This window comes from Rhodococcoides fascians NBRC 12155 = LMG 3623 (assembly GCF_001894785.1).
GTDB lineage: Bacteria > Actinomycetota > Actinomycetes > Mycobacteriales > Mycobacteriaceae > Rhodococcoides > Rhodococcoides fascians.
Window position 1 is genome coordinate 114,313 of the sequence record NZ_BCWW01000007.1, and the last position, 115,343, is coordinate 229,655.

At 65.7% G+C, this 115,343-nt stretch carries 77 protein-coding genes, 1 tRNA gene and 4 pseudogenes (2 of these 82 only partly in view); 60 read left to right on the forward strand and 22 right to left on the reverse strand.

Going from position 1 to position 115,343, the window contains the following annotated elements:
- The 9 genes and pseudogenes from RFA01S_RS15900 to RFA01S_RS28655 form a co-directional block, all read left to right on the forward strand.
- Positions 1-376 carry the final stretch of a sensor histidine kinase gene (locus RFA01S_RS15900; RefSeq protein ID WP_139278455.1) on the forward strand. The gene continues 1,115 nt to the left of window position 1, outside the view, so 376 of the gene's 1,491 nt are visible here — the last part of the coding sequence; its start codon lies off the left edge, out of view; it ends in the stop codon at positions 374-376.
- Between the two features lie 10 nt (positions 377-386).
- Positions 387-1,046, forward strand: a complete 660-nt coding sequence (locus tag RFA01S_RS15905; RefSeq protein WP_027496295.1) for a response regulator transcription factor — start codon at positions 387-389, stop codon at positions 1,044-1,046.
- Positions 1,047-1,119: 73 nt separating this feature from the next.
- On the forward strand, positions 1,120-2,619 hold the full coding sequence (locus RFA01S_RS15910) for an SLC13 family permease (protein ID WP_080729324.1): 1,500 nt from the start codon (positions 1,120-1,122) through the stop codon (positions 2,617-2,619).
- A 30-nt stretch (positions 2,620-2,649) separates the two neighbouring features.
- A complete protein-coding gene (locus tag RFA01S_RS15915; protein ID WP_032408030.1) occupies positions 2,650-3,843 on the forward strand; it encodes a glycerate kinase family protein in 1,194 nt (397 codons plus the stop codon).
- 168 nt (positions 3,844-4,011) lie between these two features.
- Entirely contained in the window at positions 4,012-4,437 is a 426-nt protein-coding gene (locus tag RFA01S_RS15920; protein WP_027496298.1) for a PPOX class F420-dependent oxidoreductase, read from the forward strand.
- A 377-nt stretch (positions 4,438-4,814) separates the two neighbouring features.
- Positions 4,815-5,999: pseudogene (locus tag RFA01S_RS28640) on the forward strand (condensation domain-containing protein); the annotation flags it as partial.
- Between the two features lie 180 nt (positions 6,000-6,179).
- Positions 6,180-11,059: pseudogene (locus tag RFA01S_RS28645) on the forward strand (amino acid adenylation domain-containing protein); the annotation flags it as partial.
- Positions 11,060-11,191: 132 nt separating this feature from the next.
- A pseudogene (locus tag RFA01S_RS28650) lies at positions 11,192-13,969 on the forward strand (non-ribosomal peptide synthetase); the annotation flags it as partial.
- Positions 13,955-14,218: pseudogene (locus tag RFA01S_RS28655) on the forward strand (phosphopantetheine-binding protein); the annotation flags it as partial. The pseudogenes RFA01S_RS28650 and RFA01S_RS28655, both read left to right, overlap by 15 nt.
- A 406-nt stretch (positions 14,219-14,624) precedes the next feature.
- On the opposite strand, the gene RFA01S_RS27825 reads toward RFA01S_RS28655, so the two are convergent.
- Positions 14,625-14,731: transfer RNA gene (locus RFA01S_RS27825), tRNA-OTHER, on the reverse strand.
- On the opposite strand from RFA01S_RS27825, the gene RFA01S_RS27830 reads away from it, so the two are divergent.
- The 3 genes from RFA01S_RS27830 to RFA01S_RS15935 all read left to right on the forward strand — a co-directional run bounded on the left by RFA01S_RS27830 (position 14,684) and on the right by RFA01S_RS15935 (position 53,367).
- On the forward strand, positions 14,684-25,588 hold the full coding sequence (locus RFA01S_RS27830) for a non-ribosomal peptide synthetase (protein ID WP_155290494.1): 10,905 nt from the start codon (positions 14,684-14,686) through the stop codon (positions 25,586-25,588). The two genes, RFA01S_RS27825 and RFA01S_RS27830, sit on opposite strands and share 48 nt — an antisense overlap.
- Before the next feature lie 53 nt (positions 25,589-25,641).
- Entirely contained in the window at positions 25,642-47,397 is a 21,756-nt protein-coding gene (locus RFA01S_RS15930) for a non-ribosomal peptide synthase/polyketide synthase (protein WP_052060842.1), read from the forward strand.
- A 111-nt stretch (positions 47,398-47,508) separates the two neighbouring features.
- A complete protein-coding gene (locus RFA01S_RS15935; RefSeq protein WP_081371347.1) occupies positions 47,509-53,367 on the forward strand; it encodes a non-ribosomal peptide synthetase in 5,859 nt (1,952 codons plus the stop codon).
- Positions 53,368-53,437: 70 nt separating this feature from the next.
- Here the strand turns inward: RFA01S_RS15935 and RFA01S_RS15940 are convergent, their stop codons facing one another.
- The 8 genes from RFA01S_RS15940 to RFA01S_RS15975 form a co-directional block, all read right to left on the reverse strand.
- Positions 53,438-54,373: an esterase/lipase family protein gene (locus tag RFA01S_RS15940; protein WP_032408161.1), complete on the reverse strand. Its 936-nt coding sequence runs from the start codon at positions 54,371-54,373 to the stop codon at positions 53,438-53,440.
- A 148-nt stretch (positions 54,374-54,521) separates the two neighbouring features.
- Positions 54,522-55,376, reverse strand: a complete 855-nt coding sequence (locus RFA01S_RS15945; RefSeq protein ID WP_162182904.1) for a glycosyltransferase family 2 protein — start codon at positions 55,374-55,376, stop codon at positions 54,522-54,524.
- 81 nt (positions 55,377-55,457) lie between these two features.
- Positions 55,458-56,312: an ABC transporter permease gene (locus tag RFA01S_RS15950; protein WP_032373896.1), complete on the reverse strand. Its 855-nt coding sequence runs from the start codon at positions 56,310-56,312 to the stop codon at positions 55,458-55,460.
- 10 nt (positions 56,313-56,322) lie between these two features.
- Positions 56,323-57,180, reverse strand: a complete 858-nt coding sequence (locus RFA01S_RS15955) for an ABC transporter permease (protein ID WP_032365639.1) — start codon at positions 57,178-57,180, stop codon at positions 56,323-56,325.
- Entirely contained in the window at positions 57,177-58,148 is a 972-nt protein-coding gene (locus tag RFA01S_RS15960) for a daunorubicin resistance protein DrrA family ABC transporter ATP-binding protein (RefSeq protein ID WP_027496305.1), read from the reverse strand. The genes RFA01S_RS15955 and RFA01S_RS15960 overlap by 4 nt, the downstream gene beginning before the upstream one ends.
- 128 nt (positions 58,149-58,276) lie before the next feature.
- Positions 58,277-59,230 carry an AurF N-oxygenase family protein gene (locus RFA01S_RS15965; RefSeq protein ID WP_032408160.1) on the reverse strand — a complete coding sequence of 318 codons (954 nt, stop codon included), beginning with the start codon at positions 59,228-59,230 and terminating at the stop codon, positions 58,277-58,279.
- Positions 59,231-59,262: 32 nt separating this feature from the next.
- A complete protein-coding gene (locus tag RFA01S_RS15970) occupies positions 59,263-60,171 on the reverse strand; it encodes a prephenate dehydrogenase dimerization domain-containing protein (RefSeq protein WP_052060841.1) in 909 nt (302 codons plus the stop codon).
- Positions 60,172-60,183: 12 nt separating this feature from the next.
- Positions 60,184-60,678, reverse strand: coding sequence for a hotdog fold domain-containing protein (locus RFA01S_RS15975; RefSeq protein ID WP_032373895.1), 495 nt, complete (start codon positions 60,676-60,678; stop codon positions 60,184-60,186).
- A gap of 488 nt (positions 60,679-61,166) precedes the next feature.
- Here RFA01S_RS15975 and rpsJ point away from each other — a divergent pair, with 488 nt between their 5' ends.
- From rpsJ to rpsQ, 11 genes are read left to right on the forward strand one after another with little or no spacing between them, the layout of a single operon-like run.
- Positions 61,167-61,472 (forward strand): 30S ribosomal protein S10, encoded by a 306-nt coding sequence (gene rpsJ / locus RFA01S_RS15980; RefSeq protein WP_003938093.1) that lies wholly within the window; start codon positions 61,167-61,169, stop codon positions 61,470-61,472.
- Between the two features lie 14 nt (positions 61,473-61,486).
- Positions 61,487-62,152: a 50S ribosomal protein L3 gene (gene rplC / locus RFA01S_RS15985; protein ID WP_027496309.1), complete on the forward strand. Its 666-nt coding sequence runs from the start codon at positions 61,487-61,489 to the stop codon at positions 62,150-62,152.
- Positions 62,149-62,826 carry a 50S ribosomal protein L4 gene (gene rplD, locus RFA01S_RS15990; RefSeq protein WP_008718317.1) on the forward strand — a complete coding sequence of 226 codons (678 nt, stop codon included), beginning with the start codon at positions 62,149-62,151 and terminating at the stop codon, positions 62,824-62,826. Before rplC ends, rplD begins: the two co-directional genes overlap by 4 nt.
- Positions 62,823-63,128 carry a 50S ribosomal protein L23 gene (gene rplW / locus RFA01S_RS15995; RefSeq protein ID WP_027496310.1) on the forward strand — a complete coding sequence of 102 codons (306 nt, stop codon included), beginning with the start codon at positions 62,823-62,825 and terminating at the stop codon, positions 63,126-63,128. Before rplD ends, rplW begins: the two co-directional genes overlap by 4 nt.
- A 39-nt stretch (positions 63,129-63,167) precedes the next feature.
- Positions 63,168-64,004, forward strand: a complete 837-nt coding sequence (gene rplB, locus RFA01S_RS16000) for a 50S ribosomal protein L2 (protein WP_008718311.1) — start codon at positions 63,168-63,170, stop codon at positions 64,002-64,004.
- A gap of 13 nt (positions 64,005-64,017) precedes the next feature.
- Positions 64,018-64,299, forward strand: a complete 282-nt coding sequence (gene rpsS, locus RFA01S_RS16005) for a 30S ribosomal protein S19 (protein ID WP_008718309.1) — start codon at positions 64,018-64,020, stop codon at positions 64,297-64,299.
- Positions 64,296-64,718: a 50S ribosomal protein L22 gene (gene rplV, locus RFA01S_RS16010; RefSeq protein WP_027496311.1), complete on the forward strand. Its 423-nt coding sequence runs from the start codon at positions 64,296-64,298 to the stop codon at positions 64,716-64,718. Before rpsS ends, rplV begins: the two co-directional genes overlap by 4 nt.
- Positions 64,718-65,527, forward strand: coding sequence for a 30S ribosomal protein S3 (gene rpsC / locus RFA01S_RS16015; protein ID WP_027496312.1), 810 nt, complete (start codon positions 64,718-64,720; stop codon positions 65,525-65,527). Before rplV ends, rpsC begins: the two co-directional genes overlap by 1 nt.
- Positions 65,528-65,530: 3 nt before the next feature.
- A complete protein-coding gene (rplP, locus tag RFA01S_RS16020) occupies positions 65,531-65,947 on the forward strand; it encodes a 50S ribosomal protein L16 (protein WP_027496313.1) in 417 nt (138 codons plus the stop codon).
- The gene (gene rpmC / locus RFA01S_RS16025) at positions 65,947-66,192 is read left to right on the forward strand and encodes a 50S ribosomal protein L29 (RefSeq protein WP_027496314.1); all 246 of its coding nucleotides are present in this window, start codon (positions 65,947-65,949) and stop codon (positions 66,190-66,192) included. Before rplP ends, rpmC begins: the two co-directional genes overlap by 1 nt.
- Positions 66,189-66,467: a 30S ribosomal protein S17 gene (gene rpsQ, locus RFA01S_RS16030; protein WP_027496315.1), complete on the forward strand. Its 279-nt coding sequence runs from the start codon at positions 66,189-66,191 to the stop codon at positions 66,465-66,467. The genes rpmC and rpsQ overlap by 4 nt, the downstream gene beginning before the upstream one ends.
- Before the next feature lie 66 nt (positions 66,468-66,533).
- On the opposite strand, the gene RFA01S_RS16035 is transcribed toward rpsQ, so the two are convergent.
- Genes RFA01S_RS16035 through RFA01S_RS16050 form a run of 4 tightly spaced genes read right to left on the reverse strand, consistent with a single transcriptional unit; the run spans position 66,534 to position 72,716 of the window.
- Entirely contained in the window at positions 66,534-67,859 is a 1,326-nt protein-coding gene (locus RFA01S_RS16035) for an AIM24 family protein (protein WP_081371348.1), read from the reverse strand.
- A 32-nt stretch (positions 67,860-67,891) separates the two neighbouring features.
- The gene (locus RFA01S_RS16040) at positions 67,892-71,011 is read right to left on the reverse strand and encodes a helicase HerA domain-containing protein (protein WP_032408157.1); all 3,120 of its coding nucleotides are present in this window, start codon (positions 71,009-71,011) and stop codon (positions 67,892-67,894) included.
- Between the two features lie 17 nt (positions 71,012-71,028).
- Positions 71,029-71,682: a hypothetical protein gene (locus tag RFA01S_RS16045; protein ID WP_032365634.1), complete on the reverse strand. Its 654-nt coding sequence runs from the start codon at positions 71,680-71,682 to the stop codon at positions 71,029-71,031.
- Positions 71,679-72,716 (reverse strand): endonuclease domain-containing protein, encoded by a 1,038-nt coding sequence (locus RFA01S_RS16050; protein ID WP_032408029.1) that lies wholly within the window; start codon positions 72,714-72,716, stop codon positions 71,679-71,681. Before RFA01S_RS16050 ends, RFA01S_RS16045 begins: the two co-directional genes overlap by 4 nt.
- Before the next feature lie 235 nt (positions 72,717-72,951).
- Between RFA01S_RS16050 and rplN the strand changes: the two genes are divergently transcribed.
- Genes rplN through RFA01S_RS16070 form a run of 4 tightly spaced genes read left to right on the forward strand, consistent with a single transcriptional unit; the run spans position 72,952 to position 74,402 of the window.
- Entirely contained in the window at positions 72,952-73,320 is a 369-nt protein-coding gene (rplN, locus tag RFA01S_RS16055) for a 50S ribosomal protein L14 (protein ID WP_027496320.1), read from the forward strand.
- A complete protein-coding gene (rplX, locus tag RFA01S_RS16060) occupies positions 73,321-73,638 on the forward strand; it encodes a 50S ribosomal protein L24 (RefSeq protein ID WP_008718278.1) in 318 nt (105 codons plus the stop codon).
- Position 73,639: 1 nt separating this feature from the next.
- Positions 73,640-74,212, forward strand: a complete 573-nt coding sequence (rplE, locus tag RFA01S_RS16065) for a 50S ribosomal protein L5 (RefSeq protein WP_008718275.1) — start codon at positions 73,640-73,642, stop codon at positions 74,210-74,212.
- Between the two features lie 4 nt (positions 74,213-74,216).
- Positions 74,217-74,402, forward strand: a complete 186-nt coding sequence (locus RFA01S_RS16070) for a type Z 30S ribosomal protein S14 (RefSeq protein ID WP_008718273.1) — start codon at positions 74,217-74,219, stop codon at positions 74,400-74,402.
- A 91-nt stretch (positions 74,403-74,493) separates the two neighbouring features.
- Here the strand turns inward: RFA01S_RS16070 and RFA01S_RS16075 are convergent, their stop codons facing one another.
- Together RFA01S_RS16075 and RFA01S_RS16080 are read right to left on the reverse strand one after the other, a co-directional pair.
- The gene (locus RFA01S_RS16075; protein WP_032408028.1) at positions 74,494-75,192 is read right to left on the reverse strand and encodes a DUF6885 family protein; all 699 of its coding nucleotides are present in this window, start codon (positions 75,190-75,192) and stop codon (positions 74,494-74,496) included.
- Positions 75,193-75,403: 211 nt separating this feature from the next.
- A complete protein-coding gene (locus RFA01S_RS16080; protein WP_202902223.1) occupies positions 75,404-76,561 on the reverse strand; it encodes a type I glutamate--ammonia ligase in 1,158 nt (385 codons plus the stop codon).
- Between the two features lie 399 nt (positions 76,562-76,960).
- On the opposite strand from RFA01S_RS16080, the gene rpsH reads away from it, so the two are divergent.
- From rpsH to map, 9 genes are all read left to right on the forward strand, one after another.
- Positions 76,961-77,359 carry a 30S ribosomal protein S8 gene (gene rpsH / locus RFA01S_RS16085; protein ID WP_008718266.1) on the forward strand — a complete coding sequence of 133 codons (399 nt, stop codon included), beginning with the start codon at positions 76,961-76,963 and terminating at the stop codon, positions 77,357-77,359.
- A gap of 13 nt (positions 77,360-77,372) precedes the next feature.
- Positions 77,373-77,912: a 50S ribosomal protein L6 gene (rplF, locus tag RFA01S_RS16090; RefSeq protein ID WP_027496323.1), complete on the forward strand. Its 540-nt coding sequence runs from the start codon at positions 77,373-77,375 to the stop codon at positions 77,910-77,912.
- 1 nt (position 77,913) lies between these two features.
- Positions 77,914-78,330: a 50S ribosomal protein L18 gene (rplR, locus tag RFA01S_RS16095; RefSeq protein ID WP_032365631.1), complete on the forward strand. Its 417-nt coding sequence runs from the start codon at positions 77,914-77,916 to the stop codon at positions 78,328-78,330.
- Positions 78,331-78,364: 34 nt separating this feature from the next.
- Complete coding sequence (gene rpsE / locus RFA01S_RS16100; protein WP_032365630.1) at positions 78,365-79,039, forward strand: 30S ribosomal protein S5; 675 nt, start codon at positions 78,365-78,367, stop codon at positions 79,037-79,039.
- The gene (gene rpmD / locus RFA01S_RS16105; protein WP_008718256.1) at positions 79,039-79,218 is read left to right on the forward strand and encodes a 50S ribosomal protein L30; all 180 of its coding nucleotides are present in this window, start codon (positions 79,039-79,041) and stop codon (positions 79,216-79,218) included. Before rpsE ends, rpmD begins: the two co-directional genes overlap by 1 nt.
- A gap of 2 nt (positions 79,219-79,220) precedes the next feature.
- Positions 79,221-79,664: a 50S ribosomal protein L15 gene (gene rplO, locus RFA01S_RS16110; protein ID WP_027496326.1), complete on the forward strand. Its 444-nt coding sequence runs from the start codon at positions 79,221-79,223 to the stop codon at positions 79,662-79,664.
- Between the two features lie 314 nt (positions 79,665-79,978).
- A complete protein-coding gene (gene secY / locus RFA01S_RS16115) occupies positions 79,979-81,301 on the forward strand; it encodes a preprotein translocase subunit SecY (RefSeq protein WP_027496327.1) in 1,323 nt (440 codons plus the stop codon).
- Positions 81,298-81,852 (forward strand): adenylate kinase, encoded by a 555-nt coding sequence (locus tag RFA01S_RS16120; RefSeq protein ID WP_032408027.1) that lies wholly within the window; start codon positions 81,298-81,300, stop codon positions 81,850-81,852. Before secY ends, RFA01S_RS16120 begins: the two co-directional genes overlap by 4 nt.
- Positions 81,852-82,649, forward strand: a complete 798-nt coding sequence (gene map / locus RFA01S_RS16125) for a type I methionyl aminopeptidase (protein ID WP_027496329.1) — start codon at positions 81,852-81,854, stop codon at positions 82,647-82,649. The genes RFA01S_RS16120 and map overlap by 1 nt, the downstream gene beginning before the upstream one ends.
- Before the next feature lie 17 nt (positions 82,650-82,666).
- Here map and RFA01S_RS16130 read toward each other — a convergent pair whose 3' ends face one another.
- On the reverse strand, positions 82,667-83,554 hold the full coding sequence (locus RFA01S_RS16130) for a glycosyltransferase family 2 protein (protein ID WP_032373892.1): 888 nt from the start codon (positions 83,552-83,554) through the stop codon (positions 82,667-82,669).
- 298 nt (positions 83,555-83,852) lie between these two features.
- On the opposite strand from RFA01S_RS16130, the gene infA reads away from it, so the two are divergent.
- From infA to RFA01S_RS16175, 9 genes are all read left to right on the forward strand, one after another.
- Positions 83,853-84,074, forward strand: a complete 222-nt coding sequence (infA, locus tag RFA01S_RS16135; protein ID WP_005140011.1) for a translation initiation factor IF-1 — start codon at positions 83,853-83,855, stop codon at positions 84,072-84,074.
- An 88-nt stretch (positions 84,075-84,162) separates the two neighbouring features.
- Positions 84,163-84,276, forward strand: coding sequence for a 50S ribosomal protein L36 (gene rpmJ, locus RFA01S_RS16140; protein ID WP_025347279.1), 114 nt, complete (start codon positions 84,163-84,165; stop codon positions 84,274-84,276).
- Between the two features lie 204 nt (positions 84,277-84,480).
- Positions 84,481-84,855, forward strand: a complete 375-nt coding sequence (gene rpsM / locus RFA01S_RS16145; protein WP_027496330.1) for a 30S ribosomal protein S13 — start codon at positions 84,481-84,483, stop codon at positions 84,853-84,855.
- On the forward strand, positions 84,855-85,268 hold the full coding sequence (gene rpsK / locus RFA01S_RS16150; RefSeq protein WP_027496331.1) for a 30S ribosomal protein S11: 414 nt from the start codon (positions 84,855-84,857) through the stop codon (positions 85,266-85,268). The genes rpsM and rpsK overlap by 1 nt, the downstream gene beginning before the upstream one ends.
- A 21-nt stretch (positions 85,269-85,289) precedes the next feature.
- Entirely contained in the window at positions 85,290-85,895 is a 606-nt protein-coding gene (rpsD, locus tag RFA01S_RS16155) for a 30S ribosomal protein S4 (RefSeq protein WP_008718223.1), read from the forward strand.
- 99 nt (positions 85,896-85,994) lie between these two features.
- The gene (locus RFA01S_RS16160; RefSeq protein ID WP_027496332.1) at positions 85,995-87,059 is read left to right on the forward strand and encodes a DNA-directed RNA polymerase subunit alpha; all 1,065 of its coding nucleotides are present in this window, start codon (positions 85,995-85,997) and stop codon (positions 87,057-87,059) included.
- A gap of 34 nt (positions 87,060-87,093) precedes the next feature.
- Positions 87,094-87,681, forward strand: coding sequence for a 50S ribosomal protein L17 (gene rplQ / locus RFA01S_RS16165; protein ID WP_027496333.1), 588 nt, complete (start codon positions 87,094-87,096; stop codon positions 87,679-87,681).
- A gap of 5 nt (positions 87,682-87,686) precedes the next feature.
- Complete coding sequence (gene truA / locus RFA01S_RS16170) at positions 87,687-88,583, forward strand: tRNA pseudouridine(38-40) synthase TruA (protein ID WP_032408026.1); 897 nt, start codon at positions 87,687-87,689, stop codon at positions 88,581-88,583.
- Complete coding sequence (locus RFA01S_RS16175; protein WP_052060840.1) at positions 88,580-89,173, forward strand: NADPH-dependent FMN reductase; 594 nt, start codon at positions 88,580-88,582, stop codon at positions 89,171-89,173. Before truA ends, RFA01S_RS16175 begins: the two co-directional genes overlap by 4 nt.
- Before the next feature lie 5 nt (positions 89,174-89,178).
- Here RFA01S_RS16175 and eccE read toward each other — a convergent pair whose 3' ends face one another.
- A complete protein-coding gene (gene eccE / locus RFA01S_RS16180; protein WP_081371350.1) occupies positions 89,179-91,008 on the reverse strand; it encodes a type VII secretion protein EccE in 1,830 nt (609 codons plus the stop codon).
- Here eccE and eccB point away from each other — a divergent pair.
- On the forward strand, positions 91,002-92,456 hold the full coding sequence (eccB, locus tag RFA01S_RS16185) for a type VII secretion protein EccB (protein ID WP_032393433.1): 1,455 nt from the start codon (positions 91,002-91,004) through the stop codon (positions 92,454-92,456). The two genes, eccE and eccB, sit on opposite strands and share 7 nt — an antisense overlap.
- A 22-nt stretch (positions 92,457-92,478) precedes the next feature.
- Here the strand turns inward: eccB and mycP are convergent, their stop codons facing one another.
- The 3 genes from mycP to RFA01S_RS16200 all read right to left on the reverse strand — a co-directional run bounded on the left by mycP (position 92,479) and on the right by RFA01S_RS16200 (position 96,531).
- A complete protein-coding gene (mycP, locus tag RFA01S_RS16190) occupies positions 92,479-93,897 on the reverse strand; it encodes a type VII secretion-associated serine protease mycosin (RefSeq protein ID WP_052060838.1) in 1,419 nt (472 codons plus the stop codon).
- The gene (gene eccD, locus RFA01S_RS16195) at positions 93,858-95,414 is read right to left on the reverse strand and encodes a type VII secretion integral membrane protein EccD (protein WP_052060837.1); all 1,557 of its coding nucleotides are present in this window, start codon (positions 95,412-95,414) and stop codon (positions 93,858-93,860) included. The genes mycP and eccD overlap by 40 nt, the downstream gene beginning before the upstream one ends.
- Positions 95,415-95,541: 127 nt before the next feature.
- Positions 95,542-96,531 carry an LLM class flavin-dependent oxidoreductase gene (locus RFA01S_RS16200; RefSeq protein WP_032388205.1) on the reverse strand — a complete coding sequence of 330 codons (990 nt, stop codon included), beginning with the start codon at positions 96,529-96,531 and terminating at the stop codon, positions 95,542-95,544.
- A gap of 210 nt (positions 96,532-96,741) precedes the next feature.
- On the opposite strand from RFA01S_RS16200, the gene RFA01S_RS16205 reads away from it, so the two are divergent.
- From RFA01S_RS16205 to glmM, 8 genes are all read left to right on the forward strand, one after another.
- Positions 96,742-100,728, forward strand: a complete 3,987-nt coding sequence (locus tag RFA01S_RS16205) for a type VII secretion protein EccC (protein WP_032408023.1) — start codon at positions 96,742-96,744, stop codon at positions 100,726-100,728.
- Positions 100,725-102,221: a type VII secretion-associated protein gene (locus RFA01S_RS16210; RefSeq protein WP_080733354.1), complete on the forward strand. Its 1,497-nt coding sequence runs from the start codon at positions 100,725-100,727 to the stop codon at positions 102,219-102,221. Before RFA01S_RS16205 ends, RFA01S_RS16210 begins: the two co-directional genes overlap by 4 nt.
- Before the next feature lie 187 nt (positions 102,222-102,408).
- Positions 102,409-102,747 carry a WXG100 family type VII secretion target gene (locus RFA01S_RS16215; protein ID WP_032408022.1) on the forward strand — a complete coding sequence of 113 codons (339 nt, stop codon included), beginning with the start codon at positions 102,409-102,411 and terminating at the stop codon, positions 102,745-102,747.
- 63 nt (positions 102,748-102,810) lie between these two features.
- Entirely contained in the window at positions 102,811-103,092 is a 282-nt protein-coding gene (locus RFA01S_RS16220) for a WXG100 family type VII secretion target (protein WP_032365622.1), read from the forward strand.
- Positions 103,093-103,204: 112 nt separating this feature from the next.
- Complete coding sequence (locus RFA01S_RS16225; protein WP_027496343.1) at positions 103,205-103,546, forward strand: TraR/DksA family transcriptional regulator; 342 nt, start codon at positions 103,205-103,207, stop codon at positions 103,544-103,546.
- 184 nt (positions 103,547-103,730) lie between these two features.
- Positions 103,731-104,174, forward strand: coding sequence for a 50S ribosomal protein L13 (rplM, locus tag RFA01S_RS16230; protein WP_027496344.1), 444 nt, complete (start codon positions 103,731-103,733; stop codon positions 104,172-104,174).
- Complete coding sequence (gene rpsI, locus RFA01S_RS16235; RefSeq protein WP_027496345.1) at positions 104,171-104,695, forward strand: 30S ribosomal protein S9; 525 nt, start codon at positions 104,171-104,173, stop codon at positions 104,693-104,695. Before rplM ends, rpsI begins: the two co-directional genes overlap by 4 nt.
- A 106-nt stretch (positions 104,696-104,801) precedes the next feature.
- Positions 104,802-106,148 (forward strand): phosphoglucosamine mutase, encoded by a 1,347-nt coding sequence (gene glmM / locus RFA01S_RS16240; protein ID WP_027496346.1) that lies wholly within the window; start codon positions 104,802-104,804, stop codon positions 106,146-106,148.
- Between the two features lie 21 nt (positions 106,149-106,169).
- Here the strand turns inward: glmM and RFA01S_RS16245 are convergent, their stop codons facing one another.
- Entirely contained in the window at positions 106,170-107,210 is a 1,041-nt protein-coding gene (locus RFA01S_RS16245) for an LLM class F420-dependent oxidoreductase (RefSeq protein WP_027496347.1), read from the reverse strand.
- 150 nt (positions 107,211-107,360) lie between these two features.
- Between RFA01S_RS16245 and RFA01S_RS16250 the strand changes: the two genes are divergently transcribed.
- From RFA01S_RS16250 to RFA01S_RS16260, 3 genes are read left to right on the forward strand one after another with little or no spacing between them, the layout of a single operon-like run.
- Positions 107,361-107,666 (forward strand): type VII secretion target, encoded by a 306-nt coding sequence (locus RFA01S_RS16250; protein ID WP_027496348.1) that lies wholly within the window; start codon positions 107,361-107,363, stop codon positions 107,664-107,666.
- Positions 107,663-109,573 (forward strand): hypothetical protein, encoded by a 1,911-nt coding sequence (locus RFA01S_RS27835; protein ID WP_032408021.1) that lies wholly within the window; start codon positions 107,663-107,665, stop codon positions 109,571-109,573. Before RFA01S_RS16250 ends, RFA01S_RS27835 begins: the two co-directional genes overlap by 4 nt.
- Positions 109,570-109,836 carry a hypothetical protein gene (locus RFA01S_RS16260; RefSeq protein WP_032371044.1) on the forward strand — a complete coding sequence of 89 codons (267 nt, stop codon included), beginning with the start codon at positions 109,570-109,572 and terminating at the stop codon, positions 109,834-109,836. The genes RFA01S_RS27835 and RFA01S_RS16260 overlap by 4 nt, the downstream gene beginning before the upstream one ends.
- Positions 109,837-109,855: 19 nt before the next feature.
- Here RFA01S_RS16260 and RFA01S_RS16265 read toward each other — a convergent pair whose 3' ends face one another.
- Positions 109,856-110,716: a dienelactone hydrolase family protein gene (locus RFA01S_RS16265; RefSeq protein ID WP_027496351.1), complete on the reverse strand. Its 861-nt coding sequence runs from the start codon at positions 110,714-110,716 to the stop codon at positions 109,856-109,858.
- A gap of 99 nt (positions 110,717-110,815) precedes the next feature.
- Between RFA01S_RS16265 and glmS the strand changes: the two genes are divergently transcribed.
- The 3 genes from glmS to alr all read left to right on the forward strand — a co-directional run.
- Complete coding sequence (glmS, locus tag RFA01S_RS16270; RefSeq protein ID WP_032408020.1) at positions 110,816-112,678, forward strand: glutamine--fructose-6-phosphate transaminase (isomerizing); 1,863 nt, start codon at positions 110,816-110,818, stop codon at positions 112,676-112,678.
- 52 nt (positions 112,679-112,730) lie between these two features.
- On the forward strand, positions 112,731-114,164 hold the full coding sequence (locus RFA01S_RS16275; protein ID WP_032408019.1) for a bifunctional ADP-dependent NAD(P)H-hydrate dehydratase/NAD(P)H-hydrate epimerase: 1,434 nt from the start codon (positions 112,731-112,733) through the stop codon (positions 114,162-114,164).
- 76 nt (positions 114,165-114,240) lie between these two features.
- Positions 114,241-115,343, forward strand: the 5' portion of a protein-coding gene (gene alr / locus RFA01S_RS16280) for an alanine racemase (protein ID WP_081371352.1). The gene runs 100 nt beyond the window's last position; only the first 1,103 of its 1,203 coding nucleotides appear in the window; the start codon lies at positions 114,241-114,243; the stop codon falls past the right edge of the window.

The following is a 115,343-nucleotide window of genomic DNA, read 5'->3' on the forward strand; positions in this document are numbered from 1 at the left end:
GATCCTGGGGCACGTCGGTACGGGCTCGGTGCGGGTCGATCCGCAGCGAGTCACGCAGGCAGTGCTTCAGCTGGCGCAGAATGCGGTGTCGCACACCCGGACCGGTGACCGGATCGTCGTGGGCTCGGAGCTTGCCCTGGACCGAGTTCGGTTGTGGGTGAGCGACACCGGGCCCGGTGTGTCCAGCGTGGATGCGTCGACCATCTTCGAACGGTTCGCCCGCGGAAGCAGTGGCTCGCGTCGCTCGGACAGTGGCGGCGCAGGGCTGGGGCTGAGCATCGTGCGAGCAATTGCCGACGGGCACCACGGTGCCGCGACGCTCGACAGTCGACCCGGTGCGGGTGCGACCTTCGGATTGGACCTGCCGGCACGATGAGAGACCGACGATGAGCCGAATATTGATCGCCGAGGACAACGTCCGCATCTCGTCCTTCATCGAAAAGGGTTTACGGGCCAACGGTTTCACCACGACCACCGTGGCCGACGGCATCTCCGCGATCGATTATGCGACGACCGGAGACTTCGATCTCGTCGTTCTGGATCTGGGCCTGCCGGGCAAGGACGGGTTCGAGGTGATCGAATCGCTACGAGGCGCCGGTGTCGGTATTCCTGTGATCATCCTGACGGCCCGGGACTCGGTGCGCGACACCGTGACCGGCCTCGAAGGGGGAGCGGACGACTACATGACCAAGCCGTTCCGGTTCGAGGAGCTGCTTGCACGTGTTCGACTGCGGCTGCGTGGCGGTGACCGAGAGCCCTCGGTCTCCGTTCTGGAATCAGGCTCTCTGGCTGTGGATCTGCACACCAGACGTGCCGTGGTGAACGGTGTGGTGGTGTCGCTGACATCGCGCGAGTTCGTTCTGCTCGAGATGTTTCTGCGTCACCCACGGCAGGTCCTCTCTCGTGAGCAGATCCTCAGTCACGTATGGGGATACGATTTCGACCCCGGCTCCAACGTCGTCGACGTCTACGTTCGTATGCTGCGCAAGAAGATCGGCTCCGATCGAATCGAGACGGTGCGCGGGATGGGGTACCGCCTGGCCTGAGCAGAACCGCTCATGAAAGAACGCTCATGGACTGTTCATCGGCGTTTCATCGGTCGGCTCCAGACTGGTAATCATGAACACGGTCAGCTTCAGGACGCAGCCACCTCCCCTTCCGCAACCGATGCGGGCGTGGCGCTTTCGCGATCTGTGGACCCGCCGGGTGGTTCAGCTCGTCGTCAGTTCGGTTGCACTGCTGGTGCTGTTGGCCGTGCTCGCCGGCGCGGCGCAAGGGTTGCCGAGCGCGGGACGGACGACGCTCGTCGTCTTCTCGGCAGCTGTCGCCCTCTGGGTGTTCACCAAGATCGACGACACCTACGTCGCACTCGGTGCCGCACTGGCTCTGGTACTGACAGGTGTGGTCAGCACCGACGCCTTGTTCGACACTCTGGGCGAAGAGACCATCTGGCTTCTCATCGCGGCGTTCATCATCGCCGCTGGAGTTCGCGAGTCCGGTTTGGCAACGCGCGCAGCGGTGTTCATCGTCAGCGGTGCGGGCAGCGTACGCCAGCTCGCCCATTTGGTGACGTCTGCACTGATCGTGACCGCATTCGCAATTCCTGCCACCTCGGGTCGTGCGGCACTTGCGCTGCCGGTGTTCGTGGCGTTGGCGCAGGCGCTCGCCGAGCGCAAGCGGGTGGTGCGGGCGTTGGCAATCCTGTTTCCCACCGTCATCCTGCTGTCCGCTGTGGCGACCCTCATCGGCGCGGGGGCACATCTGATCACCAGCCAGGTGCTCGAAAGTGCGACGGGCACCGGCATCAGCTTCACCGCGTGGTTGTTGCTCGGTGTGCCGCTGGCCGTGGTCAGTAGCCACTGTGCGGCCGAACTCGTACTGCTGCTGTTCACCGATCGTGAGGATCGCCGAATCCCACTGGCGGTAAACGTATCCGACATGGCGTCGCGGCTTCCCACCCCGGTGACGGGACCGCTGACCATCGCGGAGAACCGGGCCGCGACGTTGCTGGCCGTCGTCATCGTGCTGTGGTGCTCGGAACCGCTGCACGGCGTGCACCCCGCCATCATCGCCCTGCTCGGTGCACTGATCTCCACCTCTCCGCGTTTCGGTACCACCGATTTCGGCAAGGCGCTGTCGACGGTGCCGTGGTCGCTGCTGCTGTTCATGGCGGCGACGCTGGCCCTCGGGACCGCGCTGACGACGTCCGGTGCGGCAGGGTGGCTCTCGGACGGGCTGTTCACGGTGGTCCCGATCGGATCGGCACCGCCCTGGGTGTTCATTGCAGTGGTGATCGTTCTGTCCGTCGCGTCACATCTTCTCATCCAATCTCGCTCGGCCCGTTCGTCCGTGCTGGTTCCACTCGTCGTCACCACGGCTGTGGCGCTCGGCATCGATCCAGTGGCCGCGGCCTTCGCCTCGACGGCTGCGGCAGGCTTCTGCCACACCATGCCGTCCTCGGCGAAGCCAGTGGCGATCTTCGCCAAAGCCGAAGGTGTGGATACATATTCACCGAAGGACCTGCTGCGGCTGTCCGCGTTCCTCGCGCCGCTGACCGCAGTGACCGTGCTGTTCTTCGCCGTCGCCGTGTGGCCTCTGCTCGGCACTCCCATCTCCTGATCTCCGACTTCCGACAAGGACACGATCACCATGCCCTCTTCAACTCCTCTCCGCTTCGTCGTCGCCCCGTCCGGGTTCAAGGAATCCCTCGGTGCCGACGAGGTCGCAGTGGCTATCGGTGCAGGTATCCGCCGGGTGGTGCCCGGTGCCATCGTCAGCTCGGTTCCCCTGGTCGACGGGGGTGAAGGGTCTGCCCGCGCACTTGCCGGTGCCACCCTGGGAAAGGTGATCGACGCCGTCGTGACCGGGCCGGTCGGCACGCCGGTGGCGTCCCATTTCGCTCTCCTGGGAACCGACGGGCCGATCACAGCGGTCGTGGAGATGGCAGCGGCGGCCGGCCTGTCGCTGGTTCCGCGAGATATGCGTGACCCGACGATCACCACGAGCCGCGGAGTCGGTGAGCTCATCCGCGCCGCCCTCGATTACGGTGCCGAACGAATTCTTTTGGGCTGCGGTGATTCCGGTACTTCGGACGGCGGCGCAGGTTTGCTCCAAGCGCTCGGAGTGCGACTCCTCGATGCCGAAGGCCTCGAATTGGGTAACGGCGGAGGCGAGTTGGTCCGTCTCGATCACATCGATGTGTCCGGTCTCGATCCACGTCTGACTCCGGGAAGCGGTGTGGAGATCAGGGTCGCATGCAATCCGCACAACATTCTGTGTGGACCGGGGGGAGTCGCCCGGGTCTTCGCACCGCAGAAGGGTGCCACTCCGGGGCAAGTGGAGGTTCTGTCGGCTGCGATGGACCGCTGGGCCGAGGTGCTCGAGCGTGACGTGTCGACACGGCCCTCGGGCCTGAACCTGCGCACCGGGCCGGGCACGGGGGCGTCCGGCGGGATGGGTGCCGGCGTGGCTGCAGTCCTGCGAGCAGAGCTCCTACCGCGCTTCGAGGTGATGCTCGATCATGTCGATCTCGACAGCCTCATCGCGACGGCCGATCTGGTGTTGACCGCCGAGGGTTCCATCGACAAGCAGACGCCGAAGGGCAAGATCCCTACGGAGGTCGCGCGCCGAGCGAAGCTCCACGGCAAACCAGTGGTGGCGCTCGCGGGCACCATCGGTCTCGATGCCCGGGCCAATTACGACTCGGGTATCGACGCCTTCGCAGGCATTCTGCCCTCGCCGGTCGAACTGGTCGAAGCGCTCGAACGAGGTGCCGAGTTTCTGACCGATGCCACGGAGCGAGCGATGAGATTGATTCTGATCGGAGCGACGTTGGGTCGCTGAGAGGGCCGTATCGACGAAGCCCCTCCGCGATCTCGTGCAGGAGATCGTCGATTCGACGCGCGAGATATGCGGACGGTGCCCGGCACAGCATCGTCGATCGAGCGGCACGTCCTGGCCGAGTTCGTCGGTGACGTGAACCTGTCGGTCCGGCCGAGTAGCGTGACATCGATGACGTCTTTCACCGATCCACGCGTGCGAGAGTTTCTGTCGGCAGGTACCCGCACCGGAAAGGTCGGCTACCTCGCTTCGGACGGACGGCCCCTGGTCGCCCCGATCTGGTTCGTCGTCGAGGACGATTCCATCGTGTTCAACACCGGAGCCGATACCGCCAAGGGGCGAGCGATTCGCAGGGACCCTCGGATCGTGTTGACCGTCGATCTCGAAGAGCCGCCGTACGGGTTCGTGCAGGTGCAGGGCGTTGCCTCGATCGACGAGGATCCCCGAGAACTGGTGCGTACGGCCACCGAGATCGGAGCGCGGTACATGGGCCGCGACAGAGGGGAGGAGTTCGGCAGACGCAATGGAGTTCCGGGCGAATTGATCGTTCGTTTGGTACCTACCAAGGTGATTGCCGCTTTCGACATGACGGCGTGACAACCGACGAACTCCGCGCGTGCGGGCCTGTAGATTGGCCGGGTGCCGAATCCAGCCACCGGTTCTGCACGTACGGGGGCGGGTGCTCTCGACGCGTGCTGGGCATGTAACGGTCCGGCCCATCTCGACGGATAAGTACTGAAAGGTAACTTCCGAGTTGTTCATGGTGAGAAAATAGAGATCGACGTAGTCAGCTTGCTCGATGTGTTCGGTGCCCATCGTTGTCCGCCGCTTCGGCGGCCGGTGGGGGCGCGTGTGATTGTGGGAAAGAGAGGAATCGATTGGACCCGCTAGGTGTGGAAGGTGCTGGAGACGACGACACGGGAGTCGACAGTCGGCAGCATCCCTCGTTCCCACTGTCACCGGCCCAATTGGGGATGTGGTTCGCGCAGCACGTGGACCCCTCGGTACCCGCCAACATCGCGCAGTACGTCGAACTGCGCGGTGATCTCGACGTCGAACTGTTGCGGCGCGCATCGTCACGCGCAGCCCTCGAACTGCAGTCCGGTTTCGTCCGTATCACCGAGATCGACGCGGAGCCACGACAGATCGTCGACCCCACCCTGGACGACTCGCTCGGACTGGTGGATCTGCGCGGCGAGAACGACCCTCGCGCGGCCGCCCTCGAGTGGATGCACGCCGATTACAGCGCTCCGATCGACATTCTTCGCGATCGACTGATCGCCGCCACCGTCCTGCGTATCGAGGACGATGTCTGGTTCTGGTACGAGCGCGTGCACCACGTCGTTCTCGACGGCTTCGGTGCCGTGACCTTCATGAACCGCGCTGCGGAGTTGTACACGTCCGAGGTCGAGGGCACCGAACCGACGAAGAACCTGGCCTCGGATCTGACCAAGGTCTACGACATCGAGATGTCCTACCGCGATTCGAGCCGCTTCCAGGCCGATCGCGAGTACTGGGCGTCGCGGATCGACGGAATCGACGGAGTCACCACCCTCGCCGGGCACACCGCTCCGCCGGCCCCGAAGAGTCAGATCGACAGCACCGCTCTGTCTGCCGACACGATGAGCAGTCTCGATGCCCTGCGCGTCGAGACCGACACGACGATGGCGACCATCGTCATCGCCGCGTTCGCGGCGTATCTGGCCCAGATGACCGGCCGCGAGGACGTCGTGCTGTCACTGCCGGTGACCGCGCGAACCACCGCGGTACTGCGCCGCTCCGGCGGCATGGTGTCCAACGTGGTGCCGCTGCGGTTCGACGTCTCGGGCGACACCACCGTCGAAACGATGCTGGCGCGCGTCAACGCCGAGGTCTCCGGTGCACTGCGCCACCAGCGGTACCGGCACGAGGACATTCGCCGCGACGCAGGCGGCGCAAGCGGTCAAGCTGCGTTCTTCGGTCCCTGGGTCAACATCATGCTGTTCTTCGGCGAGGTGCGCCTGGGATCGATGGTCGGCGGGATCAACATCCTCTCCACCGGCCTCATCGAGGACTTCGGACTGAACCTCTACACGAGCGTCGCCGGGGCCACGACCCACATCGACTTCGAGTCCAACCCCAACCTGTACGGCCCCGATCAGTCCGGCCGCAATCACGAGCGGTTCGTCGACTTCCTCGGCCGTTTCGTGGCAGCAGCCCCGACGGACCTCGTCTGGGACCTGGCTCTGACCGACGGATCCGAGCGCGCACTGGTCGTCTCCGAGTGGAACCACACCGAACACGAGACGACGCCCAGCACTCTGCTCACCGCCTTCGAGGCTGCCGCGGCCGCTCGTCCCGACGCCACGGCTCTGGTGTACGAGGGCGACGTCCTGACTTACGGAGAACTGTCGGCGCGGGTGAACGGCCTCGCTCGCCATCTGATCGACATGGGCGTCGGCCCGGAGACCCTCGTCGGATTGTCCATTCGACGCTCGTTCGATCTCGTGGTCGGCATGTACGCCATCGTGGCGGCAGGCGGAGCGTGGGTACCGATCGACCCGGATCATCCTGCCGAACGCACGGCCTACATCCTCGACTCCGCGCAGCCTCGGTGCGTACTGATCTCGTCGCGTGACGACGTGTCGCTGCCCGAGGGCACCGACACGGTCGCCGTCGATCTGGTCGACCTGTCCGCCCGTTCGTCCGCTCCGGTCGACGACGCGGAACGGATTGCGCCGCTTCGTGTTTCGAACACCGCGTACGTCATCTACACCTCCGGCTCCACCGGCCGCCCGAAGGGCGTCGCCGTGGAGCATGCCGCCATCCACAATCAGATGGAGTGGATGCTGGCGGAGTATCCGATGGATACCACCGATGTCTATCTGCAGAAGACGGCGACGACGTTCGACGTCTCGCTGTGGGGTTTCTTCCTGCCGCTGCGAGTGGGCGCGACGATGGTGCTCGCCACCCCCGACGGGCACCGCGACTCGGTCTATGTGGCGAACAGGATCGCCGAGCATCGCGTCACGGTCACCGACTTCGTGCCCTCGATGCTGACCGTGTTCGTCGCCAACGCGCCGGCCAACACCTGTGCTTCGCTGCGTCATGTCTTCGTGATCGGCGAGGCGCTTCCGGTCGAGACGGCGGCAGCATTCCGATCCGTCTGCGCCGCGGGACTGCACAACCTCTACGGTCCCACCGAGGCTGCGGTCTCGGTGACGTACCACGAGAGCAGCCCACAGGACACGCGAACCGTCCCGATCGGTGTGCCCGAGTGGAACACCCGCGCCTTCGTACTGGACAGCCGGCTGCGACCCACTCCGGTGGGAGAAGCGGGCGAGCTCTACCTCGCGGGCGTTCAGCTGGCGCGGGGCTACGTGGGTCGCCCCGACCTGAGCTCGGATCGGTTCGTGGCCAACCCCTTCGGCGACGCCGGAGAGCGGATGTATCGCACCGGCGACCTCGTTCGGTGGCGCAGCGACGGAGTGCTGGACTACATCGGACGCACCGACTTCCAGGTGAAGTTCCGTGGCCAGCGCATCGAGCTGGGCGAGATCGAAACCGTCCTGCTCGCACACGAATCCATCTCGCAGGCAGTGACATTGGTCGTGCAGACGGTCACCGGCGACCAACTCGTCGCCTACGTCGTCGCCGGGCCGGGGAAGTCCATCGACTCCGCCGAGGCCATCGAATTCGCCGGGCATGCGCTGCCGTCCTACATGGTTCCCGCAGCAGTGGTCGTGCTCGATGCGCTGCCGCTCAACACCAGCGGAAAGCTCGATCGAAAAGCGTTGCCGGAGCCGGTGTTCACCAGCGCCAAGAAGTACCGAGCACCGCAGAGTCGCGCAGAATACGTCGTCGCCGGAATCTACGAGGACCTGCTCGGCGCGTCCAAGGTCGGTCTGGACGAGGACTTCTTCGAGCTCGGCGGCAACTCGCTGATCGCCACACAATTGGTGACACGAGTCGGCGGCGCACTCGGAGTACGCCTGGGAGTGCGCGAGCTGTTCGAGGCCCCCACCGTCGGCGCACTGGCTGCCCGGGCCGAGTCGGCTGCCGGCCGCGGATCCGACACCCCGATCCTCGAATCCCGGGAACGCCCCGAGCGCATCCCACTCTCGCCCGCACAGCAACGCATGTGGTTCCTCAACCGGTTCGATCCGGCCACTGCGGTGTACAACCTGCCGTTCTCGGTCCATCTGAGCGGTCCACTCGACGTGAGTGCCCTGTCGGCCGCATTCGCGGACGTCGTGGAACGACACGGGTGTACCCGGAAGTGGACGGATCGCCCGAGCAGGTCGTGCTCAACGCGGCCAGGACACCGGCCACGATCACCCCGATCCGCATCGAACGGCACGAGCTCGGTGGCCGACTGCACGAGTTGGTGGCCAAGGGCTTCGACGTCACGATCGACACGCCGTTCCGAATCGCGCTGTTCGAGATGTCGCCCACCGAGTACGAACTGGCGATGGTCCTGCACCACATCGCTGCCGACGGAGCCTCCTTCGGACCGTTGGCGCGCGACGTCCTGCTGGCCTACTCGAGCCGGATACAGGGCCGCGCTCCCGAGTGGACGCCGCTCGAGGTCCAGTACGCCGACTACGCGCTCTGGCAGCGTGCGGTACTCGGTCCCGAAACCGATCCGCATTCGCTCGCTGCACGCGAAATCGCCTATTGGAGTGCCACACTCGAGGATCTACCCGATCAGCTGGCGCTGCCGTCGAGTAGGCCCCGCCCCGCCGTGTCGTCCAACGCAGGCAGCAAGCTGCGCATCGAGATTCCGGCCCGGTTGCACAGTGCTCTGGCCGATCTCGCCCGCGCGAACAACTCGTCGCTGTTCATGGTGATGCAGTCGGCGTACGCGCTGTTGCTGGCTCGACTGAGCGGCACCACCGACATCGCCATCGGCGCGCCGGTGGCCGGTCGCGGTGAGCCTGCACTCGACGACCTCGTCGGAATGTTCGTCAACACGTTGGTACTTCGTACCGATGTCGATCCGGCACTGTCGTTCGAGCAGCTGCTCGCTCGCGTCCGCGACACGGACCTGTCGGCGTTCGCGCATGCCGACGTTCCGTTCGAGCGCCTGGTCGAGGTTCTCAATCCGGTCCGCTCGACATCACGGCACCCGTTGTTCCAGGTGGCGCTCTCCCTGGAATCGGCCATGTCTCGTGAACTCACCGTCGGCGGGCTCCGCGCCGTGGCCGCCGAATTCGACGTCCCGATAGCGAAATTCGACCTCCAGCTCTGGCTCACCGAGCACCAGGTCGACGGAACTGCCGCGGGTATCGATGCGGTGTTCGAATACGCGACCGATCTGTTCGACGCAGATCTGGTCGACAGCTTCGCGCGGCGCTTCCTCGGAATTCTGGACGCAGTCACCACCGACGCGTCGGTTCCGGTCGGCGACGTCGACATCGTGGACGCCGCCGAATACGAGTCCGTCGTGTCCACCTGGAACGTGTCCGGGCCGGACGTCTCTCGCGACGTGACGTTGATCGACCTGCTCGACGCTGCGGCCTCGGCACAGCCGGACGGAGTGGCCGTGCGCTTCGGCGACACGTCGCTGACGTACGCCGAGTTCGATGCTCGGACCAATCGCCTTGCCCGCGTACTGATCTCACACGGCGTCGGCCCCGAGAGCCTCGTCGCGGTCGCCTTACCGAGGTCGGCGGAACTCGTCGTCGCGCTGGTTGCGGTCGTGAAGGCCGGTGGCGGTTACCTCCCCGTCGATCCGAGCTACCCGCTGGACCGCGTCGAGTACATGCTCGACGATGCGCGTCCGACATCGATTCTCTTCTCGGGAACGGACCCGATCGAGCTGCCCGCGGACGTCGAATCTCGCATCGGCGCAACATTCGTCGACATCGACACGGTCGATCTGTCGTCGATCTCGGGCGCACCGGTGACCGACACCGATCGCATTCGCCCGCTTCGCCCCACCAACGTCGCGTACGTCATCTACACCTCGGGGTCGACCGGTCGCCCCAAGGGTGTTCTGGTGCCGCACCGCAACGTGGTTCGGCTGCTCGCGAACACCGATGCGGTCTACGGCTTCGGAGCCGACGACGTGTGGACGATGTTCCATTCCTACGCGTTCGACTTCTCGGTGTGGGAACTGTGGGGTCCGTTGCTGTACGGCGGCACTCTGGTGGTCGTCGACTACTTCACCTCGCGCTCACCCGAAGCGTTCCATCAGCTGCTCGTGGACGAACGGGTGACGGTGCTCAACCAGACTCCGTCGGCGTTCTACCAACTGTCCGAGGCCGATCGCACGGCGGCCTCGACCGGCGGCGAGCTGTCTCTGCGCTACGTGATCTTCGGCGGCGAGGCCCTCGAACAGCGTCGATTGAGCGGCTGGTTCGAGCGGCACGGCGATCGTGCACCGCAGCTGATCAACATGTACGGCATCACCGAGACCACGGTGCACGTGTCGTATCAAGCGTTGGGCTCCGCGTCCGTCGCAACGACCGCATCGGTGGTCGGCAAGCCGATCGCTGGGCTGCGCGTCTACGTTCTCGATACCCGGCTCCATCCGGTCCCGGTCGGGGTGCCCGGCGAGATGTACGTTGCCGGTGGACAATTGGCGCGCGGATACCTGGGACGCGCGCCGCTCACCGCGGTGCGGTTCGTGGCCGATCCGTTCGCCTCCGGCTCCGATGCCGGGTCGTTGCTGTATCGCACCGGCGATTTGGCGCAGTGGAACGCGTCGGGCGAGCTCGAATATCTGGGCCGCTCCGACGATCAGGTCAAGGTGCGCGGCTTCCGAATCGAGTTGGGCGAGGTCGAGGCCGCGGTCACCGCGCACCCCGCCGTCACCCAGGCCGCCGTCGTCGTCCGTGAGGATTCGCCCGGGGCGGCCCGGTTGGTCGCCTACGTGGTCTCGGCGGTGGCGAACGGTCGGCCGACCCTCGACCTCGAGGATTTGCGAACCGGTATCGCCGAACTGTTGCCGGAGTACATGGTTCCGTCGGCATTCGTTGCGCTGGAGACGATTCCGTTGACGGTCAACGGAAAGCTGGACCGGCGCGCACTGCCTGCGCCGGTGTTCGAGGTGCGAGATTTCCGCGCACCGACGACACCGATCGAAGAGATCGTCGCCGACGTCTTCGCCGAGGTTCTCGGCGTCGAGCGGGTAGGACTGGACGACGACTTCTTCGAGCTCGGCGGTAACTCGCTGATCGCCACCCAGGTGGTCTCGCGGCTCGGAGTGGCACTCGACGCCACCGTGCCGGTGCGCATGCTGTTCGAGGCGTCGACGGTTGCACTGCTCGCGGTGCGCGTCGAACAGGCGGCGGGGGAGGGCGGCCGGACTGCACTGGTCGCGACGGTCCGGCCGGAGCGCATCCCGTTGTCGCTTGCGCAGCAACGCATGTGGTTCCTCAACCGGTTCGACGTCGACTCCGCCGCATACAACATTCCGTTCGCGCTGAAGCTGACCGGCGACCTGGATGTCGCGGCACTGCAGGTCGCCATCATGGATGTGATCGACCGGCACGAGTCGCTGCGCACCGTCTATCCCGACACCGCGCACGGACCGCAGCAGTCCATTCTCGACGCCGCTCAGACGGTGCCGAACCTGATGCCGATTCCGACCTCGGCCGCCGACATTCAGCGACAGGTCTTCGCGCTCGCGTCGACGACGTTCGACGTGACCGTCAACGTTCCGATCCAGGCGCGACTGTTCGAGATCGGCCCACGCGAGCACGTGATCGCCATGGTGGTGCACCACATCTCGGCCGACGGCTGGTCGATGGGACCGCTGGCCCGGGACATCATGATCGCCTACGCCTCGCGCACCGCGTGGGAGAACCCGGCCTGGATGCCGTTGGAAGTGCAGTATGCCGACTACAGCCTGTGGCAGCGTTCGGTGCTGGGCTCCGAGGACGATCCGCAGTCGTTGATCTCCGGTCAGGTGAACTACTGGGCCGACATCCTCGCCGGCCTACCCGACCAGCTCGATCTGCCGACCGACCGGCCGCGCCCCAGTCGCCAGTCCTACCAGGGCTCCTCCATCGGATTCGACGTGCCTGCCGATGTGCACCAGGGCCTGTCCGCTCTGGCACATACCCACAACGCATCGCTGTTCATGGTCGTCCACGCCGCACTGGCCGTGCTTCTGGCCCGACTGTCGGGCACCGAGGACATCGCCATCGGTACTCCGGTCGCCGGCCGCGGTGACGCAGCGCTCGACGACGTCGTCGGCATGTTCGTCAACACGCTCGTTCTGCGCACCGACATCGACTCCGGACGCACGTTCTCCGAACAGATCGGCCGCGCGCGCGAAGTCGCGCTCGGAGCCTTCGGCCACGCCGATCTACCGTTCGAGCGTCTGGTCGAGGTCCTCAACCCGTCGCGGTCGCAAGCTCGACACCCGCTGTTCCAGGTCATGCTCTCGTTCGAGAACCTCACCCGAACACACGTCGACCTGCCGGGCCTGTCGGTGGACAGCGTCGCCCTCGATGCCGAAATCGCCAAGTTCGACCTGCAGCTCACCGTGACCGAGTCGATCGGACTGGACGGCCGCGGACAGGGCATGGCCGCCGAACTGACCTACGCGACAGACCTTTTCGATGCCGACACCGTTCGCGGGTTCGCCGACCGGTTCGTACGGATGCTCACGGCCGTGGTGGCCGATTCGTCGGTGGCCGTCGGAGACATCGATCTGCTCGACGACGGCGAGCACGACCGCGTGGTGGACGAATGGAACGACACCGAACACGAGGTCCCCGCCGACATCACTCTGGTGGACCTGTTCGACCGACAGGTCGCCCTGACCCCGGACGCAACTGCGCTGGTCTTCGAAGGTGAGCGGCTGACGTACGCCGAGTTCGATGCACGCGTCAACCGTCTTGCGCGCCATCTGGTCTCGCTGGGCGTCGGGCCCGACACGTTGGTCGGCCTCGCTATCGCCCGCAGCCTCGACCTGTTCGTCGGCATGTACGCGATCGTCAAGGCCGGGGCCGGATACGTGCCGATCGACCCGACCCAACCGGCGGATCGCAACGACTACATCGTGGCCACCGCGGCACCGATCCGGGTGTTGTCCACCGTGCGCGATCACGTCGAATTCCCCGACGTCGACACGATCGACATCGACACGCTCGATACTTCGAGCCTGTCGTCGGAACCGTTGCGCGACAACGACCGACGCGCCCCACTGCGTTCGCGGAACCTCGCGTACGTCATCTTCACGTCGGGTTCGACGGGCCGTCCCAAGGGTGTCGGGGTGTCGCACGACGCGATCGTCAACCGACTGCTGTGGATGCAGGGCGAATACGCCCTGACTCCACGCGACGTGGTGCTGCAGAAGACGCCGTCCACGTTCGACGTGTCGGTATGGGAGTTCTTCTGGGCGCTTCAGGTGGGTGCCTCGGTGGTGATCGCCGTTCCGGACGGTCACCGGGATCCCATCTACTTGCTCGATGTCATTGCGCGCGAACGTGTTTCGGTGGTGCACTTCGTGCCGTCGATGATGTCGGTGTTCGTACCCGAAGTCGAGCGGCGTCGCAGCGCGGGAGCCTCGCTCCGACTGATGTTCGCCTCCGGCGAGGCGCTACCGCCCACCACCGCTCGCGCACTGCGGCGTGCGGTCGCCTCGGTGGAACTGCACAACTTGTACGGACCGACCGAGGCGGCCGTGGACGTGACGTACCACGCGGTCACGGATTCGGACTCCGACGTCATGCCGATCGGTGCTCCGGTCTGGAACACTGCTGTCTACGTGCTGGATTCGCGACTGCATCCCACCCCGGTCGGTGTTGCAGGTGAGCTCTATCTCGCCGGCACCCAGCTCGCGCGCGGCTATGTGGGACGCCCCGACCTGACCGCGGACAGGTTCGTCGCTCACCCGTTCGCCGATGGCGGCGCGCGGCTGTACCGCACCGGCGACGTCGTGCGCTGGAATCGCGACGGCGAGCTCGAATACGTCGGACGTTCCGACTTCCAGGTCAAGTTGCGCGGCCTGCGCATCGAACTGGGTGAGATCGAAACGGCGCTGCTCGCCCAGCGGTCGGTCTCTCAAGCCGTAGTCGTGGTCCGCCGCGACCAACTCGTCGGATACGTGGTTCCTTCGGGGGTGTCGGTCGACACCGGAGCCGTTCTGTCGGCGCTACGCGGCCGTCTGGCGGAGTACATGGTGCCGTCGACACTGATCGTGCTGCCCGAGTTCCCGCTCGGTGCCAGCGGAAAGCTCGACCGAAAGGCGTTGCCCGACCCCGCATTCGAGGTCACCGAGTACCGCGAACCGACCAACGACATCGAACGCACCGTCGCCGAGGTGTACGCCCAGGTGCTGGGCGTCGAGCGCGTGGGTCTCGACGACGACTTCTTCGAGCTGGGCGGAAACTCGCTCATCGCAACGCAACTCGTGTCCCGACTCGGCGTCGCGCTGGACACCCGGATCGCCGTTCGCGAGCTGTTCGACGCGTCCTCGGTGGCCGACCTCGCAGCCAGACTGGGCACCCTGGTCGCCACCGGCAGCAGGCCGCCGCTGGTACCGCAGCAGCGTCCGCAGCACATTCCGCTGTCGCTGGCGCAACAGCGGATGTGGTTCCTCAACAAGTTCGACGTCGAATCGGCGGCCAACAACATCCCGATCGCCGTCCGGTTGTCCGGTCTGCTCGACCGCCGGGCCATGCAGATTGCGGTCGCGGACGTCGTCGCCAGGCACGAGTCTCTGCGGACGGTGTTCCCGGAGACCGACGGCACGGCTCATCAGGTGATCGTCGACGCGCAGTCGGCGACACCGGAATTGACGCCGATCGAAATTTCCGCGCATCAGGTGGCCGATGCCATGCGCGAGCTGGCGACGACAGGATTCGACCTGTCGAAGGACCTCCCGTTCCGTACTCGGTTGTTCGAGGTGAGCCCCACCGAGCACCTGCTGGTGTTCGTGGTGCACCACATCGCCGCCGATGGTTTCTCGCTCGGCCCGCTCACTCGCGACGTCATGAATGCCTATGCGGCGCGGTCGATGAACCAGGAGCCGTACTGGACTCCGCTTCCGGTCGACTACGCCGACTACAGCCTGTGGCAGCGCGAGGTGCTGGGCTCCGAGGACGACCCCACGTCCGTGGTCTCGCAGCAGATCGACTACTGGACGACGACGTTGGCCGGTCTGCCGGATCAGCTCGATGTGCCCTCCGACCGTCCCAGGCCGGCGGTGGCATCGAACAGCGGTGCGCTGGTGCGTTTCTCGATCGACGGAGAACTGCATCGCGCTCTGATCGAGGCGTCCCGACGTGAGAACGCGTCGCTGTTCATGCTGGTGCACACCAGCCTCGCGGTACTGCTGTCGCGGCTGTCCGGCGAGACCGACATCGCGATCGGCACACCGGTCGCGGGCCGCGGTGAGGCGGCGCTCGACGACCTGATCGGCATGTTCGTCAACACCCTCGTGCTCCGAACGGAGATCGACACCGCGCGCAGGTTCGACCAGGTACTCGCCGATGCTCGCGAGACCGATCTGTCGGCGCTGGCACACGTGGACGTTCCGTTCGAGCGTCTGGTGGAGATCCTCAACCCGGTACGTTCCACGGCTCGTCATCCCCTCGTGCAGGTGGTGCTCGCGTTCCAGAACCTGGGGCAGAAGGATCTCGAACTACCGGGACTGTCGGTCTCGGGCGTCGACTTCGAGACCCTGGTTGCACTGTTCGACCTGCAGTTCACGTTCGTCGAATCGTTCGGACCCAGTGGCGCGGCGCAGGGTATGACGTTCGATGTCACCTACGCCACCGACCTGTTCGACGAGTCCACGGTGGTCACCCTGGGTGAGCGTCTGATCAAGGTCCTCGAATCCGTCGCAGACAACCTCTCGACCGTCGTGGGCGACATCGAACTGCTCGACGACGTCGAGTACAAGCGCGTGCTCGACGACTGGAACGACACCGACCACGACGTCGACCGGTCACAGACGCTGGCCTCCCTCGGGCGGTCGGTCGAATCCGACGGAACCGCACTGGTATTCGGTGACGAGTCGGTGTCCTACGGCGAGTTCGACGCACGGGTGGCTCGTCTTGCCCGGTACCTCGTCGATCGTGGTGTCGGCCCCGAGACCACCGTGGCGATCGCCGCCCGTCGTTCGGTGGAGCTCCTCGTCGGAATTCACGCGATCGTCGCGGCGGGCGGTGCCTACGTACCGATCGACCCGGATCAGCCTGCCGAGCGAATTGCGCACATCCTGCGCACCGCGGCACCGGTGTGCGTACTGAGCACGTCACGAGACTCGGTGGATGCCGACGGGCTCGACGTGATCGACATCGACGTTCTCGACCTGTCGGGCGTCTCCGATGCACCGATCACCGACGCGGACCGAATCGGTGCACTCGCACCGACGAACACCGCATACGTCATCTTCACGTCCGGGTCGACCGGGCAGCCGAAGGGCGTGGCCGTCACACACGAGGCAATCGTCAACCGTCTGCTGTGGATGCAGTCGGAATACGAGCTCGTCGCCGACGATGTCGTGTTGCAGAAGACCCCTGTCACGTTCGACGTGTCGGTGTGGGAACTGTTCTGGCCGTTGCAGATCGGGGCGACGCTGGTCATCGCGAAGCCGGACGGGCACCGAGACCCGCAGTACCTGCTCGAGACCATCGAGGCGCAGTCGGTCACGACGGCGCACTTCGTGCCGTCGTTGCTCGAGGTCTTCGTCTCCGTCGTCGCAGCCGAGTCGTCGTCTGCAGCCGCGTCGCTGCGGACTCTCTTCGCCTCCGGTGAGGCGCTGCCCGCCGAGGTCGGCGAACGCGTCCGACGCGTCCTGCCGGGCGTGGCGCTGCACAACCTCTACGGACCCACCGAAGCGGCTGTCGACGTCACCTATCACGAGGTGTCCGAGGCGGACGTCGACCTGGTTCCGATCGGTGTTCCGGTGTGGAACACCAGAACGTACGTCCTCGACTCCCGACTGTCCCCGGTTGCTCCCGGAGTCGCAGGTGAGCTCTATCTCGCCGGAGTCCAACTGGCCCGCGGCTACCTCGGCCGAGTGGATCTGACGGCAGATCGATTCCTGCCGGATCCGTTCGGCGAACCGGGTTCTCGCATGTACCGCACCGGCGATCTGGTGCGCTGGCGGGAGTCCTCGTCTCACACCGGGCGTCTGGAGTACTTGGGCCGCACCGACTTCCAGGTCAAGTTGCGTGGTCTGCGCATCGAACTCGGGGAGATCGAGACCGTGCTGCGCCGGCACCCGTCGGTGGAGTCGGCCGTGGTGCTGGTTCGGCAGACGGCCGTCGCCGGAGATCAACTGGTCGCCTATGTGGTCCCCGCCTCCGGTGCGACCGTCGACGTGGCCGACCTGACGGCGTTCGCCGCCCGCTCGCTCGCCGGGTACATGGTTCCGGCTGCGACCGTCGTGCTCGACGCACTTCCGCTGACCGCCAACGGCAAGCTCGACCGGCGCGCGCTCCCGGCACCGGATATCGAGCAGCGTGCCTTCCGCGCTCCGACGACCACGTCGGAAATCGTGGTGTCGCAGGTGTTCCGCGACGTGCTCGGCGTCGATGTCGTCGGAGCCGACGACGAGTTCTTCGCTCTCGGCGGTAACTCGCTCGTGGCGACCAGGGTGGCGTCGCGCATCGGTGCCGCGACGGACACCACGGTCAGTGTTCGGACCATCTTCGAGGCGTCGACGGTGGCGGCTCTCGCGGCGAAGCTGGACGAACTCTCGGGATCGGGACGAAAGATTCCTCTCGTGCGCACCGAGTTGCCGGACTTCGTTCCGCTGTCGCTCGCCCAGCGCCGGATGTGGTTCCTCAACCGTTTCGACGTCGATTCGGCAACGGAGAATCTGCCCGTCGCCATCGAACTGATCGGTGACCTCGACGTCGTCGCGCTGCGCTCTGCCGTGGCCGACGTGATTGAACGGCACGAATCGCTGCGCACCGTCTACCCCGAGGTGGACGGGGTGGCCTCTCAGGTCATCGTCCCCGCAGCGCAGGTAGCTCCGGAGCTGGCACCGACGAAGGTCACCGCCGACGACGTCACCGCCGCCCTGGCCGAGTTCTTCGTGCAGGGTTTCGACGTCACGGCCGCACCCCCACTCCGTGCCATCCTGCTCGAGCTCGACTCGAACCGGTATGTGCTGGCCTTGGCCACACATCACATTGCCGCAGACGGTTTCTCGATCGGACCGATGACTCGCGACCTCATGATCGCGTACGCGGCCCGGAGTGCAGGAAGCGAACCGGGTTGGGCACCGCTCGCGGTTCGCTACGCCGACTACACCCTGTGGCAGCAGACCGTGCTCGGTTCCGAGAGCGATCCCGATTCACCGGTGTCCGGCCAGATCCGACACTGGACGCGAACGCTGTCGGGACTGCCGGACGAGAGCACGTTCCCCGGCGACCGAGTGCGTCCCGATCGGTCGTCCTACCGCGGCGGCAACATTCGGTTGACGCTCGATGCGCAGACGCATGCGCGCCTCGGCGCGGTAGCCCGCGCCAATCAGAGCTCACTGTTCATGGTGTTGCACTCTGCTCTCGCGGTGTTGCTGTCCCGGTTGTCGGGCGAAACCGACATCGCCATCGGTACTCCGGTCGCCGGTCGCGGTGAGGCGGCACTCGACGACGTCATCGGTATGTTCGTCAACACCCTCGTGCTGCGCACCGAGATCGATCCCGGTGCTGCCTTCACCGATCTACTCGCCCGTACGCGCAACACCGATCTGTCGGCGTTCGCGCACGCGGAGGTGCCGTTCGAGCGACTCGTCGAAGTACTCGACCCACCGAGGTCGGCCGCGCGGCATCCGCTGATCCAGGTGATGCTCACCGTGCAGAACATGGAGCAGACCGAACTCGAGCTCCCGGGCCTGACCGTGCGCGGAGTCGATCTCGACGTCGAGACGGCGAAGTTCGACATCCAGTTCACATTCACCGAGAACCAGGCGGACGGCACCTCGGCCATCGACGTGACGTTCGCCCGTGATCTCTACGACGAGGACACAGCCCGCGCTTTCGGTGAGCGCCTGATCCGCGTGCTGGAGTCGGTCGGCACCGATGCCGAGCAGCCCGTCGGGGACATCCCGGTGATGGATACGGCCGAGCGCGATCACGTTCTCGCCCTTGCCCAGGACGCACCGGCGGTCGCGGATTCTGCCGACTCCATCGTCTCCCTGTTCGCGGCCAGGGTCGCGGAGAACCCGGACGCTGCCGCCGTCGTCTTCGACGGTCGCTCGCGCACGTACGGAGACATCGACACCGAGTCGACGGCACTGGCGAGAGTTCTTGTCGCACAGGGTGTCGGCCGCGAATCCGCGGTCGCAGTCGTACTGCCTCGCACGGCCGATCTCGTGGTGGCGCTGCTCGCGGTGCTCAAGGCCGGAGGTGCATACGTACCGATCGATCCGTCGTACCCGGCCGATCGCATCGAGTTCGTGCTCGCCGACTCGCGTCCCGCCGCGGTACTGACCTGGACCGGTGTCGAGGTCGCGCTACCGCCGGAACTGCCCAGGGTCGACATGGACACCCCAGCGGACGAGTCCCGGTTCGCAACGGACGTCCTTCCCGCGGTGACGGCCGCAGAAGCTGCGTACGTCATCTACACCTCGGGTTCGACCGGCACCCCCAAGGGCGTCGTCGTCCCGCACCGCAACGTCGTCCGCCTGCTGGCGAACACCCAGCGGCACTTCGATTTCGGTCCCGCCGACGTCTGGACTCTGTTCCACTCGTACGCGTTCGACTTCTCCGTGTGGGAACTGTGGGGCCCGCTCACCACGGGTGGCACCGTCGTCGTGGTCGACTACTTCACGTCGAGGTCGCCGGAAGCGCTCCGCGAGTTGTTGATTCGCGAACGCGTGACCGTGCTCAACCAGACCCCGTCTGCTTTCTACCAGTTCGACCAGGCCGACCGCACGGCATCGGGTGCTGCCGAGTACGCACTGCGCTACGTCGTCTTCGGCGGAGAAGCGTTGGAGCTGCGTCGATTGAGCGGTTGGTTCGATCGGCACGGCGATCGTTCCCCACAGTTGGTCAACATGTACGGCATCACCGAAACCACCGTCCACGTCTCGCATCGGGCGCTCGATGCGCAGGCTGCCGCGGAGGCATCGGGGTCACTGGTGGGTCGGGCGATCTCCGGGTTGTCCGTGTACGTGTTGGATGCGCGACTCGGCCTCGTGCCGGCGGGTGTCCCGGGAGAGATGTACGTCTCGGGCGGTCAGGTGGCGCGGGGATACCTGGGTCGGCCGGACCTGACGGCGACACGATTCGTGGCAGATCCCTTCGCAGGCGACGGTTCCGTGCTTTATCGCACCGGCGACGTCGCCCGGTGGTCGCCCACCGGTGAGCTCGAATTCGTCGGTCGCGCAGACGATCAGGTCAAGATCCGCGGCTTCCGCATCGAACTGGGCGAAGTCGAATCGTCGGTTCTGTCGGCTCCGGCCGTCGGACAGGCCGCGGTGATCGTGCGCGAGGACGCTCCCGGTGCCGCGCGCCTTGTTGCTTACCTGGTGCCCGCAACCGGTTCCACGATCGACGTCGACGCCGTCCGTGCGTCGGTGGCCGAGCAGCTCCCCGAGTACATGGTCCCGTCGGCGTTCGTGGTGCTCGACGCAATTCCGTTGACCACCAACGGAAAGCTGGACCGGCGAGCCTTGCCCGAACCGGCCGCACGAACCCGTGAGTTCAGGCAACCGACGACTCCGATCGAGTCCATGGTCGCCGAGGTTTTCGCCGACGTCCTCGGTCTCGACCGGGTCGGTCTCGACGACGACTTCTTCGAACTCGGCGGCAACTCTTTGGTGGCTACCCAGGTGGTGTCCCGACTCGGTTCCTCCGCCGACACGACGGTCCCGGTTCGGGCATTGTTCGAGGCCCCGACGGTCGCGGCACTCGCCGCGAGGGTCGAGCAGGGCTCGGGCGCGCGGCCGGCGCTGGTGCCAGGGCCTCGTCCCGATCGAGTTCCACTGTCGCTCGCGCAGCAGCGGATGTGGTTCCTCAACCGGTTCGACTCGGACTCGACGGCGTACAACATCCCGTTCGCTCTGCGCCTGAGCGGCGATCTGAACGTCGGCGCGTTGCAGAGCGCGGTCTCGGACGTCATCGAGCGGCACGAGACACTGCGATCGGTGTACCCGGATTCGCCCGAGGGACCGCATCAGGTGGTCGTGCCGATGTCCCAGGTGCCGACGACTCTCGACGTGATCGACACCGACGCGGAATCGGTGACCGCTCGGGTGCTGGAGCTGCTGGCGTCGACGTTCGACGTGACCGCAGAGGTTCCGTTGAAGACCTCGCTGTTCCGAGTCTCCGACACCGAGTTCGTGCTGGCGATGGTGGTCCATCACATCAGCGCCGACGGTCTGTCGATGATGCCGTTGTCGACCGACGTCATGACGGCCTATGCCGCCCGTACCCGGAAGTCCGATCCCGCATGGGCTCCGCTGCCGGTGCAGTACGCCGACTACGCGCTCTGGCAACGCGACGTTCTCGGCTCCGAGGACGACGCCGAATCGATTGCAGCGCAACAGATTCGACACTGGTCTGCCGCGCTGTCGGAGTTGCCCGAGCAGATCGAGCTACCTCTCGATCGCCCGCGTCCGGCGAGCCAGACGTTCCGCGGCAATCGCATCGATTTCCGAATCGACGTCGACGCGCACGCGCGTCTCGCAGAACTGGCCCGCGCGCACAACGCGACCGTCTTCATGGCCGTGCATGCGGCCTTCGCAGTGCTGCTTTCGCGGATCTCGGGGTCCTCGGACATCGTCGTGGGTACACCCATCGCAGGTCGCGGCGAGGCCGAGATCGAGAACCTCGTCGGCATGTTCGTCAACACCCTGGTGTTGCGACTCGATGTTCCGGGCGAGGCGACCTTCGGTGATCTCCTCGACGCCGCGCGTGAAACCGATCTGCAGGCGTTCGCCCACTCGGACATCCCGTTCGAGCGGCTCGTCGACGTGGTCAACCCCACGCGCTCGACGGCTCGGCACCCGCTGTTCCAGGTCGGCTTCTCGTTCCAGAACTTCGCTCGCCGCGAGTTCGAGCTCGACGGGTTGGAAATCTCGGCGCTCGACACCGAGACCGGCAACTCCCAGTTCGATCTGCATCTGATCGTGTCCGATGCCCAGCAGGGCGACGGCGCGGCAGGTGGCTTCGATGCCCTGCTGACGTACGCGACGGATCTGTTCGACGAGAGCACCGCCCGTTCACTCGTGGCCCGCTTCGAGGCCGTGCTGGCCGCCGTCGTGGCGTCGCCGTCGACACCCATCGGCGATCTCGACGTGCTGCTGGACGGCGAGCGAACCGCGATCGTCGAGGACTGGAACGACACGGTTCACGATTTCGGAACCGTGGAACACACGACCCTTCCCGATCTGTTCGGTGCAGCCGCCGAACGCGACCGCGCTGCAGTCGCACTCGTCCACGACGACGGCGTGGTGACGTACGGAGAGTTCGCCGAGCGGGTCTCGCAGCTCGCGCGTCACCTGATCGGCATGGGTGTCGGGCCGGAAGTGCCTGTCGGCCTTGCCATTCGGCGCTCGGTCGATCTTCTCGTCGGCATGTACGCCATCTCGACGGCAGGCGGGGCGTACGTTCCGATCGATCCGGACCAGCCGGCCGAGCGCAACGCGTTGGTCCTCGAGACAGCCGCTCCTGCGTGCATTCTGATCTCCGGCGATGTGGGTGCCGAGATCACCGATGCTGCCCCGATCGTGGATCTGGCCCGGTTCGACGTCGATGCCTACTCGGGTGTTCCGGTGGACGCGTCCGAACGCACCGGGGTGCTCACCGCAGCCAACACCGCGTACGTCATCTTCACGTCCGGATCGACCGGTCGTCCGAAGGGCGTTGCGGTCTCGCACGGTGCCGTCGTCAACCAGCTGAACTGGCTGCGTGCGGAGTACGCACTCGACGAGACCGACGCGGCGCTGCTCAAGACCGCAGCCACGTTCGACCTGTCGGTGTGGGAGTTCTGGTCGCAGCTGACCTCCGGCGGACGGCTCGTCGTGGCCGAGGCCGACGGTCATCGTGACCCCGACTACCTGCTGGAGCTGATTCGCACGCAGTCGGTGACGACACTGCACCTGGTGCCGTCGATGCTGTCGATGCTCGGCACCGTCGCCGCGGGCGAGGTATCGCCGAGCCTGCGGCGGGTGCTGGCGATCGGTGAGGCACTGCCCGCTGCCGTCGCACAGGAGTTCCGCAAGCGGAACGGATCGACCGACCTGCACAACCTGTACGGGCCGACCGAGGCAGCGGTGTCGGTGACCGCGCACGCGGTGACGGACGCCGATACGACCGCGGTGCCGATCGGTGTTCCCGAGGCGAACACGACGGTGTTCGTGTTGGACTCGCGGTTGCATCCGGTGCCTGCGGGTGTCAGCGGCGAGCTCTACCTGGCCGGCGCGCAGCTGGCGCGCGGCTACTTCGGGCGCGCGGACCTGACGTCGGAGCGATTCGTCGCCAATCCGTTCGACGCGAACGGTTCTCGGATGTACCGCACCGGCGACCTGGTGCGCTGGCGGGTGCCCGTCGTCGACGGAACGCCGGCCCCGGCGCACCTCGAGTACATCGATCGGGCCGACTTCCAGGTGAAGATTCGCGGATTCCGCATCGAGCTCGGTGAGATCGAAGCGGCCCTGCGGTCGCAGCCGGCAGTGGCAGATTCGGCCGTCGTGGTGCACAGCGGCGAGTCCATGGGTGACCAGTTGGTGGCCTACGTCGTCGGCCGGGCCGGGGAGGTCGTCGATGTCGCGCACGTCGAATCCGAACTCTCGCACCTCGTTCCGTCGTACATGGTGCCTGCGGCATTCGTGGTGCTCGAAGCGCTACCGCTCAATGCCAACGGAAAGCTGGACCGAAAGGCGCTGCCCGCGCCGCACTTCGAGGCCACCGAGTTCCGCGCACCGGTCACCCCGATCGAGGAGATCGTCGCGACGACCGTTGCCGAACTGCTCGGGCTGGACCGCGCGGGGCTGGACGACGACTTCTTCGCCCTCGGCGGAAACTCGTTGATCGCAACCCAACTGGTCTCGCGCCTCGGCCAGGCTCTCGACGCGCAGATTCCCGTGCGATCGGTGTTCGCGGCGTCCACGGTGGCGGGCCTCGCTGCACACATCGCGCCGCTCGTCGGCGGCGGTGCCCGTCGGGAACTGACGGTGCGCGAGCGTCCCGATCGACTACCCCTGTCGATCGCCCAGGAACGGATGTGGACGATCAACCGCATCGACCCGGGCTCGTCCGCGTACAACATCCCCGTCGCGGTGCGGTTGACCGGTGCCCTCGACATCGCCTCGCTCCGCGGCGCGTTCGACGATGTGCTCGGTCGCCACGAGATTCTGCGGACGGCCTACCCCGATTCGGTCGACGGCCCGGTGCAGCAGATCGGTGGCGTAGCCGACGTCGGGGTGGAGCTCGAACCCGAACAGGTGGCACCGGACGCCGTGGTGTCCCGCCTGACGGACGTCCTCGGTGCGGGATTCGACGTGACGAAGACCGTCCCGGTCCGGGCTGCGCTACTGCAGGTCGGCGACGACGAACACGTCCTCGCCGTGGTGGCTCACCACATCGCCGCCGACGGGTTCTCGATGGGGCCGTTGATCCGCGATGTCATGGTCGCCTACACCGCTCGGGTGGCGGGGGAGATGCCGTCGTGGGCACCGCTGCCGGTGCAGTACGCCGATTTCGCGCTGTGGCAGCGTGACGTACTCGGCCGCGAGGACGACCCGGACAGTCCACTGGCGAAGCAGCTGGCCTACTGGACCGCCGAGCTGGCGGGAGCGCCGGAACAACTGGCACTGCCGCTCGATCGCCCACGGCCACCTCGACCGACCATGGAAGGCGCGTCGTACGGCTTCACGTTCGGTTCCGACGTGGCGTCGGCCATAGAGAAGATCGCCCGCGAGCATGCGGCGACGACGTTCATGGTGGTGCACAGCGCGTTCGCGGTTCTGCTGGGCCGGTTGAGCAACTCGTCGGACATCAGCATCGGCACCCCGACCGCAGGACGCGGCGAGGAGCAACTGGACGACCTGGTCGGCATGTTCGTCAACACGTTGGTGCTGCGCACGCAGATCGATCCGAACGGCACGTTCCTGGACCTGGTACGTCAGGCGAAGGACAAGGACCTCGCGGCGTTCGGCCACGCGGACGTTCCGTTCGAGCGGCTGGTCGATGCGCTCGGCCGCGCTCGGTCGAGCGCCTACACACCGCTGTTCCAGGCGATGTTGACGTTTCAGAACCATGCAACGGGCACGTTCGAGTTGCCGGGCCTGCAGGTGCAGGCGCTGCCGGCAGGCGACGATCAGGCGAAGTTCGACCTTCAGCTGACCGCTGTCGAGAACTTCGACGAGACCGGAGCGCTGCAGGACATCGAGGCGACGTTCACCTACGCGACGTCGATCTTCGACGAATCGACGATAGCGACGTTCGCCGAGCGGCTGTCGAAGATTCTGCGGACGGTCGTCTCCGATCCCGAGGTGGTGCTGCGATCCATCGACATCCTCACGGACGAGGAGAAGGCCGAGTTCGCGCCGCGCGCCAAGCCGAAGACGGTCGACGACCTACCGCAGTTGATTGCCGACGCAGCGGCGACCACGCCCGATGCGGTGGCGCTCGAGCACGAATCGACGAGTGTCGATTTTGCTGCCCTGAACGCCAAATTGACGCAGATGTCGGCGACGATGGGCGCGGCGATGAAGCCGCAGGCTCTGGTGACGGTCACGCTGTCCGCACTGATTCCGGGCATCTTGCCCGCCCTCGGTGCAGAGGGGTTGTCGACCGCTCTGGCATCGTTGATCCAACGGGCGGAGTCGGTGATCGCGTCGTCGTGACGAAAGCCGAGCTCGCCGGTTGTGCACGTGGATCGATCAGGAGGAAAAGTTAGATGGCGGTTGGACGTCGACGCGAGGCAGCATTGACGGTCGAGGACCTTCCGCGCTTGGTTCGGAGCGTCGCTGCGGTCGAACCGGACCGCGTGGCGCTCGCGCACCTCGGCACGGAGTTGACCTACGCCCGGTTGGACGAGGAGATCACCACCCTCGACACGGCCATGGGTGGGGTTCTCGGCCCGGACGCGCTGGTCCCGGTCGTGCTGTCCAACACCGTTCCCGGCCTCATCGAGGCCACCGACGGTGGTCTCGACGCCGTGGTCTCGTCGGTGGTCTCCGATGCCGCGACGGTTCTCGGTGACGACGACTCGGCGTCGAGCCCGGCCGAACCCGAGGCAACCACCCTCTACACCCTGTTCGCCGATCAGGCCGAGCGCACACCGGACGCGCCCGCGCTCGTGTTCGGCGGCGAGAGTCGGTCCTATTCCGAGTTCGCAGAGTCGGTCGAACGCCTCGCCCGGGTTCTGATCGAGCGGGGTGTCGGCCCGGATTCGACGGTGGGGCTGTCGATCCGCCGCTCGTTCGATCTGCTGGTGGGTATGTACGCCATCTCGGCAGCCGGTGGTGCCTACGTTCCGTTGGACCCCGAGCACCCGGTGGATCGACTCGCCTACGTCCTCGATACCGCGCGACCGGTTCTGGTGCTCACGACATCGGAGGACCTGCCGCAGTTGCCGGACGGCACGCAGACTCTGCTCGTCGATGCCGTCGACGTCTCCGGCGTGACTGCAGGGCGCATCACCGATGCGGACCGGCTCGGCACCCTCGGCGAAGACGACCTCGCGTACGTCATCTTCACGTCCGGTTCGACCGGGCGTCCGAAGGGCGTGGCGGTGGGCCACCGCGCGATCGTCGCCAATATTTCGTGGCGGCAGCGGGAATACACGATGACCCCGGCCGACGTCGTCTTGCAGAAGACGCCGTTCACGTTCGACGTGTCGGTCTGGGAGTTCTTCTGGCCGTTGCAGATCGGCGCGACACTGGTGATCGCCGAGCCCGACGGGCACCGCGACCCCGCCTATCTCGCCCGCGTCATCGCTGAACACGGCGTGACGGTGACCCACTTCGTACCGTCGATGCTGTCGGTCTACGTTGCCGAACCCACCGCAGCACAGGCCGATTCGCTTCGCATGGTGTTCGCCTCCGGTGAGGCGCTGCCGGCGCGCACCGTCAACGCGTTCCACGCGATCTCCGACGCCGAGTTGCACAACCTGTACGGTCCCACCGAAGCAGCCGTCGACGTCACGTACTACCGAACCCAGCAGGTGGAGGACGGCTCGGTACCGATCGGCGCTGCCGTCGACGACACCGACCTCTACGTGCTCGACGAGGGTCTGCGGCGCTCACCCCGGGGAGTCGAGGGAGAGCTCTATCTCGCGGGCGTGCAGCTCGCTCGCGGATACCTCGGACGCACGGACCTGACGTCCGATCGATTCGTCGCCGACCCGTTCGGTGAGCCGGGGGACCGGATGTACCGCACCGGCGACCTGGTGCGCCGACGCGCCGACGGCATGATCGAGTACATCGGCCGCACCGACTTCCAGGTCAAATTGCGTGGCCTCCGTATCGAACTCGGCGAGATCGAGCAAGCGCTGCTCGCCGAGCCGCAGGTGACCCAGGCTGCGGTACTCGTTCACGCCGACCGATCGCAGGCCCAGTTGGGTGAGCAGCTCGTCGGCTATGTCGTGAGCACCGAGCCCGATATCGATCACGACGGCCTGGCCGATGCGGTGCGCCGGCGCATGCCCGAGTACATGGTGCCGTCGGTGTTCGTCGTGCTGGACGAATTCCCGCTGAACGCCAGCGGAAAGCTGGACCGAAAAGCCTTGCCTGCGCCCGATTTCGCCTCGCTCGTACGCGAATACCGTGCCCCGGGCACCGACACCGAAACGGCCCTGGTGGCAATTTTCGAGACGGTCCTCGGGATGGACCGTATCGGCGTGGACGACGACTTCTTCGTCCTCGGCGGAAACTCGCTGAACGCGACCCGCGTGATCGCGCGAGTCAACGCGGAACTGGGCACAGCAGTGGATGTGCGGTCGTTCTTCGACGCACCGACCGTCGCCGAACTCGCCGCGGCCGTCGATGCCGCAGGCTCGACGCACGCGCGACCTCCGTTGGTGGCGCAGCAGCGGCCCGAACGTGTGCCACTGTCGCTGGCCCAGCAACGAATGTGGTTCCTCAACCGATTCGAGCCGGACTCGGCTGTCAACAACATCCCGGTCGCCATCGCGCTGAGCGGTGAACTCGATTACACCGCCCTGCAGGCGGCCTTGATGGATGTGTTGGACCGGCACGAGTCACTGCGGACGGTCTACCCCGATCACGACGGCATCGGCTTCCAGCAAATACTCGAATCCGATTCGGTGGCAGTGGAATTGGAGCGCGCGACGGCAACCGATGCCGACGTCCCCGCCGTGCTGCTCGAGTTCGCGCTCAGGCCCTTCGATCTGGCGGTACAGCTACCCTTCCGGGCGGTGCTTCTCGAGACGGCCGAGACCGAGCACGTGCTCGCGTTCGTGGTGCACCACATCGCGGCCGACGGATTCTCGATGGGCCCGCTGACCCGAGACGTGGTGGCCGCATACGTGGCGCGCACCAACGGGCAGCAACCACAGTGGACTCCGCTCGAGGTGCAGTACGCCGACTTCACGCTGTGGCAGAGGGCCGTCCTCGGCAGCGAGGACGATCCGGAATCTCTGATCTCGGCGCAGGAGAACTACTGGCGGCACCGACTCGGCGGCGCACCCGACCAGTTGGAGCTACCCACCGACCGTCCCCGCCCGGCGGTCGCCACGACCAACGGCGGCACGCACACGTTCGAGATCGACGCCGAACTGGTCCGCGCGCTGGAGAAGCTCGGAAGAGACCACAACGCAACGACATTCATGGTCGTGCACGCCGCGCTGGCCGTGCTGTTGGCCAAGCTCGCGGCCGCCGACGACATCAGTATCGGTACGCCGGTCGCCGGCCGTGGAGACGCGGCCCTCGACGACGTCGTCGGCATGTTCGTCAACACACTGGTGCTGCGCACCGAAGTCGATTCACGGACGTCGTTCGACGATCTGCTGCGCGAGATCCGGGAGGTGGACCTCGCTGCGTTCTCGCACGCCGACGTGCCCTTCGAGCGTCTGGTGGACGTATTGGCCCCGGCGCGCTCGCAGGCACGCCACCCGCTGTTCCAGGTCATGTTGACGTTCCAGAACCTGGACCGAACCTCGGTCGAGCTCCCCGGCCTGACCATCGCAGCGGTCGACTACGAGGCAGACCTGGCAAAGTTCGATCTGCAAGTGACGCTGTGGGATTCGGCACCGGCCGGCTTCGAGCCCGCGGGCCTGACCGTCGCCCTGACCTATGCTGCGGACCTCTTCGACAAATCGACGATGGCTCGATTCGGAGAGCGGTTCGTTCGTGTTCTTCGTGCGATCACCGCAGCGCCCGCTGCAGCCGTCGGAGAGATCGACCTGCTCGACTCGGTCGAGCGGGAGTCGGTGCTGACGTTCGGTTCGGGACCGGCGCACGAGATCACCAGCGGAACAACGTTGGTGGGGCAGTTCGATGGTCGCGTCGAGCAGACCCCCGACGCGCAGGCCCTGGTGTTCGAGGACGTTCGGCTGACGTACGCCGAGCTCGATGCGCGCGCGAACCGCCTGGCGCGGTACCTGTTGTCGGTGGGTGTCGGGACCGATTCGACGGTCGGTCTCGCAGTCGGCCGCAGTATCGAGTTGTTCGTCGGTATGTACGCGATCGTCAAGGCCGGTGCTGCGTACGTACCCATCGATCCGGCTCAGCCGTCGGAGCGCAACGAGTACATCGTGAGCACGGCCTCGCCGGTACGGGTGCTCTCGAGCACCCGAGATCACGTCGAGTTCCCCGGCGTGGAGACGGTGGACATCGATACCGTGGACGTGTCGGAATTCTCGTCGGCGCCGGTCACCGATGCGGAGCGGACGGCACCGCTGCGGGCAGAGAACCTCGCATACGTCATCTTCACCTCGGGGTCGACGGGTCGGCCGAAGGGCGTCGGCGTATCGCACGCGGCGATCGTCAACCGGTTGTCGTGGATGCAGCACGAGTACCCCCTCGGTCCGCAGGACGTGGTGTTGCAGAAGACACCGGCTACGTTCGACGTGTCGGTGTGGGAGTTCTTCTGGGCCTTCCAGGTCGGCGCATCGGTGGTCGTCGCGGTTCCCGAGGGTCATCGGGATCCGTCGTACCTGCTCGATGTCATTGCACGCGAACATGTCTCGGTAGTGCACTTCGTGCCGTCGATGATGTCGGTGTTCACACCGGAGGCGCTGCGTAGGCCCGACGCGGGAGCGTCGCTGCGTACGGTGTTCGCCTCGGGGGAGGCGCTTGCGCCTGCTACTGCACAGTCGCTGCGCCGCGCGCTCCCACAGGTGTCGGTGCACAACCTGTACGGCCCGACCGAAGCTGCTGTCGACGTGACCTATCACGCGGTCTCCGACGCGGACACAGCCGTGGTGCCGATCGGTTCACCGGTGTGGAACACCGATGTGCGCGTTCTGGATTCGTCGTTGCGGCCGGTTCCGGCCGGGGTGTCCGGAGAGCTCTATCTCTCGGGTGTCCAGCTCGCCAGGGGATACGTGAGCCGACCCGATCTGACCGCGGATCGCTTCGTTGCCGATCCGTTCGCGGTCGACGGTGCGCGGATGTACCGAACCGGCGACGTGGTGCGGTGGCTGCCCGCCGGTGAGTTGGAGTACGTGGGCCGGTCCGACTTCCAGGTGAAGTTGCGTGGTCTCCGTATCGAACTCGGCGAAATCGAATCGGCTCTGTTGGATCTTCCCGAGATCGCTCAGGCCGTCGTGCTCGTGCGACGAGAACAACTGGTTGCCTACGTCGTCCCCACCGAAGGCCCGGTCGATGTGGACCGGGTACGCACCGCGCTACGTGGACGTCTGGCCGAGTACATGGTGCCGACCACTGTCGTGGAATTGGCCGAATTCCCGCTCGGCGGAAGTGGCAAGCTCGATCGAAAAGCGCTGCCCGATCCCGAATTCGAGGCAACGCCCTACCGAGCACCGTCCGATCCGGTCGAGGAGATCGTCGCGAACGTGTTCGGCGCGGTCCTCGGACTCGACCGAGTCGGTGTGGACGACGACTTCTTCGCGCTCGGCGGCAATTCGCTCGTCGCCACTCAGGTCGCCGCACGACTCGGTGCCGAACTGGGCACGACGGTGCCCGTCCGAACGATGTTCGAGGCAGGCACGGTGGCAGCCTTGGCTGCTGCGTTGGAAAGCCACGTCGGCCACGGAGTCTCCGCGCCTCTGGTGCCGCAGGAACGCCCCGAACGAATTCCGCTCTCTCTCGCCCAGCAGCGGATGTGGTTCCTCAACCGATTCGAGCCCGAATCGGCGGTCAACAACATCCCCGTGGCGATCCGGCTCACCGGAGCACTCGACACTGCGGCCCTGAACGCAGCGGTCGTCGACGTTCTCGACCGGCACGAGGCACTCCGCACCGTCTACCCGAGTGTGGACGGAGCGGGGCATCAGGTGATCCTGCCTGCCGAATCGGTGGCACCGGACCTGACACCCACCACACCGTCCGCCGACGGTGCGGTGGCCGACCTGATCGCTTTCGCCTCCGAAGGATTCGACGTCACCCGGTCGATTCCCCTGCGCGCGAAACTGTTCCAGGTCACCGACGACGAGTACGTGCTGGTCGTCGTGGTTCATCACATCAGCGCAGACGGGTGGTCCATGGGACCGCTGACCCGCGACGTGATGACGGCTTACCTCGCTCGTGTGGCCGGCGACGCTCCGCAGTGGACGCCGCTGGCGGTGCAGTACGCCGACTTCGCGCTGTGGCAGCGCGCCGTGCTCGGCGACGACGCGGATCCGAGCAGCCTGATGGCAGCACAGGCGGACTACTGGCGTTCGGCCCTGGCGGACCTGCCCAGTGAGCTGACCCTGCCGTACGACCGGCCGCGTCCCGCGGTGCAGTCGTACTCGGGCGGGCGGTTCCAGTTCGACATCGATGCGGATCTGCGTGCCTCGCTCGACGATCTGGCCCGGTCGACCGGAACCACCCTTTTCATGGTGCTCCACGGTGCTCTCGCGCTGTTCCTGGCTCGCATGTCCACCACGGACGACGTTGCGGTGGGTACCGCCGTCGCAGGCCGCGGCGAGGCCGTCCTGGACGACGTCATCGGTATGTTCGTCAACACCCTGGTGCTCCGCACCTCGGTCGATCGAAGCAAGGGATTCACCGACCTCCTCGGCCACGTCCGGGACGTCGACCTCGATGCATTCGCACACGCGGACATCCCCTTCGAGCGGCTCGTCGATCTGCTCGAGCCCGAGCGCACGACGGCCAGGCACCCGCTGTTCCAGGTCGCGATCGCGTTCGAGAACCTGCCGCCGAGCGAATTCCACCTACCCGATCTGACGGTCTCGGCGGTCGACGTCGAGGTCGACACCGCCAAGTTCGACCTGTCGCTGACGCTGCACGAGAAGTCCGACGGCACCGGTCTGTCCGCCGGTTTCCTCTACGCGCGAGACCTGTTCGACGAGAACACGATCGAGGTGTTCTCGCGACGTTTCCGCTGGCTGCTCGAAGCGATCGTGGCGACACCGAACACCCCGGTGGGCGATCTGTCCATCCTCTACGACGACGAATACGACCGGCTCACCCACGTCCACGGTGACGACGTCTTGGCCGGCGGCACTCTGGCCGAGATCTTCGCTGCCGGAGCCGCACTCGACCCGTCGGCGACCGCGATTCGCTACGAGGGCCGCTCGATCTCGTACGCCGAACTCGATGCGACGTCCTCGCAGCTCGCCCGGGTGCTCATCGAGCGCGGGGCCGGCCCCGAAACCGTTGTGGCTCTGGGATTCCAGCGCTCCTACTTCATGGTGCTCGCGGTCTGGGCAGTGGCGAAATCGGGGGCCGCGCACCTCCCCGTCGACCCGACGTATCCGCAGGATCGCGTCGCCCACATGGTCTCGGACTCCGAGGCCCTACTGGGCCTGACCACCCGGGCACACTCGGATCGGCTCGCCGGCGGACAGCAAGACCTGACCTGGCTGAGCGTCGACGACGACGAGTTCGTGGCCGAGGTCCGCACCCGCTCTGCCGAGCCGGTCACCGACGCCGACCGCCTGCGACCCGTCACGTTCCAGAACCCCGCCTACGTCATCTACACCTCGGGCTCGACGGGCAAGCCGAAGGGCGTCGTCGTCACGCACGCCGGACTCGGCGGCGTCCTCGACGCAGCAACCGATCTCTATCACCTGAAACCGGCCTCGCGGTTCCTCCACGTCTGCTCGCCGAACTTCGATCCGTCGGTTCTGGAGTGGATGGCGGCGTTCTCCGTCGGCGCGACGTTGGTGGTGGTACCGGCATCGATTCTCGGCGGCACCGAACTGGCCGAATTGTTGAAGGCGGAGAGGGTCACTCACACGATCATCACGCCCGCGGTGCTCGGCACGATGGATCCCCACGGGATCGATTCGCTCGAGGTGCTCTCGGTGGGCGGCGACGTGACCACTCCCGAACTCCTCGCCCGGTGGGCAGGGGACCGGAAGTACTTCAACGGGTACGGACCGACCGAGACCACGATCATCTCCAGCTTCGCCGAGTTGACGCCCGGCGAGCCGATCACCATCGGTCGACCGATTCACGGCATGTCCGTGCTCATCCTCGATTCCAGGCTCGAACCGGTTCCGACCGGTGTCGCGGGTGACCTGTATCTGTCGGGCGGTGCGCTCGCTCGCGGTTATCTCGGTAGGCCGAGTCTGTCCTCCGAGCGCTTCGTGGCCAATCCGTACGGCATCGACGGCGCACGGATGTACCGCACCGGCGACGTCGTGCGATGGACGGACGACCTGCAGCTGCAGTTCGTCGGCCGCACCGACTTCCAGGTCAAGGTGCGCGGGTTCCGTATCGAGCTCGGCGAGATCGACTCCGCGCTCACCGCTGTTCCCGAGGTCGACTTCGCCGTCACACTCGGACACGAACTGCCCTCGGGTGTCACCACTCTCGTGTCCTACGTGTTGCCGGCGCGTGGTTCGGTCGTCGACGTCGACGAGCTGACCGCCTTCGTCGGAAAATCATTGCCCGCCTACATGATCCCGTCGTCGATCATCGTTCTCGACACCGTTCCACTGACCCCGGTGGGCAAGTTGGATCGCGCCGCGCTTCCCGCACCCGTGTTCGAGGCCCGGGAATTCCGCGCACCCACCACCGCGGTCGAAGAGATCGTCGCCGGAGTGTTCGCCGACGTCCTGCACCTCGAGCGAGTGGGACTGGACGACGACTTCTTCGCCCTGGGCGGTAACTCGTTGATCGCCACCCAGGTGGTCTCGCGGCTCGGCGCGGCCCTGGACACGGTGGTCCCGGTGCGGGCGCTGTTCGAGAGCTCGACCGTGGCCGCACTGGTGGCGCACGTGGAGAGCGCTGTCGGTTCGGGGGGACGAGCTGCACTCGTGGCGGGTCCGCGTCCCGAGCACCCGCCGCTCTCGCCTGCGCAGCAGCGGTACTGGTTCCTCAACCAGTTCGACACGACGTCGTCGGTGGACAACATTCCGTTCGCCGTGCGGTTGTCGGGTGCGCTCGACGTCGCTGCGCTGCAGTCGGCGGTGCGCGATGTCGTCGAGCGCCACGAGTCTCTTCGTACCCGGTACCCGGACTCTGCACAGGGCCCGTTCCAGCAGGTGTTGTCGGCGTCCGAGGTACCGATGGACCTCGCCGTCCGAGACGTGGCCGGTGCGAACGTCGTCACCGCCGTGACCGAATTCTTCACGCGTGGCTTCGACGTCACCGTCGAGGTACCGGTCGACGCGCGCGTGTTCCGCGTCGACGAGAACGAGCACGTCCTGGCCTTCGTCGTCCACCACGTGTCGGCCGACGGCGCGTCGATGGGCCCGCTGGCCGTCGACGTCATGACCGCATACACCGCGAGATCTGCAGGGACGGCTCCGGACTGGGAGCCACTCGAGGTGCAGTACGTCGACTTCGCGCTGTGGCAGCGAACCGTACTCGGCACCGAATCGGATCCCGATTCGGTTGCAGCGCAGCAGGTGTCGTTCTGGAAGGATACGCTCGCCGAGCTGCCGGATCAGCTGGTGCTGCCCACCGATCGCCCGCGCCCGCCGGCGCAGAGTTTCCGTGGCGATGCCGTGCGGTTCACCGTCGACGCCGGCACGCACGCTGCTCTCGCCGAACTCGGACGTACCGAGCAGGCAACGTTGTTCATGGTGGTGCACTCGGCATTCGCCGTGTTGCTCGCACGCCTGTCCGGTTCCGAGGACATCGCGGTCGGAACGCCCATCGCCGGCCGCGGTGAGCGGGCTCTGGACTCGATGATCGGTATGTTCGTCAACACCCTGGTCTTCCGGTCGTCGGTCGAATCGTCGATGACCTTCCGCCAGTTGCTCGCTCAGGCCCGAGAGCGGGACCTGGCCGCGTTCGCGCACTCCGACGTTCCGTTCGAGCGTCTCGTGGAGGTGCTGAACCCGGTGCGGTCGACGGCACGCAACCCGTTGTTCCAGGTAGGCCTGTCCTTCCAGAACCTTGCCGAGTCGACGTTCGAGCTGCCGGGTCTGACGGTGAGTGCCGTCGAGGCGGATGCGGTGACCGCGAAAACCGATCTGCAACTGTCGATCTCGGATCGCTACGCCCTGGACGGCTCTCCCGCGGAACTGTCGGCCGAATTGAGTTATGCCACCGATCTTTTCGATCGCGCGACGGTCGAAGGTTTTGCCGACCGGTTCGTTCGCCTCCTCGCTGCCGTGGCCGCGGACCCGTCGGCCGTCGTCGGCGATCTCGAGCTGCTCTCGCCCGAGGAACGCACCCGGATCGTCCGCACCTGGAACGACACCGATCACGATGTCGATGCGTCGCAGTCGCTGGTATCGCTGTTCGATCGACAGGTGCAGGCGCAGCCCGACGCGGTCGCGGTGGTCCATGCCGGTCAGTCACTGTCGTACGGCGAGTTCGATCGTCGAATCAACCGGTTGGCCCGCGTCCTGATCGGTGCCGGTGTCGGCCCGCAGGTGACGGTTGCTCTGGCTATCAGGCGCTCGGTGGATCTGCTCGTCGCGATGTATGCCGTCGCCAAGGCGGGCGGGGCGTACGTGCCCATCGATCCGGATCAGCCGGCGGACCGCAATGCCTACATCCTGGAGGTAGCTGCTCCCGCTCTGGTCCTGAGTACTGCGCGGGACGGTGTCGATGTCGACTCGGTTCCGGTGCTGTTGGTCGACACCGATCCGCGAGTGCTCGACGCAGAGGTCTCGGACGCGCCCGTCACCGACAGTGAGCGCACCTCGCCGCTGCGGCCTGCGAACACCGCGTACGTCATCTTCACGTCCGGATCCACCGGCCGCCCCAAGGGTGTCGCGGTGAGTCATGCCGCCATCGTCAACCAATTGCTGTGGCAGAGCGCCCATTACGGACTGGGCAGCACCGACCGAGTACTGCTCAAGACCGCGGCCACCTTCGACCTGTCCGTGTGGGAGTTCTGGGTCGCCACCGTCTCCGGTGGTGCGATCGTCGTGGCCGACGCCGAGGGCCACCGCGATCCCGCCTACCTCGTCGATCTGATGAACCGGGAATCGGTGACGACACTGCACACCGTGCCGTCCGTGCTCGACGCGCTGGTCACGGCGTCGGCGGGCACCCTGCCCGAACCCCTGACGCGGATCCTGGCGATCGGCGAAGCACTGTCGGTCGCCACGGCCGAGCGCGCGCTGCGCAGTTCGGCTGCGCGACTGGACAACTTGTACGGACCGACCGAGGCCGCGGTCTCGGTGACCTCGCATCGGGTGACGACCGTCGACGGCACCACGGTTCCGATCGGTGGCCCGGAGTGGAACACCTTTGTCTACGTGCTGGATTCGCGTCTGGCTCCCGTTCCGGTCGGCGTCGCAGGTGAGCTCTACCTCGCGGGTGCGCAGCTGGCCGACGGGTACTTCGCGCGGCCGGATCTGAGCGCCGAGCGATTCGTCGCGGACCCGTTCACCCCCGGCGGCCGTCTGTATCGCACCGGTGACCTCGTATCCTGGCGCGCCGACGGCGAATTGGAGTACGTCGGGCGCACCGACTTCCAGGTGAAGATTCGCGGTTTCCGTATCGAGCTCGGCGACATCGATGCCGCTCTCGGATCGCTCGACGAGATTCGCGACGTCGCCGTGATCGCTCTCGCGGACACGGGATCAGGCGCGCGGCTCGTGGCCTACCTCGTGCCCGCCGATGGGGTGACGCTGGATCAGGACGGCATCCGTCGTGCACTCGCCGAACGTCTGCCGTCGTACATGATCCCGGCGGCCTTCGTCGTGCTCGAGGCTCTTCCTCGCGGCGTCAACGGAAAGCTGGATCGACAGGCGCTCCCCGAACCGCAGTTCGAGACAGCCGAATTCCGCGCGCCGACCAATCCGGTGGAAGAGGCCGTCGCGGCGGTCTTCGCCGAGGTGCTCGCTGTCGAGCGCGTGGGTCTGGACGACGACTTCTTCGCGCTCGGCGGTAACTCGCTCATCGCCACTCAGGTGGTCTCCCGGCTGGGGGCGGCGCTCGATACTCAGGTGCCTGTCCGCTCGATCTTCGAGTCTCCGACGGTGCAGTCGCTCGCACGTGCGATCGAGTCCGAGGTGGGTACCGGTGCGCGCCGGGCACTCACGGCTCGAACACGACCGGACTCGGTGCCGCTGTCGATGGCTCAGCAGCGCATGTGGTTCCTGAGCCAATTCGATCCGACCTCCGCCGTGAACAACATCCCGGTCGCAATTCGGTTGTCCGGCAGCATCGATGTCGATGCACTCACCAACGCCGTGCACGACGTGCTGGCGAGGCACGAAATTCTGCGCACCGTGTACCCGGAGGTCGACGGACGAGGCCATCAGGTGGTACTCGGTACCGCGGAGGCCGGCGTGACGGTTGTCGTCGACGACGTCGACGAGAGTTCGATCGAGCAGGCCCTGCGCGACTTCGTGTCCGCGGGATTCGACGTGACCCGAGCTGTTCCGGTCCGAATCCGGATCCTGCGGGTCAGCGAGACCGAGCACGTACTGGCCTTCGTCGCCCACCACATCGCCGCGGACGGGTTCTCGATGGGACCCCTGACGCGCGACGTCATGGTGGCCTACACCGCCCGTGCCGCGGGGGAGAACCCGCAGTGGGCACCACTTGCGGTGCAGTACGCGGACTACGCGTTGTGGCAACGCGAGGTACTCGGTTCCGAGGACGACCCTGATTCGCCGTTGGCGAAGCAGCTCGCCTACTGGACGACGGCTCTGGCCGGTGCCCCGGCACAGCTCGACCTCGCGACCGACCGGCCGCGTCCGGCGGTGGCGTCGTATCGCGGTGCGGCATACAACTTCTCGATCGACGAGGCTCTGCAGTCGAACATCGCTCGCGCTGCCCGCGCCAACAACGCCACGAACTTCATGGTGGTCCACACCGCGCTGGCGGTGCTCCTCGGCGCGATGGCGGGTACCGACGACGTGACGATCGGAACCCCGGTCGCCGGCCGCGGTGACGCCGATCTGGACGAGCTCGTCGGCATGTTCGTCAACACGCTCGCCCTGCGTACCGCGGTGCACCCCGCGGCAACGTTGCGCGAGCAACTCGCCGCAGTTCGCGAGGCCGACCTCGGAGCCTTCGGGCACGCCGACGTGCCGTTCGAGCGGCTCGTCGACGAGCTGGCCCCGGACCGCTCACAGGCTCGCCACCCGATCTTCCAGGTCATGCTGACGTTCCAGAACCTGAACCGCCAGACGTTGGCCCTGCCGGGGTTGAGTGTCGAGGGCATCGATCTGGGTAGCGCGTTCGCGAAATTCGACCTGCAGGTGACGCTCTGGGAGAACACGGACGACCGCGGTGCTCCCGCCGGAATCGACGTGCAGTTCGACTACGCCACAGATCTATTCGAAGAATCCAGCATGGCCTCCCTCGGGCGACGGCTCGTCCGGGTACTGCACGCGCTGACCGACGCACCGGACGGAGTCGTCGGCGACATCGACATCCTCGAGGAAGGCGAACGTACCCGCGTCCTCGAGGACTGGAACGCCACCGCGCACGAGGTGGATCCCGGTGCAACTCTGGTGTCGCTGTTCGAGTCCCGAGTTGCCGAGTCCCCGGACAACACCGCCACGAGCTTCCTCGACGATCGGGTGACGTACCGCGAATTCTCCGAGCGGGTCAACGCGCTCGCGCGTCTGCTCATCGCCGAGGGAGTTGGCCCGGAAACCGTGGTGGCGACGGCCATGCGCCGCTCCATCGACATGCTGGCGGGTATCTACGCCGTGCTCGCCGCCGGTGGTGCCTACGTTCCGGTCGACCCGGATCTACCGGCCGAACGAATCGGCTACATCCTGGACACGGCGGCACCCGTGGTGCTGCTCACGACCGAGCGCGACGGTACAGATCTCGTGACCGACGCCGCCAGAATCCTGGTCGACACCGTCGACACGACAGGTCTGTCCACGGCACCGGTGACCGATGCCGAGCGAACCGCACCGCTGCGACCGGCGGACACTGCGTACGTCATCTTCACCTCCGGCTCCACCGGTCGCCCCAAAGGCGTTGCGGTCAGCCACGAGGCCATCGTCAACCGTCTGCTGTGGATGCAGGCCGAATACCGTCTCGCCGAGCAGGACAAGGTGTTGCAGAAGACGCCGGTCACGTTCGACGTGTCGGTGTGGGAGCTGTTCTGGCCGTTGCAGATCGGTGCCGAACTCGTCATCGCGGTGCCCGACGGCCACCGAGATCCGGCATATCTGGTGAGCACCGTCGCCGAACGCGGCGTCACGGTCGCGCACTTCGTGCCGTCGTTGCTGGCCGTGTTCGCCGCCGCGGACGGCGTGTCGAACTGCACCGGCCTGCGTGCGGTGTTCGCCTCCGGTGAGGCGCTGCCTGCATCGGTTGCCTCGGCCCTGCGCACTGCACTGCCCGCCACCGAGCTGCACAACCTCTACGGCCCGACCGAGGCCGCTGTCGACGTCACGTATCACCATGTCCTGCCGTCGGACACCGTGTCGGTTCCCATCGGCGCACCGGTGTGGAACACGAGGGTGACGGTGCTCGACGCGCGACTGCACCCCGTTCCCGTCGGGGTGCCCGGGGAGCTGTATCTCGCCGGGCGTCAACTGGCCCGCGGATACCTCGGCCGCCCGGACCTGACTGCCGACCGATTCGTCGCCGATCCGCACGGCGCAGCCGGCTCGCGGATGTATCGCACCGGAGACCTGGTGCGCTGGAGGCGCGACGGTGAACTCGAGTACCTCGGCCGCACCGACTTCCAGGTCAAACTCCGAGGCCTGCGGATCGAGCTCGGTGAAATCGAAGCCGCGCTGACTGCAGATCCGTCGGTCGACCAAGCCGTCGTTCTCGTGCGCCGGACGCCGTCGGCAGGTGAACTCCTGGTCGGCTACGTCGTTCCTGTCGCCGGGGAGACGATCGACACCACAGCGGTCACCGCCTCGGTTGCGACCCTGGTTCCGGAATACATGGTTCCGGCCGGGCTCATCGTGCTCGGTGCCCTGCCACTCGGGCCGAACGGCAAGCTGGACCGAAGAGCACTTCCCGAACCGGAATTCGGCAGCGATGCCGAATTCCGTACCGCCACAACCGACACCGAACGCATCATTGCCGAGGTCTTCGCAGACGTCCTCGGCCTCGACGCCGTCGGGGTCGACGATTCGTTCTTCGCGCTCGGCGGCGACAGCATCGTCTCGATTCAGCTCGTCTCTCGCGCCAAGGCCAGGGGAATTCAGTTCGGGCCGCGAGATGTGTTCGAGCGCAAGACCGTTGCCGGTCTCGCCGAGGTCGCCGTGATCGTCGGTGAGGGCAATGACGCGGTCGTGCTCGAGGAACTCGACGGCGGCGGTGTCGGTTGGATGCCGCTGCCCCCGTTCGGTGTAGCGATGATCGAGCGCGGCGGCGGGTGGTCACGCTTCCATCAGGCCGTCACACTGGAGCTGCCGCTCGGTATCGACCGAGCCGGGATTCTCGCCACGGTGACCGCAGTGGTCGATCGACACGACGTGCTGCGGTCGACCCTGGTGCACGACGACCGCGGCTGGGGTCTCGATGTTGCGGGCGCCGGTACCGTCGACGTGGATACACTGCTCACCTGGGCCGATACCGATTCGGCTGCAACAGTATTCGACGATGCGGTGGGAACGCTCGACCCCACGGCCGGTCGCATGCTCGCCCTCGTCTGGGTCGATCGAGGACCCGAGGTGCCGGGCACGCTGACCGTGGCGGCGCACCACCTCGTGATCGACGGAGTGTCGTGGCGAATCCTGGTCCCCGACTTCGTCTCCGCCTGGGCTCAGGTGTCGGGGGGAGTGACCCCGACCCTCCCCGAGGTCGGGACCTCGATGCGGCGTTGGACCCATGCACTGGTCGACGCGGCAGCGAGCGAGGCGCGGCTGGCCGAATTGCCGCTGTGGCGTTCGATCGCCGACACCGAGGACCCCGTGCTGGGCAACCGCCCCTTCGATCCCGCGGTCGATGTCGTGGCGACGCTCGAACGGGTGAACATCGAACTGACACCCGACGTCACGCGCACCTTGCTGACCACCGTTCCGGAGATCTTCCGCGGCGGAGTGGGCGACGGGTTGCTGGCCGGGCTCGCTCTGGCCGTCACGAGACTGCGGTCCGAGCGCGGCATCACTGCACCGGCAACACTCGTGCAGCTCGAAGGCCACGGCCGCGAGGAAGCGGTGGTTCCCGGAGCTGATCTGGGACGTACCGTCGGCTGGCTGACCAGCCTGTTCCCCGTTCGCCTCGACCTGACCGGGATCGACGTCGATGCTGCGTTCGCGGGAGGGTCGCAGCTCGGCGATGCAGTGAAGGCAGTCAAGGAGCAGATGCTGGCGCTGCCCGATCGAGGCATGGGCTGGGGACTGCTCCGCTACCTGAACTCGGAGACCGCTGCGGGACTGGCCGAACTCGGCACCGGACAGATCAGCTTCAACTACCTGGGCCGGGTCGACGCCGGCGAGGTCCCGGACGAGATGAAGTCGCTCGGCTGGTTGCCGGCCGCCGACGGCGAGCTCTCCGCGCCCGGTGATGCCGACATGGCCGCGAACAAGACCGTCGACATCAACGCCATCGTGCTCGACACCGACGAGGGCGGGGTCCTGAGCGCCAGCTTCGCGTTCCCGACCGGAGCCGTGTCCGCGGACACGGTCGAGCGTCTCGCCGGGCTGTGGTCCGAGGCGTTGTCGGCGCTGGCCTCGTACGCCGAGGTACCCGGCTCGGGTGGTCTGACCCCGTCGGACGTGCCCCTGGTGGCGCTGTCGCAGGCCGACATCGCGTCGTTCGAGGCGCGTTACCCACAGCTGACCGACATCTGGTCGCTGTCACCGTTGCAGCAAGGACTGCTGTTCCACGCGTTGTTCGCCGATGCGTCGATCGACGTCTACACCATGCAGGTCGTACTCGACCTGGCCGGCGAGGTGGACGCCGAACGGTTGCATCACGCTGCCCAGACACTGCTGGATCGGTACGACAATCTGCGTACCTCGTTCACCGCGACCGCGGACGGCGAGACGGTGCAGATCGTTCAGCAGAACGTTCGGCTCCCGTGGAACACGATCGATCTGTCTCATCTCGACGGGCTCGAACGCGACGCTGCCGTCGCCGACGCACTGGCCGCGGATCAGCGACGGCACTTCGACGTCTCCACGGCACCCCTGCTGCGGTTCCTGCTCGTCAGGATCACGCCGACCACGTACAAGCTCGCGATGACCAACCATCACGTGTTGCTCGACGGGTGGTCTCTGCCGCTGGTGATGAAGGAACTGTTGTACCTGTATGCCGCTCGGGGTTCCACCTCGTCGATGCCGAGGGTTCGCTCGTATCGCTCCTACCTGGCATGGCTGAACCGACAGGACCCGGCCGTGTCTCTCGGTGCGTGGACCACCGCGCTGGCCGGAGTCGAGGAGCCGACGTTCGTCGCACCGCCGAGTGTCGGACGAGAGATCTCCGCACGCTCGGCAGAGACGGAGCGATTCGTCGATCCCGAGACCACCGCGTCGCTCGTGGCGCTCGGCGGCAGGCTCGGCGTCACCGTCAACACGCTGGTGCAAGCGGCCTACGGCCTGCTGATCGCACACATCACCGGCCGCACCGATGTCGTGTTCGGTGCCACGGTCTCCGGCCGTCCCGCTGCTCTTCCAGGCGTCGAGTCGATGATCGGCCTGTTCATCAACACCATCCCGGTGCGCGTTCGATTCGATCCGGCCGACACTGTCGAGAACTACCTGGTCCGGATTCAAGGAGAACAAGCAGACCTGCTCGACCACCATCACATGGGACTCGTCGACATCCAACGGGCGATCGGAATGGGGAATCTGTTCGACACCCTCACCATCTTCGAGTCCTACCCGGTGGACGAAGCCGAGCTGACGCAGCAGGCGGCAGCGATCGACGGAATGACCGTCGAGTCGGTGAGCTCGAACGACAACACTCACTACCCACTGACGTTGTTGGTCGTGGCCGAGGATCGAATCTCGTTCACGCTCAAGTACATCAGCGATCTGTTCGACGCTACGTACGTCGAGTCCATCCTGTCCCGGCTCGTCGGTGTTCTCGAAACCTTCGTCTCCGACACCACGACGGCGGTCGGCGACATCGATCTGCTCGGCTCGGCAGAACGAACCCGCGTGATCGACACCTGGAACGACACCGCGCACGAGGTCGACGCCGGCATCATGCTGACCGCGCCGTTCCGGGCTCGGGTCGCGGCGAACCCGGACGCCACGGCCGTGCTCTACGAGGGCACCGCAGTGACCTACGCCGAGTTCTCGGAGCGGGTCAATCGTCTTGCCCGACACCTGATTTCGCTCGGCGTCGGCCCGCAGTCGCTCGTCGCTCTCGGCATGAGGCGAGGCATCGACCTGATGGTCGGCATGTACGCCGTCCTCGAAGCCGGCGGCGCATACGTACCCATCGATCCGGACCACCCGGCCGAGCGCATCGAGTACATCCTCGACACCGCGGTGCCGGTCGCCGTTCTCTCGACCAGTCACGATCGGACGGGACTGCCGGAACGGTTCCCGATTCTCGAACTGGACACCCTCGATCTCGCGTCCTACCCGGCAGACGCCGTGGCCGACGCCGACCGACTGGCACCGGTACGCCCGGAGAACACCGCCTACGTCATCTTCACGTCCGGGTCGACCGGGCGACCCAAGGGCGTCGCGGTGCCGCACCGCGCGATCGTCAACGAGATGGCGTGGATGATCGACCAGTACTCGCTCGACGAGAACGACGTCTACCTGCAGAAGACGGCGACGACGTTCGACGTGTCACTGTGGGGCTTCTTCCTCCCACTCCAGGTCGGTGCGAGCGTCGTTCTCGCGACCCCCGACGGCCACCGCGACCCGGCGTACGTCGCGGAGCGCATCGCCCGGCACGGCGTCACCGTCACGGACTTCGTGCCGTCGATGCTCACGGTGTTCGCCGCGTACGCCACCGGGGAGCAGTGCCGGTCCTTGCGACACGTCTACGTGGTGGGTGAGGCACTGCCCCCGGAGACGGTGACGGACTTCCGCGCGATCACCTCTGCCAGGATCCACAACCTGTACGGCCCCACCGAAGCCGCAGTGAGTGTGACGTACTGGAAGACGTCTGCCGACGAGGGCGCGACCGTCCCGATCGGGGCGCCGGAATGGAACACCCAGGCCTACGTTCTCGACGGCAGACTGCATCCGGTCGCCGCAGGGACCGCGGGTGAGCTGTATCTCGCGGGGACGCAGCTCGCCGACGGATACCTCGGGCGCGTCGACCTGACGATGGACCGCTTCGTCGCGAACCCGTTCTCGGCTGCCGGCGAGCGCATGTATCGCACCGGAGACCTCGTCCGATGGCGATCGGGGCCGGGCGCTGCAGGAGTCCTGGAGTACATCGGGCGCACCGATTTCCAGGTCAAGTTCCGTGGCCAGCGGATCGAGCTCGGTGAGATCGAGACCGCACTGTTGGCCCATCCCGACGTCAACCAGGCCACGGCCGTGGTGGCGACCACCGGTGCCGGCGACCAGCTCGTCGGATATGTGGTGCCTGCACCGGGTAGAACGCTGGACCCGGCCGAGGTACGCACCTTCGTCGGCGGCGCGCTGCCGAAGTACATGGTGCCGGCGACGGTGATGGTGCTCTCGGAATTCCCGCTGAACACCAGCGGCAAGCTGGATCGAAAAGCACTGCCGGAGCCGGTGTTCGAGGTTCGCGAGTTCCGTGCTCCCGCAACGCCGGTCGAGGAGATCGTGGCGGAGATCTACGCGGAGCTGCTCGGCGTGCAGCGGGTCGGATCGGACGACGACTTCTTCGATCTCGGTGGTAACTCGCTGATCGCCACAAGAGTGGCGGCACGGGTGTCGGCTGCGCTCGGGAAGAAGGTCGGTGTCCGAGACCTGTTCGAGGCCTCGACGGTCTCGGCACTCGCCGCGCGCGCCGAATCACGCATCGACGACGCGAACGGTGTGCCGCTGCGTCGCCGACCGGCCGGACAGACCGTTCCGTTGTCGCTCGCGCAACAGCGCATGTGGGTCCTGAACCGACTCGACCCCGAGTCCGGGGCCTACAATATGCCGCTGGCGCTCCGTCTGCGAGGCGAGCTGGATGTCGCGGCACTGCAGGCAGCCGTGTCCAGCACCGTGGAACGCCACGAGGCACTGCGCACGCGCTACCCGGAAGATGCGAACGGTTCGCCGTATCAGGAGTTCGTCGACGCCGGATCGGTCGTACCCGATCTGACTCCGATCGACGCGACCGACGACTCCGACACCGCCGAACGGATTCGCGCACTCGTCTACGAGGGCTTCGACGTCACCGTCGCACCCCCGGTCCGGGGAGCACTGTTCCGCTTCGGCCCGGACGAGTACGTCTTCGTCATCGTGATGCACCACATCAGCGGAGACGGCGCATCGATGGCACCACTGGCCCGTGACGTCATGACTGCGTACCTCGCTGCCGCGTCGGGGACCGACTACACGCCCGAACCGCTGACGGTGCAGTACGCGGACTTTGCGGTATGGCAGCGGCAGGTGTTGGGCTCGGACAGCGACCCCACGTCGATTCTGTCGCAGCAGTTGGCCTTCTGGGCGGACGAGCTCAGCGGGATCACCCCGGTCGTGTCGTTGCCGTGGGATCGGCCGCGAGCGGCTACCGCCAACCTGCGCGGAGCCAGTGTGAGTGTCGAGCTGGACGAGTCGGTTCACACCGGGCTCGCCGCGATCGCCCGCGAGAACAACGCGACTCTGTTCATGGTGTTGCACGCGGTCCTCGGGGTGCTGTTGTCGCGGATGAGCGGCTCCCGCAGCTTCGCCGTCGGCACGCCCATCGCCGGGCGCGGGCACGAGGCGCTCGACGGACTGGTGGGCATGTTCGTGAACACGTTGGCGCTGCGCACGGACGTGGACCCGGATGCGACGTTCGCAGAGCTGCTGACCGCTCTACGCGAGACCGACCTGCGGGCCTTCGCGAATTCGGACGTCCCGTTCGAGCGGGTCGTCGACACCATCGCACCGGACCGGAACGCCGGGTACACCCCGCTGTTCCAGACGGTTCTGTCGGTGGAGCCCCACGGCGAGGCGCGCTTCGAGCTGCCGAACCTGGTGGTCGAACCCGTCAGCGGCTTCGAGCCGACGGCGAAATTCGACCTGCAGGTCACGGTGGAGACCCAGCACGCCGACGGGAACAGCGGCACCGGAACCCTGAACGTCGAATGGGTGTATGCCGCCGATCTGTTCGACGAGTCCACGGTCGCGTCGCTGGCGGAGCGATTCGCACGCATCGCCGGTGCAGTGGCGACAACACCAGCGGTCGTCGTCGGCGACATCGACGTGCTCGACGCCGCCGAGCGGGCGGCACTGACCGAGACCCCGCAGACCGCTGACTCCACCGTGGCACCGGCACGGTCGGACCTGACCTTGCCGCAGGTACTCACCTCGACGGTGGACGCAGATCCCGATGCGCCCGCGTTGTCGTCGGACGGAGTCGAGACCACCTACCGTGAGCTCGACGAGCAGTCCTCACGTATGGCTCGGGTACTGATCGAACGTGGCGTCCGAACCGGAGTCGTCGTCGGCGTCACTGTCACCGACGCTGTTGCGGCAGTCGTGACGCGGTGGGCGGTGGCGAAGGCAGGCGGAGCCGTGGCTCCGATTGCCACGTCGAACTCCTCCGACGTTCTGGAGCGGGCAGGCGCATCCGTCCTCGTCCTCGACGGTGACGACGCGCCGAGCTGGGCCGGGTCCGTCACGACCATCCACCTCGGGCATCCGGACGTCGTCGACGCCATTGCCGCGAGTTCTGGGCGGCCGGTGACGTATTCGGACAGAACGGCGGTTCTGGGACCCGACAGCCCAGCGTTGGTCGTGGTCGACGACGGCACCGTGATCGACCACGGAACACTCGCTGCACTGGCGACGAACGCAGTGACGGAGTGGGCCGTGGCCTTCGATTCGCGGCTGGCCGTCCCCACCCGGTTCGATTCCGGTGCAGCAGTTCTGGCCGGTGTGGTCGCCGTGACGGCAGGTGCAGCCCTGGTGACCGATCGGGCGGAGTCCGCCGAGGACGCCGCCGACATCGTGTCCGCAGAATGGGTCACCCATGCGTTCCTTGCCTCAGCAGACATCGCCGCGGTCGATCGACTGCAACCCGAGGACATCGAGGACCTCGTTGCGATCGTGTCGGTCGACGGTGACGGTGCCGAGATGAGCGGTGTCGACATTCCGGTGCATCGTCTGCCCGGGTCGATAGGAACCGCCGCCCGATAAGGTGAGGCGAACTGCAACGCTCGCCGCGTCGTGGACGATGAACGGTCGGATCGGCCGACGCGTCGTCCACGACCGAGCGCGGGGCAACACTGGTGAGGAGTCATAGTTCAGATGAGTTCGGATGGATCGACCGGCACACCGTCCGAGTCGGGCGGCCGAGTGGGTGGACGGTCGAGCCGCCCCAGGCCTACCCGTGCACGACCCACCCGACAGCGACCGGCCCGTACGGTCGCGCTGCCGACTCTGCTCGCCGCGGCGGTGGAAAAGAACCCGGACGGTATAGCGGTGGAGTGCGGCACCCGGTCGCTCACCTATCGGGAGATCGACTCCCGGTCGTCCAGGCTGGCCCGGCTGCTCATCGAACGCGGGGTCGGCCCCGAGGATTTCGTGGCTCTGGCACTGACCCGTTCGATCGAATCTGTCACGGCCGTGTGGGCCGTGGCGAAGACCGGTGCTGCATTCGTGCCCATCGACCCCAACTACCCAGCCGCCCGCATCACGCACATGGTGAACGACTCCGGCGTGCGAATGGGTGTCACTGCAACACAATTCGAAGAATCGATGCCGACGTCGGTGTCGTGGATCAGCCTCGACTCGTCCGACATCGAAGGTGCACTCCAGGGGTTGTCCGACGATCCCGTCGTGGCGGACGACCGACGGGCACCGATTCGCCCGTCCACGCTCGCGTACGTCATCTACACCTCCGGCTCGACCGGTCTGCCGAAGGGCGTCGCCGTCTCCCACGCCGGGCTGGCACCGCTGACCTCCACTCAGGTCGAGATCTACGGGCTGGACTCCGATTCGCGCACACTGCATTTCGCGTCCCCCAGCTTCGATGCGTCCGTGCTGGAGCTACTGATGGCTGTGGGCGCAGGTTCGACGATGGTCATCGTCCCGCCCGGTGTCTACGGCGGTTCCGATCTGGGTGACATGCTCCGCCACCACCGCGTCAGCCATGCGTTCATCACCCCGGCGGCGCTGGCCTCACTCGATCCGGCAGAGGTGCCCGACATGCGAGTGCTCGCGATCGGCGGCGAGGCCTTCACCTCGGAACTGATGTCGAAGTGGGCACCGGGTAGACGTTTTCACAACGTCTACGGCCCCACCGAAGCGTCGATGGTGTGCAACATCTCGCCACCCTTGAACGCGGGCGAAGCCGTGCTGCTCGGGCCGTCCACCAAGGACATGGGCTACCACGTGCTCGACGACCGGTTGCGGCAGGTGCCCGCCGGGGTGCCGGGGGAGTTGTATCTGACCGGTGCCGGCCTTGCGCGGGGTTACCATCGACGCTTCGCGCTGACCGCTGCGCGTTTCGTCGCCAATCCTTATGCAGCCGAAGGAAACTCGGAACAGAGCCGACTGTACCGCACCGGTGACCTGGTGCGCTGGCGGGAAGTGGCGTCCGGACGGGCCATCGAATACCTGGGCCGCAACGACTTTCAGGTCCAGATCCGAGGCTTCAGAATCGAACTCGGTGAAATCGACGCCGTTCTCACAGCGCAGGACGGGGTCGATTTCGCTGTGACCCTCGGTCACCGCAGTCCCACCGGCGCAACCGTTCTCGCGGCGTACGTACTGCCGGTGGCAGGGACGGACGTCGACCTGGACCGGGTGCTGGACGAGGCCGGGCGGAGTCTGCCTGCGCACATGGTGCCCTCGGTGATCACACGGATCGATTCGATCCCGCTGACTCCCGCCGGCAAGCTGGACCGAGACGCACTGCCGGAACCGGTGTTCGAGGCCGCGAAGTTCCGGTCCCCGTCGACCACTACCGAACATGTGGTGGCCGATATCTTCGTCGAGCTGCTCGGGGTCGAACGGGTCGGCCTGGACGACGACTTCTTCGCACTCGGGGGCAACTCCCTGATCGCCACACAGCTTGCGGCTCGATTGGGTTCGGCTCTGGGCGTTCATGTTCCGGCGCGCTGGGTGTTCGAGTCCTCCACCGTCGAGGCCTTGGCGCAGGCCGCCGATTCGGCGGACGGTCCGGTTCGAGCTGCGCTCGACACGTCGAGGCAGCGGCCCGAGCGCATCCCGCTCTCGTCCGCACAGCAGCGAATGTGGTTTCTCAACCGCCTCGACACCGACTCCGCCCTCAACAACGTGCCGGTCGCTCTGTTGCTCCGCGGAGAACTCGATGTCGACGCGCTGCAGGCTGCCGTGGGGGACGTGGTCGGTCGACACGAATCGTTGCGCACCGTGTACCCGGAGATCGACGGTGTCGGGTATCAACAGGTGCGGGACGAGGCCGAGACGCACGTCGGGATGGACGTGGTCCGCATCGCTCGTGACGACGCGCTCGCTGCGGTCACACAGTTCTTCACCCGCGGATTCGACGTCACCGTCGAGATCCCGTTTCGTGTCCGGCTGTTCCACATCACGGACCCCGCCGGTGCAGCACCGGAGTACGTGCTGGCCTTCGTTGCCCACCACATCTCGGCGGACGGGCTCTCGATGGCCCCGCTGTCCCGCGACGTCATGACTGCGTACCTCGCGCGGCACGGCGGATCGGCACCGCAGTGGGCACCGCTGCCGGTCCAGTACGTCGACTACACACTCTGGCAACTCGACATGCTCGGCTCCGAATCGGACCCGAAGTCGTTGGCCCGCAAGCAGATCGACTATTGGCGTCGCACGCTCGACGGCCTCCCCGAGCAGTTGGATCTGCCCTCCGACCGGCCGCGCCCGCGGGTCGCATCGGGACAGGGGGCGGTGACGGCGTTCGAGATCGACGCTGCACTGCACGCCCGTGTACTCGAGTGTGCACGCGCGCACGACGCCACCGCGTTCATGGTGGTGCACGCAGCGTTGGCGGTGCTGCTGGCGACGTTGTCCGGGACGTCCGACATCGCCGTGGGAGCACCGGTGGGTGGTCGCGGCGACGCACGGTTGGACGACCTGGTGGGCATGTTCGTCAACACGGTGGTCCTGCGAACGCAGATCGCTCGAGACGCCTCGTTCGGTGCGGTACTCGATGCCGTACGTACGTCCGACCTGGAGGCATTCGACAATGTGGACGTACCCTTCGAGCGTCTCGTCGAGGTACTCGATCCGGTGCGTTCGCAAGGGCGGCACCCGCTGGTCCAGGTAGCGCTGTTCTTCCAGAACTTCTCCCAGGGATCGTTCGAGCTCCCCGATCTGGGCGTCGAGGCATTCGGGTCCGGGGCGGCGTCGGCAAAGTTCGATCTCCAGGTGACGCTCACCGAACTCGGAGACGGCGCAGGTCTGGCCGGCGAGCTGATGTACGCGACGGATCTGTTCGACGAGTCGACGGTGGCGTCGTTCGGGCGACGGTTGGTGGCTGTACTCGAGGCGGTGACCGCTCGTCCGGATGGCGTGGTCGGTGATATCGACGTTCTCGATTCGGCCGAGCGTGAACGAATCATGGTGCGCGGCAACGGCGACGAGGTGGCCGTCGAATCCGCCGAGGTGTTGTTGGACGGCTTCGATCGGGTGGTGGCCGACACGCCCGACGCGGTCGCGGTGGTGTTCGGCGAACGGTCGCTGACGTATCGGGAGTTCTCGGCTCGGGTGGACGCGACTGCGCAGCTGTTGCAGGAGCACGGTGCCGGGCAAGGTGTTCTGGTGGGGCTCGCGATGCGGCGGTCCGTCGAGTTGGTCGTCGGCATGTATGCGGTGCTGCGATCGGGCGCGGCGTACGTTCCGGTGGACCCGGATCAGCCGACCGAACGTAACGACTACATTCTCGACACGGCCGCCCCGGTGGTCGTGTTGTCCACGGCCAGAGATGGTTTCGTCACGGCGACCGCTGTTCCGGTCGTCGACATCACCGATCCACCGGAGCCGTCCGGGTCGGTGGTGTTTCCGCGCGCCGCCGGGGACGACCTGGCGTACGTGTTGTTCACGTCCGGGTCGACCGGTCGTCCGAAGGGCGTGGCGATCGAACACCGGGCCATCGTCAACCAGATGGCGTGGATGGCGCAGGAATACGGTCTCGATGCGTCGGATGTGTACCTGCAGAAGACGGCGACGACGTTCGATGTCTCGCTGTGGGGTTTCTTCCTGCCGCTGCGAACCGGCGGTCGGTTGATCGTGGCGGCCCCGGGCGCGCAGCGTGACGTCGAGGCGGTCGCCGCCGATATCGCGCGGCACGGGGTGACCGTGACGGACTTCGTGCCGTCGATGCTGACGGTGTTCGTCGAAGCGGTGTCGGCGCAGTCGATCTCGTCGCTGCGGCATGTTTTCGTCATCGGTGAGGCGCTGCCCGCGGGTACCGTCGATGCTTGGCGGGCAGTGTCGGATGCGCGGGTGCACAACCTGTACGGGCCTACCGAGGCGGCGGTCAGCGTCACTTATCGCGATGTCTCCGAGGACGGGGCGGGGTCCGGATCGGTGTCCATCGGTGTGCCCGAGTGGAACACCTCGGTGCACGTGCTGGATTCGCGTCTGCATCCGGTACCGGCGGGCGTTCCGGGGGAGTTGTACTTGGCGGGTGTGCAGTTGGCGCGGGGTTACGTTGCGCGGCCGGACCTGTCGGCGGAGCGGTTCGTGGCGAACCCGTTCGACGGCGTGGGGACGCGGATGTATCGGACCGGTGATCTGGTGCGGTGGTCGATGGATGCCGATCGGCTCGAGTACATCGGTCGCACCGATTTTCAGGTCAAGTTCCGTGGGCAGCGAATCGAGTTGGGAGAGATCGAGACTGCGCTGACGGCGCGGTCGTCGGTGAGTCAGGCTGTCGTCGTGGTGTCGCACTCGGCGGTCGGTGAATCGTTGGCGGCGTACCTGGTTCCTACACCCGGTACCGACCTCGATGTCGAGCTCGTTCGGGCGGAGGCAATTTCTGCGCTGCCGTCCTACATGGTTCCGTCAGCCTTCGTGGTGCTCGACGCTCTACCGCTCAACGCTGCGGGAAAGCTGGATCGTCGTGCGCTGCCGAGTCCGGAGTTCGAGACCCGCGAGTTCAGGGCCCCGCAGACACCGGTGGAGGAAGCTGTTGCAGGTGTGTTCGCGGACGTTCTGGGAGTCGAACGCGTGGGACTCGACGACGACTTCTTCTCGCTCGGCGGCAACTCGCTGCTGGCCGTCAAGTTGGTCTCCGCGCTGAAGGGGGCCCTCGGTGGTCGGCCTGTTCCTCTGAACTGGTTGTTCGTGGACGCGTCCGTTGCCTCGCTTGCGGCACGAATCACTGCTGCCACGGCATCGGGAGTCGACGGAGCGGAAGCAAGCGGGCTCGAGGTCCTGATACCTCTACGGGTAGGCGGTTCTTCGGCCCCGCTGTTCTGTATCCACCCCATCGTGGGTCTGTCCTGGGCCTTCGGTGCCCTGGCGTCACACATCGGCGACGACCGTCCGATCTACGGATTGCAGTCGCCCGCGCTGTCCGGTGCAGAACCTGTGCCGCAGTCGATAGAACAGTGGGCTGCGGTATTCGTGGACAAGATTCGCGCCGTGCAACCGTCGGGCCCGTATCACCTGCTGGGGTGGTCCATGGGCGGACTGATCGCGCATGCGATGGCCGTGCAACTGCAACGTGAGGGCCACGAGGTCTCGACGTTGGCCATGATGGACTCGTTCGTTGCGGGTGGGTCGGACCACCTCGTCGACAGGCCGGTATCGGCGGACGAGATTCTCGGCGGGCTGGGTGTCGGTGCGGACAACCACCTCGAGATCGGTGAACTCACGGTCGACTCCGTGGCCGAACTGTTGAAGTCGATGCCGGCACCTTTCGACTCGATTTCCCGCGAACGGGTCGCCGGGATACTCGACGGGATCGCACAATCGGCAGAGCTCATCGAAACCTATGTGCCACAGACCTTCACAGGACGGGCGCTGCTGTTCGCATCGGTCACCGACGATCCCACGGGCAACGTGGCGGCGGCGACATGGCGCGGTGCGCTGAGCGAGGGCATGACGGTCGTCCCGGTCCATTCGACGCACTGGCAGATGGCGTCGTCGCCGGCATCGACCGAGATCGGGCCCGTGCTGGACGCGGAATTGCACCGGTAGTCCGTTCGGCAACGACGAAGGCCTCACGACACCGTGTCGTGAGGCCTTCGTCGTTGCGTGTGGAGAATGTTCAGCAGGGTGCGGGCGTGGTGGTTGCGTAATCGGGATCGAGTGCGGTCTTCACCATGTACAGGGGAGCGGGATCGGCGACGAGACCGACGTGGGACGTCGTCGCCGTGGGGCACACGTCCTGAACCCAGACGTTGTGCACCATCGCAGGGTCGCCGGACTTGAGGAAGGTGTTCGCGGGCGGTGTCGAGACGGTGTCGTTGCGCGTGGCGATGACGGTGTACTCGACCCCTGGTTCGACGTCTCCGCCTTCGTTCAAGCTCGTCAGCGTCGTCGAACCGACGAGTTGCTGGGCACCCGCCATGTTGTATGTCAGGGGGGTGAGTGCGTCGCCGGGCAGGCCGAGAGAGGTGAGCAGTTCGGAGAGCTGCTGCAAACCACCGAAGGTCGTGCCGTGGTTGGTGGCGCCCAGTGTGACCAGTGTGTGCACCTTGTTGCGGGCGGGGTCCTGCACATCGGTGCCGCCATCGAACTTCATGTACTGCCGAGTGGCGGTGCCACCCTGCGAATGGCCGACCATGTCGACTTGCTCGGCACCGGTCGCCGCGAGCACTTCGTCGACGAAACGGCCGATCTGACGGCCCGACTCAGCGATGTCGCCGGAGCCCCAGATGGTCGTGCCCGGGTCGAGCAGCAGCGATACTCCGCCGTAGTTGGGTGCGAAGACGCAGTAGCCCTCGCTCTTCAGCTGCGGTGCCAGGATCTTCCATGTGGACGCATCCATCTTGGTTCCGTGGACGAGCACGACCGGACGGGGATGGGCCGCGCTGGGAACACAGCCGAAGTCGTTGGCACCCTCGAGGGTAGGCGTGGCAGAAACCGAGGTTCCGGTGGGCGAGGGCGCAGCGACCGCTGTGCCCGTCCCGGTGAAGGACAGGGCACCGGCCACCGCGACAGCAATCGCCGTGGGCAATACTCTCGTGAACTTCTTCGGCATGGCCTCTATCTCGTCCGGGGCGTGGGAATCCGCCGCTGTCACCTGCATCTGCGTCACCGACCGTAACAGCCGGACACACAGGCGTAACAGGCGTGCAGGTCAAGGGTGCCGGTCGGGCAGGCCGGTCGGCGAGCCCGTGTGGTGGACATCACCAACCGATGGCTCCGTATCTGATTCCTGCGCGAAGCTCGCCGACCCGGATGACGAACGCACGCAGCCAATGGCCGCGTGACATCCCGGTCAGCGACGTCGGCAGCAGGGGATTGCGCAGCAGCAGCGCCATCCACCAGGACGCGACTCGGCGCACTTTCAGTGCCGGGCACCCTTGGGGCCGGTAGATTCCGCGAAGCTTGGCGAAGCCGAACCCGAGGCGGAAAGACTGGCGCAGGAGAGGGCGTAGCTCGTCACGCAGTCGATACGCCACTTCTGCCTCGGTACTGAACCCCAAGGTGTAACCCGCCAGTTGCGCCCGCCAACTGAACTCGACATCCTGGCTTGCTCGGTAGCGGTTGTCCATGCCGCCGAGATCGCTGTAGACCGATGCCCAGCAGGCCATACTCGCGCCGATCGCGAACGGCAGGAAGTCGGTGCGGCCCTGGTTCTCCGGCGCTGTCGTGGGCGTCCACGACAGCGCCCGGACGCTGTTCAGCGTGTCGGTTTCGACCGCAGTACCGACAACATCGAACGACGACGCCTCCTGTACGAGCGTGGTGAGCCACGACGGGTGCACGACATCGTCCGAGTCGCAGAACGCCAACAGATCGCCGGACGCCTCTCGGGCACCGCAGTTGCGTGCGTAACCCGCTCCGGTCTCGCGGGAAGCATCGACCGACCTGAGCCGCAGCCGCTCTCGCAAAGGATGAGTGAGTACGTATTCGCCGAGGTCCCCGCCTCGCGTGTTGTCCGCAACGAGCACCTCGAACGGAAACCCGACATCCTGATCGGCCAGAGCCTGCAACTGTGCGTCCAAGTGCGGATCGAGGCCACCGACAGGAATGATCACCGATACCGACGGATGCTCAGGTCGTGCCCGGTCGACCACAACGAATCCCCCAACGTAGAAATGTCGGCCCGGGCGACGCGATCAGCCCGACGCAGATGCCTTCTTGTACCCCCGAATCGCAGGGTAGAGGAAGATCACGACCATTCCCAGAGACCACGCGAGAGTTTGGAGAATCGGAGTCATGACGGGCCCTCCGAGTGCCAGCGCGCGCATCGCGGAGACCGCAACCGACATCGGCTGCGCTGCAACCACCGGCTGCAGCCAGAGCGGATACGCGAGGACGGGGACGAACCCCGCATTGAAGAACATCAACAACGTGCAGAAGATCGACACCACTTCGACCAGTGGTGCGTCGCCGGCCACCGTGGCGAGGAACGTGACCATGACTGCGAACCCGATACCGAACACGACAGGAATCAGGAGCAACAAGATGCCGGCCTGAATTCCCTGGGTGAACCTGAACCCCAGCGCTACACCGGCACAGATTATGACCACGGTGGTCACGAGCACCCGAACTGCTTCGGCGATCATCCTGCCCAGGAGGCCGGCCGCACGGTGAGTGGGCGTTGTCCAGAACCGAGCCAACAGACCCGACTTTCGTTCGCCCTTGAGGCCGACAGCGCTGACTATGGACCCGAACATGGCTCCGACCAGAGCGATCATCGGCACCTGGCCGTAGATCGCCGGCGATCCGGTGGCCGCGGAAATCGAGTTTCCGAGCACGACACGGAACATGACCAGCATCAACGCGGGGTACAGCAACGCCTGAATCATCGTCGACGGATCGCGCATCCACCGCATCAGAAGTCGTTTGGCCTGGATCAGGCTGTGTGTCCCGAGCGCACGAACGGACCCTTCTCGCAGGGCCATGTTGGGTTCGGGAAAGGTCAGGTTGGATACGCGTGCAGCGTTCACCGACGCTTCTGTCATCGTCATCTCGGACTCGTCATTCTGGTCTCGAGCTCGCCCAGATGGCGAGCGGGACGAAGAACAGGAGCAGGCCGGCCACCCAGGCGAGGGATGGCCACAACACCTGGAAGCTGACTCCGCCCTCGGCCATGTCGCGCATAGCGAACGAGAACTGAGAAATCGGTTGATTGCGAACGAACGGTCGGATGAGTTCCGGGAAGCCGCTCTCGGGAACGAATCCGCACGAGGCCATGCCGAGGATGAGCTGGGGCAGGGTCAACACCTGGCTGGTCGCCTCGGGGCTCTTCGACAGCGTTCCGATTGCGTCGGCACCGATCGACAACGTGGTGCTGATCAGCATGGCGAGCGCGCAGAACAACAGGGCCTGACCGAATCCTGCGGAGAACCGAAAGCCGATGACGTAGCCGAAGCCGAGTGCGGATACGAGCGATACCAGTGAGCGGACGACACCGCTCGAGATTCGCGACACCAGCGGGACACCGCGTACGACGGGCATCGTCTTCAGGCGGGAGTTGAGTCCACTCATTGCCTCCGTCGATGCCCTCTGCGCGGCGGAGATGGCGGTGAACGCCATTGCCTGCAGCACGATGATCGGCATCAGAAACTGTGCGTAGTCGATGCCCTGCAGGCCCATCACGAACTTGAGCGGAAGGTAGAAGCCGATGGTGAAGATCAGCGGAGCGATGACCGCGATCAGCAGCTCACCCTGGGTGAGCATCGTCCACAGTGCACGCCCGGTCAGTGCCTGCCACTGCACGAAGCCGGATGGCCGCGTTCGTGACCGGCGTTTGGGCTGCTGCGTCGTCGACCCGGTGGTTGTCCGAGGAGCGGTGACCGCACGCGTATTCGAGACGCCTCGCGTCGTGGCCGTCACGGCGTGGGGCTCGCTTGCGAATGGCCGGTGAGGGTGAGGAAGACGTCGTCGAGCGAGGGGCGGCGCAACGCGATGTCGGCCAGCACGATGCCACGGGCGTCGATACGGCGGAGGATCTCGGACAAGGTTGCGGCACCGTCGGGGGCAGGCACGGACAGGCGGTCGGATGCGGCAGTGATCTCGGCGTGCACCGCCGGAGGCACCATCTCACCCAGCGCCTCGGCCGCTGCTCGTAGCTGACCCGGATCGAGAGGCACCACTTCGCAGTAGCTACCGCCGGTCATGGCCTTGAGCTGATCCGACGTACCTTCGGCGATAACTGTGCCCTTGTCGATGACGATGATGTTGTCGCTCAGTACGTCTGCCTCTTCGAGATATTGCGTCGTCAGCAACACGGTGATGCCCTGCGCCTTCAGTGCCTCGACCAACGACCACACACCCTGTCGGCTCCGAGGGTCGAGTCCGGTGGTCGGCTCGTCCAGGAACACGACTTCGGGACGCACGACCAGGCCACATGCGATGTCGATACGACGGCGCATGCCGCCGGAGTAGCCGCGGACCGGACGCTTGCCGGTATCGGACAGGTCGAATTCGTCGAGCAGGGCCTTGGCGCGAGCCTTGGCAGCCTTCTTGTCCAGACCCATGAGGCGGCCGAACAATTCGATGTTCTCGCGCCCCGAAAGAGTGTCGTCGAGGGCGGCGTACTGACCCGTCATCATGATCGATCGCCGCACCGCGGGAGCGTCGGCAGCAACATCGTGGCCGGCGACGAAGGCTCGGCCGCTGTCGGGCGCGATCAGCGTCGACAGCACTTTCACAGTCGTGGTCTTGCCCGCACCGTTGGGGCCGAGGATGCCGAGTACGGTTCCCCGCTCGGCCGAGAAGCTGATGCCGCGCAGCGCATGCACGTCGCCGAAGGACTTGTGTACGTCCTCCACGTGTACGGCTGCGTGCTGAGCTGACGACATCGGATCTCCGAGCTGTGGGGTGAATGGGGCCGGGGCAGTGCCGGGGCCCGTGGAGGGGAGGGCCACTACTTGATACGGGAACTGCCGGGAAATGTTACCTGTGGATTGCAGTCGCAGATGTTCTGCCGTCAGCCCCAATCGATATCGATACTGTCCTCGACGTCCAGCTTTCGGCACAGGGATCGCAGTCCGCTGTAGTCCTGAACCAGCGATCGACGGCTCTTGTCGGCCTCGACGTCGGCGATCATGGCCTCGGCTCCGCGGACACCTTCGAGTTCGAGAATGCGGGCCCACGTCGAGAAGTCGCTGCTCGAGAACGCATCCATGCCGTCGACGAGGCCGTCGAGAAACTTCTGTCGATCGTTGGATCCGAGCCTGTCGAAGACGATCGCCGCCATGTCGTCGGCAATCGATGCGTGGCAGTACTCGTCGCGATTGTGGAGTTTGACCGTCGCCCGATTGATCGGCTGAATGACGTCGTCGTCCTCGATCAGATCGAGGTAGGACGTGATGGAGATCTCTGCGACCGTCATGAAGGCGAGCGAGCTGATCGCCGCAGACCACGGGTCGTCGCTCTTCGCCTGAGCGGTCCGCTGGCGACGGACGGTGGAACTGAACGGCAGGGATCGTTCGGATAACGCCCAACCGCGACCGCGACGGGTCGCCGCACTGGCGTTGAGGTGCATCAGCGTGTGGTACTGCTCGTCCACCATGGCCTGAGTCACCGCGACCGCGAGGGTGTCGCCCATCCCGGTCTCGAACACATCCTGGGCGAGCAGCGAAAATCCCGGGTGAACGACGTGCTGCTCGACATCCATCACGTTCTTGTTGAAGGCGATCCAGCCCCAGGCCCGCAGCCGATCCTGCTGTTCCGGTTCGGCACCGAGGAACGTGTCGTGTTCTCCGAACGGGATCAAGGCGTCGGGGAAATCTCGCTTGGTCGTGTCGAACAAATCGTCCAACTGGGGTTCGGGCTTCTTGACGGTGGCACGCTGCGACCAGTTCTTCGCCAACCGCGCTACGACCGCGCTCTCGACGACATCGTGGGGGTCGTGCTCCGGCAAGGTCGGCTGTTCCAACATCGTGTGCCCCGCCTCCGCGTCCGGACCGGCGATCACGAATTGTCGCCGGAACCTCGAACGATACCGAACAACTCGGCACAGACGGATCGATAGCGATCGGCAGAGCTGCCGAGGGCGCTGCCTGCTCGGTTCATCAGTTCGGCGAACTCGGGCTCCGAGCCGGATTCGGCGGTCTCTCCGAGCAGTTGCGTCGCGCGGTGCAGCGCCGCCCGCGCGTCGGCGGCGTGTGGGTTACCCGCCTGAACGTCCCAGTACACCTCGGGCTCCCCACCGGTGATGCGTGCGAGGACGGCGAGCATCGTCGTGTGCGGGGGAGGAGCGACGGCGTCGATGTCGGCGAACGGCAGATCGAGCTCGGCCAGGGCGAGCCCGAACGCGAGAACACTGGCGTGGGTGAGCGCTTGGGTCGCCGCAGCGAGTCGGTCGTGACGCTCGGCGTCGAGGAGAACGGTCCGGCCACCCCAGTGCTGCAGTCTGTCGACGAACGCGTCGGCCGAGCTGCCGGGTCGGTGCACGACGACGGCAACGGGGCGTCCGTTCATGCCCAGGGACGGTGCGAACATCGGGTTGATGCCCAGCGTCGGGCCGAGGTGTCCGCCGCGGCCGGCGTACTGCGAGTAGCCGGACTTGACCGACAACGTCTCCACCAGCAGTGCGTCGGGGCGTACCGCGCTCAGATCGGCCGACAGTGCCACGGACTCGGGCACAGCGAGCACGATCGTCGACGCAGTCGACAATGCAGCTGTGACACGGTGGTCGGGTGCGGTGATGTCGCCGACGAGCGTCGCGGCGTCGACCGATGTCGAAGCGGCTCGAGCGTCGACGACGGTCACCTGCACGCCGTCGCCGCGCAGGAGATCGACCAGTAGCCGGCCGACGGCTCCGGAGCCCCCGACCACCACTACCGAGTTCTGCTGCTCCGACCGCGTCACCGTGTCCATCGGTCGAGTATGTCAACGAGAGGCTGCAGATACCCAGATCGTGATGTCGGCGTGCACCACCTCGACGCCCGCGGTGTCACGGATGACAACCGGCACGACGATCTCGCATCCGTCGGTGATGGTCGCGAAATCGGGAATGGTCTCCAGTTCTGCCACCGCGCGCAGTGACGTGGTCGCCTTCGTCAGGTACTGGACGGTCATCGACTTGGGGATCCAGCGGTGCGACGTCGGAACGGTGGCCTCGGCCAGCATCCCCATCGCAACCTCGGCGAGGTTGCACGCGGCGATCGCGTGGAACGTGCCGAGGTGGTTGCGGATCCCCAGCCATTTCGGGGCCGTGACCTCGCAGCGCCCCGGTTCCAGCGCAACCACCCGCGGCAGCACGGACGCGAAGTAGGGCACACGAAGACACATGCCGATGGAGAACACGGTGGATCCGATAGTGTTGTTCGGGAGCTTCGACCAGGCTCGATACGTGGCCCCGGTGGTGGTTGCGACTGTGTTCATGGGCTTACCTTACTGCTGAGTAAGGTCGTGCGGAGCGTATGGATCGACCCCGAGTTGATCTGTCGCGCACACTGCGGCATACTGGTCGGGTTGCCTGGACACGGGACGCGCTTGCGTGCGGCCTGAACCAGGTGAGTCGATCGAGAGATCGGCTGAGCAGAACATGAGACCAGCGCTCCACGTGAGCGCGTCCGGACCACCAGCTCGATCGGTGTGGGTTTCCTCCCTCGGATGGTTGAAGCGAAAGTTTCAGCGCAGAAGAATGAGCGGAATCGCGACACGCCCGACCGCGTGGACCGGAGAACCATGACAGATGAAGAGCGGCAACGGATACAGGTCACGCCTGGTCGTCAACGTTTTTCACTGTCGTGTGTGCACGAAGGCAGTTCGAGTCGGAGGGATTCCCCCGGCTCGGGGACTGTGCAGACGAGGTGGAGCAGGCCGAACGGCCCGTTCTACGACCAAGCGGCAAGAAAAGGACACTAAGCGTGGCGGGACAAAAGATCCGCATCAGGCTCAAGGCCTACGACCATGAGGCGATCGACGCGTCAGCGCGCAAGATCGTCGAAACGGTCACCCGTACGGGTGCCCGCGTCGTCGGACCGGTGCCGTTGCCGACAGAAAAGAACGTGTACTGCGTCATCCGTTCGCCGCACAAGTACAAGGACTCGCGCGAACACTTCGAGATGCGTACTCACAAGCGGCTCATTGACATCCTCGACCCGACACCGAAGACGGTGGACGCGCTCATGCGCATCGACCTCCCGGCCAGTGTCGACGTCAACATCCAGTGAGCGCGGAGACAACGATGACTGATAACAAGAACCGGCCTGCGACAGGAATTCTGGGCACCAAGCTCGGAATGACCCAGGTCTTCGACGAGAACAACCGCGTCGTTCCGGTGACCGTGATCAAGGCAGGCCCCAACGTGGTCACCCAGATCCGCACCCAGGAACGTGACGGCTACAGCGCCGTCCAGGTCGCATTCGGTGCGATCGACCCGCGCAAGGTGAACAAGCCCACCACCGGCCAGTTCGAGAAGGCAGGTGTCACGCCGCGTCGCCACATCGTGGAGATTCGCGTTGCCGACGCCTCGCAGTTCGAGGTCGGCCAGGAGCTCACGGCTGCAGTGTTCGAGGACGGCGCATACGTCGACGTCACCGGCACCAGCAAGGGCAAGGGCTTCGCCGGAACCATGAAGCGTCACGGCTTCAAGGGACAGGGCGCGAGCCACGGTGCACAGGCTGTGCACCGTCGTCCCGGATCCATCGGTGGCTGTGCAACGCCGGGTCGCGTGTTCAAGGGAATGCGCATGTCCGGACGTATGGGTGGCGACCGCGTCACGACGCAGAACCTCTCGGTCCACAAGGTGGACAGCGAGAACGGTCTGCTGCTGATCAAGGGAGCGATCCCGGGCCGTCGCGGCAACGTCGTGATCGTCAAGTCTGCATTGAAGGGTGGTGCACGGGCATGACCAGCCTCGAAAAGAACACCGAGACCAAGCTGACGCTCGATGTCAAGGAAGCCGGCGGCAAGACCAACGGCACCGTCGATCTCCCCGCGGAGATCTTCGACGCACCGGCGAACATCGCGCTGCTGCACCAGGTCGTCATCGCACAGCTGGCAGCTGCTCGTCAGGGAACTCACTCCACGAAGACTCGTGGCGAGGTTCGCGGCGGCGGCAAGAAGCCGTACCGGCAGAAGGGCACCGGCCGCGCCCGTCAGGGCTCGACCCGCGCTCCTCAGTTCGTCGGCGGTGGCACGGTCCACGGACCGCAGCCGCGCGACTACAGCCAGCGGACCCCCAAGAAGATGAAGGCCGCCGCACTGCGCGGAGCCCTCTCCGATCGGGCCCGCAGCGAGCGCCTGCACGTCATCACCGAATTGGTTGCCGGACAGGTTCCGTCCACCAAGGGTGCGAAGACGTTCCTCGCCGAGATCTCGGACCGCAAGAAGGTCCTGCTCGTCGTCGGCCGCGAGGACATCGCAGCCTGGAAGAGCGTTCAGAACCTGGACGGCGTGCACCCCATCGCACCCGACCAGCTCAACACGTACGACGTGCTCAACGCCGATGATGTCGTTTTCAGCGTGGAAGCGCTGAACACCTTCATCGCTGGGCCTGCAAAGAACGAGGAGGCAAGCAAGTGACCACGATCGCCGATCCCCGCGACATCTTGCTGGCACCGGTCATCTCCGAGAAGTCCTACGGACTGATCGAAGAAGGCACGTACACGTTCCTGGTGCACCCGGACTCGAACAAGACGCAGATCAAGATTGCCGTCGAGAAGATCTTCGACGTCACCGTGACCAGCGTTAACACGATGAACCGTCAGGGCAAGCGTAAGCGGACCCGGTTCGGTTACGGCAAGCGCAAGGACACCAAGCGCGCGCTCGTAACGCTCTCCGCCGACAGCAAGCCCATCGAGATCTTCGGAGGTCCGGTCGCGTAAGCGACTGGGACTCTTCGGATATAGAGGACGAGAAGACTCATGGCAATCCGTAAATACAAGCCGACAACCCCGGGCCGTCGTGGCTCCAGCGTGTCCGACTTCGCTGAGATCACGCGTTCGACCCCCGAGAAGTCGCTGATCCGCCCGCTGCACGGTCGCGGTGGACGTAACGCACACGGTCGTATCACCACCCGGCACAAGGGTGGCGGTCACAAGCGTGCGTACCGTCTCATCGATTTCCGTCGCAACGACAAGGACGGCGTGCCGGCCAAGGTCGCTCACATCGAGTACGACCCCAACCGCACCGCGAACATCGCACTGCTGCACTTCGCAGACGGCGAGAAGCGCTACATCGTCGCACCCAAGGGCATCGCCCAGGGCTCGCCGATCGAGCAGGGTGCCAATGCCGACATCAAGCCCGGCAACAACCTGCCCCTGCGCAACATCCCGACGGGTACGACCATTCACGCGGTCGAGCTCCGTCCGGGTGGTGGCGCGAAGATGGCCCGCTCCGCCGGAGCGAGCATCCAGCTCCTCGGTAAGGAAGGCCCCTACGCCACGCTGCGTATGCCGTCCGGTGAAATCCGTCGCGTCGACGTGCGCTGCCGCGCAACCGTCGGCGAGGTCGGCAACGCCGAGCAGTCGAACATCAACTGGGGTAAGGCCGGCCGCATGCGCTGGAAGGGCAAGCGCCCGACCGTTCGTGGTGTCGTGATGAACCCGGTCGACCACCCGCACGGTGGCGGCGAGGGCAAGACCTCCGGTGGACGCCACCCGGTCAGCCCCTGGGGACAGCCTGAAGGCCGTACCCGCAAGAACAAGGCGAGCGACAAGCTCATCGTCCGTCGTCGTCGTACCGGCAAGAACAAGCGCTAGGAGGGAGTTCAGAATGCCACGCAGCCTGAAGAAAGGCCCGTTCGTAGACGATCACCTCCTCGCGAAGGTTGACGTCCAGAACGACAAGGGAACCAAGCAGGTCATCAAGACCTGGTCCCGTCGATCGACAATCCTCCCCGACTTCATCGGTCACACTTTCGCCGTCCACGACGGTCGCAAGCACGTACCGGTGTTCGTGTCCGACTCGATGGTCGGCCACAAGCTCGGAGAGTTCGCACCGACCCGCACGTTCAAGGGTCACATCAAGGACGACCGGAAGGCGAAGAGGCGATGACCAACTTCACCCCCACCGCCAATCCGACTGCCAAGGCCGTAGCGAAGCACGTTCGCGTCACGCCGATGAAGGCACGTCGCGTCGTGGATCTGGTTCGTGGGCGCTCCGTCGAGGACGCGCTCAACATCCTCAAGTTCGCGCCGCAGGCAGCGAGCGAGCCGGTCGCCAAGGTGATCGCGTCCGCAGCCGCCAACGCAGAGAACAACCTGGATCTCGATCCCAGCACGCTGATCGTCGCCACTGCATTCGTCGACGAGGGCACCACCCTCAAGCGATTCCAGCCGCGTGCTCAGGGCCGGGCATTCCGGATCCGCAAGCGCACCAGCCACATCACGGTGATCGTCGAAAGCCTGCCCAAGACCGGCGGAACGTCTCGTAACCGTCGTAAGGGCCAGGCGTCCAAGGAAGGGGCTCAGTAGTGGGTCAGAAAATCAACCCGCACGGCTTCCGCTTGGGTATCACCACTGACTGGAAGTCGCGTTGGTACGCAGACAAGCAGTACTCGGAGTACGTCAAGGAAGACGTCGAGATCCGCAAGCTCCTCGCCACCGGCATGGAGCGCGCGGGTATCGCCAAGGTCGAGATCGAGCGCACTCGTGACCGTGTTCGCGTGGACATCCACACGGCACGTCCGGGCATCGTCATCGGTCGCCGTGGTGCCGAGGCCGACCGCATCCGCGGAGCTCTCGAGAAGCTGACCGGCAAGCAGGTTCAGCTCAACATCCTCGAGGTCAAGAACGCCGAGTCCGAGGCTCAGCTCGTGGCCCAGGGTGTTGCCGAGCAGCTCAGCAACCGCGTCGCATTCCGTCGCGCAATGCGTAAGGCCATCCAGTCGGCCATGCGTCAGCCGAACGTCAAGGGCATTCGTGTTCAGTGCTCCGGCCGTCTCGGTGGCGCTGAAATGTCTCGCTCGGAGTTCTACCGCGAGGGACGCGTTCCCCTGCACACGCTCCGCGCCGACATCGACTACGGGCTGTACGAGGCCAAGACCACCTTCGGCCGCATCGGCGTCAAGGTCTGGATCTACAAGGGCGACATCGTCGGCGGACGGCGTGAACTCGCTGCCGCTGCGGCTCCGGCCGCCGGTGCAGACCGTCCCCGTCGTGAGCGTCCCACTCGTCCGCGTCGCAGCGGTGCCTCGGGCACCACGGCGACCAGCACCGAGGCCGGCCGCGCGGCATCCGCAACCGAGGCTCCGGCCTCGACCGAGCCCACTCAGGAGGGCTGACGCATGTTGATCCCCCGCCGGGTCAAGCACCGCAAGCAGCACCACCCGAAGCGTTCGGGTGCCGCCAAGGGCGGAACTCAGGTGACATTCGGTGACTACGGCATTCAGGCTCTCGAGCCCGCCTACATCACCAACCGTCAGATCGAGTCCGCTCGTATCGCGATCACTCGCCACATCAAGCGTGGCGGCAAGGTCTGGATCAACATCTTCCCGGACCGCCCGCTCACCAAGAAGCCTGCCGAGACCCGCATGGGTTCCGGTAAGGGTTCGCCCGAGTGGTGGATCGCGAACGTCAAGCCGGGTCGCGTGCTCTTCGAGCTGTCGTACCCCGACGAGACCATTGCGCGTGAGGCACTGACTCGCGCCATCCACAAGCTGCCCATCAAGGCACGCATCATCACCAGGGAGGAGCAGTTCTGATGGCTACCGGAACCCCAGCCGCAGAGCTCCGCGAGCTCACCGGTGAAGAGCTGGTCACCAAGCTGCGTGAGTCGAAGGAAGAGCTGTTCAACCTTCGTTTCCAGATGGCTACCGGCCAGTTGGACAACAACCGTCGACTGCGCACCGTCCGTCACGAGATCGCGCGCATCTACACCGTCCTGCGCGAGCGTGAGCTCGGCTTGGCATCTGGTCCTTCCGAGGACACTGCAGGTGACGCGGCATGAGCGAGGAAAAGACTGTGACTGAAGAGCGCAACAACCGCAAGACTCGGATCGGCTACGTCGTATCCGACAAGATGGAGAAGACGATCGTCGTCGAGCTCGAGGACAGGGTCAAGCACCCCCTCTACAGCAAGATCATTCGTCGTACCACCAAGGTCAAGGCACATGACGAGAAGGGCGACGCCGGCGTAGGCGATCGCGTTCAGCTCATGGAGACCCGTCCGCTGTCCGCCACGAAGCACTGGCGACTGGTCGAGGTTCTCGAAAAGGCCAAGTAGGACCTTCACAAAAATGCCCGCTCCCTTCCCGGGGGGCGGGCATTTGTGCTTTCCGAAGCGTGCGGCTTACCTGCCCAGCAAGCCGCCCAGCGGTCCGCCGACGCCTGCTTGCTCGCCGCCACCGGTACCGCCGACCGGTCCACCCGGCGGCTGTTCCGACGGCTGCACCACCACGAACCCCTGGCCGGCGAATTCCAGCGTGAACCTCTCTCCGGTCGAGCGGCCGATCAACGTTCCGAGCCCGAACGAGTCGTTCTTCTTCACTCTCGTCTGCAGAGACGACGACCACGCAACTGCTGCCTGCGGGTCGGCGAACGTCGGCTGGTCGACGTTCAGGACGACCGGCACTCCGTCGGTGGTGATGGCGATACGGCCCCGACCGGTGAACACACAGTTGAAGAACCCCGCGTTTCCACCCGCAGCGGCACCCTGGACACGCTTGATGTCGTAACTCAGCGAGGAGTCGAACGCGAGAACGTTGGCCCCGTTGATGGTGAGCCCGTCCGTGCCGTCGAGATCGATCAGATGAACGTCCTGTGCGGCGTTGGCGAGGAACAGGTCGCCCTGGCCCGTGACCTTCATCAGGGGGACGCCTTCGCCGGACAGGGCTTGTTTGAGGGCTCGACCTATACCCCCGGAGCCCTTGGCCTCGAACTGCAGATTGCCCTGGTACGCGACCATCGAGCCGGCCCGAGCCATGATCTCGCCGTTCATGCCGACCCGGCACATCTTGCTGCCCTGTTTCTGAATCCCCGATCCGGGAACTTCGGCGTGGGCGGGCGCGAACAGTTCACTTCTCATGGTCAGGACTCCTTGTGGGACAGGTGAATTCACGATCGCTTCGCTTCGGTGCGAGGGTGGTGCCGTCGGTGCCTCGGGTGTGGGCGGATCGTCGTCCTCGACGCTGATACCGAACGCGGTGGCCAGGCCCGCCAACCCATCGGCGTAGCCCTGGCCCACCGCCCGGATCTTCCATTGCTGGTTGCGGCGATAGAACTCCAGGATGACGAGAGCACTCTCGTCGCCGAGTGCGTCGGCGGTGAATCCGACGATCGCACCGCCCGACGTGTCGGAGACGGTCGCCGATGTCGGTCCGGCGGCAGCGAACGTTGCCGGACCGGTACCGTCCAGCGATGCCGCGATGGCAACGGTCTCGATATCGGCTGGAATCGCGGAGGGATCGATCAGGACGAGATGGCCGGACGGCCCGCGCTGGTACTCGAGGCCCGCGCCCTCGGGTTGGTTGTAGAACACCAGATCCGCGTCCGAACGCACCCGTCCGTCCGGCCCCAACAGCAGCGCGGACACGTCGACCGACGTCGAGGCGGCAAGTGTCACCGTCAGCCGGCCGGTCGGAGCGGGGCAGTTCTCCCCGCGAGCGAGGTTTTTCATCGGATCCAGTGTGCCAGTGTCGACGCGTGCTGTCAGGAACGCGCGAGTTCGATGACTTCTTCCTCGGTCGGCGGGCTCTTCGGGTGGTAGGACAGGCACAGGGGAGTGGCGGTTCGCCGGAACTCTGCGCCCTCGACGGCAGCGTAGAACTGCCCCGCGGGCAAACGGCCGACATCGGGTACCGAGCCGCCTTTGACGCGGGCCATCTCCTTGGCCGCCTCGACCTGGGACGGGCTGTTGAGCAGTCCGTAGAACTGCGTCGACGCGTTTCCGGCGATGCGGTTGTGCAACCCCTTCGGTGCCTGCGTGGCAAATACGAGACCGAGACCGTACTTACGCGCCTGCGACGCCAGCGCAAGTGTGCTGTGTGTCGCTGCGGTCGTGCGATCGGAGGGGGCGAAGTTCTGCGCCTCGTCCATCACGAACAGTCCGCCGAGCGGCCGGTCACCCGCCGGGTTCTTCTTGATCCAGGAGAACAGGCCCATCTGCAGCTGATTGACGAAGCTCTGCTTCTGCTCGTCGGTGGTCAGGCCCGCCAGATTGATCACCGATACTCGGGCCTTCTTTCCGTCGGCCGGAGTCAGCAGCACTGCCGGGTCGACCGGGGTGCCCGCCCCTGCGAACATGGGGTCGTTGGCCACGGCAGCCTTCAGATTTTCGGCCAGTCCCTGCGCGATCCGTACGGCATCGCGCAGGTCGCTGGTGTCCTCGGGCAATTCTTCGAGCAGGTCGATGAAGTCCGCCAGCGTGCCGCCCTGTGGGCGTCGACCGAAGAGATCGAGCGTCGACTTCAGCACTGCGCGGCCGTGTTTCGCCTTCTGGGAAGTACCCAGGACGCCGGCGGCGGGCTCGAGCGACGCCAATGCGGATTCGACGGAGGAATCGAACTCGTCGGCATCACCGAGAACGCTGACGAAATCGGGCAGTGGCTGAAAGCTCAGCGGTCGGCCCGCCGACTTGCGGGGCGTCCACACCACGACGTCGGTGTCGCGTAGATACGCCGCCGCCTTGGCCTCGTCGCCCGGCGGCCACGTCCGTTCGTCCTCGGGCCACGCGGTGCCGAGGCGAGCCAGGTCGTTGTTGACGTCCAACACGATCGCCGAAACACCTTGCAGCGCACATTCTTCCACCAGTCGGCGAATCAGTACCGTCTTCCCTGATCCGGAACCCGCGAAGATCGCTGTGTGCTTACGGAGCGCCTCGAGTTGGATTGCGACGTCCGCACCGGTGCTCACTTCCGACCCGGCGACGATCGACGGCCGGCGGCTCGCAATCGGTTCGGCCGCGACGGTGTTCTCGGGTTCGATCAATGCGGTGTCGTCGTCGACGACGCTGACTGCAGGCAACACGGAGGAGAACAGTTCGACCTCGTGTGCGGGCTTGCGCGCGAGCAACCACGACGTGAGAGCGGGGGAGTTCTCGGCCAGCAGCACCGACAGAGCCGCCAAGGCCCTGCGGTCCTCGTCGCCGAACGGCACGACAATGCCGCCTGCACGTCGCAGAGCGGCGACGGTCTGCTCGGTCTTCGCGCCATTGGGCCACGGGTCGTTTCTGATGAGGATCAGTCGCCGTTTCGGCATGTCTGCCCTGAGGCCGGCCGTGGTCACCGCACGCTCCACACGGGCCAACGCGGCCCTGGCATTGCCGGAGGTGACCGCGCGGAAGCACCAGTGCTCCTCGTCGTCCGTATCGGTGTCGACGGTATGTCGCAGCCTGGCATGCAGGGCAGGCTTGCCGCTCGGAGGTGGGTCCTGGGCAAGGCTGTCGTCCGAGGACTGATGCTCGTGGATCCACGCGGTCAGGCCCGCAGACAGGAGTGCGGGGACGATCGAGTCCTCACTGTCGGGCTTCAGCGGAATGGCGACGTCGACCTGTTTGCGCAGTGCTGCGTAGCGATCGTCGAGTATGTCGAGTTCGTCGACCCGTGCTTTGGGGAGGTCCTGCGCATCCGCGGGCCCGGACTTGTCCGTGAAACTCTCCAACTCCGACGCGACGCCGGTGTCTAGGCAGTGCCTGATGTGACGGTCGACCGCGATCAGCAGCTGCCGCGGAGTGAAGTCCGGGGCCTGCTCGAATGCGTCGGGTGCCACCGGCCACGTCGGATGCGGCGGGGTGAAGCCTGCCTCGAGAAAGCACGCCGCTAGACGTCGTCCCAGTAACAGGCGTCCGATGTCGGACGACGGAATCGGCTTGAGAGGCTGCGTCACTCGGAAGCGGTCGCGCATCGGTGCCACGCCGCGGGCGGCGATCAACTCCCACGCGCTCGACAGAGCCGAGAGTACCGACGCGGTGCGAGGAAGCGTTTCGCGCAGCGACATCAGACCGTGCGCCAGTTGCTCGACGACCTTGTCTTCCTGTGCGTCGGCGAACTCCTGATCCGATCCCGTTCGGGATTGCGCGACCAACGTGTCGATCTGGTCTATCGCGAGAATTGTCGGACCGGTGATGGCCAGCAGTCGTGAGATGTTCTCGGCAATGCCTTGGTGACCGAGCTCGGCCCGGCGGATTCCCCAGGGCGAGAATTCTTCGGCATCGACGTCGTCGATCGACTGCAGGTATGCGTCACCGAGATCCTGGACGGCCGAATCGGGGGCGATGGACAGCACCAAGGCGCGCAGCGTGTGCTGCGAGGTACGCCGATGTCGGGGGTGGACCTTGTATACGGCGGTGACGAAGTCGTTCAGCGTCTCGGCGTCGATCATGTTCTCGCCCATGATCTTTGCGCGTTGTTCGTCGGGAATGTCACCGATCGTGCACAAGCGACGCAACAGAAGTGCGAGTTGGCTGTCGGATCCTTGGCCGGAGGGCCGCATCAGGTCGTCGAGCATCCCCATGAGAGTCGACCGCCAGAAGCCCGCGGCGTCGAGCAGCCTGATCAGGAAGAAGTACCCGCCCTTCTGCTGCACCTCCTCGCGCACCTGCCCCAGCAGATGCGTCTTGCCGGATCCGGCCGGCCCGCGTACGACGACTCCGAGCGGACTGGCGTCATCCGACGTCTCCGCGTCCTCGTAGGCGTTCATCACCTCGAGGAACACCCGCTCGTGCATGCCGGGAACGTGCACGTTGGACTGCGAACGCCACACGTCGTCGGGGGTCGGGGCCCAGCTCAGCCGTACCGATTCCAGAGCCCGGATCTGCTCGTTGTCCGTCATCGTGGAGTTCACGCCCATCATGATTCGATCGAGAGAAGGTGGTTCTGCTGATTACCGACGACGACGGCCGCAGCGCGTTCCTCGTCGGTCAGCGTCTTCTGGTTTTCCTCGGGTATCAGCGAGACGTCCGCGGCGCGGCGCAGCCGTGCGAGTGCATCGTCGAGATCGGCACGAGGTATGTCTCGCAACTCGTTTCGCAAGCGAGACAGCCGAACGGTGCTACCGGGTTCACGTGCGAGCGACGCGTACGCGGTGCGAATCGAGGCCTCGATGTCGACGGTCTTGTCGGCCTTCTCGGAGCTGTCGAGGGGGGCGGTCTCGTCCCCGCGGGGCGAGAACACATCGGCCGGACGGCTGTCGGTGCGATCCAGCCAGCGACGTAACCCTGCCAACACGGTGAACATGGCCTTGCCTGCGCCTGTCGACCGAGCCGGTGGTTCACCGCCCATGAGCTCACCGCAGGTGCGCCACCCTTTGTCGGTCAGCTCCAGGGTCATCGGGCGCACCGAAGAATCGACCTCGATCAATCCCGCATTCTTCAGTTTGTCGCGGGAAGCCTTAGGTAATTCGGGGCCGAGTCCCTTGAGGACGCTGTTCTTCACCGGACTCGCTTCGGCCATCAGAACGAGCAGTACTGCTGCTTCGGTGCCGTTCAGGTCTTCGGTACTCATCGAGGATCCCCCTTCGATCGTCTTCTCGATACTGCCTCGCGGATGGTAGCCACAGCGCGGTGCGGGTCGTCGATCACCTGAGCGTTGGTGAACCGCAACACTATGTACCCGTGTGTCTGCAGCTGGTTGTCGCGCACGCGGTCCTCGGCGAAGCGCTGGGCGGCACGGTGCTCGTCGCCGTCGATTTCCACGATGACTCTCTCGGTGCGCCACAGTACGTCGACTGTGAACGGACGGCTGAGTTCGCCGAGCCGAATCGAGCGATTGTGCTCTCGACCGGTGGCCCATTCGTGCTGGTCCAGCGCTCTGTACAGGCGCTTCTCCGGATCGCTCGCCGGGTGTGGGTGTCCGGCGATCGGCGGATAGCTCAACGGCCGGAAGCGATCGAGGACAGTGCTGACGCCGGCAGGCACTTCGGGTGCGCGCACCGACACGGACGGGAATCTGTCCATCCTCGACGACCCACCGCCGGTGAGCCACACGCCCGCCCGTGCGTGAGCACACAGCCATTCCGCTGCGGTCGACACGAAGTCGGCGTCCACGGCGTCGGGTACGACCAGCACGAGAGCGACAACGTCGCGGCCGTGAGCTGCCGCGAGAGCTCGCGCCGAACCTGCCGCGCGGGTCTCGACGGTGAACACCGGCCGGCGTATCGGCCGTCCCGAGGAGGCCGACTCGGCCAGAGCCGCTATGTAGGGACCGAAGTGTGCCGAGTCGGCAGCCAGGCGAACGGCGGACGTGCGAGCGGCACGCCGCTCCAACGTGGAGGTCCCTGCGTTGTGCTCGAACTCGGGGAGCCATAGCGCGGTCGAGTGGACCGCTGCGGTCTCCAGCGACGTGACCACCATCTCGACCAGGTCTGCCGAACGATGAGATGCCGACTCGTCGACAGTGAAGAAGACGATCGCAGGTGCGTCGGCGGGGAGCGGGTTCGCGGATTCGGCGAGCTCGCGTTCGGACGCCCCGCGAAGTCGAGTCACTCGATCTGCGGGAAGACTCGACCACCAGCCTGTGGTCTCACCGTTCCCGGTCACAGCTGCTCCCCGCCCACCCCTGTTGCCCCATCTCCGAACCGTACCGACAAGGTCCGACACGTAGGGGGCGAGCACGTTTCCGTGACGGCGATTTGGCTCTGGCATCGGCGTTCCCCTACACTTGACCGGTTGCCTGTGGCAGCGGTGTGTCTTCGTGCGCCCGCTCTCGGCAGCCGACCGCGCGTGTCGGGACGGAAATCCGGCACGTACGTACATCCAGGTCAAGGAGAAGTTAGTGATTCAGCAGGAGTCGCGAGTACGCGTCGCTGATAACACGGGCGCGAAGGAAATCCTTTGCATCCGCGTTCTCGGTGGTTCGTCACGTCGCTACGCCGGAATCGGCGACATCATCGTAGCTACGGTGAAAGACGCCATTCCCGGTGGAAACATCAAGAAGGGTGAGGTCGTCAAGGCCGTCATCGTCCGCACCGTCAAGGAGCGTCGCCGTCCGGATGGCTCGTACATCCGTTTCGACGAGAACGCTGCGGTGCTGATCAAGCCGGACCACGACCCCCGTGGAACCCGCATCTTCGGCCCGGTCGGCCGCGAGCTGCGTGAGAAGAAGTTCATGAAGATCGTCTCGCTCGCCCCGGAGGTGCTGTAAATGAAGGTGCACAAGGGCGACACCGTTCTCGTGATCGCAGGCAAGGACAAGGGTGCCAAGGGCAAGGTCATTCAGGCCTACCCCGCTGACTCCAAGGTCCTGGTCGAAGGCGTGAACCGCATCAAGAAGCACACCGCGGTCTCTGCCAACCAGCGCGGCGCATCCTCGGGTGGCATCGTCACTCAGGAAGCCCCGATCCACGTATCGAACGTCGCAGTTGTCGACTCGGACGGAAACCCCACTCGCGTGGGCTACCGGACCGACGAAGAATCCGGCAAGCGCGTTCGTGTTTCCCGCAAGAACGGGAAGGACATCTGAGATGACTACCACCGAGAACATCGCGGGCGAACAGCCCCGCCTCAAGGCGCGCTACCGCGCTGAGATCAAAGACGCCCTGAACACCGAGTTTGCATACGAGAACGTCATGCAGATCCCCGGCATCGTCAAGGTCGTCGTCAACATGGGTGTCGGCGACGCCGCCCGTGACGCCAAGCTGATCAACGGCGCAGTTGCAGACCTCGCTGCCATCACCGGCCAGAAGCCGGAGATCCGCAAGGCTCGCAAGTCCATCGCACAGTTCAAGCTGCGCGAAGGAATGCCCATCGGCGCACGCGTCACCCTCCGTGGCGACCGCATGTGGGAGTTCCTCGACCGTCTGGTCTCCATTGCCCTTCCCCGAATCAGGGACTTCCGCGGCCTCTCGGGCACGCAGTTCGACGGCAACGGAAACTACACGTTCGGCCTCAACGAGCAGTCGATGTTCCACGAGATCGACGTGGACAAGATCGACCGTCCGCGCGGCATGGACATCACCGTAGTAACCACCGCAACCAACAACGAAGAAGGCCGCGCGCTGCTCAAGCACCTCGGCTTCCCGTTCAAGGAGAACTGAGTCCATGGCGAAGAAGGCATTGGTCAACAAGGCCAACAAGAAGCCGAAGTTCGCGGTGCGTGCATACACTCGCTGCAACCGCTGCGGCCGTCCCCATTCCGTGTTCCGCAAGTTCGGCCTCTGCCGTATCTGCGTGCGCGAAATGGCACACGCCGGAGAGCTTCCCGGAGTTCGCAAGAGCTCCTGGTGATCTGAGGCCTCCGGGCTTCACCACACCACGCTGATGGGCGTGGGTTCCGAAAGGAACCCACGCCCATTTTGCGTTGCTCAGATCCTGACTTTCACACCGACCACACGTCGTGTCGTAGATCCAGAGAGCGGACCAGATCCACCGCCGCATGATGATCCGGGCTGTCGACGATCAGCAGCAGGCCACGCTCGGACATCGCCGACGCGAGGGCATCGGTGGAGACGGTTCTACATCCAGGCGGCATGTCCGGGTCTCCGAGTTCCCGGTAGGTGTCGGCAATCGCCACTACGTCCTCGACTGGATCGAATCCCCAGACGGTCACGAAATGTCCTACGTTCCAGTCGAAGTCGGTCAACTCTGCAGTATGTACATTCGCCAACGATGCGAAGCGGAAAGGCCCGTCGGCAAGCCGGTCGAGTAGCAGACGCAATCGCTCGACGGAGGGCCCCACGATGGGAACCACGGCGACGCGGTGATCGGTCGCGGTCTCGATGCCCTCCGTGAGACCTGCTGCCGTGGTCCCGGCTGCGTCGATCGATGCGGCTCGCGGCAGTAGATCCCACCCGTCGGTGATTCGGGGGGTTCCGGGAGGACGGGCCGAGTCGATTGCACCCGGCCAGATCGCGGACCTCGACGCGACCGCGAGTGCCGTCACGCCCGGTGCGTCGTCGCCCATGACGGCCGTCAGCGCAACCGATGCCGAGAACGGTCCGCAGAGTTGATCCGGTTGCGGCAGAGCATGATCGAGGGCCGAGACGATGGTGGTTGCCCCGGCGAACCTGCGCAGCATCTCAGTAGATCCAACGCAACGATTCGAGCAGTTCGTCCTCGGTATGACTCTCCGCCCACGTGGCATCGGCGTCCCGGCAGGCGACGAACGCGCCCAGAAGTTCCATGCCCAACACGTCTCGGACCAGTACGGACGACAGGAGGTCTTCGCGCTGCTGCGCGTGGGTCGTTGCGAGAGGCGAGATTCCCGCGGCATCCCGACGAGCATCGTCTCAACCTCCTACGTCCTCCTGGACCGGAGGCGGCAATTGCGCCGAATCCACCACTCCCGCCAGACCGGCCGCGATCGTGACGGCCAGCGCCAGGTACGGATTGGCGGACGCGTCGCACGCCTTCAACTCGACGTTGGTGTGTTCCGGGCCGAGAAGGGGCGTGGCCGGTACGAGTCGCACTGCAGCTTCGCGGTTCTCGACGCCCCAGAATCCGAAGGCACCTGCCCAGTACCCCGGTCGACGACGCAGCAGTGACCCCGAACTCGGTGCCGTGATGGCAGTGAGTCCCGGGAGTTCTCGAACGAGGCCCGCGATGTACGCCTGCCCGGTGTCGGACAGTCCGTACTCTCCGTCGCCGGTCAGAGCGTTGTGACCGTCGCGAACCAGTGATGTGTGTAGGTGCCATCCGTTACCCGCACTGCTCGACGAGGGCAGGGGAGCGAAGCTTGCCCTCAGGCCCTGGGCTTTGGCCGCTGAGTGGATGGTCTGCCGCGCGAGTACCTGCGCGTCGGCCGCAGCAAGTGGATCGAGTGGACTCAATGCGATCTCCAGCTGGGAGCCGCCGTACTCGGCATGAATCTGCCCGATGTCGAGGCCATTCGCAGACAGCGCCTCGAGCAATAGAACGACGAATTGATCGACATCGCGGAGTGCGTTCGCCGAGTAGGCAGGTCCGCGATGAGCGGACAGTCCGTCCGACTCGCGAGTCAGGGCGAACTCGATCTCGAATCCGGCCCGTACCTCGAAACCGGCATCGGACGCCTTCTGCACCTGCCGCTCGAGAACTGAGCGCTGATCGTAGGGCCACGGTGTGCCGTCTGCCGAGACCTGTCGTCCGTGCGCCCAGGCCAGCCCCGGCTGTCCGGACAGGGCGACCACGCTCGACGCGCTCTCGATCACCGGAATCAACCGCACATCGCCGGACGGCGTCGACAGTCCTTCGTGGGCGAATGTGATCCCGTCATGCGAATCGAATACCGCGAACACCGCGGTGACTCCCACTCCACGCCGTGCGACTGCAGTCAATTCTGCGGTGGGCACGGTGCGTGATCGGACGATGCCGTTGTTGTCGACCCAGCCGATCGTCACCCCTGCGATGTTGCGGTCACGCAGAGTGTGGGTGAGGTGGTCGATGTCGACTGCCTTCGAGTCCGTCATGGTCCGACGTTAGCGAAGAAGTACTCGTCGGGGTGTCCGACTGGACCCGAGCTGTCCCGCAATGGTAAGGCGATTTGGTCTTCGGGTGCGCGATGCCTACACTAGAGCGGTTGCCCGGGCTTCGTCGTGCCTGCACGCGAGTCCTTGCAATACAACAAACGCAACCTCGAGTTCTCCGCACGTCAGCATTGAACATGCGGAAGCTCGTAACACCTGGCAGTGCAGCGATGCATTGCTTGGAGCGCAACCCCTGACCGGCAACAGTCGGTCAGGACATGTTCACTTCGCTGTAGGCCCACGATGTGACGAGCCAGGCCCGATGGGTTCTCCGGAACCGGAAGGCACCAGCCCGCGCGTGCTGCATGGGAACCGCTGCGAGAAAGGTGCACAGGTCACACCATGACGATGACCGATCCAATTGCAGACTTCTTGACCCGTCTGCGCAACGCCAACTCGGCGTACCACGACGAGGTGAAGCTTCCCCACTCGAAGCTCAAGGCGAACATCGCCGAGATCCTCAAGCGCGAGGGCTACATCTCCGATTACCGCACGGAAGACGCCGAGGTGGGCAAGACCCTCATCGTCGATCTGAAGTACGGCCCGAGCCGTGAGCGCAGCCTCGCCGGCGTGCGACGCGTCTCCAAGCCCGGTCTCCGGGTGTACGCAAAATCCACCAATCTGCCCAAGGTTCTCGGCGGCCTGGGCGTGGCGATCATCTCCACGTCCACCGGTCTGCTCACGGAGCGTCAGGCTGCCAAGCAGGGTGTGGGCGGAGAAGTCCTCGCCTACGTCTGGTAGGGGAGGCCACACCATGTCACGTATTGGAAAATTGCCGGTCGCAGTCCCCGCTGGCGTCGATATCACCATCGACGGCCAGGACGTTGCGGTCAAGGGCCCCAAGGGTGCCCTGAGCCTGACAGTCGCCGAGCCCATCAAGATCGCCCGCGCCGACGACGGCACCATCGCCGTCACTCGGCCCGACGACGAGCGTAAGAGCCGCTCGCTGCATGGTCTCTCGCGCACTCTCGTCGCGAACCTCATCACCGGTGTCACCAACGGTTACACCACCAAGATGGAGATTCACGGCGTCGGTTACCGCGTCGTACTCAAGGGCAAGGACCTCGAGTTCGCACTCGGTTACAGCCATCCCGTGCTGATCGAAGCACCCGAGGGCATCACGTTCACGGTCGAGTCGCCCACGCGATTCACCGTTGTCGGCATCGACAAGCAGAAGGTCGGTCAGATCTCTGCCAACATTCGTCGTCTGCGGCGTCCGGACCCGTACAAGGGTAAGGGCATCCGCTACGAGGGTGAAGTGATCCGCCGCAAGGTCGGAAAGACGGGTAAGTGATATGAGCCAGCAAACAGCAGACAAGGCGAACGTCGTCAAGCGCACACCGCGCGGCACCGACGTCTCGACGAAGCGTCGCCTGTCGAAGGCACGTCGTCACTTCCGCCTTCGCAAGAAGATCTCCGGAACGCCCGAGCGTCCGCGCTTGGTCGTCAACCGGTCCTCGCGTCACATCCACGTGCAGTTGATCGACGACCTGGCGGGCCACACGCTGGCCAGCGCGTCGAGCATCGAAGCCGATGTGCGCGCACTCGAGGGCGACAAGAAGGCCGTCAGCGCGAAGGTCGGCGAGCTCATCGCCAGCCGTGCGAAGGCAGCCGGCGTCGAGGCAGTCGTGTTCGACCGCGGCGGCAACAACTACAGCGGCCGCATCGCGGCACTCGCAGACGCTGCCCGCGAAGGCGGGTTGACGTTCTGATGATGACAATGACTGACAACGGAAGGACAGCCTGATGCCGGGACGTCAACGGCGTGACGGCGGAAGCGGCCCCGCCGGACAGAACAGTGGCCCCAACGCAGGTGGCGACAACAACCAGCGCGGCGACAACCGCGGTGGTGGCGGTCGCGATCGTCGTGACAACGGCCGTGGCGGCAACGCTGCGGACAAGTCGAACTTCATCGAGAAGGTCGTCACGATCAACCGCGTCTCCAAGGTGGTCAAGGGTGGTCGACGCTTCAGCTTCACCGCCCTCGTCATCGTCGGTGACGGCAACGGACTGGTCGGCGTCGGCTACGGCAAGGCCAAGGAAGTTCCCGCGGCCATCCAGAAGGGTGTCGAGGAGGCTCGCAAGAGCTTCTTCCGCGTCCCGATGATCGCCGGCACCATCACCCACCCCATCCAGGGCGAAGCCGCTGCCGGCGTCGTCATGTTGCGTCCGGCCAGCGCCGGTACCGGCGTCATCGCCGGTGGTGCTGTTCGCGCAGTGTTGGAGTGCGCCGGTGTCCACGACGTGCTGTCGAAGTCGCTCGGTAGCGACAACGCCATCAACGTCGTGCACGCGACCGTCGCAGCCCTCAAGGGTCTGCAGCGTCCCGAGGAAGTTGCGGCTCGCCGCGGCCTGACCCTCGAAGAGGTTGCACCCGCCGGAATGCTGCGCGCACGCGCACAGGCAGGAGCGGTGAAGTAATGGCTCAGCTGAAGGTCACTCAGATCAAGAGCACCATCGGCCAGAAGGCGAACCAGCGTGACAGCCTGCGTACTCTCGGGCTCAAGGGCATCCGCCAGACGGTCGTCCGCGAGGACAACCCGCAGAACCGCGGACTGGTCAACACGGTGCGCCACCTCGTAACTGTTGAGGAGGTCTAACCATGACCATCAAACTGCACCACCTGCGCCCCGCAGCCGGATCCAAGTCGACGAAGATTCGCGTCGGCCGTGGTGAAGGTGGCAAGCGCGGCAAGACCGCAGGTCGCGGTACCAAGGGAACCGGCGCACGCAAGAACGTGCCGGCACGCTTCGAGGGTGGCCAGATGCCCCTCCACATGCGGCTCCCGAAGCTCAAGGGCTTCACCAACCGCAACCGTGTCGTGTTCCAGGTCGTGAACCTGCGCGACATCGAGCGCCTGTTCCCCGAGGGTGGTCAGATCGGTATCCCCGAGCTGATCGCCAAGGGAGCTGTTCGCAAGAACGAGCTCGTCAAGGTTCTCGGAGACGGAAACCTCACCGTGAAGGTCGATATCTCGGCCAACAAGTTCACGGGCTCCGCCAAGGAAAAGATCGCCGCTGCCGGCGGTTCTGCAACCGAGGTATGAGCATTGCTTCGATGTGCTGAGTAGCAGCGCGTCGAGCAGCAGTTCGTGACGATGGCCGCAGCCACAGCTCTCGTAGCTGAGCTGCGGCCATCGTTGCCTACACGGAATGTCGTGTGTGTCGACCGATCGGCCAGGGTCCAACACTGACCGTCGGTCCGTTCGATGCGCACTGTTAGAGTTCTAGAGTTCAGAGAAGTTCGTATCGATGCGGTCGACGCATGTCGTCCGCAGTCCATGCTCGTGAGGCTCACGGGAGCATCAGTCGCTCCCGACGAAGCACTCGCGGCGTCAACGCAGTCGTGCCAGGAGGATCTTTGCTTTCCGCCTTCGTGTCGGCCCTCAGGACTCCTGACCTGAGACGGAAGATCCTCTTCACGCTCGGTCTGGTGGCCCTGTATCGCTTCGGTGCAACACTGCCGTCGCCGGGTGTCGACTACGCCAATGTCCGAGCATGCATCGACCAGGTCTCCGGTGGAGATTCGGCGGGCATCTACTCGTTGATCAACTTGTTCTCCGGTGGAGCGCTCCTCCAGCTCTCGGTGTTCGCGATCGGCATCATGCCGTACATCACCGCCAGCATCATCGTGCAGCTGCTCACCGTCGTCATCCCCAAGTTCGAGGAACTCCGCAAGGAGGGACAGTCGGGCCAGGCCAAGATGACGCAGTACACGCGTTACCTGTCGATCGCACTGGCCATCCTGCAGGCGACCGGCCTGGTGGCCCTCGCTTCGCGCGGCCAGTTGCTCCAGGGATGTCAGCAGGACATCATCGCCGACCAGTCCATCTTCGGGCTCGTCATCATCGTGCTGGTCATGACTGCAGGCGCAGCCGTCGTGATGTGGTTCGGCGAGGTCATCACCGAGCGCGGTGTCGGCAACGGAATGTCGCTGCTGATCTTCGCCGGAATTGCCTCGCGCATCCCGTCCGAGGGCAACTCGATTCTGGAGAGCCGCGGCGGGTTGGTCTTCGGGTTCGTCTGCTTCGCAGCGTTCCTCATCATCACCGGTGTGGTCTTCGTCGAGCAGGGTCAGCGCCGAATCCCGGTCCAGTACGCCAAGCGCATGGTCGGCCGGAAGATGTACGGCGGCTCGTCCACGTATCTGCCGCTCAAGGTCAACCAGGCCGGCGTCATCCCGGTGATCTTCGCGTCCTCGCTCCTCTACCTACCAAATCTCATCGCCCAGCTCACGTCCGCCAGCACCGCAACCGATCCGAGCTGGTGGCAGCGGATCATCAACGAGTATCTGGTGAACCCGGCGAACCCGGTGTACATCGCTATCTTCTTCGGGCTGATCGTCTTCTTCACGTACTTCTACGTGGCGATCACGTTCAACCCCGAAGAGCGGGCCGACGAGATGAAGAAGTTCGGTGGATTCATCCCGGGCATCCGACCGGGTAAGCCGACAGCCGATTACCTCAACTACGTTCTCAGTCGCATCACGCTGCCCGGTGCGGTGTACCTGGGCACCATTGCGGTGCTTCCCAACCTGTTCCTCGACATCGGCAGTTCGGGCGGAGCTCAAAACCTTCCGTTCGGTGGTACCGCCGTGTTGATCATGGTCAGCGTGGGCCTCGACACCGTCAAGCAGATCGAAAGCCAGCTGATGCAGCGTAACTACGAAGGGTTCCTCAAGTGAGACTTGTTCTGCTCGGTCCCCCCGGTGCCGGCAAAGGCACTCAGGCCGTCCTCCTCTCCGAGAAGCTGGGCGTGCCACACATTTCGACAGGCGATCTCTTTCGCGCCAACATCGGCGAGAAGACCCCGCTCGGATTGGAAGCGAAGAAGTACCTCGACGCGGGCGACCTCGTGCCGAGCGAACTCACCGTGGACATGGTGCGCAGTCGACTCGCCGAGCCCGACGCCGTCAACGGATTCCTTCTCGACGGTTTCCCGCGTTCGGTCGGCCAGGCCGAAGCTCTGGTCGACATCCTCTCCGACCTGAACGCGCGTCTCGATGCAGTGCTGTCCTTTGTCGTCGACGAGGACGTCGTCGTGGACCGCATGCTGGCGCGCGGCCGTGAGGACGACAAAGAGGACGTCATCCGTAATCGGCTCAAGGTATACCGCGACGAGACGGCACCGCTGTTGGACTACTACTCCGACAAGCTGGTCACCGTCGATGCGATCGGTGAGGTGGACGAAGTCAACGCCCGCGCGCTGAAGTCCATCGAGGACCACGGCAAGTAATGGCGTTCGGCCGTAAACGAAAAGTTGTCCCGTTCAAGAGCGCTGGTGAGCTCGACGCGATGGCGGCAGCCGGTGCCGTGGTAGGTGCCGCTCTCGTCGCCGTACGGGATGCAGCCAAGCCCGGGGTCTCGACGCTCGAACTCGACCGAGTTGCCGAGGCGGTCATCCGTGATGCCGGTGCGGTGCCCTCTTTCCTGGGGTACCACGGTTTCACCGGCAGCATCTGCTCCTCGGTGAACGACCGCGTGGTGCACGGCATTCCGTCGGCGGACGAGTTGTTGGTCGCCGGGGATCTCGTGTCCATCGACTGCGGTGCCGTTCTGGACGGTTGGCACGGAGATTCGGCGTGGACGTTCGGCGTCGGCGACATCATCGAGGCCGATGCGTTGCTGAGCGATGCGACGAGGCTTTCCATGGAGGCCGGGATCGCAGCGATGATCCCCGGCAATCGTCTGACCGACATCTCCCACGCCATCGAGTCCGGTACGCACGCGGCCGAGGATGCTCACGGTCGTAAATACGGAATCGTCGACGGTTACGGCGGCCACGGAATCGGCCGCGAAATGCATATGGACCCGTTCCTCGCGAACGAGGGCGCGCCGGGCAAAGGCCCGGAACTCGTGGTGGGTTCCACGCTGGCCATCGAACCGATGTTGACGCTCGGTACCTACGAGACCGACATTCTCGACGACGGGTGGACCGTGGTGACCACCGATGGTTCACGCGCGGCGCACTGGGAACACACGGTCGCGGTGACCGAGGACGGCCCGCGAATCCTGACGGTTCGGCCTCGCTAGAACTACCAGGTCAACGCTCACCAGGTGAGTGACGAGTACCGGCGGCCCCCTCGGATGAGTCCGAGGTGGGCTGCCGTCAGGCGCAGCCAGAGGCGAGTCGGCATCCGAGTCAGTGCGGTCGGCAGCAATGGGTTTCGTACCGCGAGCGCGAGGAGCGCTACGGAAATTGTGCGGATTCGGAACGGCGGGCATCCGGCAGCCCGATACATTCCGCGGACGTGGGCCGATCCGTATCCGAGTGCCCCCGCCTGTTTCCAATTGTCCCGGTAGCCGGTACGCAGACGATATTCGACCAGCGGCTCGGCTATGAAGTGCAGGCGGGCACCCGATTGCTGTGCGCGCCAGGAGAATTCCATGTCCTCGCTGGCATGAACGAATTCGAACATCCCGCCGAGATCTCGGTAGGTCGACGCGCGGCACGCCATACTCGCCCCGATGACGAACGGGCGAAAGGGCGACTTGCCCTGATTCGAAGGTGGGGCGAACGGAACTGCGGCGCGCGTCGCTTCGGAGTTCAGCGCCTCGGTGCTCAGGCCGGTTCCCACGAGGTCGTAGCTGTTCAGTTCGGCGGTGATGCGCCGCAGCCATGTCGGGTGTACGACGTCGTCGGCATCGCAGAAGGCCAGCAGCGGGCCCTCGGCTGCTTCCGCACCGCGATTGCGGGCATGCGACGCGCCCGGGGTGCCGGACGAATCGACGTACTTCAGATTCAAGCGGGCCCGTAGTGCGTGGTCCTGCACGAACTCGCGCACTCCGTCGGTCGAGCCGTTGTCGCTGACGACGACCTCGAACGGGCCGTCGTAGTCCTGGTGGGCGAGCGCGCGTAGTTGCTCGTCGAGCACATCTCTGGCGTTGTGTACGGGAATGATCACGGAGACGGCTGGGCCGGACGGGTTGGAACTCAAGAGGGCACCTTGCGGGCTCGGTGGCTGAACGATGGCGGGCGGACGAAAGGTTAGCTCAGTTAATCTAACGTCGCCATCCGACGCGTTTCGTGCCCGCTTCGCGCGCATTTGGCCAGATGTGCCTTTGCCGGTAACATAGATCGACGGTGCGCCCTGCGTACCGGATGTCCGCATGCCTCGAGGGCTGTGCGGCCCTCCGGCGATACTCCGACTCGGTTCCGAGGAGTCGGTCAGTGGGCATCACGGTAACGGAAACAGATGCAATCAACCAGGTGTGAGAGCCAGGATCGCGGAGGATATGGCCAAGAAAGACGGTGCTATCGAGGTAGAGGGCCGAGTTGTCGAACCGCTGCCCAATGCGATGTTTCGCATTGAGCTCGAAAACGGCCACAAGGTACTCGCCCACATCAGCGGAAAGATGCGTCAGCACTACATCCGCATCCTTCCCGAGGATCGCGTCGTGGTAGAGCTTTCGCCCTACGACCTCACGCGTGGACGCATCGTTTACCGCTACAAGTAAGAGCTTCCTCGGCCATGTCCGGTCGGGGAGAACCATGCTCGGTCCGCTGCTCGCAGCGCGTCCGAGCTACACACAGGAGATCAACGACGTGAAGGTTCAGCCGAGCGTCAAGAAGATCTGCGAGAAGTGCAAGGTGATTCGTCGTAACGGACGCGTCATGGTGATCTGCGACAACCTGCGTCACAAGCAGCGTCAGGGATAACCACCGAGCATCACGCACGTCGGCTTGGCAACAGCTAGAAGATGACCTCCCAGCACCAACCGCAACACACGCGTTGCGGCAGACCCCCGGCACGGAGGCCGGGGCCCCACTGAGTTTGTTGAAAGACGCTTCCCACCCCAGCGGTGAGAAGGACACAGGGGACGGACTGGGAGCAGACCTCCGGACAAGAAAAGGAAATGCCACATGGCACGTCTCGCAGGTGTGGATCTGCCGCGCGAAAAGCGCATGGAGATCGCACTGACTTACATCTACGGCGTCGGCCGTACCCGCTCCAAGGAAATTCTCGCAGCAACGGGCGTCAGCCCCGACCTGCGCAGCAAGGATCTCGGCGACGACGATCTGCGCAAGCTCAGCGATTACATCAACGAGTCCCTCAAGGTCGAGGGCGATCTGCGCCGCGAGGTGCAGGCCGACATCCGACGCAAGATCGAAATCGGCTGCTACCAGGGTCTTCGCCACCGTCGTGGTCTGCCCGTCCGTGGACAGCGCACCAAGACCAATGCGCGTACCCGTAAGGGACCCAAGCGCACCATTGCCGGCAAGAAGAAGGCGAAGTAATGCCCCCCAAAGCACGCGGTACCGGTCCGAAGAAGGCGCAGAAGACGCGTCGCAGGGACAAGAAGAACGTCCCGCACGGATCTGCGCACATCAAGAGCACGTTCAACAACACGATCGTGTCGATCACCGACCCCGCCGGAAACGTCATCTCGTGGGCGTCCTCGGGACACGTGGGCTTCAAGGGCTCGCGCAAGTCGACTCCGTTCGCCGCACAGCTCGCAGCCGAGAACGCTGCGCGCAAGGCTCAGGAGCACGGCGTCAAGAAGGTCGACGTGTTCGTCAAGGGTCCCGGCTCCGGCCGTGAGACCGCGATCCGCTCACTTCAGGCCGCAGGCCTCGAGGTCGGCACCATCTCCGATGTCACCCCTCAGCCGCACAACGGCTGCCGTCCGCCCAAGCGGCGTCGGGTCTAGCGGGAAGGAAAGGTTTAGAAAATGGCACGTTATACCGGTCCTATCACCCGCAAGTCGCGTCGTCTGCGCGTCGACCTCGTCGGAGGCGACCAGGCGTTCGAGCGTCGTCCCTACCCGCCCGGCCAGCACGGCCGCGCGCGGATCAAGGAGAGCGAGTACCTGCTCCAGCTGCAGGAGAAGCAGAAGGCTCGCTTCACCTACGGCGTCATGGAGAAGCAGTTCCGTCTGTACTACAAGGAAGCCAACAGGGCCGCCGGCAAGACCGGTGAGAACCTGCTGACCATCCTCGAGACTCGCCTCGACAACGTCGTCTACCGTGCGGGTCTCGCACGTACGCGTCGTCAGGCACGCCAGCTGGTCACCCATGGCCACTTCCTCGTGAACAACAAGCGAGTGGACATCCCCAGCTACCGCGTCTCGCAGTACGACATCATCGATGTCCGCGAGAAGTCCGCGCAGACCCTGCCGATCCAGATCGCCCGTGAGAGCTACGGCGATCGTCCGGTGGCTCCGTGGCTGCAGGTCGTCCCCAACCGTCTTCGCATCCTGGTTCACCGGGTGCCGGAGCGCGCACAGATCGATGTGCCGCTCCAGGAGCAGCTCATCGTCGAGTACTACTCGAAGTAAGGCGCAGCACGCATGTGAGTCTCCCCGCGAGGCTCACATGCGTCTTCGCCTCCACACGTGGGCGTCAAATAGCGGACGCCCGTACAGGAGGAACACAGAATGCTCATTTCACAGCGCCCGACGCTGACCGAAGAGGTCATCGCCGACAACCGCTCGAAATTCGTCATCGAGCCGCTCGAGCCCGGCTTCGGTTACACACTCGGCAACTCGCTCCGCCGCACCCTGCTGTCGTCGATCCCCGGCGCTGCTGTCACCAGCATCCGTATCGACGGCGTCCTCCACGAATTCACCACCGTTCCCGGAGTCAAGGAAGATGTCACCGACATCATCCTGAACCTCAAGGGACTCGTGGTGAGCTCCGAAGAAGACGAACCGGTCACCATGTACGTCCGCAAGCAGGGCCCCGGCGCTGTCACCGCAGGCGACATCGTGCCTCCGGCCGGCGTCACGGTGAACAATCCGGATCTGCACATCGCGACCCTGAACGACAAGGGCAAGTTGGAGATCGAGCTCGTCGTCGAGCGCGGTCGCGGCTACGTCCCCGCCGTTCAGAACAAGGCATCGGGTGCCGAGATCGGCCGTATTCCGGTCGACTCGATCTACTCGCCCGTGCTCAAGGTCACCTACAAGGTGGAGGCCACCCGCGTCGAACAGCGCACCGACTTCGATCGGCTCGTTCTCGACGTGGAGACCAAGAATTCCATCACCGCGCGGGACGCGCTCGCTTCGGCGGGCAAGACCCTGGTTGAGCTCTTCGGCCTCGCCCGTGAGCTGAACGTCGAAGCAGAAGGCATCGAGATCGGACCCTCGCCCGCCGAGGCCGATCACATCGCATCCTTCGGACTCCCCATCGAGGATCTGGACCTGACGGTTCGTTCCTACAACTGCCTCAAGCGCGAAGGTGTTCACACCGTCGGTGAGCTGGTTGGTCGTACCGAGTCCGATCTGCTCGACATCCGTAACTTCGGGCAGAAGTCCATCGACGAGGTGAAGGTCAAGCTGCACTCGCTCGGCCTTTCCCTCAAGGACAGCCCCGCGTCGTTCGATCCGAGCACCGTGCCTGGCTACGACGCCACCACGGGCACGTGGAGTGACACCGACGCAGGCTCCTTCGGCGATACCGAAGGCGCCGAGCAGGACTACGCCGAGACAGAACAGCTGTAATCAGCTCGCTGGAGCTCTTACTAGGAGATTCATCATGCCCAAGCCCACCAAGGGCCGCCGTCTCGGCGGGTCGGCGTCACACCAGAAGGCCATCCTGGCCAACCTGGCGACGTCACTCTTCGAGCACGGCCGCATCACCACCACCGAGTCGAAGGCCAAGCGCCTTCGTCCCCACGCCGAGAAGCTCGTCACCCATGCCAAGAAGGGTGATCTGGCCCATCGTCGTGAGGTTCTCAAGACGATCAACAACAAAGATGTCGTGCACAAGCTCTTCGCCGAGATCGGGCCTTTCTTCGCCGATCGCGACGGTGGCTACACGCGCATCATCAAGACCGTCCCCCGTAAGGGTGACAACTCGCCGATGGCCATCATCGAGCTCGTCAACGAGCAGACGGTGTCCAACGAAGCCGACCGCGCACGCCGCGTGAAGGCATCGAAGGCTGCTCCCGCCGCAACCGAGGCTCCGGCCGAGGACACGGCAGACGACAACGTCGTCGAGGCTGTCGAAGCCGACGCGACCGACGCCGAGGTGGCCAACGCCGACGCAGTCATCGAAGGCATCGAGGACAACGACGCCCACGCGTCGGACGCCCCCGAGGCCGAGGATGCGAAGAAGGACTAGTCCTTGTGAGCTCCGAGCACGACCGAAGCGGGCCCGCCATTTCCTCAGGAGATGGCGGGCCCGCTTTGTCGGTCCCCACCAGATACCGGCTCGACATCTCGTACGACGGCACGAACTTCTCCGGCTGGGCTCGGCAACCCGGTATCCGAACCGTGTGTGGCGTGCTCGAGGAGGCTTTCTCCACTGTGCTCCGTCAACCGGTCGAGCTGACGGTGGCCGGTCGTACCGACGCCGGAGTGCACGCGACCGGTCAGGTTGCACATTTCGACGCCGTGGGTGTGCCGGACGAGCACGACCGGTTGATTCGAAGAATGGCGCGCTTCCTTCCCGCCGACGTCCGGGTTCGTGCGATAACGGAGGTCTCGCCCGACTTCGACGCTCGGTTCTCGGCATATCGCCGTCACTACGAGTACCGATTCGGCACAGCGCTCTACGGCGTCGATCCTCTGGACGTCGCCGGAGTCGTGTCCTGGCCGCGGCCGATCGATCTGGACGCGGTACGCGAGGCATCGCAGGCACTGATCGGACTGCACAATTTCGCAGCGTTCTGCAAGAGGCGAGACGGTGCCACGACAGTGCGAGAACTGCAGCGCTTCGACTGGGAACGCGAGGGGGATCGACTGACCGCGTACGTCAGCGCCGATGCGTTCTGCTGGTCGATGGTGCGCAGTCTGGTCGGGGCGATGCAGGCCGTCGGTGAAGGACGACGAACCCCCGACTGGGCACGTTCCCTGCTCGGTCGTCGAGAACGCGCGAGCGAGGTGGCAGTGGCCCCGGCTCGCGGACTTGCCCTGGTGCGGGTCGACTATCCACCCGCCGACATGTTGGCCGCGCGCAATGCTGCCACCCGGGAGACTCGACCGGCAATCGTCGGCGACGAATGCTGTGGAGGAGAAGGATGAGCTACGATTGCGCCGGGTCCGGTGCCGACACGATCCAGCCGATACGTCTAGCGGTGGTCACCGGCAGCGTTCGGGAGGGGCGGGTGGGCCCCACCGTCGCAGCCTGGGTACGCAGCGTGGCGTCGGCGCGCGACTCTCTCACGGTTGTGGATGTCGATCTCGCGGACTTCGATCTCCCGAACAGCTTGACGTCGAGCGAGGGCTCCGAACGTTTCACCCGCATCGTGGGCGAGGCCGACGCGTTCGTCCTCGTCACTCCCGAGTACAACCACGCTGTGCCCGGCTCGCTGAAGACCGCGCTCGACACGGTGAAGTACGAATGGCGTTCCAAGCCAGTGGGATTCGTTTCCTATGGCGGTCTGGCGGGTGGTGTGCGAGCGACCGAGCAACTGCGCCTCATCGCCGCAGAGCTACACATGGTGTCGGTACGGGATTCGGTATCACTCCATCGCGTGCGTCGGCGTTTCGACGAGGCCGGTGGCGTCGACGATCCCGCTGCTGTCGACTCCTTGGGGCGATTGCTCGACCAACTCGAGTGGTGGGCCGGCGCAGTGTCGAGCGCGCGGGCGCGCGTCCGGTACCCCGGCTGACACTGTCAGACTCGGACGGCGGGTCGAAGACTTCTCGGTCGACCGATGAACGCCGTTTCCTGCGGAATGGTGACCAGCGTCAGTTCGATGTCGATGGGACCCGAACGCACCCGAATACGGTCACCGGACGCACGCGGCTGAACGATCGACAGTGTCGCGGCGAATCTCTGTCGGGTCGGCCCGGGTGCCGCCGGATCATGCGGCGGTTCGTGCTCGGTCAGCGAGATCACAGTGACGCCGGGGACAGATTGGTGATCGAGCGAGATGGAGCCGTCTGCGAAGTCGACCACGACGACGTCGTACGAGGGCCGCACCCGTGTGTGGTCGCTGTCGACCAGAAACCGCTCGGGCTCCCCGATGGCGTCGCGGAGGGCTCCCCAGGCGTGCGGTCTGTCCGTTCTGACGACAACTCGCGCTCCGATCGCCACGGCTCGGAACAGAAGCTGTTGGGCGAGGTAGAGCTCGCCCACGATGCTGACCCGCGGCAGGTTCGCCCCGAAGATTCGCACTGCCACACCGTTTCCGTTCGTATCCGATCCCAGTAGTTGGCCGCAACCACTCACCGGGAACGCCCAGGCCTGCAGTGCGGAGGTCGAGAGGGTTCCGACCGGCATCACTGCCGAGTGTGTTGCCACAGCCAGTGGCAATTGAGCGAAAATGCCGTCTCGTTGACGTCCGGCCATCGAGGTCAGTGAAGCAACATCGGGCCTCGAGATTGCCTCTCGCGCAGCGAATCTGCACGACGCACGAACGCGGACGCGGCTCGGCTCGTCGGTGGGGCGCAGGTGAACGGACATGGTCGTACCCAGCGACGGTGTCGCCCACAAGGCCGAAAGATCCTCGACAGTGATTGTGCTGCAATCGATTCCGTAACCCGTACTCGCGACGCCGGGCAATGGAGCGTAGGACCACACCTGAGTCAGGTCGTCGGTGTCGACACCGCGGCTCAGGTGCAATGCCGCGGCTCGGAGTTCTGTGGCCGTCGACAGCCGTGTGGACAGTCCATGAGATTCCAAGGCGCGTGCAATGCGGAGAGCTGCAACGACCGCGGTTCGGGCCGCCCCCGTCCGGCCCGTGCCCCTCGCTGCCATCGCCCGGGCGTTGGCCCGTACGTCCAGAGTGACGGACACCCACACCGTCCGCTGCGCGACGGCGGGCAACGGGCCGATGAGGCCCTCGTACACGTCGGTGGCCACCGAACCGTCGGCGGTTCGAAACCCGAGCGCGACGATGTCGATTGCGGCAACCTCGACGTCGTGCTGCCGAAAGCACGACGTCAACGCCTCGATGGGCAGCGTGTGTCGTGTGTCGGCTCGCGTTCGCGCCAGCACCGTCGTGTCGTGTTCCGGTGCAATGATCTCCACGGTGCACGTGACGGTATCGCGCTGCCAGTGCACACCGACGGGCCGGCCGTCGGGGTCGACATGTTCTGTTGTCACCCCGACGGCAGGGACTCGGCCGGATCCGAAGCGTAGAGCGACGACCAGCCAGCCGGCGATCGACGTTCGCCGAAAGGCGACGAACGGTACGAGCGACACCGTCGCTGCGGCGGTGAGCGTCCACTCGACGGGCATGTCGGTCGCGAGTAGTGCGAGAGTTGTTGTCACAGTAGTTATTTCGGCCGCGAGCAACCCTCGAACAGTTGGCACGGCGAACGACACGACCGACGTGCGCCGTCGTCTCCTCGAACGCGTCATCACATACCCTCCCCCCGAAGGTTGCAGCCCGATCGATCGTCGCCGACACGGTCGCCGATGGGTGCGGACGAACTGTACTGTGTCGCGTGACCCGATGGGGGATCGGGTCGGCACAATCCTGGGGAGGAATCGTGGCATCTACTCCGACGACGAAATGGCAGGTCGGCGGATACCGCTTTCTCGTCCGACGAATGGAACATGCCCTCATCAGGCGCGACGCGCGGATGTTGCACGACCCGATGAAGTCGCAGTCGCGCGCGCTCATGGTGGGTGTCGTCGTCGCATGCGTGGGTCTGGCGGGCTGCGCTGCCCTGGCGCTGTTTCGGCCTCAGGACAAGATCGGCGACGCGTCGATCGTGGTCGGTAAGGAGTCGGCCGCCATGTTCGTCAGCGTCGACGGCGTGTTCCATCCGGTGCTGAACCTGGCTTCGGCGCGGTTGATCGTGGGAAGGCCCGACAACCCTGTGACGGTGAAGGAGTCGGAACTGGCGTCGCGACCTCGCGGTGCGCTGGTCGGAATTCCCGGTGCCCCGTCGGCGTTGCCGCACGACCCGGACGGCGAGGCCGAGTCGTGGACCGTGTGCGACACCGTCGATCCGATCGCCGGCGTCACGTCCACGACAGTGATCGTGGGGGAGCCCCGCTACGGCGAGAACGCGGCTGCGCTCGGCCCATCCGAGGCATTCCTGTGGACTTCGGGCGGTGCGGCGTATCTCGTCCACGACGGCACCAAGTCGCCGGTCGATCTGGCGGACAGAGCTGTCGTTCGTGCGCTGGGCCTCGAGGATGCGACGCCGACGCCGGTCAGTGCCGGTCTGCTCAACGCGGTACCGCAGTCGCCTGCGGTGACGGCTCCGTTCATAGCGCGAGCGGGTGAGATCCCCGCCTACCCGTTCGACAACCGGCCTATCGGCTCCGTGGTCAAGGTTGCCGGCCGCGACGTTCGGTACTACGTCGTGCTCGAGGACGGCATCCAAGCCATCAGCGAAACCGCAGCCCTACTCGTCAAGTTCGCCGACTCGCAGGGCAGCCCCGACATCGCGGCCGTCAATCCCGACGTCCTGGCCGACGCTCCCAAGACGATGTCCGGACTCGACATATCGACCTTCCCACCGACGACTCCCGACATCGTCGACTCGGGCCAGAGGCCCGTCGGGTGTCTGACATGGTCACCACTCGATGTCGCCGACGGTGGTCCGACTGCGCAGCTGGTCGAATCCGCAGGACGGTCGTTGCCACTCGATACCACCGCTTCACCGGTGGCACTGGCTCAGGCGGACGGCGGCGGTGATGCGGTCGACCAGGTCCATCTGTCGCCGGGTAGCGGCGGATTCGTTCGAAGCACCGGTATCTCGACGGCCAGTACCCGTCAGGACAGCGTCTTCTTCGTCGCCGACACGGGAGTTCGTTACGGAGTCGAGGGTGCGGATGCAGCGTCGGCATTGGGCTTCGGACTTCCGGCTCCTGCACCGTGGCAGATTCTGCAGTTGCTGGGCAGCGGGCCGACTCTGGGGCGTGGTCAGGCGCTGACCATGCACGACGGGGTCGCGGCGGACCCGCAGGCAGCCGCGCTTCCGTCCAAGTAGTCCCGGTGAGTGGGCGAGCCGATCACAGTCGTCGGCGCAGGGGAATGGAGACTGCCGTTCCGAGGCCCAGAATCACCGCGACCACTACCGACCCGGCCACCGCCGCATCGCGGGGCCGATGATCGACGGCGAGCGGTGGGAGCGGCGCACCGATCGCGACCGCATCTGCGGGGACGGTTCGCTGCGTCGGTGTCACGACGTCGGTTACTGCAGCGAGTGGATCGACGACACCGTGGCCGACCGACGGATTCCATCCGTCGGCCGGCGCATGAGCTGTTCGCTCGATGCGGTCGATCACTTGGAGAGCGGACAGATCGGGCCTGTACGCCCGCACCAGTGCCGCTGTCGCAGCGACGAGCGGTGCGGCGAAACTGGTTCCGGTCATCGGTACTACGCCGTCGGTGCCCCGAATGCCGTTGGCCAGGCCGTTGCCCGCCGGCGACAGCGACGTCAGGTTGGAGCCCGGAGCAGCCACGTCTACCCATGGTCCGGCCAGGCTGAACGACGACGGCGAACCGTCCAACTCGACCGAACCGACGGTCAACACGTCGTCGAACCAAGCAGGTGTCGCGATGGTCGCAAACCCTTCCCACGGGTCCGCCTCGGGCCGGACCGGGTCGGGCATGGGGTTCTGTGTCCTGCACGCGCCGCTTGCGAAGTTGCCTGCCGCAGCCACGACGACGGCGTCACTCTCACGAACGGCGTACTGCACTGCTGCACCGAGTGGGCCGTCGGCGACGCCTGCGCCGGCAGGTACGCACGCCACTTCGGAGATGTTGATGACCGATGCGTCTGCGTCGGCCGCCGCCCGGATTGCCATGGCCATCGTCCGTACGTTTCCGTACCCGGCAGCGTTCTCGGGTTCGGTCGTCTTCTCCTGGTCGGTCCTGTTGTCCACGACTTGAAACACGTTGCTGGACTGACGGATCGACAGGACACGGGCGTCCGGAGCGCCGCCGGCGAAACCGCTGCCGGAGGCCGTCTGTGCGGCAATGAGACCGGCCACCATCGTGCCGTGCGCGTCACAGTCGAGCAATCCGTCGCCGGTGCCGACGTAGTCGCCCCCCGGAATCAGACCCGGCAGACGTGGGTGAGGCGTGACGCCCGTATCGATGACGGCAATCAGTTGACCGGCTCCGCGAGTGATCGGCCATACGGACGCGAAGTCGAGTGCTTGCTGCGCCGTCGGAATTTCCCGGGCGTCGATCGTTTCGGAGGGGACGGCGCACGCGTTCTTCTGCTCGGTCGGTTCCAAAGGCGCGGGAGGGCTGGGCGGTGGCAGTTGCACCGGATCGATGAGCGGGCGTTCGGCGTGCGCGAAGGACGGTCCCATCAGGGCTTCGTAGGTGAGGGTCAGGACGGTGAGCGCGGCAACGGTGTGCGCTCGACGCCGGCGCGCGGTCACAGTCCGCGGACGACGCTGTACAGACCGCACACCCATACTGCGATCGGAATGACGAGGGCGATCGCGGCGTATTCCGCCAGTTCGGCCGATCGCCGCATCACCGGCGAATAGTTGCGGGTCGGAACCAGGGCTCCGAACACGGATGCGACGACGGCGGCGGCCAACGCCGCGCCGAACAACTCGAGTGCACGGTCCGGAAATGTGATCACTGCCCCGACCGAGAGCGAGAACAGGACGACCGCACCACCACCGACGAGTGGGACGGCATGTGTCACAACGGCATACGTGCGTCCGCGCAGAAGTAGCACCAGCGCGCACAGTGCGGCGAGGGCGATGCCGGGCCACCCGGAACCGGTCGCGGTGTCGCTCGCCGCCGCAGCGAGTACTCCCATCACCACCACGACCGTGAACGCCGTGAGCAATCCCGTCAGGTAGCTCCGTGCGCGCGTGGCTGCCACCTGCAGATCTGCGAACGACATCGAATCGAGCTCTGCCTCCTGGGCGGTGTCCAGTGGGGCACCGGCGGTGGGGACCGGAGGCAACGGAAGCCGCGCCTGCATCATCGACAGTCGGGCCGACACGGCGATTCCGGTCAGACCTACCAGTGCCGCGACGGTACCGATGGCCGCCGGCGTCATCACGGTGAACAACGCGCAGGCCGCCGCGGCGAACGCCGACACTGCCAGCACGATCGACCCGGTGAACACGGCGAGCCCGGCATCGCCGATTCGCAGAGACAACAGCGCGATCGAGCCTGCCATGGCCGAACCCAACATCACGTGAGCTGCCCCGAACTGGCCGGGTACGAACAGCGTTCCACCGGTGAACATCAGCGCCGAGGCGCATTCCCCGAAAAGCACCGCGACGGCCACCTGCTCGTACAGCCGGCCGAGAATCATCCCCGCAACGGCGAACAGGACCGCGGCCGTGACCGCGGCGACTGCCTCGACCGGGCTGCTCGTGTTCTCGGCACCGGCTCGCACCGGGTCACTCAGAACGATTCCGCAGGCGAGCAGGACCGTCGAGCCCGTGATGATCGAACCGACCGTGCGTGCAGTACGCGCGGTCCACTGAGCGACGTCGTCCTTGCCGGCCCGGGCCACGGCGTCCATGAGATCGTCGAACAACGGAGTCGGTGCCGGACGCTCGGCGACACCCAACACGAGCAGGTCGCCGTCACGTACGCCCAGTTCGGACAGTGTTGACGTCGACGGTAGCGGCGGACGTCCGATACGGGACAGCGTCCAGGCCCCCGACAACCCGTCGGATCCGGAGTCCGCGGTCCGGCTCCCGACCGGACCCGGTCCTTCCGCAGCTTCCGCTCGTGACGCGATCATGTCGACGATCCCCGGAATCAACAGCGACACCGGAACGTCGACGGGCAGTGCCATATCCACTTGGGTCGACCTCGCCGACACCGTCACCCGGCACACGTCCTGGGCGAAGACGGCACGCAGCCCCTGGGCACGTCGGGCCGGGTCCGATGCGATGGTTGGTTCGGCTGCGTCGGACGGTGTGTTCGTCGTTGCGGGACGGCTGTCGGCGCGTGTCATGGATATCCCCCCGGATGCGTGCGGTGCACTGTCGATGCCCGCCCCCCGGGCATCGTGCGTCCACACCCTACGACATCACGCCGACACTCGACCGCTCGTCGCCTCCGCCGAGACCTGCTCTCAGCAGTCAGGCAGGAACCAGCTCGCTCACCTGGGCCAGCAGCTCGAACGACCTGAGCCAGGATCGACGATCGGAGACGCCCGAGGCGACGATCAACTCGTCTGCTCCCGTGCGTTCGGCGAATCGGTCGAGGTACTCCCTGACCATGTCGGGTGTCCCGACGGCCGAGTACTTCGTCATCTTCGAGATCTGTTGCCCCGCGGGTGCTTCCAGCACCATGTCGGCTTCCTCGTCGGTGAAGGTGCGACCCCGTCCGAGCAGCAGGCTCACGCGGCTTCTCTTGGTTCGGAGGAACTGGGCCTGAGCCTCGGCGACGGTGTCCGCAGCGATCACGTTGACGCCCACGATGAGGTGAGGTTCGGACAGCTGCGCCGACGGACGGAAGTCGCGACGATAGATCTCCACGGCCTGTTCGAGTGCGTCGGGTGCGAAATGCGACGCGAATGCATACGGCAGGCCGAGGGCTGCCGCGAGCTGTGCGCCGAAGAGAGACGATCCGAGGATGTACAGCGGCACCTCGGTGCCGGCACCCGGCGTGGCACTGACCCCGGGGACGAGGGACTGGTGAGACAGGTACCCCTGCAGCTCCTGGACGTCCTGGGGGAATCGGTCCGAGGACGCGGGGTCGCGGCGCATGGCGCGCATGGTCACCTGGTCGCTGCCGGGGGCGCGGCCCAGTCCGAGATCGATCCTGTCCGGGAACAACGTGGCCAACGTGCCGAATTGCTCGGCGATGGTGAGCGGCGCGTGGTTGGGAAGCATGATCCCGCCGGAGCCGAGTCGAATTCGCTTCGTGTGTGCGGCCACGTGCCCGATCAACACCGACGTCGCCGACGATGCGATCGTCTTCATGTTGTGATGTTCGGCGTACCAGATGCGCTGGTAACCCCAGTTCTCGGCATGCTGGGCGAGCGTCACGCTGGCGTCGAAACTGTCTCGGATTGTTTCGCCCTCGCCCACATGTGCGAGATCGAGGATGGACAGGGGTACGGACACGGAAGCCGACCTTTCGTTCGTCGAACATGTGCGGCCTTGGAGCCGCATTCTTCGTTCAACCGAATGCGGTGCCGTTCTATTTCTGTATCCCGATGCTTCGACGCAACGGTGGACCCTCCGGTTGTGCATGCGTTAGCCTGTCGTCCACGCGGCCTCGGGGGGAGGTCGCCGCGAATGCAGTTGTGGGGGCGCGGCCGTGGGGGCTGATCGATGAGTACCGTGCGCTTCGTTCGCAGCGCGCGCCGGGAAGTACCTCGGTCACCGGGCGGCGAGGTCGTACTTCAACCGCCGCCTCCCGTGCCGCGCGCGGTACCCGGCAATCTCCTGATGAAGCTGATGCCGCTGGTGATGGTCGCCGCCATGGTCGGAATGGTTGCGCTCATGTTCACTTCCGGTGCGGCAGCGAACCCGATGATGTTGATGTTCCCAGCCATGATGCTGATGTCGATGGTGGGCATGTTGGCCGGCGGGGGCAAGTCCGGGGGAGCACGTACCGCCGAGGCGAACGAGGACCGTAAGGACTATCTGCGGTATCTCGACCAGCTTCGACGAGACGTCGCCGACACCGAGCGAGATCAGCGCAGGGCACTCGAGTGGAGCCATCCGGATCCGGGCACTCTGTGGTCGACGGCCGGAACGCAGCGTATGTGGGAACGTCGGCCTCAGGACGCCGACTTCGCGCACGTGCGGGCCGGGCTCGGCGATCAGCGTTTGGCGACCCGACTCGTGCCTCCCGAGACCGGACCTGTGGAAGAGCTGGAACCGGTGTCCGCGGTGTCGCTGCGCCGATTCGTGCGAGCACACTCGGTGGTGTCCGAGTTGCCGATTGCCGTGTCGCTGAGGGGATTCGCCGCTCTGTCGATAGCCGGGGATCGCGATGCCGCTCGTGCGATGGTGCGCTCGATGGTCGCCTATCTCTGTACCTTTCACGGACCGGACCACCTCGCGGTTGCCGTCGTCTGCGGCCCCGACACCGTGGAGCAGTGGGAATGGACCAAGTGGCTGCCGCACACACAACACGACGTGTTGCGAGACGGTGCCGGTTCTGCGCGAATGATCTTCGGCAGTGTCCTCGAGCTCGAGAGCGCGCTGGGGGACGTCCTGTCGATGCGGAATCGCTTCGCACGTGGGGCGGTGAACAGTGGGGTCACGCAGTTGGTGATCGTGGTGGACGGCGGACTGGTTGCCAACCGTTCGACCGACCTCACCGACACCGGCCTCGATTCCGTCACCATCGTCGACCTGTCCGGGTTGTGTACGCGACTGGCGGCAAGTCGCGGGCTCCAGCTGGTGGTCGAGAACGGCTCGATCGGTGCGGTCAGCGGCACGGCAGTCGAGGTCTTCGCTGTGGCGGACGCGATGAGTACCACCGAGGCACACGCCGTTGCTCGACGCCTTTCTCCGTATCGCGCGCCGTCGTCGCCCTCCGCTGTCGATACCGTCACCGACGACGGGGCCGCAGTGTCACGATGGAACAGCCTCGTCGGAATCGCCGACGTCGGTGCGCTCGATACGGATCGAGCGTGGACAGTGCGTCGCGGTCGAGACCGGTTGCGGGTACCCATCGGCGTCGCACCCGACGGCAGCGCGGTCGAGATCGATTTGAAGGAGTCTGCCGAGAACGGCATGGGTCCACACGGATTGTGCATCGGCGCAACGGGTTCGGGTAAGTCGGAGTTTCTGCGTACGCTCGTTCTCGGATTGGTGTCCACCCACGCCCCGCAGCAGTTGAACCTGGTACTGGTCGACTTCAAGGGCGGGGCGACCTTCGCGGGGCTCGAGGCCGCGCCGCACGTGGCGGCCGTGATCACCAACCTGTCCGAGGACCTGGCTCTGGTCGACCGGATGCGTGATGCCCTCGCCGGCGAGATGAACCGTCGGCAGGAGTTGCTGCGCTCGGCCGGAAACTTCGCCAATGTGTCCGACTACGAGAAGGCGCGCGCAGCGGGAGCTGCTCTGGTGCCGTTGCCCGCTCTGTTCGTGGTGGTCGACGAGTTCTCGGAATTGCTTAGTCAGCAACCGGAATTCGCGGATTTGTTCGTGGCGATCGGGCGACTCGGACGTTCGTTGCACATGCATCTGTTGTTGGCCAGTCAGCGTCTGGAAGAAGGGAAGCTGCGCGGACTCGACAGTCATCTGTCCTATCGAATCGGTCTGAAAACGTTCTCGGCCAACGAGTCACGTTCCGTTCTCGGTGTTCCCGACGCGTACCACCTGCCTGCTCAGCCCGGTGCCGGCTATCTCAAGTGCGATTCGGCCGAGATCGTCCGCTTCGCTGCGGCCTACGTGTCCGGACCGTACGTTCCGCCACGTTCGAGTGCGGGGGCACCCGCCGCGCAGGGCGTCGATATCCGTCCGAGGCCGTTCACCGCATATCCGGTCGTGGTCGATCCCATCGAGAACGACGTCCGTGTCGAGCCGGTGGTCGAACCGGATCCGGTCGAGCACGACGACACCGGCGCGACCGTTCTCGACGTCGTCGTCGGCCGAATCGCAGGCCGCGGTATGCCGGCCCACGAGGTATGGCTACCGCCGTTGGACAAGGCACCGACACTGACCCGCTTACTGCCTCGGTCGGTACTGAGCGGCGGCGTCGATGCGCTGAGCACACTTCGTGCGCCGATCGGCATCATCGACAGGCCGTTCGATCAGCGGCGGGATCTGCTCACCGTCGACCTGTCCGGTGCAGCCGGGCACGTCGCGATCGTGGGGGCTCCGCAGTCGGGGAAATCGACGGCCCTTCGGTCGCTGATCATGGCTCTGGCGATGACGCACACACCCGCTCAGGTTCAGTTCTACTGCTTGGACTTCGGGGGTGGAACGCTGGCCGGGTTGGCCGAACTACCGCACGTCGGATCGGTGGCCAACAGATTGGACGTCGACCGAGTGCGCCGGACCGTGGCCGAGGTCGCGGCTGTCGTTCGTCAGCGGGAGAAGACTTTTCGAGATCGCGGCATCGATTCCATGGTCGAGTTCCGGCGGCTGCGGGCGATGCAACCGGTCGATGCGAACGACCGGTTCGGCGACGTCTTCCTGGTGATCGACGGATGGCAGTCCATCAGATCCGACTTCGAGAGTCTCGAACAACAGATCGCGACGCTGACGACCCAGGGACTGGCATTCGGTCTGCACCTCGTTCTGACGGCCTCTCGCTGGGCAGAAGTGAGGCCCGCGACGAAGGATCTGATCGGGACCCGGCTCGAGCTGCGACTCGGAGATCCGTCGGACTCGGACATCGGCCGAACGAAAGCCGCCAGTGTGCCGCAGGGCCGACCGGGCCGGGGCATGACCAAGGACGGTCTCCACCTGCAGATCGCACTGCCTCGGGTCGACGACCGTCGGTCGGTGGCCGACCTGTCCCGAGCTGTCGCAGAGTCCGTCAGCGCGATCGCCGCAGCGTCCACGGGGTCGCCTGCCCCGCCGGTCCGCATGTTGCCGGAGATGCTCGAACGGTCGGAGGTGCTCGATCGACTCGCCGGCGCCTGGCCCCGCGACCGTGGCACCGTTGCGGAACTGAGGGTTCCGATCGGCATCGACGAGGCCGAGCTGGCTCCGGTGACGGTCGACTTCGCCGAGAACCCACATTTCGTCGTCTTCGGCGACAGCGAATGCGGGAAGACGTCCCTGCTGCGGGGGATCTGTCGATCGTTGGTCGATGCGAACCCACCCGATCGGGTGAAACTGATCGTGGCGGACTACCGTCGAACTCTTTTGGGCACAGTCGATTCCGAGCATCTGGCCGGCTATGCGGCCGCGCAGGCGACGTTGACGGCGATGATCGTCGATCTCGCAGGCAGAATGAGCAGGCGCATGCCGGGATCGGACGTGACCCAGCAGCAGCTCCGAGAGCGGTCGTGGTGGGACGGCCCCGAGGTGTTCGTCGTCGTCGACGATTACGACCTGGTGGCCACCGCGTCCGGGAACCCGTTGTCGCCCTTGGTCGAGCATCTGCCACACGCCCGGGACATCGGACTGCACCTCATCGTGGCGCGTCGCTCGGGCGGGGCGGGGCGGGCACTGTTCGACCCGGTGATCGGGCGGCTACGCGACCTGGTGACTCCGGGATTGGTCATGAGCGGGAGCCGAGACGAGGGGAGCTTGATCGGCACCGTGCGTCCGAGCCCGATGCCGCCCGGACGTGGAGTGTTCGTCGATCGGTCCGGCCCCGCGCTCGTGCAGCTCGGACACTCGAGTTGACGAGGCCGCAGTGGCGTTACGCGGCTGTGCATTTGAGTCATTCGGAGATTTCTGTCGTCGCGTCCGGTGCGACGCTGCAGGGTCCACGCGAACACGTCGGATCCGCATACGCGGTATCGGAGGGTGGTCGACTCGTCTTCGGGCGGGCGGGCGCGGACACCGAGGTCCCTCCGCTGCTGTGTCTCGACGATCGATCGATCCTCGTGGGCGACGCAGTGTGGGATCGCGACGACGTCGTGCACGGGATCGTGTGGTCGGCGCTGCAGGGAGCCGGGATACACGAACGACTCGATCTGCTCGAGATCGCGTATCCCTCGACGTGGGGCGACGAGCGTCGAGAGCTCCTCCGAGCCGTGTTCGCCACGTCGGCGAGCGAGGTCGTCGTCGTGGAGACGGCGATCGCCGCGGTCGCGTCGGCGGGAGAACGCGCACCGGCTGCTGCGGTGGTGATCGAAGTGGGCACCCTCGACACGACGGTCGTCCTGGTGGACGAGGCAAGAACTCACGGCGGCGACATCGGTGCAGTACTTGCTGTCGGAGAACGAGACGACAGCTGGCGACGACGAGCCGACGACTACCTTCGATCGTCGGTGTCGCAATGTCCCGAGGACATTTTCATCGTGGCGGAGTCGGGTTCGAGCTCGAGCCCCGCTGCGGAAGATCCGGCACGATGGCTGACCGGACTCGACGTCGCCAGGTCTCTGTATCGACGTGCGGGAGCTGAGGTGGAAACTGCCCCGCCAGGGCGAGCCGCGGCAGGGCGCTCGGCGGCATGGCTCGATGAAGTGACCGTCGCGGTGCCACCTCCCCGAAGAAGCGGATTGCCGGTTCGAGTGTTCGGTGCGGTGGCCGCATCGGTCATCGTTGCCGGTGGTGTCGTTGCACTGACGTTCGTCCTTCGGTCTCCGCAAGAGGTGGCCGTCGCGACCTCGCCGCCGTTCGAGGTGCCTGCCACCCTGGCGGCATCGGCGACCGAAGCCACCCCCGCGACCGAAACGACCCCCGCGACCGAAACGACCTCGGCGACAGCAGTATCGGCGACGAGCGAGTCACCGTCGGTGATCCCGTCGGCGACGTTCGTCTCGGGCCGGGCGTCGCTGCGACTACCGGCGACCTGGACCAGGATGGAGGACCCGGCCCGGATGGTGTTGATTCCGCCGACAGCACCCGAGCGTCGCATCGTCGTCACAGTGCAGGAACTGGTGCCCGGCTCGACGCTCGAACAGGTTGCGTCCGAGCTCGGTGCGGCAGTCGACGCGCGTGGACCCGACTCCCCGATCGGATCGCTGGAGCCTGCCCGTGATTTCGGAGGTCGGGTGGGGATCTCGTACGTCGAGCGGCCGGCCGATGCGTCCACTGTGTTGTGGCGTGTGCTGGTCGAATCGGATGTGCAGGTGAGCATTGGCTGCCAGTTCGAGGGACCGGACTCGTCCGCGATCGACACCGAATGTGATCTGGCCACCCAGACTCTGGAGATCGTGCCGATGAGTTGAGGCCGCCGCGCAGATTTTCGCCGTATGCCGGAACCGAACCAAGGGGTGGCTGCGTCCAAGGAGATGTAGGGGAGTGAGCGGGCCGCACGCGGTCCCTCGGTCGAGCGTCATGTGCGCCGCGGGCGTACGTGAATACGAAAATCGAAGCAGAGGAGTCGAAGTGGGATATCCAGGGGGACCGGAATCTATGGGTTCGTCGAACGGCGTCACCGTCACACCGCAGGAGCTCGTTGCTGCCGGGGCGACGATCGAGGGCCTGAGCGTGTCGATCGATGCGTCCAACTCGGCCGTGCGTTCCATCGTCGAGCAGACCGCCGAGGCGTGGGTGGGCAAGGCCGGCAAGTCGTTTCAGGATGTCATGTCGCAGTGGGACACCAGTGCCCAGAAGATGCGCAGCGCGCTCGAGCAGATCTCGGCGGACATCAAGACCGTCGGCCACGGCTACTCCGATGCGGACGACGACAACGTGGCGGCTGTGAATCAGGTGGCGGGATCGCTCGGTTCGGGACTGACCACGTTCAACTGACGGCACGACCGGCCACCGACGGCCGACCACACGACCGAGCTCTATTTAGGAGACTGATTCGACATGAAGTACGACTTCGCTCAGATCGCGGCGTTGACCGAGGCGATGAACAAGCAGGCGAACGTGACCAAAGACCTTCTCGCCGACGTGGACGGCACTGCGAAGAGACTCTACGAATCGTGGGAGGGCGACGCGATGACGTCCTACTACGAACTCCAGCGTCAGTGGAACTCCGCATCCGACGAGCTCAATCTCATTCTGTCGAGCCTCGTCGCGGCCGCCCGCACCGGCGGCGAGGCCATGCACGGGGTGGAGATGGCGAACAAGGCGCGCATGGCGCGCTGACCGTAGACCACGAGCGTCGTATGCCCCGATCGGCACTTGTCGGTCGGGGCATACGACTGTCGAGGGGGCGCGACACCTGGCGTGGGTTGCGGTGGCGGTGTGTACTGGACGGATGACGGATTTCGGGACGGCGATCGATGCCGAGCGTTCTCGCGCCGAACACCGCCTGCACTCCCTTCGCGACGAGCTCGCGTCGGTCATCGAAGGCAGCCGGTGGACCACCGACGACGACGAACACGACCCGGAGGGTTCCACCATCGCCTTCGAGCGTGCCAAGATTGCAGCCCTGATCTCCGACACCGAGTCCGAGATGCGCGAGCTCGACGCCGCGTCCACGCGGTGGGATCTCGGGACGTACGGCACGTGCGAGCGGTGCGGAGAGTCGATACCGGCGATCAGGCTCGAGGCATTGCCTGCGGCCCGCCGCTGTGTGCGGTGCGTTCGCCTGTCCTGAGCCGGTCTTCCGCGTCGGAGGCGTTTTGACCTGGGTGCCGGCTCCCGGTATCGTTCCCCGTTGGCGTGTATGGGCTCGCCGCATTTCTTCGATGCGCAGAGCTCTTGTCCTCGGGTCTCAACTGGCCGCCGAGGGCATCCACACGTCTTGGCCAGCAGCGACATCATGAAGACAGGAATTTTCTGTGTCTACTTACGCCCCGAAGGCCGGGGACACCACCCGGACGTGGCATGTGATCGACGCCACGGACGTCGTGCTCGGACGCCTCGCCGTCCAGGCCGCGACACTGCTCCGCGGTAAGCACAAGCCCACCTACGCACCCAACGTCGACGGTGGCGACTTCGTCGTCATCATCAACGCCGAGAAAGTTGCCATCAGTGGCAACAAGCTCGATGGCAAGTTCCACCACCACCACTCCGGCCATCCGGGCGGTCTGAAGTCGCGCTCGACGCGTCAGGTGCTCGAGAACAACCCCGACCGTCTCGTGGAGAAGGCCGTTGTCGGCATGATCCCGAAGAACAAGCTCGGAAATGCCATCGCGAGCAAGCTGAAGGTCTACGCGGGACCGAACCACCCGCATGCCGCTCAGCAGCCCGTTCCGTTCGAGATCAAGCAGGTGTCCCAGTGACGGCGCCGGAGGGAAATGACGTGACGTCGCAGGAGAACATCGAAGAGATCGCCGCCGACGAGTTCGTGGCAGTGGAAGATCCCGAGGTGGCCACGGAAATCGAAGCTGCTGCAGCTCCGGCCCCCATCGTGTTCGATCGCCCGATCCAGACCGTCGGCCGCCGCAAGGAAGCCGTCGCTCGTGTTCGGTTGTCCTCGGGCACCGGTGGATTCAAGCTCAACGGCCGCACCCTCGAGGATTACTTCCCGAACAAGGTGCACCAGCAGCTGATCAAGGCTCCTCTGGTGCTGGTCGACCGAGCAGAGTCCTTCGACATCGTGGCACTGCTGCACGGTGGCGGACCGTCGGGACAGGCAGGCGCGCTGCGTCTGGCCATCTCGCGTGCGCTGATCGAGCTCACCCCGGACGATCGCCCGGCTCTCAAGGCCGCCGGCTACCTCACGCGTGACGCGCGTGCGGTCGAGCGCAAGAAGTACGGCCTGAAGAAGGCCCGTAAGGCGTCGCAGTACTCCAAGCGCTGACGCGTCTTACCCGTTCCATCCTCGAGGGCAGGCTCCAGCAAGATCGGATGCCTGCCCTCGAGGCATTTTCCGACGATGTTCTCTCTGTTCGAAGGGGTCTTCATTCATGGCGCGATTGTTCGGCACCGACGGAGTGAGGGGACTCGCAGGCGGGGTCCTGACGGCAGAGCTCGCCATGACCATCGCCCGGGCTGCCGCCGCCGTGCTGGCACCGGATGTCGACGGTGGTCGACGGACAGCGGTCGTCGGTCGTGACCCCAGAATCAGCGGTTCGATGCTCGGTGCCGCAGTGTCGGCCGGGCTCACTGCCTCGGGTGTCGACGTGATCGACGTGGGCGTGCTGCCGACCCCCGCGGTCGCCTACCTCACCGGCGAATACGGCGCGGCGCTGGGCGTGATGATCTCCGCCTCGCACAATGCGATGCCCGACAACGGAATCAAAATTTTCGCCGCAGGCGGGCACAAGCTCGACGACGACATGGAAGATCGCATCGAGGCGTTGCTCGGGGTGGACGGCCGCACCGAGAAGCCGGTCGATGTGACCGGCGCTGCCATCGGTCGCATCGACGTCGCTCCCGACGCTGCCGAGCTCTATGCCGGGCACCTCGTCGCACCGCTCTCGCACCGACTCGACGGTGTCACCGTCGTGGTGGACTGCTCGCACGGTGCAGCCTCGACGGTCGGACCGGAGATCTACCGCCGGGCCGGTGCGACGGTCGTGGCGATCAACGCCGAGCCCGACGGGCTGAACATCAACGACGGGTGTGGTTCGACGCACCTGGAAGGGCTGCAGAAGGCTGTCGTCGAGCACGGGGCCGACCTCGGGATCGCGCACGACGGCGACGCCGACCGCTGCCTCGCCGTCGATGCCTCCGGTGCGGTGGTGGACGGGGACGCGATCATGGCTGTGCTGGCCATCGCGATGAGTGAGAACGGCACGCTGACCGACAACACGTTGGTCGCCACCGTCATGAGCAACCTCGGGCTCCACATCGCGATGCGCGAAGCGGGAATCACGTTGCGCACCACCGCAGTCGGTGATCGATACGTCCTCGAGGAGTTGCGCCGCGGAGGGTACGCGCTCGGCGGTGAGCAGAGCGGGCACGTCGTACTGCCCGCGATCGGGACGACCGGCGACGGGATCGCGACCGCGCTGCGTGTGATGGAGCGGATGGCCCGGACCGGACGCACCCTGGCGGATCTGGCGTCGCCGATGCGCACGCTGCCCCAGGTGTTGATCAACGTACGTGTCTCGGACAAAGCTGCGGTGGCGTCGGCACCGTCGGTGTCGGACGCCGTGGCCGTCGCCGAGCTCGAGCTCGGCCAATCGGGGCGAGTTCTGTTGCGTCCCAGCGGGACCGAACAGCTCGTGCGAGTGATGGTGGAAGCGTCGGAACTCGACGTCGCGACCCGGCTCGCCGAGGAGTTGGCGGGCCGGGTCGCGGCGGTCTGATCGTCAGGCAGTGTCCGATCGTCAGGCGGTGAGTTCTCGCAAGGCGGTGAGCTGCGCGACGCGTCCTGCGGTGTCCTCGGCCAACGGTGCGACGTTGAGTGTCGTCACGCCGGCTTCGGCGAAGGCTGCCACGCGCTCCTTGACGTAGCTCTCCGGTCCGATGAGATTCACCGAACGCGCGAGCTCGTCCGGAACCGCCGCTGCTGCTTCCTCTTTCTTGCCGGCGAGGTACAGGTCCTGAATCTTCTCGGCCTCGGCTTCGTAGCCGTAGCGCTGAGCAAGGGAGTTGTAGAAGTTCTTTCCCTTGGCTCCCATGCCGCCGATGTAGAGCGCCAGGTGCGGCTTGACCCAGGGGAGGTACTTGTCCGCGTCCTCGCCGATGGCCAGGGTGGGACTGGCGAACACCTCGAGTTCGCCGAGTGACGGATCGCGTTTGGCCTTGCCTGCGGCCAGCGATTCGCCCCACACGTCGGCTGCCTTCTCCGGGAAGTAGAAGATGGGCTGCCAGCCCTCTGCGATCTCTGCGGTGAGCTCGACGTTCTTCGGTCCGAGAGCGGCGATGACGACCGGAATTCGTTCGCGCACAGGGTGATTGATCAGCTTGAGTGGCTTGCCCAAGCCGGTTCCCTTGTCCGCCGGCAACGGGATCTGGTAGTGCTTGCCCTGATACTGCACTTTTTCTCGACGCCACACCTGGCGGCAGATCTCGATGACCTCACGGGTTCTGGCGATGGGTGCGTCGTACTTGACGCCGTGGAAACCCTCGACGACCTGTGGCCCGGATGCGCCGAGTCCGAGAACGAAGCGCCCGTCGGAAACGTAGTCGAGGCCGGCGGCCGTCATGGCCGTCAGCGACGGCGTTCTCGTGTAGATCTGGAAGATGCCCGACGCGATCTTGATCGTGCTCGTCTTGGCCGCAAGGAACCCGAGTTGACTGACGGCGTCGAAAGAATAGGCCTCGGGCACGAAGATGATGTCGAGGCCCGCCTTCTCGAGTTCGGCTACCTCGGCAACGGTCTCGGTGAAACCACCGCTGTAGTTCAGCATCGTTCCGATGTGCATGGGACTCCTCGTTCTCGAGTAGCTGGTGGAGCTGCTCGGTTGTCTGTTACCGACGTTTCGTATCGGGACGTTACCGCTCGCCGGGGAACCGATGGGAGTCGGCGCACGTCATAGTGGGAAAGGGGCACTTCGAGCGGGAACGGGCGGGCGATGAGCGACGGATTCTGGGTGGACGCGGTCCGCGTGCGCGAGGTGGCGAACTCGATGACGGCGTCGGCGGAGGCCCTGGGCACGGCAGCCGATTCGATCGCATCACCGGGATTCGGTACCGCCGCCGCAGGACGGAACTACGGAGACCTGGGCGCGGCCTATCTCGACGCCCACTCCGGGCTCGGGCGAGCCGTCGGGGTGTGGCGATCGTCGGTCGACGACATCGCGGATGCCCTCGTCGCCGCGATGAGCGCGTACGAAATACAGGACGACGCCGGTGCCCACGCGATCGACTCGTTGCGGTGACTGTTTCTTCCACCTCGCCCGCCGAGGCAGCATCGGTCGACGAGATTCTCGACGCCAATGCCGTCGGGCTGCTGTATTTCGAGCGTTTCCTGCCGTTGGCCGAGCGCGTTCCCGGCAGCGAAGTCCCGCGCTACGACGAGGTGTGTGCACGGTACGACGAGCAGCGCGGCCTGAACCTGGAGGCTCTGGCGTCCGACGCAGATGCGGTCGGGGCTATGGCTGCGGCGCTGGGTGAACAATTGGACGAGCAGACGCAGCTCCTGATCGTTCTTCGACTGCGGTGGCACGGTGACGCCGGTGAGACGGCCCAGCGATATGTGGCCACCGAGCAGGAGAGAGCAGGAGTGCTTCTCGACTCGGTCGAGGATGCGCTGCAAACGATGTACGCGGCTGTGGACGTACTGCGTGAGGCTGTGACCGACAAGGCCGAGCTCGTCGGAAGCCTCGATACCGACGCCGTGGAAGGACACGATCCCGACCGAATCGATGCGCTTCTGCTGGCCTCGGGCATCGAGTGCGTCCCGGTCGACCGGGCAACCGGGTTCGCCCGCCTGGCACCGGCGTTTCCGGAATGGGCCGAGCGATTCGCGCGAGCAGACGTATCGGACGAGTTCGCGGCCGAGGTCGCCGACCGGTCTCGAGAATGGATCGAGGGCGAGTTCGTGCCACATGTGCAACGCACGTGTGCCGCAATGTCGTCTGCCTGCATGGCCACGGACACGGCCGTTCGAGAGTGCCTGGCCCTGGTGGTGAAGGTCATCGAGGAAGTCGTCCACCCCGTGTTCGACGAGCTCGACGAGCGCAGTTGGGTGCCACTGGCTGTTGCTGAGAAATCGAGTGAGCGGTCGTCGCCCGAGAACTGCCCTGCGGCGGTCACGGCCGGAGCTGGGGGAGAGGCAGCCGTCACCGGACCCGCATCGGCAGCCCACCCTCCGTCCGAGGTGCCGGCCTCGGCTCCGCCGGCGCAACCGGCACCTGCTCCGGATGCACGTGCCACCGGTCCCACGGCGTGGGGCGAAACCGAGAACGACAATGGTCGTGAAGACAGTCGGGTCGATGCAGTCGCCGGACTCGTCGACGGCATCGTGGACGGCATTGTGGACGACATCGTGGACCGGGTTGTCGAGGCGCTGGGTGACACGACCGGCGACGGGAGTGTCAGTGACGAGACCGATGCCGACCCCACCGCAGAATCCGGCCCCACCGCAGAACCCGACCCCGCCTCAGAACCCGACCCCACCGCAGAACCCAATCCGACTGCAACGCTCGATGATCCGCCCGCTTCGATCCCGTCGCCGGAATTCGGTGATGCATCGAAGGTCGTCGGCGAGCGCGGCCATCTCGAGGCCGAACTCGACGGCCATCGTGCCCGTATCGCGCTCGAACACGATGGGGCCGTATCGCTTCGACTCGAGACACCGGGCCTCGGGGTGCGCACGTTCGAGTTGCGCGTTGGTCCTTTCGGATTGCCGGAGATCGTCGAAGTTCCCGGGACCGTCGATCCGAGCGGTGTCGGGGTGTCGAACCGGTCTTCGGCGACCGTGGAACCGCCGGAGCCCGCCGCGGGGGATCGAACCACACCCGATGCAGAACCCGAGATCGAACCGGCACCTCCTTCTGCCGAGTCCGGCGCTCCCGAGCAGAACACAGCGACCTCACCGCCGGTGGATGTCGCACCGGCCGACGAGCCGCAGGTGGGTAGTGAACCGACGGACTTGCAGCCCGCATCGACCGCGGACACCCCGGAGGTATGCGTTCCTGAAACTTCGGGCGAGGAGCGCTCCGTCCGGCAGGGCTCGAACGAGACTCATGAGGTACCTGCAGCCCCCGTGGCCCCTCCGGTCACCGAACCTCAGCCCAGCTCGGCGGGGTCCGGTGCGGGCTTGAGCGAGGCGGGTGCACTGTGAATTCGGACCCCGCGTGGCGTCGTGAACTGCACCGTATTCGCGACGCGCATCGGTCGGCGATGGCGGATGCCGCCGAACGGCTACGGAATCCGAGAGAACCGGCGAGAACCGATGTGGGACAGGGGGTTTCGGACCGGTTGAGCGGAAGCGACACTCGGTTGGCAGCGGGCTCGGTCCTGCGCCCGGCTCACCTGGATCGGCGGCACGGCGCACCACACGTCGAACCGGACCCCGACGAGCAACCCCGATCGTGGCTGGTGTGACGACGCCGAGCCCGGTGGGTCAGCCGCGACCCAGCAATGCCTTGATCGACGCGGTCGCCTTCGGCTTGGGCTGCTCGGTCAGCGGCGCGTGAGGGTCGACAGCACGGGTGCCGGCGATGTCGCCGTTCGTTCCGGCCAATTCCTCGTAGTCGGAGTCGCCGGTCAGGTGGTAGAGCAGAAATGCGGTCAGTACAGCGCGGGTGCGTTGCTGGGTCTTGCGGTCGGAGCTGTTGACTCCCAGTGCGCGGAGCATTCGCCGGCCTTCGACGAATCCGTCTGCCGTCGAGCCGTCGATCCGTCGGAGGACGGATGGTCCGTGCCAGGCCTGGGCGAGAGCCAGTGAATTGTCGTTGAGCGAATCTGCGTTCGAGCTGTCGCCGACGACCAGTCCGGGCACGTCGAGGCCTGCGGCGGCGTCCTCGGACGACGGTGCCGTCGGTGCCGGAAACAGGGCGGCGACCGCTTTGACATCCGGTCGTCGGGAGGCAGCGAGTACGGCGGTCCCGGCGCCCATCGCGTGACCGACTGTGGCCAGATTCTCGGGATGCACACTGATGTTGCCCGAGCCCAGGCGAACGCCGGTCATGATGTCGAGCACAGTGCCCAGGTCGGTGGCGAGTCCGCGGTGCGAGGGCACGAGGCCACGCTCGGTGTCGGGTGCTGCCACGACGAACCCCCACGACGCCAGGTGCTTCAGGGTGTCGGTGTAACTGCCGGGGCGCAGCATCCAACCGTGCGCGAACGCCACACCGGGCAGGCCGAAGCCCTCGGCCGGGGTGTAGACGACGCCAGGTTGCCCGGCCAGGGCCAGGTTCCCTCTGAGTACCTTGTGCGGGCCACGCTTGGAGAGAGCAGATGCCAGCTTCTTCGGTTTCGCCACGAGAGATGACGCTACCGAATGTGCTCGGGTACGGGGACGCCGGACACGGCGACCTGAGCGAATGGGTCGTGCGCGTCGTGCCGAGTACCCTGATGCACCATGTGCGGAATCGTTGGATATGTCGGCCACCGCCCAGCTTTGGGTGTGGTGGTCGAGGCGCTTCGGCGTATGGAATATCGGGGCTACGACTCCGCAGGAATCGCGATACTGGACGGCGCAGGCTCTACCGCGGTGGAGCGCAAGGCCGGGCGGCTGGCAAACCTCGAGGCCGAATTGGACGACATCGGCACCGATACGTTCGTCGGGACCACCGGCATGGGACACACGCGGTGGGCGACGCACGGGCGTCCGACCGACCGCAACGCTCACCCACATCGCGACGCGTCCGGAACGGTGGCGGTGGTGCACAACGGCATCATCGAGAACTTCGGTCCGCTGCGTGCCGAACTCGAAACGGCGGGTGTGGAGTTCCTGTCCGACACCGATACCGAGGTCGCTGTCCACCTCGTCGCTCGGGCATACGCGGACGGGCCTACCGCGGGCGATTTCGTCGCCAGTGCGAAGGCGGTGCTGCGTCGCCTCGAAGGTGCGTTCACGCTGGTCTTCACTCATTCCGATCACGCGGACACGATCGTCGCGGCGCGTAGGTCCACCCCTCTGGTGCTCGGAGTCGGCGAGGGCGAGATGTTCCTCGGGTCCGATGTCGCAGCATTCATCGAGCACACGCGCGACGCCGTCGAACTCGGGCAGGACCAGGTCGTCGTCATCACGGCCGATGGCTACGACATCAGCGATTTCGACGGCAACGAGGCGCAGGGGCGTCCGTTCCGGATCGATTGGGACCTCGCGGCCGCCGAGAAGGGCGGCCACGACTATTTCATGCTGAAGGAAATCCAGGAGCAGCCCGCCGCCGTGGCCGACACGTTGCTCGGCCACTTCGACAACGGCCGGATCGTGCTCGACGAGCAGCGTCTTTCCGATCAGGAATTGCGTGACGTCGACAAGGTGTTCGTCGTCGCCTGTGGCAGTGCCTACCATTCGGGTCTGCTCGCCAAGTACGCCATCGAGCACTGGACCCGGCTGCCGGTGGAAGTGGAACTGGCCAGCGAGTTCCGCTATCGCGACCCGGTACTGGATCGGTCGACCCTGGTCGTGGCCATCTCGCAGTCCGGCGAGACCGCCGACACCCTCGAAGCAGTGCGGCACGCCAAGGACCAGAAGGCGCGCGTTCTTGCGGTGTGCAACACCAACGGCTCGCAGATTCCCCGCGAGGCCGACGCAGTTCTGTACACGCGTGCAGGTCCGGAGATCGGCGTCGCGTCGACCAAGGCGTTTCTCGCCCAGGTGACCGCGAACTACCTCGTCGGCTTGGCTCTCGCTCAGGCGCGCGGCACCAAGTACCCGGACGAGGTGGCGCGCGAGTTCGCCGAACTCGAAGCGATGCCGGAGTTGGTGCAGCGGGTGCTCGAGACGGTCGAGCCGGTGCGTGCGCTCGCGCGCGAGCTGTCGACGTCGTCGACCATCCTGTTCCTCGGTCGACACGTCGGTTACCCCGTCGCTCTCGAAGGCGCGCTCAAGCTCAAGGAGCTCGCCTACATGCATGCGGAGGGCTTCGCCGCCGGTGAGCTCAAGCACGGTCCGATCGCGCTGATCGAGGACGGCGTTCCGGTCATCATCGTCATGCCGTCGCCCAAGGGCCGTGCGGTGCTGCACTCGAAGATGCTCAGCAACATCCGCGAGATCCAGGCCCGCGGCGCTCGGACGGTCGTCATCGCGGAGGAGGGCGACGAAGCGGTCCGGCCTTTCGCGGACAGCCTCATCGAGATCCCGGCGGCGTCGACACTGCTGCAGCCGTTGCTCTCGACGATTCCGCTGCAGGTCTTCGCAGCCGAGGTCGCTCAGGCGCGCGGCTACGACGTGGACAAGCCGCGAAATCTGGCCAAGTCCGTCACGGTCGAGTAGTAGGACCGGCGGGGCTCGACACACACGACGGCACGAGCGGGAGGACCTCGGCATGCGCGGCTACTACACACCCGAGCAGATCAGGAACGCCGAGGCTCCGCTGCTGCGATCGTTGCCCGACGGCACGTTGATGCGCCGCGCTGCGTACGGCTTGGCCTCGGTGGTGGCGCGCGAGCTCTTCTCGCGAACCGGCGGCGTCGCGGGGCGACGAGTACTGATACTGGTCGGATCGGGAGACAACGGCGGAGACGGCCTGTGGGCAGGTGCGTTCCTGCGCAGGCGCGGCGTCGCGGTGTCCGCGCTGCTGCTCGATCCGGACCGTGTGCACACCGAAGGTCTTGCGGCCCTGCGAGCCTCGGGGGGACGGGTCGTCACGGAGCCGGACGATCCGGACCTCGTCATCGACGCCATCGTCGGGATATCCGGGAAGGGTCCGCTGCGTCCCCACGCTGCCGGGATGGTCGACCGGATCACCGCGCCCGTTGTCTCCGTGGACATTCCCAGTGGCGTCGATGCAGAAACCGGTGAGGTGTCGGGGCCCGCGGTGACCGCCGATGTCACCGTCACGTTCGGCGCTCGCAAACCGGTGCACGTGTTGGCCGTACCTCGTTGTGGCCGAATCGACGTGGTCGACATCGGGCTGACCCTGCCATCGCCCGAGATCGAGTCCTTCGAGCCGGCCGACGTAGGCCGAATCTGGCCGATTCCCACCGCGTCGGACGACAAGTACTCGCAGGGAGTCGTCGGCGTGTTGGCCGGCAGCGCCACGTATCCCGGGGCCGCGTTGCTGTGTGTCGGCGCAGCCGTCGCCGCCACGTCCGGGATGGTTCGGTACGTGGGAAGTGCCGGCGCAGAAGTGGTCTCGCATCACCCGGAGGTCGTCGTCGCACCGGATCTGGATGCAGCGGGGAGGGTGCAGTCGTGGGTCGTCGGCCCCGGCTTCGGCACGGACGACTCCTCGGCGGACATCGTGCGTCGAGTGCTCGAATCGAATCTGCCGGTGGTCGTCGACGCCGATGCATTGACGATCCTCGCGGACAACGAGCAGTGGGTCGTCGATCGCACTGCACCGACGCTGTTGACCCCGCACGCCGGGGAGTTCGCCCGCCTGACCGGATCGGAACCCGGTCCCGACCGCGTCGCGGCCGTACGAGGCCTCGCCGCTCGGTGGGGCGTCACCGTGATGCTCAAGGGCCGCGCGACGGTCGTCGCCGACTCGGACGGCACCGCGTTCGTCAGTGATGCGGGCGGATCCGCCGCGTCCACCGCCGGATCCGGGGACGTGCTGTCCGGCGTCCTCGGTGCCCTGCTCGCAACCGGAATGGCACCGTCGACGGCGGCCGCATGCGGGGCCAAGGTGCACGCACTGGCCGCAGCCCATGCCGCGCACGGAGCCGATGGCGAATTCGCCGCCCCGATCTCGGCGACACCGTTGTCGAACAGCCTGCGAGAAGCCATCCGGACGGTCCGCTCGGTCGCTGTCTGAGCTGCACTGGGCTCGCCGGCCGACCTGACGGTGTGTCATGAGTTGTGCCACCTGATCCGTGGTGTGTGCGGCAGGGATGGCACTATCGAATGTTGTGACTATCGGTAACGGCGACGTGGAGACCGATCCGCGGACGGATTCGGGTGCTCTGGCAACCGTCGATCTCGATGCCGTGGCCCACAATGTCCGGGTTCTGCAGGAAGTCGCAGGCGACGCCGCCGTGATGGCCGTCCTGAAATCCGACGCCTACAACCATGGGGCAGGCCCCGTGGCACACGCTGCCGTCGCGGCCGGCGTGCACGAATTCGGGGTCACGACCATCGGCGAGGCCCTGGAACTGCGCGCAGCCGGAGTCACCGTGCCGGTGCTGGCTTGGCTGCACTGTGCCGATTCGGACTTCGGTGCTGCGATCGCCGAGAACATCGGAGTCGGGGTGTCCACGGCCGGCCAGCTGAACTCGGTGATCGCCGCAGCCAGGCGGACCGGTCTCACCGCCGACCTCTCGCTCAAGATCGATACCGGCCTCAATCGCAACGGCGTTGCGCGGGCGGACCTCGATGTCGTCCTGGATGCCACCGCGTCGGCGGTCGCCGAGGGGTCCGTGCGATTGACGGGGATGTTCTCGCATCTCGCCTGTGCCGACGAACCGAATCACCCGGCCAACGACGCCCAGGCAGAGCGGCTCCGCGACGCGGTTGCCCGCGCCGGCCGGCGCGGTATCTCGCCGGCCGTCGTGCATCTGTCCAACTCGGCGGCAACGCTGACCAGGCCGGACCTCGGTTTCGACATGGTGCGTCCGGGTATTGCGCTGTACGGCCTGTCGCCGGTGCCCGATATGGGAGATTTCGGCTTGCGTCCGGTCATGACATTGTCCGCGCAGGTGGCCCACATCAAGAAGGTGAACCGAGGTGAATCGGTGTCGTACGGATACACCTGGACAGCTCCGACCGATACCGTGGTCGCACTGGTGGCGCTGGGTTATGCCGACGGGGTCGTACGCCGACTCAGCGGTCGTTTCGAGGTGACCATCGACGGTCGTCGTTACCCGTCGGTGGGGCGCGTGTGCATGGACCAATTCGTCGTCGATCTCGGCGGCGACAGCTCGGGTGTCGCCATCGGCGACGAGGCGATACTGTTCGGGCCGGGGGACAGCGGAGAGCCGCACGCTCAGGATTGGGC

What these genes read in the sequence shown, in the direction of transcription:
- RFA01S_RS16080 (WP_202902223.1), bottom strand. Translation starts at nt 76,561, where the DNA reads ATGACGGACTCGAAGGCAGTCGACATCGACCACCTCACCCACACTCTG.
- RFA01S_RS16225 (WP_027496343.1), top strand. Translation starts at nt 103,205, where the DNA reads ATGACGGATTTCGGGACGGCGATCGATGCCGAGCGTTCTCGCGCCGAA.
- RFA01S_RS15935 (WP_081371347.1), top strand. Translation starts at nt 47,509, where the DNA reads ATGAGTTCGGATGGATCGACCGGCACACCGTCCGAGTCGGGCGGCCGA.
- rpsD (WP_008718223.1), top strand. Translation starts at nt 85,290, where the DNA reads ATGGCACGTTATACCGGTCCTATCACCCGCAAGTCGCGTCGTCTGCGC.
- RFA01S_RS15915 (WP_032408030.1), top strand. Translation starts at nt 2,650, where the DNA reads ATGCCCTCTTCAACTCCTCTCCGCTTCGTCGTCGCCCCGTCCGGGTTC.
- RFA01S_RS16215 (WP_032408022.1), top strand. Translation starts at nt 102,409, where the DNA reads ATGGGTTCGTCGAACGGCGTCACCGTCACACCGCAGGAGCTCGTTGCT.
- rplV (WP_027496311.1), top strand. Translation starts at nt 64,296, where the DNA reads ATGACCAACTTCACCCCCACCGCCAATCCGACTGCCAAGGCCGTAGCG.
- RFA01S_RS16175 (WP_052060840.1), top strand. Translation starts at nt 88,580, where the DNA reads ATGAGCTACGATTGCGCCGGGTCCGGTGCCGACACGATCCAGCCGATA.
- eccD (WP_052060837.1), bottom strand. Translation starts at nt 95,414, where the DNA reads ATGACACGCGCCGACAGCCGTCCCGCAACGACGAACACACCGTCCGAC.
- rplO (WP_027496326.1), top strand. Translation starts at nt 79,221, where the DNA reads ATGACCATCAAACTGCACCACCTGCGCCCCGCAGCCGGATCCAAGTCG.
- rplD (WP_008718317.1), top strand. Translation starts at nt 62,149, where the DNA reads ATGACCAGCCTCGAAAAGAACACCGAGACCAAGCTGACGCTCGATGTC.
- RFA01S_RS16275 (WP_032408019.1), top strand. Translation starts at nt 112,731, where the DNA reads ATGCGCGGCTACTACACACCCGAGCAGATCAGGAACGCCGAGGCTCCG.
- RFA01S_RS16070 (WP_008718273.1), top strand. Translation starts at nt 74,217, where the DNA reads ATGGCGAAGAAGGCATTGGTCAACAAGGCCAACAAGAAGCCGAAGTTC.
- RFA01S_RS16045 (WP_032365634.1), bottom strand. Translation starts at nt 71,682, where the DNA reads ATGAGTACCGAAGACCTGAACGGCACCGAAGCAGCAGTACTGCTCGTT.
- RFA01S_RS15920 (WP_027496298.1), top strand. Translation starts at nt 4,012, where the DNA reads ATGACGTCTTTCACCGATCCACGCGTGCGAGAGTTTCTGTCGGCAGGT.
- RFA01S_RS15940 (WP_032408161.1), bottom strand. Translation starts at nt 54,373, where the DNA reads ATGCCGAAGAAGTTCACGAGAGTATTGCCCACGGCGATTGCTGTCGCG.
- rpsK (WP_027496331.1), top strand. Translation starts at nt 84,855, where the DNA reads ATGCCCCCCAAAGCACGCGGTACCGGTCCGAAGAAGGCGCAGAAGACG.
- RFA01S_RS16220 (WP_032365622.1), top strand. Translation starts at nt 102,811, where the DNA reads ATGAAGTACGACTTCGCTCAGATCGCGGCGTTGACCGAGGCGATGAAC.
- rplB (WP_008718311.1), top strand. Translation starts at nt 63,168, where the DNA reads ATGGCAATCCGTAAATACAAGCCGACAACCCCGGGCCGTCGTGGCTCC.
- rpmC (WP_027496314.1), top strand. Translation starts at nt 65,947, where the DNA reads ATGGCTACCGGAACCCCAGCCGCAGAGCTCCGCGAGCTCACCGGTGAA.
- RFA01S_RS15975 (WP_032373895.1), bottom strand. Translation starts at nt 60,678, where the DNA reads ATGAACACAGTCGCAACCACCACCGGGGCCACGTATCGAGCCTGGTCG.
- rplP (WP_027496313.1), top strand. Translation starts at nt 65,531, where the DNA reads ATGTTGATCCCCCGCCGGGTCAAGCACCGCAAGCAGCACCACCCGAAG.
- rpsM (WP_027496330.1), top strand. Translation starts at nt 84,481, where the DNA reads ATGGCACGTCTCGCAGGTGTGGATCTGCCGCGCGAAAAGCGCATGGAG.
- rplE (WP_008718275.1), top strand. Translation starts at nt 73,640, where the DNA reads ATGACTACCACCGAGAACATCGCGGGCGAACAGCCCCGCCTCAAGGCG.
- RFA01S_RS15970 (WP_052060841.1), bottom strand. Translation starts at nt 60,171, where the DNA reads ATGGACACGGTGACGCGGTCGGAGCAGCAGAACTCGGTAGTGGTGGTC.
- RFA01S_RS16245 (WP_027496347.1), bottom strand. Translation starts at nt 107,210, where the DNA reads ATGCACATCGGAACGATGCTGAACTACAGCGGTGGTTTCACCGAGACC.
- RFA01S_RS15960 (WP_027496305.1), bottom strand. Translation starts at nt 58,148, where the DNA reads ATGTCGTCAGCTCAGCACGCAGCCGTACACGTGGAGGACGTACACAAG.
- RFA01S_RS15905 (WP_027496295.1), top strand. Translation starts at nt 387, where the DNA reads ATGAGCCGAATATTGATCGCCGAGGACAACGTCCGCATCTCGTCCTTC.
- rpsS (WP_008718309.1), top strand. Translation starts at nt 64,018, where the DNA reads ATGCCACGCAGCCTGAAGAAAGGCCCGTTCGTAGACGATCACCTCCTC.
- infA (WP_005140011.1), top strand. Translation starts at nt 83,853, where the DNA reads ATGGCCAAGAAAGACGGTGCTATCGAGGTAGAGGGCCGAGTTGTCGAA.
- RFA01S_RS16250 (WP_027496348.1), top strand. Translation starts at nt 107,361, where the DNA reads ATGAGCGACGGATTCTGGGTGGACGCGGTCCGCGTGCGCGAGGTGGCG.
- map (WP_027496329.1), top strand. Translation starts at nt 81,852, where the DNA reads ATGGCGTTCGGCCGTAAACGAAAAGTTGTCCCGTTCAAGAGCGCTGGT.
- glmS (WP_032408020.1), top strand. Translation starts at nt 110,816, where the DNA reads ATGTGCGGAATCGTTGGATATGTCGGCCACCGCCCAGCTTTGGGTGTG.
- RFA01S_RS15950 (WP_032373896.1), bottom strand. Translation starts at nt 56,312, where the DNA reads ATGACGATGACAGAAGCGTCGGTGAACGCTGCACGCGTATCCAACCTG.
- rplF (WP_027496323.1), top strand. Translation starts at nt 77,373, where the DNA reads ATGTCACGTATTGGAAAATTGCCGGTCGCAGTCCCCGCTGGCGTCGAT.
- rplQ (WP_027496333.1), top strand. Translation starts at nt 87,094, where the DNA reads ATGCCCAAGCCCACCAAGGGCCGCCGTCTCGGCGGGTCGGCGTCACAC.
- glmM (WP_027496346.1), top strand. Translation starts at nt 104,802, where the DNA reads ATGGCGCGATTGTTCGGCACCGACGGAGTGAGGGGACTCGCAGGCGGG.
- RFA01S_RS15910 (WP_080729324.1), top strand. Translation starts at nt 1,120, where the DNA reads ATGAACACGGTCAGCTTCAGGACGCAGCCACCTCCCCTTCCGCAACCG.
- RFA01S_RS16035 (WP_081371348.1), bottom strand. Translation starts at nt 67,859, where the DNA reads ATGAAAAACCTCGCTCGCGGGGAGAACTGCCCCGCTCCGACCGGCCGG.
- rplC (WP_027496309.1), top strand. Translation starts at nt 61,487, where the DNA reads ATGACTGATAACAAGAACCGGCCTGCGACAGGAATTCTGGGCACCAAG.
- RFA01S_RS15930 (WP_052060842.1), top strand. Translation starts at nt 25,642, where the DNA reads ATGGCGGTTGGACGTCGACGCGAGGCAGCATTGACGGTCGAGGACCTT.
- RFA01S_RS16205 (WP_032408023.1), top strand. Translation starts at nt 96,742, where the DNA reads ATGAGTACCGTGCGCTTCGTTCGCAGCGCGCGCCGGGAAGTACCTCGG.
- RFA01S_RS16160 (WP_027496332.1), top strand. Translation starts at nt 85,995, where the DNA reads ATGCTCATTTCACAGCGCCCGACGCTGACCGAAGAGGTCATCGCCGAC.
- rpmD (WP_008718256.1), top strand. Translation starts at nt 79,039, where the DNA reads ATGGCTCAGCTGAAGGTCACTCAGATCAAGAGCACCATCGGCCAGAAG.
- mycP (WP_052060838.1), bottom strand. Translation starts at nt 93,897, where the DNA reads ATGGGTGTGCGGTCTGTACAGCGTCGTCCGCGGACTGTGACCGCGCGC.
- rpsE (WP_032365630.1), top strand. Translation starts at nt 78,365, where the DNA reads ATGCCGGGACGTCAACGGCGTGACGGCGGAAGCGGCCCCGCCGGACAG.
- rplX (WP_008718278.1), top strand. Translation starts at nt 73,321, where the DNA reads ATGAAGGTGCACAAGGGCGACACCGTTCTCGTGATCGCAGGCAAGGAC.
- RFA01S_RS15965 (WP_032408160.1), bottom strand. Translation starts at nt 59,230, where the DNA reads ATGTTGGAACAGCCGACCTTGCCGGAGCACGACCCCCACGATGTCGTC.
- RFA01S_RS16040 (WP_032408157.1), bottom strand. Translation starts at nt 71,011, where the DNA reads ATGACGGACAACGAGCAGATCCGGGCTCTGGAATCGGTACGGCTGAGC.
- rpsH (WP_008718266.1), top strand. Translation starts at nt 76,961, where the DNA reads ATGACGATGACCGATCCAATTGCAGACTTCTTGACCCGTCTGCGCAAC.
- rplR (WP_032365631.1), top strand. Translation starts at nt 77,914, where the DNA reads ATGAGCCAGCAAACAGCAGACAAGGCGAACGTCGTCAAGCGCACACCG.
- rpsQ (WP_027496315.1), top strand. Translation starts at nt 66,189, where the DNA reads ATGAGCGAGGAAAAGACTGTGACTGAAGAGCGCAACAACCGCAAGACT.
- eccE (WP_081371350.1), bottom strand. Translation starts at nt 91,008, where the DNA reads ATGCCACGATTCCTCCCCAGGATTGTGCCGACCCGATCCCCCATCGGG.
- RFA01S_RS16075 (WP_032408028.1), bottom strand. Translation starts at nt 75,192, where the DNA reads ATGCTGCGCAGGTTCGCCGGGGCAACCACCATCGTCTCGGCCCTCGAT.